Below are 106,199 nucleotides of genomic sequence, written 5' to 3'. Positions count from 1 at the left end.
AAGTGTCCCAAGGAAAAGACAGTCAAAAACAGTACCAACCAGAAACCACCAGCACCTAGGCCAGCAATCCCCAGTCAGCCCGCACGCTGACCATCCAAACACCCTGTTGAGTTCTCAAACAACACGCACTGATCAGATCTGAAACTTCTTGGAAGTTCCTCTCCGACCGGAGCGGCTCCAGTAACTTACCAGACCGGTTTTCGGGCCGTTTTGGCCCCCCGATCGATTCGTTCGGAGTTTTACCCTTTTGGTTCTGGGCCAGGGCCTTTCGGCTTTCCTGTCCGTTTCCCCCTCGGGCAAAGACAAATTTACGTTACCTGGAAACGGGGTTCGCAAGGGGGGTGCGTGCTCGGCGCCACACCCTTGCGAACCGCACGTTTGCGCAGGTCAGTCCGCAAAAGAGGCTATCGCTTGCGGCGTTTGCCCCTGGCTTCCTCTTCCTGGGCGACCCTTTCGAGCACCTCGGCGCGGCGTTCCCTGCGCTCGGCGAGGCGTTCATCGGCGCCCTTGCGGTCGCTGATTTCGAATCGGGCGTCGGTGCCGCGGGGAGCGACGGTCGCGATGATGTTCGGGTCGGTCGGCTGCCATTCGAATTCGTGTTCGGCGATGCGCACGAACGAGCCGGGCACTGCTCCCTGCTTCACGAGTGCGTCTTCGACGCCGAGAGCCGCGAGTCGGTCGGCGAGGTAGCCCACCGCTTCCTCGTTCTCGAAGTTCGTCTGGCGGATCCAGCGTTCGGGCTTGTTGCCGGTGACGATGAATTCGACGTCGCCATCGAAGGCCGGCTTGACCTTCTTGACGTTGAAGCCGGAGTCGTCGACGGCGGCCGGGCGGATGACGGCGCGGGTCGCTTCGATCGGCGGCTGGGCTTCGCGGTACTCGACCACTTCCTTGGCGAAGGCGAAGTTGAGCTCCTTCAGACCTTCACGGCTGACGGCGCTGACCGCGTAGACGGGCCACCCGTACTTCTCAAGATCGCCGCGGACGTAGTCGGCGAGTTCGCGCCCGTCCGGGAGGTCGATCTTGTTGAGGACGATGATGCGCGGCCGGTCGGCGAGCCCCCCGTATTCGGTGAGCTCGTGCTCGAGGGCGTCGATGTCGGAGACCGGGTCGCGGTCGGACTCGAGGTTGGCGCAGTCGACGACGTGCGCGAGGACCGCGCAGCGCTCGATGTGCCGCAGGAACTCGAGGCCGAGCCCCTTGCCGGCCGCCGCGCCGGGGATGAGGCCCGGGACGTCCGCGATCGTGTAGGTGGTCTCGCCGGCGGACACGACCCCGAGGTTCGGGGTGAGCGTCGTGAACGGGTAGTCGGCGATCTTCGGCCGGGCGGCCGACATCGCGGCGATGAGCGAGGACTTGCCCGCGGAGGGGAAGCCGACGAGGCCGACGTCGGCCACACTCTTGAGTTCGAGGGTGACGGCGAGCTCGTCGCCGGACTCGCCGAGTTCGGCGAAGCCGGGGACCTTCCGCTTGGAGCTGACGAGGGCGCGGTTGCCGCGGCCGCCGCGGCCGCCCTGGGCCACGGTCACCTCGGTGCCGTTGCCGGTCAGGTCGGCGAGGATCTCGCCCTCTGAGTAGATGACGGTGCCGTTGGGCACGGACACCCGGATGGACTCGCCGTTGGCACCGTCCCGGTTGGACCCTTGGCCGTGCTTGCCGTTGCCGCCCTGCAGGCGGGTCTGGAAGTGGAAGTCGAGCAGGGTGTGCACGTTCGGGTCTACGACGAAGACCACATCACCCCCGTGGCCGCCGTTGCCGCCGTCGGGTCCGCCGAGCGGCTTGAACTTCTCACGGTGGACCGACACACAGCCGTTGCCACCTTTACCGGCAATGACCTGGAGATTCACGCGGTCTACGAAACTTGTCACCGTCCAAGCGTAGCCACCTCGGGGGACCCCCGGAGACGGCGCCCGTGGCACATGCTAAAGTTTCTCCTCGTGCGAGAGACACCGCCCCAAAAGTGCGGTAGTTGCTCAAACACCATGCGCCGCTAGCTCAACTGGCAGAGCAGCTGACTCTTAATCAGCGGGTTCGGGGTTCGAGTCCCTGGCGGCGCACCACACAAGAGGTCCTGATCACAGGGCCTCTTTTTGGTTTCCCCGAAAGGGCGTGGAAAGGCCCGGCGGCCGAGCGGCCGCCGGGCCTTTTCGCCTACGTGTAGTCGACGAACAGTTCAGCGGACTGGGCGACGAAGTCCTCCAGCGCGGCGGTGGCGGCGGCTTCGTCGATCCCCTCGCCCTCCCACAGCGTCGTGTACACGGTGATCTCGAGGCTGCCGAGGGCGACGTGGAGGTTGAGAGTCTTGGTGCCGTCGGTCGAGTCCGTGTAGAAGCTGCCGGCGTCACCCATCTCGGTCCACTCGCTGAACTCGTAGCCGTTCTCGGCGTTGTAGTAGTCGGCGTCCGACTCGACCCAGTACACGACGTCCTCGACGGTCTCGTAGTCGGTGATCCGCAGGTTGACGCCGGTGACTTCCTCGTTGTAGAACGAGCAGCTCAGCGAGCCGAGCCCGTTGGTGCTGCTCTCGGTCCGGGAGGTCTGGTCCGGGTCGAGCGGGCCGTACGCCTCTTCGAAGGTGCCGAAGTCGAAGGCGTCGCACGCCTCCGAGTTGAGCTCGGCGGCCCCGGAACCGCCGCCGTCATCGCCCCCGTCGTCACCGCCATCGGAGCCGCCGTCGTCCCCGGTGCTGTCGCCGCCTTCTTCGGCAGTCGTGTTCGGTTCGCCGCCGCCCCCGGCGTCGTCCGAGTTATGGGTGCGCTGGACCACGAGCAGGATCACGGTCATGATGACGATGAGGACCGTGAGAACCGCCCCGCCGATGAGCCACAGGTTGTTCTGCTGCTGCGGCTGCGGGGATTGGCCGCCGTACTGCGGCGTGGGGTAGCCCGGCTGCGAGGGGTAGGTCATCTGGTCGGCTCCATGGGGATCGTTCGTGCGTCGACCTCACTCTAACGCCGGTCGTCCAGGTCTGTTCGCCCGGAGTTTGCCAGCGGGGAGGCCTCGATCCGGCCCCCGGTGCCTAGACTGGGCGCATATACGGCCCTTACAACCTCGATTGGTCCACTATGGCGAATGTCTTCCACGTGCATCTCAATGAGCTCAATGAGCTCCTGGTCGAGATGGCCCGCAGGGTCGGTGACGCGGTCGAGCAGGCCACGGCGGCGCTGCTCGAGACCGACACCGCCGCGGCCGAAGCCGTGGTGTCCGCGGACGACCAGGTCAACGCGCTGCAGTTCCGGGTGGACGACCGGATCGTGGAGCTGATGACGCAGTACGACCCGGTGGCGACGGACCTGCGGTTCGTGCTGGGTGCCGTGCGGATCTCGGTGGACCTGGAGCGAATGGGCGACCTGGCGAAGCACGTGGCGAAGTCGGTGCTGCTGCGCGCGCCCGTGCCGGTGATCCCCGATTCGCTGCGGGCGGACTTCGCGGCGATGGGCGCGGCGGCCGTGCATCTCTCGCAGAAGCTGGTGACGGTCCTGGAAGAGCGCGACCACCTCCTGGCCTCGCAGATGGGCCTGGACGACGACGAGCTCGACGCGATCCAGCAGCGCATCCACGCGCAGCTGCCCACCCTGGGATACGGGCCGCAGACGGCGGTCGACGCGGCCCTCCTGGCGCGGTTCTTCGAGCGGTTCGGCGACCACGCGGTACGCATCTCGCATCAGGTCGTGTACCTCGTGACAGGGGATGTTCACCTCGACCGTTCATAACGGTCCGATCACGGCCGGGGCGAGACCCGGTAAAACCGCCTGTTCAGAGGGGTGTCCCCGGCAGGTCCCACTCCACTGTTGCGAATCGCGCTCAGTCGTTCACCTTGAGTTCAACTCCAAGTCAGCGGGTGAACACCGGGTCTGGCTTTGATGGTTGCGGACAGTGAAGCAGTAGCCCGGCCGAGCGCTGGGAGACGGAGTAGAGACCAGCATGAAACTGAACCGCAGAGCCATCTTCGGCGGCATCACCGCCGGCACCCTCGCGCTTGGCCTCGCGGCCTGCGGCGGCGGTGGCAGCGACGAAGAGGGCGGGTCCGGCGACCTGGCCACGGGCGAGATCAACGCCTCTGGCGCCAGCTTCCCGGACGCCTTCTACGCGGCGGCCATCGAGGCCTACGCCGATGTGAACCCCGACCTCATGGTGACCTACAACGCCACCGGCTCCGGCACCGGCAAGTCCGAGTTCGGTGAAGGCCTGAACGACTTCGCCGGCACCGACTCGCTGGTCGGCGACGACGACGGCGTCGAGGCCGGGAGCTTCCAGTACATCCCGACCGTGGCCGCCCCGATCACGATCTCCTACAACCTGCCCGGTGTCGACGCGCTGCAGCTCCCCCAGGACGTCCTGGCCGGGATCTTCGCGGGCACCATCACCACCTGGAACGACGCGACGATCGCCGAGGCGAACCCCGACGCGACCCTGCCGGACACCGCGATCTCGCTCGCGGTCCGCTCGGACGGCTCGGGCACCACCACGAACTTCTCGAAGTTCCTCGAAGCCTCGGCCCCCGAGGTCTGGACCCTCGGCTCGGGCGACACCATCGAGTGGCCGGCCAACGCCATCGCCGGTGAGAAGAACACCGGTGTCGCGCAGATCATCCAGGACACCGAAGGCGCGATCGGCTACGTCGACCTCGCCGACGCCACCGAGAGCAAGCTCGTGACCGCCTCCATCGAGAACGCCGAGGGCGCCTTCATCGCCCCGTCCCTCGAAGGCGCGACCGCCGCGCTCGACGGCGCCCAGGTCGAAGCCGACCTCTCGTACAACCCGCTGAACGCGGCCGGCGCCGAGGCCTACCCGATCACCGCCCCGACGTACATCCTCATCCGCACCGAGTACGACGACCCGAACGTCGCCGCCGGTGTCAAGGAGTTCGTCAACTACCTGCTGACCGACGGCCAGGCCCTGGCCACCGAGAACGGTTACGCGGCGCTGCCCACGAGCCTGCAGGAGCAGGCCATCGAAGCTCTGAACGCGACGATTGCCGACTAGGAACCCCGGATCCGATCACCCCAACGGCCAGCGCGCCGCTGGGGTTTTCGGCCGTTCCGCTGACGAAACCGGAGAGAGAACCTTGACCGCAACGGCAACCCCCGAAGCCCCCGCCGAGGTCGACCTCGGCGGCGAGGCCCGCTCCCGCAGGGCCGACTGGGGCTTCCGGGCCCTGGTGACCGCGGCCGGGCTGACCGTCCTCGCCGTGCTGGGCCTGATCCTGATCACGACCTCGCTGCGCGCGTCTCCCGCGTTCCAGGACGAGGGCCTGATCGGCTTCGTCACGGGCACCCGCTGGGCGCCCAACGACGACGTGTTCGGCACGTTCCCGATGCTGTACGGGACGCTCGTCACCTCGGTCATCGCGATGCTCATCGCGGTGCCGGTGTCGATCGGCATCGCGCTGTTCATCACCGAGGTGGCGCACCGCCGCAGCCGCAAGTACATCGTGACCGTGATCGACCTGCTCGCCACCGTGCCTTCGGTGGTGTTCGGCCTGGTCGCGGTCTTGGTGGTGGTTCCGGCGATCACCCCGGCGTACCAGTGGTTCGCCGATCTGGTGGCGCCGGTGCCCGGCCTGAACGCGATCTTCGACGACACGAACACCGGCCGCAACTACTTCACCGCCAGCCTGGTGCTGGCGATCATGGCGATCCCGATCATCACCTCGATCGCGCGTGAAGTGTTCGCGACGGTGCCCGAGACCGACAAGCAGGCCGCGTACGCCCTCGGCGCGACGCGCTGGGAGATGGTCAAGGGCGCGATCCTCCCCCACTCGTTCGGTGGCCTCGTGGGCGCCTCGATGCTGGGCCTGGGCCGGGCGATGGGTGAGACCATCGCGGTGGCACTGGTCATCGGCGGCGCGACGTCCATGTCCGCCAACCTGTTCGCACCGGGCAACACGATGGCGGCGATCATCGCGCAGCAGTGGGGCGAGTCGAGCGGTCTGCACCAGGACGCGCTCATCGCGATCGGCGTGGAGCTGTTCGCGATCACCGTGATCATCAACTTCCTCGCCCGCGTGGTGGTCCGCCGCGCCGAGATCAAGATGAAGGGGGCCCACTCATGACGAGCCTCAACACCGCCCCGGATCTGACGGGGCGCAACCTGTCGAAGCGGAGGGCGTTCGCCAACCGCTCCGCGACGGTCCTGATCGGCCTGTGCGTCCTCATCGCGGCCCTGCCGCTGGTGCTGGTCGCATGGCAGGTCATCACGCGCGGCGGTTCGGCGCTCAGCCTCGGGTTCCTGACCGAGGAGATCCCGCGGAACTACCGCACCGAGGGTCCGGGCATGGGCCCGGCGATCTTGGGCACGCTGGCGATCACGGGCATGGCGGCGCTGATCGCGATCCCGATCGGTGTGCTCGGCGCGGTCTACCTCAACGAGTACGGGCAGAACAAGCCGCTGGCGCGGTTCATCCGGACGATGGCCGACGTCATGACGGGTGTGCCGTCGATCGTGATGGGCCTGTTCATCTACGTGGCGTATGTGATCGTGATCGGCGAGAAGGTCGGCTTCGGCGGTTCGCTGGCGCTGGCGTGCCTGATGCTGCCGATCGTGATCCGCTCGGCCGAGGAGATGCTGCGGCTCGTGCCTGAGGAGCTGCGGCAGGCTTCGGCGGGGCTGGGTGCGCGGAAGTGGCGCACAACGATGAGCGTGGTGCTGCCTTCGGCTTCTTCGGGGATCACCTCGGGGGCGCTGCTGGCGGTGGCGCGGGCGGCGGGCGAGACCGCGCCGATCATCGTGACCGTGGGCTTGACGTACATCTACAAGCCCGACCTGTTCTACGGCGAGAACACGACGCTTGCGGCGCAGATCTACCGGAACGCGACGCAGCCGTTCGCGGCCTCGCAGGAGCGGGCCTGGGGTGCAGCGCTGACGTTGATCGTGATCGTCTTCCTGTTCACGATCGTGTCGCGGATCATCGCATCGCGGTTCGCGATCGACAAGCGCTAGTACTGCTCGGTCTCACTCCGCGGCCCCGCACCGGAAGGTGCGGGGCCGTTGCCGTGTGCGGGGTTCACCGGATAGGCGAAGGGCCCCGCCGATCCGGCGGGGCCCCTGTCGTCGTGTGCCTAGCCGAAGCGGCCGGTGACGTAGTTCTCCGTGCGCTCGTCGGAGGGGGTGGTGAAGATCCGCTGGGTGTCGTCGAATTCGACGAGGACGCCGGTGCGGGTGTCGCTCTGCTCGTTGACTTCGGTGGAGAAGAACGCGGTCTTGTCGGAGACGCGCGCGGCCTGCTGCATGTTGTGGGTGACGATCACGATCGTGAACTGCTTGGCCAGGTCGACCATGAGCTCTTCGATGCGGGCCGTGGCGATGGGGTCGAGGGCCGAGCAGGGCTCGTCCATGAGGACCACTTCGGGCGCCAGCGCGATGGTGCGGGCGATGCACAGGCGCTGCTGCTGGCCGCCGGAGAGGGCGAGGGCGCTCTGCTTGAGCTTGTCCTTGACCTCGTCCCAGAGGGCGGCCTTCTTGAGGGACTCCTCGACGATGGCCTCGCGCTCGGCGCGGGGGACGCCGTGGATCTTGGGGCCGTACGCGACGTTGTCGAAGATGGACTTGGGGAAGGGGTTGGCCTTCTGGAAGACCATGCCGATGCGGCGGCGGACCTCGACGGGGTCGACGCCGGCGCCGTATAGGTCCTTGCCGTGGTAGGCGACCGTGCCTTCGACGCGGGCGCCGGGGATGAGGTCGTTCATGCGGTTGAGGGAGCGCAGCAGGGTGGACTTGCCGCAGCCCGAGGGGCCGATGAGCGCGGTGATCTCGTTCTTGGCGACGGTGAAGTTGACGTCTTTGACGGCGTTGTAGGCGCCGTAGTAGACGTTGACGCCGCGAATGTCGAAGACGGTGGGCGCGTCGTGGCTGAAGGGCGCGTGAGGGGCGCCGGGCGCCGTGTTCGCGCCGATGCGGCGGGGGTCGACGGTGCGGCCGAGCGCCGAGTGCGACGGATCGCTCATGGTCTCTCCTTCTGCGCGAGGCAGGTGTGGAAGCGAAGCGGGCTGTCGCGACTGTAGGCGCGGCGGGTGGCGTCGGGTTCGATCTGGGGTGAACCGGGGGTGAATCCGCGGGCCCGGCTCGGTCTCGCGGGTGCCCAGGCGGTACTTCTCGGCTCGGCGGAAACTGGACGCGCGGTCGCTCCGGCGGCGATACTGGCCGGATGATGCGATTTCTGGTGCGTCTCGTCCTGACGGCCCTGGCGCTGTGGCTGGCGGCGGCGATCGTCGGGGGCATTGACCTGTACGGCGATTCGGTGCTGGAGGATTTCCTCTCGCTCGTGCTGGTCGCGTTGGTGTTCACGCTGGTGAACACGTTCGTGAAGCCGATCATCATGGCGGTGGGCTGCGCGCTGTACGTGTTGACGCTGGGACTGTTCGGTCTGGTGGTGAACGCGCTGATGTTCTGGCTGACGGGCTGGCTCTCGGAGCAGCTGTCGCTGGGGTTCTACGTGGACGGTTTCTGGGCGGCGTTCTGGGGCGCGATCATCGTGTCGCTGGCGATGTGGGTGATGGACCTGCTGTCGCCGCGGAAGCCGGCCGAGGAGTAGCGGGCATGGCGAACGGGGGCGGCCGGTGGCCGCCCCCGTTCGTCGCGCGCTGTCGCTAGAAAGGCAGTCCGGTGGACGGTCCTGTGGGGACGTCGCGGACGTTGGCGTCGCGCTTGGCGGCCTTGGTGGTGCCCGCGGTGTTGAAGGGCATGGGGCCCTGCGGTCCGGGGGCCTTGCCGAGGCGGCGGCGCATGATGTTCAGGTTGTGCAGTCCGGCGAGCGCGTAGGTGCGGATGCGCGCGAACTGCTTGGCCTTCTTGGCGGTCTTGAGTCTCTCGACCGCCTTGTAGTGGAGTTTGCGGGCGCGGTCGAGGGCCGCGGCCGCTTCGGTGTCGCCCACGGAGACCGGGGCGATCTTGAGCTGGCTGCCGAGGAGCTCGGTCCAGGCCTCGGCGTCGGCTTTGGCCCTGGCTTTTCGGCGGCGCTTGGTCTCGATGACGGATCGCAGGCCGAGGACGGCTGCGAAGATGAGGACGATCGCGACGATTGCGACGAACGCGATGGTAGAGGTTTCAATGGCGTCTTTCATCGTCACCCCCCGTGACCAGTGCTGATGATGTTGGTACGAATATTATTCCATTGCCGCCCCGCATTTGTGAAAGTCCCCCTTGTTCCGGCGTTTCTTTGGGCACCGCACGAAAATGCCGCGGATCGGTCACACTGCGACAGCGGATCGCCGACGCGGGGTTACCCGCGTGCGGTTGAGGCGAATCGACCCCGTACCTACATATGCAATAGTGCGCATGTTAGCATTCGATGGCAGTGGGGACCCCACCGCCGGGACCCGGTTCGCCGCGCCCGCACCGCCACTAAGGAAGGCGCCCTCCATGGGCCACGACCACTCGCACGCAGGAGCCGCCTCGCTCGGCGCGCGACACAAGGGCCGACTCTGGCTCGCCCTCGGCCTCGCCCTCGCGGTGACGGCCGTCGAGGCCGTCGCCTCCTGGTACACCCATTCGCTCGCGCTGCTCTCGGACGCCGGCCACGTCGCCGGCGACGCCCTGGGGATCGCCATGGCGCTGGCCGCGATCATCGCCGTGGGCCGGTCGGGCGGGCGGCCCCGCCGCACCTACGGCATGTACCGGCTCGAAGTGCTGGCGGCCCTGGCGAACACGGTGCTGCTGTTCGGCGTCGCCGGGTTCGTCATCATGCAGGCCGTGCGCCGCCTCGGTGACCAGCCCGAGGTGCAGTCCGGCCCGATGCTCGCCGTCGCCGTCTTCGGCCTCGCCGCCAACGTCGCCTCCCTGCTGCTGCTCCGCTCGGCCGCCGCCGAGTCCATCAACGTGCGCGGCGCCTACGTCGAGGTCCTCGGCGACGCCATCGCCTCGCTCGGCGTCATCGCCGCCGCCACGGTCATCGCCTTCACCGGCTGGTTCGCGATCGACAGCCTGATCGCCGTCGGCGTGGGCCTGTTCATCCTGCCGCGCGCCTACCGGCTGGGCCGCGACGCGCTCCGCATCCTCCTCCAGCACGCGCCCGTCGGCGTCGACCCCGCCGCGGTCGAACACTCGCTCGCTGCACTCGATGGGGTGAAAGAGGTCCACGATCTCCATCTGTGGACGTTGACGTCGGGCATGGAGGTCGCGACCGTCCATCTCGCCCTCGACTCGGGCGCCGATCCCGGAAGCGTGCTCGGCGACGCGCAGCGGACGCTGGCAGAACAATTCGACATCGCGCACGCGACGGTCCAAATCGAGCCCGGCAGCGCGGAGGCCTCCTGCGGCACACCGCATTGGTGAAGCGCGGCAATCGTTCTGTCCGGAACCTGATACTGACGGATAGTCGACGTTCGCCTTGTAACGCAATGGTTAAGCTCGACACCGTCCTGGGGACTCGAATGCTCCTTGGAAGGAGGAGATCCATGTTGACCCACACATGGAGGAAGAGCAGCAGGTCAGGTCCCAACGGGGCCTGTGTCGAGGCCAGGCTCGCGGAAGCGGCCGTGGAGATCAGGGACACCAAGCTGACGGTGAGCCCGATCCTGCGCGCCAGCCGAGCCGACTGGCGTTCGCTGCTGCGGACATCTGGCAGGTAAGAAGGACGGGTAAGGGGGCGGATGCGGCGGTGCCGCGTCCGCCCCCTTGCGTCTGCCCGCTAGAGGGTCTTGAGGTACTGGGCCTGCTGCTCGATGAACTCCAGGCTCCGGCCCGGGTCGAGCGCGGCCGAGCGGAGGTACCCGAAGATCTCGTGGAAGGGCTGCACGTCGGCGCCCTCTTCGTAGACGTCGCCGTTGTGGCCCTCGATGTAGACCACGTCGGGGTGGCGGTAACCGGGGTCGACCTCGCCCTCGAGCGGCCCGAAGCCGAGGATGGTGAACGACGAGAGCATCCCCGGGTAGGCGCCGCCCTCGAAAGGCAGCACCTGGAGGTGCACGTTCGGGAGCGAGCCGAGGTCGAGCAGGTTCTGCAGCTGGGCGATCATGACCTCCGGCCCGCCGAGGACGCGGCGGACGGCGGCCTCGTCGATGACGTTCCAGATCTTCAGGTCGCCGCGCAGGCGCTGCTGGCGCTCCATGCGCAGGTCGATCCGCTCGTTCATGAACCGCTGCGACTGCTCCGGGACCATTCCGAAGGTGGCCTTGGCGTACTCGCGGGTCTGCAAGAGCCCGTTGATGATCAGGCCGTCGTACACGTTCAGGCTGGAGGCGTCCTGCTCCAGCCCGATGTAGGTGGCGTACGGCGGGGAGATGGTGTCGGAGTAGCGGGCCCACCAGCCGCGCTTGCGGCCGTCGCGGGCCAGGCGCACGAGCTCGTCGACGAGGTCGGAGTCCTCTACCCCGTAGACCTCGACCAGGGCCTGGACGTCCCGAGGCTTGATCCCGACCCGCCCGAGCTCCATCCGGTAGATCGTGGAGCTGGTGACCTCGAGGGCCGCGGCGGCGTCATTGGCGTCCTTACCGGACTTCTCCCGCAGGTCCCGGAGGATCTTCCCGGCGCGGCGGCGGCGGACGGTGGGGCTGCCGGTCGAAGGCATCGCCTTGCCTCCCAACTTCTTCGGCAGATCGCTCTCAGCGTTGTCGTTCGATGTACCCATTTGACACCCTGATCTCTCCGGATTCGGTGAGGACGCACCGGGAGTGGGGAGGACTTCTGGGCCGCTCACCCGGTAACGTCAGCTGTTCTCAAGTGCGGCCCGCCGGCGTGGCCGAGACCGATCGTCCGGGTCTCACCTGCGCGGCCGCGGGGCGGGAGGAATCGCCACCCGATCCGGTTATACCTCTTGCATCCAAATTCTGCATGTGCAATTCTACTGTACGGAGGGGCTATCCGCCTCCCCCCGACTGTACCGATTCGGCACCGCGACTCGGCGTCGACCAGGTCACACCGGAACGTCACGCCCGAATACCAAGGGCCGCAAGCGATTCCAACCCATCGAAAGACCGGAAAGGCAGCCCGCGTTGCGAAGCCCGTACACACTCGACAATCCCCCGCCGGATGAGCCGCCCAGCGGCGTGCTGGTGCCGAGCCTCTGGCGCGTGCAGGCGCGGTGGTGGAAACGCCACACACCCGCCCTCGACCAGCGCAGCGCCAAGCACCCTGTATGCGGGCACTGCGGACAATCCTGGCCCTGCCACTCGTGGGCGTGCTGGGACGGCCAGCTCGGCCAGGCCGTCGGCGGCCCCGCCCCGGCCCGTGCGCTCCCCGACCCGGGCCGCGCGACTCCGGTCCGCGCCGTCGTCGCCGTCGCGAAGTCCTAGCACCGGGCGCCGCCTCGACGCGGCGGCGAAAATCCTTCGATCGGGCCGAAGTTCGCCCGAGCCAACGCGTAGCTTCAGCCGCCGCCGTTCGTTAGACCGTGAGAACTGGTCCGATACAGGACGAACTGATGGCTCGCAAGTGTCGCCAGCTGCGATTCCACAGCTCGCGAGCTTCGCCAAGGCTGCGAATTCGCGGCTTGCGAGCTTCGCCGAGAAGGGAAAAGCCGCCGGATGCTGAGCACTCGCAACCTCAAGGCAGGCGTTGTCCTGGACGGGCGGTACCGGCTTGAGCGCCGTATCAGCGGGGGTGGGATGGGCGACGTCTGGGAGGGCGTCGACACGATCCTGTGGCGCACGGTCGCCATCAAGGTCCTCCTCGCCGATCTCGTCGACGACCGGGGCTTCCGCGAGCGCTTCCGCCGCGAGGCCCGCGCGATCGCCGTCATGCAGGGCCCCGGGGTCGTCGAGGTCTACGACTACGGCGAGATCGAGGACGAAGACGCGCACCTCGCGTACCTGATCATGGAGTACGTGGACGGCAAGCCGCTCTCGCAGCTGCTCGGCCTGTGGGGCAAGCTCAGTCCGGCCGATGCGCTGCGCGTCATCGGCGGGGTCGCCGAGGCGCTGCACGTGGCCCACACCGCCGGGATCGTGCACCGGGACATCAAGCCCGGCAACATCCTCGTGCGCGCCGACGGCTCGGTCGTCCTGGTGGACTTCGGGATCGCCCGCGTCAGCCACAACCTGACCCTCACGACCACCGGAGTCGTGCTCGGCACCGTCACCTACATGTCCCCCGAGCAGGCCGCGGGCGAGAACCTCACGGCCGCTTCGGATCTGTACTCGCTCGGAGTGGTCGCCCACCAGTGCCTGGCCGGAACGCCGCCGTTCAAGGCCGACACCCCGCTCGGGGTGCTCTCGGCCCACTTGCGCAACGCGCCGCCGCCGCTGCCGACCGCGGTCCCGTACGAGGTCGCCGAGATCGTGCGCCGCGCGCTGCAGAAGGACCCCGAGGCGCGATGGACCGACGCGGCCGAGCTCGCCGAGGCCTGCCGCGAGACGCGCGCCGCGCTGCTCGCCAACCGCGCTCCGGCCACGGTCCGGACCCAGGTGCAGCCGGCGCGATCGATCGAGGCGGGTACGGACGGCACGGGTTCGAACGGCACCGCCGGGCCGCCTTCGGGCACGCACCAGCGGCCGGACGCGGAGAGCGACACGGGTCATCAGTCGGAGCCGCAACCGGTTCCGCCCGCGCTTCCGCAGTCGCCGCCCGAGCCGCGATCATCAGCGACTTCGCCGCCGCTCACGGACGGGCACACGCTGCCGCCGTTGACCGGTTCGCACACCGGGGCGCACCTGGTGCCGCCCAGCCCGACGCGTCAGGCGCCGGTTCCTGAAGCGCCGCGCGGACGGCCGCGTCGGCGCGGCGGCCTGTGGCTCTCGCTCGCCGGGACGCTCGCGGCGGTGGCCGCGATCAGTGCGATCGCGATCACCTTGCCGTGGAACGAGGACGAGCTGCCCGCGACGCCGACGACGGGCGAGACCGGCGCTGACGGCGCCGAAGTCCAAGGGCAGGACGGCGACGGCGGGTTCTGGCACGGCGGCGGCGACGACGAGGGCGAGGAGCCTTCGGCCGACCCGAGCGAGACCGCTCCGGACGCGGAGGCGTCGCGGCCCGAGGACGGCACGGCTTCGGCAGGACCCTCACTGATGCCGAGCGGGTCGCCGAGCGCTTCCGAGAGCTCGTCCCCGCCGCCGCCCGAAACGGCGGAGGTGCCGAACGTGATCACGCAGTCGGAGGCCGACGCCCGTTCGCGGATTGAAGAATCGGGGCTGACACCGTCCGTGGACTACGAGGGCGAGGGCGAGGCCCGCTGCGGAGTGGTGCGCCAGTCCCCCGGCGCCGGAAGCGAAGTCGAGCCGGGTTCCACAGTGCAGTTGACGGTGAAGCGCGCGCCGGACACGGAAAGATGCAAGCCGGAGACGGGCGAGACGCCGTCACCCGACGAGGAGCAATAGCGCCCGAGGGCGTCGACAGCGCCTTCGGATCGGTTCGGCCGGACTGGGAACGGTCAGCGGGTTCGAGTATCCGCCCGCAGCGGTCGTTCACGCCCGCGCCCGATTGCGGGCTCATACGCAAACGGCTCATGCGACCGCCACGCCATGCGGCGGCGCGGGATGCGATCGGGTTCACAGCAGCCGACGGTCACGGATCGGGGAGCGGAACGATCTAGGAGTCGACATCGTTCGACTCGAAGGGAACTCCCCCATGATCATCGTCATCGGCGCCACCGGTCCGGTCGGCCGCTCCGCCATCACGCTCCTTCGCGAAGCCGGGCACGGCGTCGCCGCCGTCACCCGCCGCCCCGGCTCCGCCCTGCTGCCGGAGGGTGTGCGCGTCATCGGCGCCGACCCGTCCGAGCCGGGCGCGCTCGACGCCCACTGGGAGGGCGTCGCGGGCGTCCTGCTCAGCCCCCGAGCGGCCGGGCCCGAGGCCGCGAACCTGCTGCGGACAGCTGCGGCCCGGGGCGTGCGGAGGGTGGCCGTGATCTCCTCGGCCACGGTCGTACACCCGGCGGGCGAGCCGCGGTTCGCCGAGGGCTTCAAGGCCGCCGAACGCGCCGCCGAGGACTCCGGGTTGGAGTGGACGCACCTGCGTTGCAGCGACTTCGCGACGAACGCACTGGCCTGGGCGCCGCAGGTCCCCAGTGGGGCGGTGCGCGGCGCGTACGCGAAGGCGGCCTCGTCCACGATCCACGAGCGAGACATCGCGGCGGTGGCCGTCAAGGCCCTCACCGAGAGCGGGCACGGAGGCCGCGCCTATGTCCTCACCGGGCCCGAATCGCTGACCCAGACACGGAAGGCGCAGCTCATCGGCGAGGCGATCGGCCGCGACCTCGCGTACGTCGAGCTCGCGCCGGAGCAGGTGCGGGCCGCGATGCTCGCCCAGGGCCTGCCCGAGGAGATCCCGGCCCGGCTGCTCGGATCGCTCGCCGACTTCGCCCGCGAGGCCGGGCCGAGCACCGGCACCGTCGAACGCCTGCTGGGACGCCCCGCACTGACGTTCGGCCAGTGGGCGGTCGAGTACGCGGCCGCGTTCAGGAGTTAGACGATCGAAAGCGCTGCGGACGAGCGAGCGCCCGGCGACCATTGGTCGCCGGGCGCTGTTCTCTGCGCTTAAGGGCACAGCACTTGCGGGGCAAAGGGCCCTTACTGGCCCGCCGCCTGTCTCGCGGCCGCGAGTTCGTCGAGCGCCGCCAGCAGTGCGTCCAGGGCCGCGCCCTCCTGCTCGTTCGAGCCGGAGGCCTGCGCCTCCTCGTAGGCCGCCTGCGCTTCGAGGACCTTCGTGATCGCGGCCTCGACTTCAGGCGGATCGGCCGGGGCCTCGGTAGTGGGCGTCTCGCTCGGCGTCTCCGAGGGCGTCGTGGTCGGCTCCTCGCCGTCCGTCTCGCCCTCGTTCTGCTCGGCCTCGCTCGGCGCGCCGGACACGTACTTGTCGACCACCATCGCCACGGCCTCTTCGAAGGTCGGAGCGAAGCCGACGTAGCCGCCGTAGCTGATCGCGACGTTCGTGAGCCGCGGCAGGTCCTCGCCCTGGCCGCCCGCCTGCCTGCGCAGGTACATCGGCTCGAGGTACAGGATGCCGTCGCCGACCGGCAGCGCGAGCAGGTTGCCCCATTCGACGGTGGTCCCGGCCTGCGTGGCGTCGCGGAGCGTCGTCACCACCTCCGATGTGGACGTGATGATCTGGTGTATCTGCCGCACCGACTGGTCGTCGCCGCCGACCACGTCGTAGATCTGCAGCTTCGGATCGCCGTTCTCGTCGTAGTAGCCCGACATGAGGCTCGCCAGCGCGTTCTCGCGGTTTCTCGGCGTGAAGGTGCTGGTGAGCTGGAAGTACGGCTGCGTCTGCTCGGGGTACGTCGCGTACACGTAGTAGGCCGGCTGGATGACCGGCGACTGCTGCGACGGGTCCTCGGGGACCGCCCAGGCCTCGCTGCCCTCGATGAAGGTGCGCGCCTCGTCGACGTGGTAGCGCTGGAGCAGGCTGCGCTGGATCTTGAACAGGTCCTGCGGGTAGCGGAAGTGCGCCTCGAGGGCCTCGGGGGTCTCCTCCTTCGGCGTGATGAGGTCGCCGCCGTAGATCTCGTTCCAGGCCTTGAGGATCGGGTCCTCGTCGTCGAACTCGTAGAGCTTGACGGAGCCGTCGTAGGCGTTCACCACGGCCTTGACCGAGGAGCGGATGTAGTTGATCTCCTCGGAGGGCTGGTTCGCTACGCCCTGGCCGGAGTACGTGTCGTTCGTCGCCTCGGCGAGGTTGACCCGGTCGGAGTAGGGGAAGTCGTTGGTGGTGGTGTAGCCGTCGACGATCCAGACGATCTCGCCGTCGACGACGGCCGGGTACGGGTCGGCCTCGACGGTGAGGAACGGGGCGACCTGCTGGACGCGGTCGCGCACGTTCCGGTTGTAGAGCAGCTGCGACTCGTCGTTGATCTGGTCGGAGAGCAGGAAGCGGGGCTCCTGGAACTCCCAGGCGTAGAGGAGCCGGCGGCCGACGGAGCCGATGTCGATGCCGCCTTCGCCTTCGAAGGTGGTGTAGCGGTCGGTGCCGATCTCCTCGGCGTCCTCCTCGGAGGAGTCCTCGTCGCTGACGGCGACGTCGATCGGCCGGTCGTACTCGCGGGGCGTCTCGTCCTCGGGGACCCCGACGATCGCGTACTCGTTGTTCAAGAGCCCGTAGTAGATCTGGGGCTTCTCGACGTCGATGATGTCGTTGCCGATCTGGCAGTTGCCAGGGTCGTCGGAGAGGACGCCGGAGGTGAAGCAGGGTGCGCCGCTGTCGCTCTCGGTGGTCGAGGCGGAGACGAAGCCCCAGCCGTGGGTGTAGACGGTGTGGGCGACGGTCCAGTCCTGCTGCTCGTCGGCGAGCTGGCCGGGGTTGAGCTCGCGGAGGCCGACGACGAAGTCCTGGGTCACCTCCTTGCCGTTCTCGTCGGTGTAGGTGTAGCGGTCGATGTCGAGCTTCTCGTTGAAGTCGTAGAAACTGCGCGGCTGCTGCGCCTGGGTGAAGGCGTCGGAGACGACGAACGGGTCGATGAGGCGCACGAACGGGACCGTGGACTGGTCGGCGGCCATGGTCTCGGCGTTGGGTTGGGAGGCGACCGGGTAGGTGGTGGTCTCCAGGTCCTCCATGTCGTAGGCGTAGCGGGTGCCGTCGATGGTGTGCTGGGCGTAGGGTCCTTCGCGCTGGGGGCGGTTGGGCTCGACCTGGAAGTTGCGGACGACGGCGGGGTAGATGCCGCCGGCGGCGATCGCGGTGACCACGACGAGGCCGAGCGCGGCCGCGGGCAGCGCGAGGGAGCGGGTGAAGCCCCAGGAGAAGACGAGGATGACGACGGCCGCGATGAGGGAGACCCAGATGAGCGCGTTCTTGGCGTTCATGAGGGCGGTCATCTCGGTGTAGCCGCCGCCGACGATGCCGGTGACCTGGTTGTCCTGGGTGGTGAAGTCGTAGCGGTCGAAGTAGTAGGCGACTGCTTTGAGCCCCAGGAAGAGCGCCACGAGCACCGAGAGGTGGATGCGGGCGACGTTGGTCATGCGGTCGCCCTGGCCGGAGAAGCGCAGCGCGCCGTAGAGGTAGTAGGCGCTGAGGGAGGCGAGGATGCCGACGACGACGGCGGCGAAGCCGAAGCCGATGAGGAACTGCCAGAACGGGAGCTCGAAGACGTAGAAGCCGGCGTCCATGTGCAGGACGGGGTCCGACTCGCCGAATTCGCCGCCTTGGCGGAACAGCAGCCAGGTCTCCCAGCGGCTCTGGGCGGACATGCCGGCGAAGATGCCGACGATGATCGCGACGCCGCCGATCCACCATCCGGCCTTGGGCGAGATGAGTTCGCGGTAGCGCTCCAGGCCCTCCTGCTCACTGGTCGCGGGCCACGTGTCGGGCCGGAAGCGGTAGGCGAGGTAGAGGTTGAGGCCGGTCCAGGCGGCCATCGCCAGGGTGAAGACCCCGAAGAGCCCCAGGCGGGTCCACATCATGGTCGCGAACACCGAGGTGTAGCCGACGGAGTCGTACCAGAGGTAGTCGGTGCGCAGGCCGACGAGCCAGCCGAGCACCGACAGCAGGACTATCGCGCCCACCAGGAGTATCAGGACGTAGCGTCCTCGCCTGCTCATCCGTGGGGGGGTGGGCGTCCGGTTCGCCACTGCAGCAACTCCTTCACGTCTCGCGGCACCGGGTCAGCAGGTCGTGACCTTCCCGCCCGCCGCTAGGGACTCAAGCGCCGAGACCGCGTCTGCGAGCGTCTCGACTCTGACAATAGTCATGTCGTCATGGGGAACGGTGACGGCGTCCGAACAGTTCGAAGCCGGGGCGAGGAAGACCTCGGCGCCCAGTTCGACCGATGCGGTCACCTTCTGCTGGATGCCGCCGATGCCGCCGACGTTCCCTTCGGGGTCGATTTCACCGGTGCCGGCGACGACCATGCCGTCGGTCAGATCGCCCTCGGTGACCCGGTCGACGATGCCGAGCGCGAAGATCAGGCCCGCCGAGGGGCCGCCGATGTCGAGGGCTTCGGTGTCGATCTCGATGCCGTACGGGTCATCATGGGTGGACTGGAGATCGGCGTTGCCGAGGACCACTCCGGGGACTTCGACGGGGGCTCCGGCGCGGGTGACGGTGACCGTGGTTTCGCTGTCGGCGTAATCGGCGAGGTCTTGGAGCGAGGTGACCGCGGTCCCGGCGACGGCGGTGATGACGTCTCCGGAGACGAGGCCGCCGGAGTCGGCCACGACCTCGATCACGGCGGGCTCGCCGAGGTAGCCGAGGGCGGCCTGCTCGGCGTTCGACTGGGACTCGGCCCAGTCGGCCTCCTGCTCTTCGGCGATCTCCTCCTCGGACTCGCCGGGCGGGTAGACGAGGTCGCGCGGCACGATCGCGTACTCATTGGACGTCCAGTAGCGAAGGGCCTGGACGAGGGTCACCGACTGCTTGACGCGCACGGTGGTGAGGCGCAGCTCGCCTTCAGAGGGGTATTCGGTGTCGGCGCTGATGATCTGGTGCTCGACCCCTTCGATCTTCTGAGCGCCGAGGACGTCCTCGGTGGGGCCGGGGCTGAAGACCACGTAGGCGACGTCCATCGTCAGCGCCTGCCAGGTCAGCAGCGCCACCAGGACCGCACCCAACAGGACGGTGATTCCTCGCCTTCGCATGCGCGGAAGCCTACATGCCCTAGCCCACAGGCGTGTTCGGCCCGCAGCGAACAGGGCGCCTCCAGTTCGGCGGGCCGTGGCCCGTTCCCCCTCCTCTGACGTACGGTTGGCCCATGGGCTCCGACATTCCATTCGGCTTCGGCAATCTGGGCGGCGACCTGCCCGACCCGAACGATCCGCGGGTGCAGCAGATGATGCAGCAGCTGCAGCAGATGATGGCGCAGTCGCTGTCGTCCGGTCCGGTCAACTGGCAGCTCGCCAAACAGCTCGCCGAGTCCGAACTGCAGGCCGAGAACACTGTCGGCCCCGCCGAGCAGGCGCAGGTCGCCGAGGCCGTGCGCCTCGCCGACCTCTGGCTCGACTCCGCCGTGAACTGGCCTTCGGGCGTCACGGCCACTGACGCGTGGACCCGCAAGCAGTGGATCGCGCAGACCGAGAACTCCTGGAAGCAGCTCGCCGAGCCGCTCGCCGCCCAGATGGGCGAGGCGATGCAGACGCTCGTGCCCGAGGAGATGGCCGGCATGCTCGGCCCGATGGCCGACGTCATGAAGGGGGTCGGCTCGGCCCTGTTCGGCGCGCAGATGGGGCAGGCGCTCGCGAAGCTCGCCGGGGAGGTGCTCTCCTCCTCCGAGGTCGGTCTGCCGCTTGGCAAGACGGGCGTGGCCGCGCTGCTGCCGGGGAACCTCGCCGCTTATGCCGAGGGCCTGGAACTGCCGGTCGAGGAGGTGCGGCTGTACGTCGCGCTGCGCGAGGCCGCGACACACCGGCTCTTCACGCACTCGCCGTGGCTGCGCTCGCACCTGCTGGGCGCGCTGGAGGCGTACGCGCGGGAGATCCGCATCGACGAGTCCGCGATCGAGGAGGCCATGTCGGGCATGGACCCGATGGACCCCGAGGCCGCGGCGACCCTCGACCTGAGCGAGGTCTTCAAGACTGAGGACACCGAGCAGCAGAAGGCGGCGCTGTCGCGGCTGGGCACGACGCTGGCGCTCATCGCCGGCTGGGTGAACGTGGTCGTGGCCGACGCCGTGGACGACCGGCTGCCGACGATCGACCGGCTCATGGAGGCCGCGCGGCGGCGCCGGGCCACCGGCGGTCCCGCCGAGCAGACCTTCGAGGCCCTGGTCGGGCTCGAGCTCGACCCGGCGAAGGTGCGCGCGGCGACGCGGCTGTGGCACTCGCTCACCGAGGCGCGCGGCATCGAGGGCCGCGAGGCGGTGTGGGCGCACCCCGACCTCATGCCGAGCGCGGGCGACCTGGAGCACCCCGAGGGCTTCGCGTCCGTCTCCGAGGCGCTCGAAGACCTCGACATGTCGATGTTCGACCAGCTCGCGGTCAACGACCCGAAGGACGAGGACGACGAGGAGCCCGGAGACAAGTAGGCCCCCGGTCCAGGTCGCGATCGATTACTGCCGCTCGCTCGCCTCGGCGTCCGCGATGCCCTCGAGGTAGCCGCGGGCCCGCTCGGCTTTGGCGTAGCGGGCGACCATGTCCCAGAACGGGCGCGAATGGTCGGGGTGGACCAGATGCGCGAGTTCGTGCAGCAGAACGTAGTCGATCACCCATGAGGGCATCATCATGATCCGGCGGGAGATCCGGATCGTGCCGTCCGAAGGCGTGCACGAGCCCCAGCGGCGCTGCTGGTTGTCGACCCAGCGGACGCTTCTCGGAGTGGCGCATTCGGGATGTTCGGGGTAATACCGGCGGGCGAGCCTGACGGCCCGCTCGCGCAGGGCCGTGTCGGACGCGCGGCCGTCTCGGGCCTCGCGTTTCCGCAGTCTCGCGAGCATGTGGTCGATCCACTCCTGCTCCTCGGTTTCCGAGAAGGCGTCAGGGATCATGACGACCACGCGGCCTCGTTCTTCATAGGCCGCTACGGTTGCACGACGCCGGGGAGAGCGCCGCACTTCAACGGGGGGATGGACTTTGCGCGCCATGAACGCACACTAAACCCGGGGGGTGACAATCGCATAACGCGGATGTCGCGATTGCGGTGATAGCTATGGAATGCCAAGAAAATCCCCTCGCCGATTTCCCGCAGAGTGGGATCAGACGAGGGGCTGGGGCCGTCCGGCCCCGAGGTCACGATTCCTTGCCGAGAATCCGGTTCATCTTGGTGCCGCACACCGGGCACGTGCCCTTCGCCATCCGGCGACCCGAGTCCGAGACCACCACGGTGCCCTCGAAGTCGCGCTTCTCGCGGCACTTGACGCAGTAGCCGGTGTAGGTCTTCGTCGCTTGAGCCACTGGTTTCCCCCTGTTGTGCGCGGGCCGGTCGTGCAGGCCCTGTTGCAACGATCACTCTGTGCGACCGTTCGGCCTCAGAATGCCACAGATTTCACGCCTGTAAGCCCCGCCGCGCCGCTTCACTCGAGCGGGTGACATAGGCGGGGCCAGGCGGGCGGCAGGCGTAAAGGGACTTCCGGGCGCTTACGTGCCCTCCAGGCGAGGCCGACGGCGGGTCGACATGGCGTGCCCGTGCCGTCGCCGACTGCCGCTTCGCCGTGAGAGCATTGGGAACGTGAGCGACAGGCATGGACCCGCCCATTCGGGTGACGACCTCCCGCGCCGGGCGTTCTCCCGGGGCATGAAACTCGCCTCCCTGCCCTTGGGGCTGGCGGGCCGGGCGACCGTGGGGCTGGGCAAGCGCGTGACCGGGCTGGCCGACGAGATCCTGAGCGAGCAGGCGCAGCGGCGCACGGCCGAGCACGTGTTCAGCGTGCTCGGGCAGCTCAAGGGCGGCGCGATGAAGCTCGGCCAGGCCCTGTCGATCTTCGAGGCGGCCCTGCCCGAGCATCTGGCCGCGCCGTACCGGCAGGCCCTGACGAAACTCCAGAACGCCGCTCCCCCGCTGCCGGTGGCCAGCGTCCACGGCGTGCTCGAGCGGCAGATGGGCACCGACTGGCGCGACCGCTTCCTCGAATTCGACGACGCCCCGTCCGCGGCGGCGAGCATCGGCCAGGTCCACCGCGCGGTGTGGAACGACGGGCGGCAGGTCGCCGTCAAGATCCAGTATCCGGGCGCGGGCGACGCGCTCCGCTCCGACCTGCGGCACCTCTCGCGCATGGCCCCCATGTTCAAAGTGCTGCAACCGAACTTCGACGTCAAGAAGATCACCGTGGAGCTGCGCGAGCGGCTGCTCGAAGAGCTCGACTACGAGCTCGAGGCGGCCACGCAGCAGCAGTTCGCCGAGGCCTTCCGCGGGGACCCGCTCATCGTGGTGCCCGAGGTGGTGCACGCGAGCGGCGAGGTACTGGTGACCGAATGGATCGCCGGGCGGCCGCTGTCGGAGGTCATCACCGAAGGCACGCAGGAGGAGCGCGACGCGGCCGGGAAGCGGCTGGCGACGCTGCACTTCTCGGCGCCGAAGCGCGCCGGTCTCCTGCACGCCGACCCGCACCCGGGGAACTTCGCGATCGGCGACGACGGCCGATTGATCGTGTACGACTTCGGCGCGGCCTCGCGCCTTCCCGGCGGGATGCCGGTGCAGGTGGGCCGCTTGACGCGGTTGACGTTGGACGGCAAGGCCGACGACGTCGTGGCGGGCCTGCGCGGCGAGGGCTTCGTGCCGCCGGGGCTGCAGATCGACGCGAAGGCGATGCTCGACCTGCTGCAGCCGATGCTCGAGCCGATCGCGGGCGAGGAGTTCCAGTTCTCGCGCGAATGGCTCCGCAAGGAGAGCGCGCGCCTGACGGGCCAGGGCTCGGAGGCGGCCCGGTTGAACAAGCAGCTGAGCTTCCCGCCCTCGTACCTGCTGATCCACCGCGTCACGATGGGCTCCATCGGCGTCCTGTGCCAGCTCGGCGCGAGGGCCGAGTGGCGCTCGATCTTGGAGGAGTGGCTCCCGGGCTTCGCCGACCCCGAAGGCACCGACCCCGACCGTTGAGCACCGCTCTCGTTCGCGAACGCTGTCGCACCCGCGAGGCGCGCTTGATTCGGGGGCGCCACCGCATGTCCGAATTGCGCAGACCCTCCCGGACACTCCCAGCCCTTCGGGCATAACACCGGACACTCCCAGCCCTTCGGGCATAACAAAAGGGGCCCATCCCCGCTCAGGGATGGACCCCTTCAGCCAACGCGATTAGTGCGTCGTCAAAGTCGGCCCCGGCGGCGGTGCCGTCCGGTGTGCCGCGGCGTCCGGGCGTAGCCGGCTTCCTTCCACAGGCTCCGCATCCGGAGGCGTCCGACCCCGGTGAACAGCGAGCCCGTCTGCGTCAGCGGCCGAACCGCCTCGATCTCCCCGCCCATCAGGACTTCGAGATCCTTCACGCCGACATCGTTCTTGAGATGGCGGCTCAGATAGTCGACTGTCATGACACCGTCACCCCCGCGAGCGCGAGTTCACGGGTCCGCTCGGCGAGCTCCTTCTGGGCCGCCTGCTCGATGAGCGCGGCGTCCTTCCGGGGCCGCCCGCGGGGCCGCTTGCGGGCCACGACGTTCCCCTTCTCGAAGATCTCGCCGCCCCACACGCCCCAGGGCTCGTGGCGCTCGAGCGCTCCGGCCAGGCAGGCCAGGCGAACCGGGCAGTCGGTGCACAGGGACTTGGCGAACTCCAGTTCGGTGGGCTGCTCCGAGAACCACAGGTCCGCGTCGTACTCGCGGCAGGCCAGGTCGCCTCCGGTCTCGCGGGCCTGGTCTCGCAGCTCGGGTCCGATGAGGGTGTCGGTCATGAACTCGGTCTCCTCTCTCATCTCGATGGTCTTCTCGACGTTCGGTCGCATCAGTGCTGTCTGAGGACTCAATTGCTTCGCAATCTGTCTCGTCTGTCTTCTACTGGTGGGCCGCGACCTTGCCGATTTCTGACTCGCCGTCGTGCTGACGGGCGTTTCAGCCATACAAAAAGGCCGCGATCCCTGGGGCGGGATTCGCGGCCTCGAGAGTTCCGAGCGGGCTTAGCTGTAAGCCCTTTCGATGTTCTCGAGGCGGTCTCCCGCGGGTGGCGCCGTGACGCTTCTCGGAGCCGTTAACCGGCTGCCAACCGAGGCCTGCGAATGCACGGCCACGTCCGAGGACGGCATTGGCGCCCATATCGGTGTTGTCAATGGTCTTGACGGTGCTCAGCGTCGTGATCTGGACGGCGCCGGGCAGAGTGGTGCCACGAACCTGGGCGGAGACGGGCGCGATGTGCCGATAGACGGCGAGCGGTTCATGCGTCACGCCGAGCGGCGTCGTGCTCTGGGTTTCGCTGAGCAGCTTCATCGTCTGTCCCCTCCCTTCGGGTTTCGTGGTCAACATTGGTCTTCATCTCCTCATGCCGTGCCAACTCACGGCTCGTAGGCCATGGCTGTCCTGAGGCGCACACCTCACTCCGGCTTGAGCAACGCTACGCCCGTCTCGCTTGGGAGCGCAACGTCTTTTTCTGCGAGTCTCGCGAGAAAGTTTTTGCCGTGAGATTTACCGGTCAAGTACCGGTCAGGACTCGCCGTCGCACATCGCGATGGCCTCCGTCACTTCCCCGCCGTTGACCAGGTGCAACACCGCCGGGCCATATTTGTCCAGTTTGGATTTCCCGATGCCGTGGAGGGAGGCGAGCTCACTGTCGGATCCCGGACAGCGCTCGGCAATAGCGATCAAGGTCACATCCGTGAAGACGGTGAAGGCCGGCTTGCCGTCCTGTTTGGCGACGCTGACCCTCCACTCGCGCAGCCGCTCGAACAGTCCTTCATCCATAGTGGCGGGACAATCCTCGCAATGCCCCAGCTTGCGGTCCCGGGCGTCGGTGAGCGGCTTGCCGCAGCCGGAGCAGTCGAGGACCTTGGCCTTCTTCCGCTCGCGCGGTTTCGGCGTCGCCGCGCCGGGATCGGACGGCCGCGGGAAGCCTCCCAAGCCGAGGGGCGCGAGGAAGCGGCACAGCCGCCGCTCGCGCCCGCCCGCGTTGCGGGCGAGCCCGTAGGAGAGCTGCAGGCGCTCGCGGGCGCGCGTGATGCCGACGTACAGCAGGCGGCGCTCCTCTTCGAGCGCGGTTTCGGTGCGGGCGAACGTGGTCGGCAGCGTGCCGTCGGCCAGGCCGACCAGGAACACCGCGTCCCACTCGAGGCCCTTGGCGGCGTGGAGGCTCGCGAGGGTGACGCCCGCGACGGCCGGGGCGTGCTGCTCGGAGGCCCGCCGGGAGAGCTCGGCGCAGAACGCGTCGAGGTCCGGATCGGGGCCGTCCTCGTCAGGATTGGCCCGGTGGTGCTCCAGGAACTGTTCCGAAAGCGCCGCGATCGCGGCCACCGCTTCGTATGCTTCGCGTTGCGCGCCACCGGAAGGCGCGGCATCGGGACGCCAGCCGACCGCTTCGAGCGCGGCCGGCACCGCCTCGGAAAGCGGCATGGCCCCGATCTCGGTCTTCGCGGCCGAGCGCAGCGCGACCACGGCCTGGCGCACCTCGGGCCGGTCGAAGAACCGCGCGGCGCCGGTGACCACCGTGGGCACCCCGTAGGAGGCCAGGGCCTCTTCATAGGCCTGCGACTGGGCGTTGGTGCGGTAGAGGACCGCGATCTCCGAAGGGCTCACGCCGTCGGCGATGAGCTTGGAGCAGCGGCGGGCGATCATGTCCGCCTCCTCGGCCTCGTCGGCGAAGACCTCGGCGGTGACGGCGGGGCCGTCGGGCCGCTGGCCGACGAGCTCGAGGCGCATCTTCGCTTCGCGCCCTTTGGATTCGCCGATGATCTGGTTGGCGAGGCCGACCACCTGCGGGGTGGAGCGGTAGTCGCGCACGAGGCGCACGAGCGAGGCGTTCCGGTGGCGGCGGGTGAAGTCGAGCAGGTTCCGCGAGCTGGCGCCGGTGAAGGAGTAGATGGTCTGGCTGGCGTCGCCCACCACGGTGATGTCGTCGCGGTCGCCGAGCCAGGCGTCGAGCAGCCGCTGCTGGAGCGGGGTCACGTCCTGGTACTCGTCGACCACGAAGAACCGGTACTGGCTGCGGATCTGGTCGGCGGTCGCGGCGTGGTCGGTGATCAGGTCGGCCGTGTACGCGAGCACGTCGGCGAAGTCCATGACCCCGGCGCGGCGCTTGGCCTCGATGTAGGCGGCGTAGACCTTCGCCACGTCTTCGGGGGCGGCGGGCGCGTCGCGCCCGAGCGCGGCGATGGCGCTCACGTAGTCGTCGGGCCCGATGAGCGAAGAAGCGGCCCACTCGATCTCGGTGGTGAGGTCGAAGTTCTTGGCGCGCGAGGTCTGCAGTCCGGCGCGGGCGGCCGCGATCGCCGTGAACTTCAGGGTCGAGTCGACGAGCTCGGGGAGCTGGCCGCCGAAGCGGCGCGTGCCGAAGTAGCGGAGCTGCCGCAGCGCCGCGGAGTGGAAGGTGCGGGCGTTCACACCGGAGACGCCGAGGCCGCGGAGACGGTCGCGCATCTCCCCCGCCGCGCGGGCGGTGAAGGTGACCGCCGTGACGTGCTGGCCGCGCATGTCGCCGCGCAGCACCCGCCAGGCGATCCGGTGGGTCACCGCGCGGGTCTTGCCGGTGCCCGCGCCCGCGAGGATGCAGACCGGCCCGGGAGGGGCGGTCACCGCCTCGCGCTGTTCAGGGTCGAGTCCGGAGAGGAGCTGTTCGATGGCCTGATCGCGTGCGGTCATCCCCCCAGTCTCCCAGAGGCGTCCGACAGGATCTGCCGGGCCGTTGGCTCGAAATCGGTGAACGTGAGGACCGCCACGATGATCTGCGCCCAGAAGGAATGCCCCTGGGCGGTATCGCGTTAGTGTCGATGACGAAGGAGGATCGATGATCACCATGTACAGCACCACTTGGTGCGGCTACTGCAAGCGGCTGAAGTCCGCGTTCGACCGCGAGGGCGTGCTCTTCAAAGAGGTCAACATCGAAGAGGACCCCGAAGCCGCCGAGTTCGTCATGGGGGTCAACGGCGGCAACATGACCGTCCCGACCGTGCTCTTCGAGGACGGCAGTGCGCTCACGAATCCCTCTCTCGCACAGGTGAAGGCGAAGATCAGCGCTTGACCTGTGCCACATGCCGAGACTATGGTCACGTTTAGGACACAAAGCCGGTACGATGCCCTATAGTTGACTCGTCAAGCTTGCTTAGCGACTTCGAGGGGTGGTCGCTAAGCATTCAGGCCCGGGATGGATCCGTCCCGGGCCTTTTCTGTGCACTGTTTTCCTCAGCGCTGCTCGTGAGCAATGGAGCCCAAATGTCGTCACCCCGCGCCGCCCTCGGCGTCACCCTCGTCCTGGCCGCTTCGCTGTTCTTCGGCGTATGCGGCCCCTTCGGCAAAGTCGTGATCCAGGCCGGACTCACCCCTATCCAGGTCACCTGGCTGCGCGTCTGCGGCGTCGGCCTCATCGCGATCGCCGCCGCCGTCGTGCCTCTCCTGCGGCTGCGCGGCAAGGACGAACGCCTGCCGTGGGGCGGGCTGGTCCTGTTCGGCCTCACCGCCATCGCCGCAGTGCAAGCCTTCTACTTCATCGCGGTCGAGCGCCTGCCCGTCGGCATCGCGCTCCTGCTGGAGTTCATGGGGCCCATCGTGGTCGTCGCCTGGGTGCGCTTCGTGCGCCGCACCGTGCTGCCGCGCGCCGCCGTGATCGGCACGCTCCTGAGCATCGCGGGCCTGTGCATCGTGGTCGAGATCTGGTCGGGCCTGCGGCTCGACGCAGTGGGCCTCATCGCCGGTTCGGCCGCGGCCGCCTGCCAGGCCACGTACTTCCTCTCCGGCGAACGGCTCACCGCGACGGTGGACGTGCGGGTGCTGCTCGCGGTCGGCTTCGCGGTCGGCGCGATCGCCTTGGCGCCCTTCGCGGCGCCGTGGGCACTCGACTGGGCGGCGCTGTCCTCCGAGGTCTCGCTCGGCGGAGTGACGACCACCGGCATGGTCAGCGTGATGCTGCTCATCGGCTGCACCGCACTCGCTTACGGTCTGGGCCTCAGCGGCCTGCGATTCATCACGGCGCCCGTGGCCGGCGGCATCGGATACGCCGAAGTCGTGGTCGCCTCGCTCTCCGCCTGGGCGCTGCTCGGCGAGGCGCTGACAGTGCCGCAGATCATCGGCGGCGTCGTCGTGATCGCCGGCGTGTTCACCGCGCAGCGCGCCGTCGCCGCCAAGACCGCCGCGCCGGACGAGACCCCCGAGCCGGCAGTCGCCGTCTAATGACTCGCAAGCTTCGCCGAGGCCGGTCCTATGCCTCGGCCAGCCAGCCGTCGATGAGGAAGCGCGCGATCGAGATCCGCACGGCGCTCGGCGTCGAGTCCTCGGTCTCGACCCACATCTGCCGCACTTCGTCGCGGGTGAACCAGCGCGCGTCCGAGATCTCCTCGGCCTGCAGCACCAGCTGCTGCGCCGGGTCGGCGGTGGCGCGGTAGCCGAGCATGAGCGAACGCGGGTACGGCCACGGCTGGCTCGACACGTACTCGAGCCGGTCGATCTTGATGCCGATCTCCTCGCCCACCTCGCGGTGCACGGCGGCCTCGGCCGACTCGCCCGGCTCGACGAACCCGGCAATGCACGCGTAGCGGTTGCTGCGAACCGCGGCGGGCCCGGTCTTCGGAGCGCCCGAGTAGCGGCGGTGCTGCGCGAGCAGCACGCGGTCGGCGCCGTCGTCGATGAGGACGATCACGGCCGGGTCGGTGCGCGGGAACACCGGGCGGCCCGACACGGCCTCGAGTTCCCAGCCCGCCTGGCGGGAACGCAGCGGCTCACCCGTGGTGGGGTGGAACCGGTAGGTCGCGTGCCAGTGGCCGATCGCGATGGCCTGCACGGCGATCGCGAGGTCGCGCCGGTCCCAGTCCGGTTTGATCCAGCGGCCCGGCAGGCCGTCGGGCAGGTCCGCGAGCACGGTGAACACGGGCGGGTGCTCGCCGCCGAGGTAGACGCGCTGGCCCTCGGGCGCGGTGTCCGCGTCGAAGTAGTGCAGGCCGTCCTCGTCCGCCGCGATGCGCTCGTTCACCGGGTCGCAGACGACGATCTGCGCCTGTTCCCAAGCGGCCGTGAGCCATTCGTCATCGCCGCGGCGGTCGCCGAACCGGTCGAGCACGTCGATCGCCAAGGGCGGGTGGCTCATGCGGCCTCAATCTCCCCGAACCCGGCGAGCGGTTCGCGGATCTCCCCGCCGTCGCCGAGAACGACGGTGACCGCGCGCTCCGGGTCGAGGCGCAGCGCCGAGACCCGCTGGATGTCGTCGGGCGTGACCTCGCGGAGGCGCTCGGAGTGCTCGGCGAGCCACGCGAGCGGGAGGTCCGCGGCGGCGAGCACGGAGATGTAGTTGGCGACCCCGGACTGGGTGGCGGTGGCGAGCTTGACCGAGCCGAGCGCGTAGCGGCGGGCCAGGTCGAGCTCCTCCGCGGCGGGCGGGCGCTCGGACATGCCGCGCAGCTCGGCGCGGACCTCTTCGAGCGCGGGCCCGGTGACCTCGGTGGCGACGTCGACGGCGGCGAGCTGGATCGAGCCGGCCGGCGAGTGGTCCACCCGCGAGCGCGGCGAGTAGCCGTATCCCTTGGTCTCGCGCAGGTTCATGACCAGGCGCGAGGAGAAGTAGCCGCCGAAGATCAGGTTCGCGAGGTGCTGCGCGGCGTTGTCCGGGTGGGTCCGCTCGACCGCCGGGTAGGCGACGCGGATCGCGGACTGGACGGAGCCGGGCCGGTCGACGAGGACGAGCGGTCCCGAGACGAGCGCGGGCAGCGGCTCCATGCGGCGCGGTTCGCCCGAGCCGTTCCATTCGCCGAGGGCCTTCTCCACGGCGGCGAACGCCGAGTCGGTGTCGATGTCCCCCACGATGATCAGTCGCGCGCCGGCCGGGTGCACGCGGGCCGCGTGCAGCGCGAGGACCGCGTCGCGTTCGACGGCCGCGACCTCGGCCGCGGTGGGCTGTTGGTGGCCGTACGGGTGGCCGCCCCACAGGCGCGCGTCGAGGGCGCGGTTGACCTGGAAGTCGGGCTGCTGCTCGGCGACCGAGAGGCCGTCGATGATGCGGGAGCGCTCGACCGCGAGCGGGCCCTCCGGGTACTCGGCGGCCTTGAGGAGGTCGCCGAGGACCTCCAGGAGTTCGGGCAGGCCGGTCGCGAGGCTGTTGCCGGACACGGCGATCCGGTCCGGGTCGGCCCCGGCGCCGAGCGCGCCGCCGACGCCTTGGAGGCGCTGGGCGATCTCGGTCATCGAAGCGGTCTCGGTGCCGGAGAACAGCGCGGAAGCGAGCAGGTCCGCCACGGCGAGATCGGCGTGCGCGGCCGGGATCGACAGGCGCACTTCGGCGAGCGGGACGCCCGGACGGCGCGTGAGCAGCACCCGGAGTCCGTTCGGGAGGGTCCGCTCGACCGGAACCGGAAGGGACAGCGGGACTTCCGGTGCGAGACCGGGGATGACGTTGCTCACTTCGCTCCTCCAGGGACGACTTCGAGAACGGCGCGGCGGTTCGGCGTCAGCGCCGCCGCGGCCTGCGCGACGGCCTCGGCGGTGACCTCGCCGAGCAGGGCCGGGAAGCGGGTCGACATCGCGGCGTCGCCGTGGAAGATCTCGGCGGTCGCGAAGCGGCGCGAGCGCCCCATCACCGAGTCGTCGCCGCGCAGCAGCTGGGCGGCGACGCGGGCCTTGACGCGGTCGAGCTCGGCCTCGTCGACGCCTTCGGCGATGCACGCCAGCTCCTCCTGGACCGTGCCGAGCACGGTGTCGACGGCGGTGCCGGGCGGCAGGAACGCCTGGACGAGCATCACCGTCGGGCCCCGGGAGGCGAACGGCTCGGCCATGAACGTGGTGTGCGCGGCCACGGCGGTGGCGGTGCGGTCGGTGTGGATGAGCCGCTCGACCAGCCGCGACGCGTCGCCGTCGGTGAGGAGCTCGCCGAGGACCACGTACGGCAGGAAGTCGTCGAGCTCCGTGACCGGGTCGGGCACGCGCCAGGCGACCGCGACGGCCGGGAGGGTCGCGCGCTCGTCGGTGTAGGAGACGCGGCGTTCGGTGCTCAGGTCGGGTTCGTCGAACGACGGGTGCTCCGGCGCGGGCCGGGCCTCGACACTGCCGAAGTGGCGTTCCACGAGCTCGCGGGCCTGGGCGAGGTCGAAGTCGCCCGCGACCGAGAGGACCGCGTTCGAGGCCGGGTAGTAGGCGTTGAAGAACGACTGGGCGTCTGCCACGGTCGCCGCGTCGAGGTCCACGAACGAGCCGTAGCCGTCGTGCGAGTTCGCGAAGGTGTCGAACATGACCGGCGGGAGCTTGATCCACGGGAAGCCGCCGTAGGGGCGGTTGAGGACGTTGACCCGGATCTCCTCCTTCACCACGGAGACCTGGTTCGCGAGGTTCTCCTCGGTGATCGCCGGGCCGCGCATGCGGTCGGCCTCGAGGAACAGCGCGAGCTCCAAGCCGTTCGAGGGCAGGAGGTTGAAGTAGTCGGTGTAGTCGATGTGGGTCGAGCCGTTGAAGGTGCCGCCCGCGGACTGCACGTGCTGCATGTGCTCGGCCTTGCCGACGTTGTGGGAGCCCTGGAACATCATGTGCTCGAAGAGGTGGGCGAAACCGGTGCGGCCCTCGGGCTCGGAGCGCATGCCCACGTCGTACACCACCGCGACGCCGACCACCGGCGCCCCGGGATCCGGCGCGAGGACCACCCGCAGCCCGTTGCCGAGCTTGAACCGCTCGATCGCGAACGCCGGAGCGGGAATCGTCGCAACAGTCATGGCCGAACCCTATCTCAGCGCGGACCGATCACTGTGCCAAGAGACGGCTCGCAAGCCTCACCGCGACCGTCGCGGCGTTCGTCACAGATCATTGGCGTTCCGGAGTTCACCTGTTTGACTTGCCGCTTGTGAACGGCCAGCACCAGGACATCATCAGCGACGCGACCCGCGCCGCGATGCCGTGCTGCCGAATGTGCGCCCGCTGAGGGTCCCTGCACCGCCGCGCCCCGAAGCGGCGATCTCCCCAGCGAAAGCGATCTTCCTTCCTCATGGAACCAAGACCCAGCATCCGCCTGTCCGGCGTGACCAAGAACTTCGGTGATCTGGTCGCCCTCGACGGTGTGGACCTCGACATCGCCCCCGGCGAGATCTTCGGCATCCTCGGCCGCTCCGGCGCCGGCAAGTCGACGCTCCTGCGCACCGTCAACCTCCTCACCAGGCCCGACTCGGGCACGGTCGAAGTCGACGGCATCGAGCTCACCACCCTGCGCGGACGTGAGCTGCGGGCCTCGCGGTCCAAGACCGCGATGATCTTCCAGCACTTCAACCTCCTGTCGAACCGCAACGCGGCGTCCAATGTGGCTCTTCCGCTGCGGTTCCGCGGGGTGCCCCGCACCGAACGGCGCGAACGCGCGCTCGAACTGCTCGACCTCGTCGGCCTCGCCGACAAGGCGAAGGCCTACCCCGGGCAGCTCTCCGGCGGCCAGCGCCAGCGCCTGGCGATCGCCCGCGCGCTCTCGGCCGCACCGTCCGTGCTCCTGTCGGACGAGGCCACCAGCGCGCTCGACACCGACACCACCGACGAGATCCTGGACCTGCTCGCGCGGCTCAACCGCGAGCTCGGGCTCACGATCCTGCTCATCACGCATGAGCTGGAAGTGATCACGCGCATCTGCCACCGCGCCGCGGTGATGGAGGCCGGGCGGTTCGTGGAGACGGGCCCCGTGCCCGAGCTCCTCGCCGACCCGGACTCGCGCCTCGGCGGGCAGGCCCGCCGCCTGGCGTCGCGCCTGCTGGGTGAGGAGGTGGCGCAGTGACGGACCGACTCGCCGAGCAGCTGACCGAGGCGCTGTGGGAGACGCTGCACATCGTGGCGGTCTCGGGGGCGTGGACGCTCCTGGGCGGCCTGCTCCTCGGCACCATCCTCTACATCACCTCGAAGACCGGCCCGAAGCCGTTCGCAGTGGTGAACGCTCCTCTCGGCCTGATCGTGAACATCGGGCGGAGCGCTCCGTTCGTGCTGCTCATGGTCGCGGTTGTTCCCCTGACCAGGCTCATTACTGGGACGAGCATCGGCACCGAGGCGGCGATCGTGCCGCTCACCGTCGCCTCCATCCCGTTCTTCGCGCGGCTCGTTGAAGGCGCGCTGCTCGAGGTGCAACCGGGCCTCATCGAAGCGGCCCGCTCGATGGGCGCTGGTACTCCCGGCCTCGTCTGGCGCGTCGTCCTCCCCGAGGCCACACCCGGCCTGATCCGCGGCTTCACCGTGACGCTCGTGGCCGTCGTCTCGTATTCCGCGATGGCCGGGATCGTAGGCGGCGGGGGCCTGGGCGACCTGGCCTACCGCTACGGCTACCAGCGCTTCGAGACCGAGTACATGATCTGGCCGCTGGTCATCCTCGTCGTGCTCGTCCAGTTGTTCCAGATCCTCGGCGACCGGTGCGCCCGCACCCTCGACCGCCGCTGAAGTTATTTCCCTACCTTCCTTAGGAGAACACCATGTTCAATCGTCGTGCCCTCGTGGGCGCATCCGTTGCAGCCGCCGCAGCCTTGGCCTTGTCCGCTTGCGGCAACGACGGCGGCTCCGAAGCCACGGAGACCAACGGCACCGTGACCGTGGCGGCGACTTCGGTCCCGCACGCCCAGATCCTCCAGTTCGTGCAGGACAACCTTGCCGAGGATGCGGGTCTGACGATCGAGATCGAGGAGTTCAGCGACTACCTCCAGATCAACCCGTCGACCGCAGACGGCTCGACCGACGCGAACTTCTTCCAGCACCTGCCTTACCTGGAGGAGGACAACGCGGCGAAGGGCACCGACCTGGTCGAGATCGCCCCGGTCCACATCGAGCCGCTGGCCCTTTACGCCAACACCGCCACCACGGTCGCCGACATCGGCGACGGTGCTCAGATCGCGATCCCGGCCGACCCATCCAACGGCGGCCGCGCGCTGGCGCTACTGCAGGACGCGGGCCTGATCACCCTCGCCGACGGGGTCGAAGTCACCACCGCCACCGAGGACGACATCGCCGACAACCCGCGCAACCTGGAGTTCGTGGCCGTCGAGGCCGCCCAGCTCCCCCGCACCCTCGAGGACGTCGACGCGGCCGTCATCAACGGCAACTACGCCCTCGAAGCGGATCTGAGCCCGGCTGAGGACGCCATCGCCAGCGAGTCCGCCGAGGGCAACCCGTACGCGAACTACCTGGTCACCACGGCCGCGAATGCCGACAACGAGGACATCAAGAAGCTCGGCGAACTCCTGCAGTCCGACGAGGTCAAGCAGTACATCCTCGAGACTTGGACCGACGGCTCCGTCATCCCGGCCTCCTAACCAGCCATTACACCCAGTCCAACCCGGTTGCACCGGCCTGGAGCCAACACGTAAGATAGTTGCGGCCAGGCCGGGCAACCGGACGGGCGAAGGAGTGTGGCGCAATTGGTAGCGCATCGGTCTCCAAAACCGAGGGTTGCAGGTTCGAGTCCTGTCACTCCTGCAGATGGATTCGAAGCGGCCCGGATCGAAAGATCCGGGCCGCTTCTTCGTTTCTCTGGGCTCACCAGATCGGCGGCAAGGTGATCGGGCGTCGAAGCCAGTACCAGCGGGTCTCCTTGCCTTCGGCGAGCGGCTTCCAATATTGCGCCAGTTCCTCGCCGTGGTCATGGAATGTGCGGGCTCGAAACCGCTGGTCGAGGTCATCGAGCAGGCGGTCGAACTTGTATCGCAGCGGGTCTCGCATGTCTCCCTGAAGACCCTCAAGCCGGTCCCGGGCGGTGAGTTCGTTCAGGTATTCGTAGACGATTGAGGTGTTCGGTGCCTTCCATCGCCTCGACGAGCCACTGCCAAGTACGCAGCGAGTCCAACAGCCTGCCCCGCGGTTCGCCGGGTCGCACCATGTTCGCTGCAACGGGCCCGGTTCGCTCAAGGCCCGAGCTTCGGCCTTAGAGGGCGGCTATCTGGATTCGGTCCCCGTCATCAAGGCCGGCGATGAACTGCTGGCCGGCAGACGGTTCATGCCGACCTACTGCCCGGCCCCTCTTACGGAGTCGCGGCACGGTACTCGCCCACGACTTCAATGGGGCCGATGATGTGGTGGTTGAAGTCGTCGAGGTCTTCGGCGGGGACCCAGAGTTCGAGGATGGTGCTGCCGCCGGCCTGCTGGACCGGGTAGCGCTCGGCGAAGTCGCCGTCGAGCTGGAAGCGGGTCACGTACCCGACGCCGTCTCGGGGCGCGTTCCAGTCGCGGGCGATCTTCGTCGCATAGTCCTCGTTGAGGACCGGGTAGAAGATCGGCTGGTCGGGCAGGCGCGGAGGCCAAGCGGTCCATCCGGACTCGCGGACCAGCTCAAGCTCGGCTGGACCGCATGGGCGCCAGAGGGTCATCGTCGTCGAGTCAGGCATCGCAGGTTCCGTTCGGTGAGGGAGCGGTCTGACTCTGACATTCCAAGGGCTCGCCACGCATCTGGTTTCTATGTCGGCGGGTCGCCCCGGCACGAGGGCGACCGGGTTGTGTACCTGGCCTCCCATGCTCCCCAGCCGAACAGCAGCAGTTGCAGCGACTGGATAAGCTCTTGCCCTTGGCCCAAAGGTCACACCGAACCTCAAGAGCGAGAACAGGATCGATGAATTCAAACCCAGACGCGTCCGGCATCGGCGACATCCTTGAGCGGGCCCTCAGCGTGGTCCGGGAGGGCAAACAGGCTCAGGAAGCAGTAGACGCCCAGACTGTGGAAGCGGAGGCCGCGGACGGTCAGGTGCGAGTCACTGCCACTCTCAGCGGATCGGTGAAAGTCGCGATCGTCGATCCGAGGGCGGTCCGCTTGGGTGCCGAGGTTCTGGCCGAGGAGATCACCACCGCGGTGAACGCTGCGCTCGACGCCGCCCGTGAGCAGGCAGGTCTGCCCGGTGCGATGGACCTCGACGGACTTTCGAGCAAGATCGAGGAGATTCAGCAGCAATCGACTCAGCGTATGCAGGCGTTCATGTCCAGCCTCGCGGGCGCTCATTCGAGCATCGCGCGTGCGGCCTCAGAGGAGCGGAACCGCTGATGCCGGGGTTGAGCATCGATCCCGAAGGCATGGATTCGGCCGGACAGGGACTCGAGGGCACCTCTGAGCGCTTCTTTGCCGCGTTGGAGCAGTTCACGGCCAAGATCGAAGGAGTCGGAGACGCCTGTGGCGGTGACGAGATCGGCGGCCTGATCGGCGACGCCCATCAGGCCGTGTACGAGTGGGCGATGGAGTGCTTCCAGGACTTGGCTCAGGGGATCGCCGACGCCGGGTACGACGTGCGCGACTTCGCCGCACAGCATCTTGCCGTTGACGACGAAATCGCGCAGATTTTCAAAGGTCTCGAGTCCGAGTTCGGTGGTGGTTCCTGATGGCGATCACGCTTCCGGATGAGTTGGTCGCCGTATTGGGCGTACTCGGCTACGACTTCCCGCAATCGAACGAAGACGCTCTCATGGACATGGGCCAGGCTTGGATGGACTTCAGTGATGAGCTGTCCGACATTCTCGGAGAGGGTGGCGCGAGCGCAGCGCAGGTCTGGGCCGATCAGGTCGGCAAGGAAGTCGACGCCTTCAAAGCCTGGTGGGGGGGCGAGGACGGACCGTCGGACATCCTCACGACCGGCTCGATCGGGGCCATGGTCGGTGGCGCCGGAATGGTCGTCTGCGCGATCATCGTGCTGGTCTTGAAGATCATGGTCATCGTGCAGGTGGTCATTCTCGCCGTCCAGATCGCACTGGCCATCGCCCAGGCGGCCGTGACCTTCGGGGCTTCCCTGCTGCAGATCCCGATCTTCCAGCAGATCGCCCGGGAGATCGTCGGCAACCTCATTCAGGAAGCGATCTTCAAACTTCTCGACTAGGAAACCCGCATGGCGAAGAAGAAATCCGGCAGTGGCGGGAACAATCCCGTCAAACTCGCTTTGGCATTCCTGAACAAGTATAAGGCGCGGCCGAATCGCGGCAATCAGATGGCCGGAAAGGAACTGCGTCATCAGCAGCTCGGTGAGATCAAGACCAATCGGGAGACACGCGAACGGTACGGCAGCGGATACCACCACCGACCCGGTGGCATGGACCATGACGGTCGCCGCACGACTGAATTGACCGACAAGTACGACAACGGCGTGTACTCGGGCAAGGTCGAGTTCGAGAACAAGAGCGGAGACCCGCCCTGGATCCCCAAACAGGGCGAGGGGACTAGCGCTTTCTTTCCCGATCATTGGTCGGCTGAAAAAGTTGACAACGCCACGTCGCAAGCCTTTGACTCAGCCAAGAAGAACGCAGACGACGGCACTTGGAAGGGCACCTTCACCGATGACAACGGCGAAATCGTCAAGATCGAAGGCTGGTATGATCCCAAGACTGGCAACATCGGCCACGGATTCCCGAGCTTCGACCAGTAGGCGGAAGGCAACACTTTGAGAATCTACCTGGATGAGGACGGCGACATCGCGATCGATTACGACGACAAGCGTTTCGTTGAATTCGGTGCGTTCCTCAAGCTCGATGTCAACTACAGCATGGTCCGCTGCTTGGACGCATTGCAGATGGTCGCCGACGTGGATTCCGGAAAATCCGCCGTCGAGATTTACGACGGCGAAGTCCACCGGGCCGAGTTCAGACGGGACGGCGTGCACGTCACGCACAAGTTCCTGCCGGAACGTACCGCGCAGATGCCGTTCGACGTCGCTGTTCGGGCGTTGGAGCAGTTCTGGACAGTCATTGAGTCGAAGCCCGTGTCCCCGAACCGGACTCGTGTCTACCGCCCGGACCTGCCACTCGTGGAGTCCGAGCTGCACCTGTGGGAATCGACCTGGCACCGACCGCACCCCTACCGCGGCCGCCTTGGGATTCCAGCTGGCTGAAAAGCCGCCTAAGCGACGCTCGGTAGCGAGTGGCCGAGTTCGGGGACCAGGGCCGTGAGCTCCCGCAGTCCAGACCTAGTCGCGAACAAGCCGAGTTCGGCTGTCTTGTAGGAGAGGTGGCTCATCGGACTCCAGGGTCGCTTGCAGTCGTTCTGGCGGGTTTTCCTGGCGCTAGGCGGGTGTGCAGTACCCTGACCTGCGGATACAAATTCCCATAGGCCTCGATGATCCCTGCAATGTGATGTCGCAGGACATCGGAAACAGGTCGAACCTGCAAAGGTTCGGCCTGTTTTGCTATGCAGGTCTGGTTGGGCCTTTGGGACGGCCGGTGGGTTGGTAGTCGCGGTCGGGGTTGAGGGTGAGTTCGCGAAGGAGTGCGCCGGTGGCGGCGTTGATGACGCGGATGTGGAGGCCTTCGACGATGAGCAGGACGCGGGTGCCTTCGTGGATGCGTCCGATGCCAGTTTCCCGTTGTGGCGCAGGGTGACCGACCCGGCTTTGTCGACGGTGTCGGTGCGGATCCGGCCTGGTTCGGCAGTCTCGCAAGCATCGCCGGGGGCGGCTTTGGGTCTGGTGGTGTAGACCGCAGCAGGAGCGGCGCGGTGCGGGAGTGACCGGTGGGGCCGGCGCTCGTTGTATTCGCTGGTGAAGGCATCGATGAGTGCCTGTAGATCGGCGAGGGTGGCCGGTTGCGGTGACTGCGCGGCGAGGTGCTTCTTCATGGTCTGCTGGAATCGTTCGACTTTCCCACAGGTGGTGGGATGGTTCGGGCGGGAGTTCTTCTGGACCACGCCGAGTCGGGCGAGTTCGTGTTCGAGGGCGTTCTTGCCGCCGCGGCCGCCGGCGAGGCGGGTGGTGAAGACCAGGCCGTTGTCGGTGAGCGTGGAGGCCGGGACGCCGTGGGCTTCGCAGGCGGTGCGGAAGGTGCCCTGGGTGATGGGGCCGGTGACGCGCTCGTGTGCGGTGACCGAGAGCGCGTAGCGGGTGCAGTCGTCGAGCCAGGTGAGGATCTCGGTATCGGATCCGTCAGCGAGGCGGTAGTGGGTGAAGTCGGCCTGCCAGCACTCGTTCGGCATGGCCGCTTCGAAGCGGATGTAGGAGGAGCGCGGGCGTTTCTTCGGCGCGGGTTCGACCAGGCCCGCCTTGGCGAGGTGGCGGTGGATGGTCGTCCGCGACCTCGCGCAGTTGTCCACCTCGGTTCCACTACTCGTCGGTCATGTTCTCGGCACGAACAATTTCCGTGGAGCCTGTGCAACCGTCCTCGTCGCCGGCCGCGTCTTCTGGTCGGTGCGCGCCTTCTTGTCCTTCCAATTCAGAGGAGACTCTCCATGCGGAGACGAAAGAGCATGGCGGCGGCGGCCGTCGGCGGGTTCGCGGTGGCCGGGCTGGCCGTTATTCCGTTTGCGAATGCGAATGCGAATGCGAACGAGTCGGGGTCGCCAGCGGCGGCCGAGGCGGTGTCGGTGTCGTCGGCCGCCGTGGGCACCGTCGTACTTCCGACTGGCGACCGGGTGACCGTGGCGCCGAACGGCGTCACCGGCATTGAGCCGGCCGTGGGCCGGGAAGACGTCCACTTCCTAGCGCTCACCAGGCCTTCCGGGGACCGGATCGTGGTCCCCTCCGACAAGGTCGAGGCGATCCGCTCCGGCGAGGAGGACGCGCGGCGCTACAACGTCACGCAGCTGCTGGAAGGCGGCCACACCGACGCTGCCGCCGTCCCTACGGCCGAACTCGACGGCCGCGACTACGACGGCCTCGTGCCGACCGGGGGCGAGATGTCCGCCGCGGCAGACACCCAGAAACTCACTGTTGCCATCGCCGACACCTCGGGGGCCGTCCCCGACGGGAACCTCATCGGCGCGTACAACGCCGCCACCGGCGAAGAGGGCTACTTCTCGTTCGACGAGCGGGGCGTCGCGACCGCGGAGCTGCCCCAGGGCGAGTATCTCGTGTTCGGCGAGATCTGGAACGAGGCCGCCGACGGCTCCTCGACCGAACTCGTCATGGGTATCACCACGGTGACCCTCGCGAACAAGCCCGTCAAGACCGAGTTCAACGGCGCCGACGCCTCACCGGTCACCGTCGAGGTCGACCAGCCGGACGCCGTCGTCGACAGCGCGATCCTCGGCGTCGGATTCCAGGGCGCATCGGAGGTCGAAGGGACCGGCTCCGGGATCATGGGCTTCCCCGGACCGGAAACCGACGTCTTCGTGCTGCCCGAACCCGAGATGCCCGAAGGGCCTGTGCTCGACTTCATCTACCAGCCGATGCTGTCGAGCCCCGCGGGCGCTGAGGAGCCGTACCTGTACAACCTCGCGTTCGGCGACATCGGCGGCTACCCCGAGGATCTGTCGTTCTACGTCTCGGATGATGAACTCGCGGTCGAGAAGACCACTTACAACAGCTTCGGCACCGAACTGTCGGGCACGACCTGCGACTCGGGCAACCCGACCAGCTCGGTGAACGCGGGCTGGTGCCTGGAGATCCCCACCGACGCGCCTTCGACCCGCACCGACTACCGCAGCGCCGGACCCGAAGTCGAGTGGAGCGGATACAACGAGTTCGGCGTCTTCAACGACGAGGGCACGATGCTCGACGGCTTCGCGGACACCTACACCGGTGCCGTGCTCGAAACGGGCGACACCGCTGTCACCAAGGGCCACGGCCTGTTCGGCGCCGGAGCCCCCGAGATGATCCTCGCCGGCGGCGACACCGCCTCCGCGACGACGTACCTCTACCCGGCCGTCGGCTACAACGACGAAAGCGTCAAGCTCGTCGGCTACAGCGGCACCGCCGAGCTCAGCCTCAACGGCGAAGTGCTGGGCAGCTTCGACGGCACCGCCTCGGCACTGGTCGTCGACGCCGCACTCACAAAGGCCGGCCGTTACACGCTGACCACCGAGACGACCCGCGGCACCGACACGGTGCCGTTCGGCACGAGCAACACCTCGGCATGGTCGTTCGACCTCGACCCCAACGCTCTAGCCGACGGCGAGGAGTCGCGGCCATCGCTGCCGGTCGTGGCGATGCGCTCCGACGGCGTCGAAAGCGGCTACGCCGTCGCCGCTGAACCGCTCGACATCAGCCTCGACCTGGCCGTCGCACGGCACGCGGCACCGGTCATCGCCGAGTCGATGACCTTCCAGGTCTCCTACGACGACGGCGCCTCTTGGACCGAGGTCCCGCTCGACTTCGACGGCTGCACCGCGACCGCGACCCTCGAACACCCTGAAGGCGCCGAGTTCGCCTCGACCCGCTTCACCGCGACCGATGACGCCGGAACAGAGGTCGAGCAGACCACGATCCGGTCATTCGGCTTGAAGTAGCAGCAGCAAAGGGCCGACGGGGCAACCCGCCGGGCCCTTCCGGTGTATCGACCTGGCGGCCTATCGAAAGCTTCGAGTCAGGCATCGCGCAGGTTCCGTTCAGCGAGGTCCCTGACAGGCCAGGACTCGTCACGCTCCTGGATCGTGAGTACCCGGGTCTGGGGCAAGACCGATCTGCGCGATCTATCTGTGTCCGGCCGCGGATGAAGTCGTTTGCGTCCCATAGGCCTCGATGAGGCCTGCAGACGGATAAGAGGGCCCAGACCATTTGATCTGGGCCCTCCGCTGCTGACGCCGGCCTGTTGGACGGTCGAAGCGGGTCACACACCCGACGCCGTCTCGGGGCGCGTTCCAGTCGCGGGCGATCTTCGTCGCGTAGCCCTCGTTGAGGATCGGGTAGAAGATCGGCTGATCGGGGAGTCGAGGTGGCCAAGCGATCCAACCGGATTTACGGACCAGCTCAAGCTCGGCCGGACCGCATGGGCGCCACAGGGTCATCGTCGTCGAGTCAGGCATCGCGCGGGTTCCGTTCAGTGAGGGAGCGATCTGACTTTGACATGCGCAGGGCTCGCCGCGTACCTGGTTTGTGGGTGGCGCGTCCGGGGGCAAGGCAGATCGTGCGCGATCTGCCTTGCCCGGCGGCCGCGTGTGGAGACGCTTCGGGCTCGCTGCCGCCGTTAGGACCATGCATAGCCCTAACCTGGGAAATAGATTCTCCTAGCGACCTCGTGCATGGTTGTGGTTGGTGCGCAACGGTTCCTATGGAGGGCCTTCACTCAGGCTGAGGATACGGTTGAGCGGGCGGCGGTCTGTTGGTGTGAGAGCAGTCCGGCGACGGCTCCGATGATGTCGCTCATGTGCTCGCGGCGGCCGTGGTGGCGGGCGAGGGGCGGCCAGCAGATCTGGCAACCCCAGCTGCCGGGCGAGGGTGATGTCCGCGCGGCTGCCCGGTTCCGCTGGACTGCAGAACAGCACGCGTCCCTCGGCATCAGTGATGACCATGGTTTTCACCGCGTTCTGCTTCGCCTTGCCGGAGACGAACCGGTCCCGGTTCGGGCTGCCCTCGGCTGGCCTGCGGACGCGGATTTCGGTGCCCTCGACGATGCCGGTCTGACCGGTGCCGCCGAGGTGGTCGATGACCTACTCCGGTTTCCGGTACGGCGTCAGTGGGACCACGCCCAGATAGCCGAGGTCGCCAGGCTCGGGCCTTCCCAGGTCGTGTGAATCGTACGCCTTCGCCAGCCCGGATTCATCGTGGACCAATCCGACCACGACGGCGCCGCCGTCGACTACACGCCCGCGCAGGTCGCTGATGACCTGCGCGATCAGCCCGGGCCGGTGGCGCTTTCCGGAGAACAGGCCCCGCCGGAGCGGTCAGGTCGCGGGTGGGTATGAGGAACCCGTCGACCACCAGGCGGTGCGCAGCTCGATTGCAACGGCCCATGGGGAACGGAGGGAGGGGCGGTATCCGGGAAGTAGAGCATTTCCCGCTGCCAGATCCAGACCGCGAGGATCACCAGGGCTCCTGCGATCACGATGATGATGCAGACGCGGAGCAGCCCGGTCCAAGACGAGCATTATGCAGGGAAACGGCGGCTCTCACGTCGCTCGCCTAATTGTTGTCCGTGCTTGCGGGGATCACGCTGGTTTCCAGGCCGTCCAAAAGCGTCTTCAGCGCGAAGTCGAACAGCGCGTCGAAGTCGACAACCATCGACTCCGGTCCGAAGTGCTCGGACAGGAACGGGAAGTCGCCCAGCAGGTCTGCGAGTTCTTCCCCTCTGTGCGACCACCATTCCTCCATGGTCTGGCCGGTGGCGGCGCGCTCGGTCTCCTCGGCTGCGGGGAGCAGGGCGAGGCCCTGGACGAGACCGGAGACTGCCAGGTACACCGACAACAGTCGTTCCGGGCCGACGCCGGGCTGTTCGATGCCTGTGAGGATGCGTTCGGCGGCCGAAAGGAGCCCCCGGCCGATCGGCGGGCGACTGCTGGCGATCGCGGGCAGTACCCAGGGGTGACGCCGGTAGAGCCCCCATTCCTCGCGTGCCTCGTGCTCCAGCCGGGATCGCCAGTCGGCCAGGTGGCCGCCGGGAGGTTCGACCTCATCGAGGACGGCATCGGTCATGGCGACGACGAGCGCGTCCCTGGAAGAAAAGTGGCGGTAGAGGCTCATGGTGGCGATGCCGAGTTCGGTGGCCAGGCGGCGCATGGTGAGTCCCGCGAACCCGGTGTGGTCGGCCAGCGCGATCGCGGCGGTGGCGATGCGCCCGGAGGTGAGGCTTCGGGGGCGGGCGACGCGTGCGACCGGTGGGGCGGCGGCGCGGGCGCGGTAGGCGCGCGCCTGACAGGAGCGGGAGCAGTAGCGGCGGCGGCGCCCGCGCTCAGGCTGGTCGATCTCGGTGCCGCATTGGGTGCAGCGGTCCACGTCGGTTCCATTTCGTCACAGGTCTCATCGTGTGACGAAATCATAGACCTTACTGGCGGCGAAGGATAGTTTCGCGATGTCGATACGTCGTACACCTTCGAGGAGGCATCATGAGTGCGATCACGATCCGCAGGGCCGGCGGGGCCGACCTGGAGGCCCTGGTGCCCGCTTACGCGGCGGCGACCGCCGACGAAGCGACCAATGCGTGGGTGGCGTCGGCCGGGCCGGTACCGGAAGACGCGTATGCGCAGTACCTGACCGAGTCACTTCGGGACCACCTGACCGACGACGAGGTGTGGGTCGCCGAGCGGGACGGGGACATCGCGGGCATCTCGGTGTGGCGGCAGGTGGTCTCGGCCGATCAGCTCCAGCTCGAGGCCGACCGGGCCGCGGCTCTGGCCGAGTCGACCGGCTTGGCGGTCCTGCGCCGGGCCGAGACGGCATTGCGCGCCACCGGTGCGGCGCATCCCGACCGGTTCCCGCACCTGTACCTGTACCTGATCGCCGTGGCGCCCGAGCATCGCGGGGCCGGCGCGGGCGGGGCGATGCTCCGCGAGCGGCTGGCGGTGGCCGACCGCGGGCGGACACCCGCATATCTGGAGGCGAGCACCGAGGACTCAGCGCGCCTGTACAAGCGGTGCGGGTTCGAGGAGACCGGCGAGCGCATCCAGCTGCCCGAGGGCGGGCCTCGGCTGATTCCGATGTGGCGTGAACCTGCCGGATCGTGAGATCGCGGATCGGGCGTGCCCGTCATCGACCTTGATCTTGGGGAGCCGCTCGCGGCGAGGTTCGGTGCGACGCTTGGCCGGTGGGACTCCAGCGCTCTCAGCGTCGGCGCTTCGGGCGCTTCTTCTTGCGCTTCAGGTGCTTGGCCCGGTTGCGGGCATCCTCCAGGCCGGTCCGGCGGCGCGCTCCCGGACCGGCCATGAGCGGCACGATCTCCGCAGCGAACAAGTCGACCAGCCATTGGTCGGGGTGGCCGCTCTCGGCGATCAGGCGCGCCATTCCCTCCCGCGCTTCGCGCGGCATGTCGTCCATGGACTCGACGTATCCCTCCGGCCCAAGGGTTTCGACCATTTCTAGGATCTGCTCGGCGATACCGAGCGTCGACTGGGCACGCTCGGCCTCGGTTCCCGCCAACAGCGCTTCAAGATCGACGCGTCCCCGGAGACCGTTGAGCATCAGTGCGATCGGCGCCAGACGACGGTCCTGTCCTGCGCGGTCGAGCAGCTCCGGGCCGACCGCGTCCGCGGCGGCGCCCAACATGGCGCTCTGGCTGGTGCGGAACGGGTTCGCGGCGATCCCTTCCAGCAGCGGGCCCGGATCGTCGCCGTTCGCGGCGAGCCAGCGTCGGATCTCCTCGACGCCGGTGTCCTCGTCGTAGTAATCGACGACGTTCACCAGCATCACCGCCGCCGGGCACCCGGTCAACTCCCCTACGACCGGGGCGGTCAGACCAGCCTCGCGCCATTTGGCCCACACCAGGGCGCGACCGAGTTCGGTGAGCCGGACCGATACGTCCTCGTCCGAGTCGGTGAGGCCGAATTCGTCAGGTGCCCATTCCCGGTCGAATCCGACCGCGCCGAGCCGGTGCAGCACGGTGAGAACGTGGTCGATCTCCGGGTGGAGTGTCAAGGAAACGGCCAGGTGGCGCAGACCGTCGGGACCGTCGTCGCCGCCGGTGGCTGCCGCACCGATCCGTTCCTTCACCTCGGCGACCGGAAGCGCCACGTTCGTCCCGAGCAGCGCTTCGATGAGCATTCGGAGGAAGGAATAATGCCCTTCCGAACGCGACGGCGCGAGCAGACCAGGTTGCCGGGGCCGCCACAGCGGCTCGGCCTCCCATGCCGCCAGCAGCAGCGCGTGCGGGTCGCGGGCGAGCCGCGCGTTCTTGGCGACGGGCACGAGACGCTGCTTGACGCGCCGTGCCAGACCGGTGCCGAGCAGGAGTTCCACGTACCAGTTCAGGACCGGCAGGTCCGTTGCGCTGGTGAAACTCTCGGTGTCATCGCCGGTGCCGATGAGCTGGACGAGCGCGACCGCGTCCGCCTTGCGGAGGTTGCCGCGCTGGGTGATGGCTCGGCCTTCGCCGAGCCAGTCGAGGAAGGCCGCCGCGCCGCGGACGGCTGCGGCGTCGCCCGCGAGCGTGGGGATTCGTTGAGACTCAGGCAGTTCGGCCGCGGGAAGTGCGGGCATACGTTCGTTGCGGACCTGCCGGGCGGCCTGCCGGGCTATGGCGGTTGCGCTCGCTACGCGGTCGTAGCGGACGTTCTCGTCCATCATGAAGGCGTTCAACCGCTCGAAACCGCCTGGCGAGGCCGGGTTGATGCCGGATGCGAGCGCGGCTTCCGCCGCGATCCGCGCCGGTCCCCAGTTGCCGGGGTCGGTGAACGCGGACGGGAAGTCTTCGGCGCATTCGTCCACGGCCGCTTCCAGGGCGTCCGCGCTCGACCCGAGCGGGTGGAGCGCGGCGGCGTATTCGAGGAACCGCAGCCAGGTGCGCAGCGCCTCGGGGACGTGCGCGTAGTGCTCGATGCCGCCGGTGAAGCGCTCGGGGACGATCTCGGTCAGGAACTCCCGCACCAGGTCCGGGGTCCAGTACCCGAGGCGGCCGTCGCGGCTGTCGTGGCGGAATCTGAGTGCCTCCTGCGTCGTCCCCGGGTCGAAGACGCGGCCGTTGGAATCGGCCCAGGCCTCGGCCCGTCTGAGGCGCATCTCGATCGTCTGCTCGAACTCGTCGGCGTCGCCACCGGGGAAGTACCACTGCATGGGCCCAGTATCGCGCTTCCGCGAGGCCCGACCAGGTCGGCGCCCCGCCGTTGGACCGGGCGAGACGCTCCTACCCGGAGACCGGCCGCGAGACCGATTCGAGGGACGGACGTAGCATGAGGACAGAGAGCACCGGAAGCCGAAAGGTTGGCTCGTGATCGACCCCTCGACAAGCAATGTCCTGGCCTCGCCGCCCCTCCGACGGCGGTCCTTCGAACGATCGCCCAGCTCGCCGTTGAGATGCTCGACCGTTCCTGAACGGCTGCTTCCAACACCAGGGAAAAGGTTCGACCGAACCGACTCTGCTACGTTGGGTGTCTTATTGGTCCGGAAGGATCTCGAGCGCAGGGAGGGCGTCGACGATCTTCATGGTCTCCAGGCTCACGGTCACGATCCTCTTGAGCAGGTCGACGATGTAGCGCGGATCCTCGGACCAGTCGTTGGGATCGTTGACGATGCCGCTGGCCTTGTCGGTGCGGACGTAGTAGCGGTCCATGATCCACTCGACGGCCGACCGTGAACCGATCTGGTAGAGATAAGCGGCTTCCGGGATGTCGGCAAGCGTGACATGGGAGTTGTATACGATCCGGGTGCGATCCTGCTTGGACGCGAATCGCATCTTGCGGGCCACGCGATAGAGCTCCCTAGGGTCGGTCGTGGCGGTCTCCCTGAGGACTTCCCGGATGCCAGCGTACGGCTCGACCGTCTCGTAGGCGAGGTGCAGCCGCATGAGCCGACTGCCTGAGCGGGCGAATTCGTGGAACCGCGCGACTTTGGGGATGCGAGGCAGCGACTTCCGCAGGTCCGCTTCGAACTCCGAGCGGTATTCCGGCGAATGCAGGATGCCATAGACGTAGTGGAAGATGTCGTCCTTGGAGATCGAACCGTCGCGGTAGGTTTCCTGGTAGTCCATCAGGGCGACGTCAGTGATGTTGTCTTCCCGTGTGTACTGGGAAGGCCCCTGATCGAACAGCGTTCCACCGGGCACGTTCTCGTGGTAGGTGAAACGTGGGAAGAACTGACCACCGCTGCCAGCTCCGGTCACATGCAGGTTCGGAACGGCAGCGGTCACCAGAACCGAGAACGGGACCGCAGAGCCTGCGCCGACGGTATAGAAGCCCACGTTACTGACGTCAGTATCGGGAAACAGTCGGTCCAGCTGGTAGACACAGTCGCTGGTCTCAGCCGTTAGGTAGACGTGCTGTTTGGTGAACGGGCGGTAAGTCGCTTCGAAAACCCGGTGTTCATCGAACCGGAGTCGCACGCCTCGCCGCAGCCTTCCTCGGTCCACCCTGTTCCAACTGAAACGACTCCGGTCGGTGACGAAAAGTGTTTCGTCCACTTCAGCTGCCGACGCCCTGGCCGCGCATCCTCCGCTGGAGGATTCCAGTCGCTCCACCTGACCGTTGTAGTAGTCGATCATTGACTGTACGTTGCCGACCACCGAGGCATTGGAGAAGTTGTAGACCCAAGCATCGCGGCCGGTTGAGAGGCCTCGGGAACGCACCCCGAAGATCGGAGAGTCGACTTCTCCAGACCCAATCGTCTGCCCCAGCATGCGGAAACTCTGGAAGCGCTTGTCTCTTATATTGATCCAGTCGCCATCTGTTTCCGGGTCGAGCTGCTGCCATCCAAGCGCGTCCAGGCCTTTCGCCCGGACCAGGTCTGTGCCATTCGCCACGATCTCCAGCTTGCGCTTCCGATCGTGGTAGTCGCCGACGTCCCGATAGAAGAGGCGGCACGCTTCACCTTCAGCCGCACTGCCGCCTTTGACAAGCAGGAGCACCGCGACCCCCGCCCGGCTGCTCGAACCGAAGATCTTCCCGCCCTCCTTCTTCGAGAGCTCACCGGCGGTCCGCTGGTTACCTCGGAGGTTGAAGCAGTAGATAGCGTCGAACTCCTCGGTGAGGGTTCGGCGCAGTCCTGCCGCGGAGTTCCCGTCAATGAATCCGTTGTTCAGGACGAGGCAGATCACACCGTCGTCCTCGATCCGGTCGCTCGCCCAGCGCAGCGCGCGCACGTACGAGTCATAGAGCGAGTTCTTGTTGGTGGCGGTCGACTTGGCCGCGTATGTCTCGCGGATGCGCCGGTCGAGCTCGGGGTACTTCAGGTTCTGGTTGCCGTCGTTCTGGTTGTTCTGGCCGACGGAGTACGGCGGATTGCCGATGACGACGATGATGGGGACGCTCTGCTGGCGCACCGCGCGTTCGGTGTTGCCGCCGAGCACACCGTCCGAGGCCTCAGGCCGGCTTTCGTAGAGCTGGAACGTGTCGGTCAAGACCATGCCGTCGAACGGCCGGTAGCCCGCCTCCCCAGACCTGCCGTGGAACGCCTCTTCGATGTTGACGGCGGCGATGTAGTAGGCGAGCAGGACGATCTCGTTCGCGTGCAGTTCACTGCCGTACTTCCTGACGAGATCCTCAGGGCGGACGAGGCCCGATTGGAGAAGCCTGACGAGGAATGAGCCGGTGCCCGCGAACGGGTCGATCACCTGGACCCCTTCGTCGCTCAGCGTGGCACCGAGGTACTTCCGCAGGGCTTGATCGGTGAGGTGAAGAATGAAGTCCACGACTTCGACAGGGGTGTAGACGATCCCGAGTCGATCGGACACTTCCGGCATGGCGTTCTTGAAGAACTGCTCGTACAGCTCCAGAAGGACCTTCTGACGCCCCGCAGGGTTGTTGATGCCTTCGATGTGGGTCCGGACTTGCTCGTAGAACCGTTTGAGCGTATCGCGCTCCGAGTCCAGTGCCTGGTCGTCCAAGGCTTCGAGCACGGTCTCCATGGCCGCGGAGACCGGGTTGTGGGCTGCGAACTCGTACTGTTCGAAGAGGGCGTCGAAGACCGGTTTCGTGATCAGATGCTGTGCGAGCATCTCGATCGCATCATGCTCTGTGATGGAGGGGTTGAGGTTCGAGCGCAGGGCTGCGACGAACGAGTCGAGCACTGCTCGCCTGCCCGGCAGGTCGAGGGCGTTTCGGATACGGGTCATGTGGCTGCCCGCGATGGCCGCGATGTCTCTGGCCCATTCCTTCCAGTAGGCCCGGGTGCCGACCTTTTGCACGATCCGTGCGTAGATGGCGTTGCGCCACTCTTCGACCGACGGGATGCCGTCCCGGGCCGCCTGTACGAGGGTGCCGAGTTCGCTCGGGTCGTGGTCGTCGGCGATGTGTCCGATCTTGATCCGATCGGAGCGGGACTTGTTGAGTCCGATCCGGTTGACTTCCGCGTTGAACCGGTCGTCATGGGAGCGAAGGGCGTTGAGGACCTGCCACACCGCCCTGTAGCGCTCGTTGTCGTCGAGGGCCTCGTTCGGGGGAACGCCTTCCGGGACGGCGACGGGCAGGATGATGTACCCGTAATCCTTGCCCGGAGCTCGTCGCATCACCCGTCCCACTGCCTGGATGATGTCGATGACCGAGTTACGCGGGTGCAGGAACAGCACCGCGTCGAGCGCCGGCACGTCCACGCCCTCGGACAGGCATCGGGCGTTGGAGAGGATCCGGGCGGTCCCCTCGCCGGGGTCGGACTTCAGCCATTCGAGTGCCCTGCCGCGTTCCAGGGCGTTCATCGTGCCGTCGACATGCTCGATCTCGCAACGCAGACCGCCCTCGGGCGACGCGCCGAGCCGCTCGGTCACCTGTGGGAAGACTTCGGTCAGGTGCTTCGATGCGGCGATGTTCCGCGCGAAGGCGACGGCGCGCCGCATGGGCGTCTCCCCGGGGCGGAACCCGTTCTCCTCGATCGAGGGCCCGAGGCGCTTGCGCAGGCCGTTCCAGACTCCGATGATCTTGGCTGCATCGGCGACGTTGAGTTCCATGTTGTCGTCCGCTAGCTCCACCTGCATGGTCCTGGCCGCGTAGCCCGCATCGACGCCCAGCACCAGGACCTTGTAGTCCGCGAGGAGTCCGGCTTCGACCGCTTCCCCGAAGCCCAGCTTGTGGAACTCGGGCCCGAATCTCGCCTCGTCGTCCATCGAGCAGAGCTCGACGCTCCTCCGTTGAGCCTCGGCTTTGGCGGGCTCCGTATAGATCCGCGGTGTAGCGGTCATGTAGAGGCGCCGTTCGGCCGCGATGTAGGCCGGATCGTGGATTCGGATGAAGTTGGATTCATCCCGATCGGTCAGGGCGGCACCGGTGGTGCGGTGCGCCTCGTCGCAGACGACGAGGTCGAACGCGTCGAGGCCGGCGGCTTGGGCTGCGGCGATGGTCGGCAGGGACTGGTAGGTGCAGAAGACCGCTGTCATGCCGGGCCCGTAGTCGCCGCTGCGAATCCGATCGACGAGCTTCGCGGCGCTCGTCGTGGCGGGCAGGGCGAGGTCGTGCACCGACTGGTCTCCGGAGTCGGTCTGCTTGGCGTGCTTGGAGACCTTCGGGTCCGAGCAGACCGCGAACGGCCGCAGGGCGGTCTCGGCTTCGGAGACCCATTCGCGGATCGTCTGAGACAACAAGGCGATCGAGGGCACGAGGACCAGCACACTGAGCGGATCCTCCAACGTGGAGGCGAGTCGTTCGGCGATCTTGAGCGAGGTCAGGGTCTTGCCCGTACCGCAGGCCATGGTAACTCGGCCACGGTCGTGCGTCTCGAACCCGCTGAGAACTGCTTCGATCGCCTCCTCTTGATGCGGCATGAGCGCCTTCTTGGCGTGCAGGTACTGCGGGCCGAGGCGCTCTCCTTCGGCCCATGCGTATTCGGAGGCGACCTTGTCCCAGTCGATCGGGCTCGTGTCGAGTTGGGACATGCCGACCCTGGTCACCTCGACCTGCTGGTCCACGAGTGCGGCCTCGGCGTTCGGGCCCCACTTGTCGGTGCTCGAGACGATGATGCGGCGGTTGATGCCTCGCTTTCCTGAGGCGGTGAAGAAGGAGTCGAGGTCGGCCTTGCGGATGACCTTGTCCGGTCCGTAGAACTTGCACTGAATCGCGCAGAACGCTTCGGATCCCGCTTCGCGGGCGACGAGGTCGATACCGGTGTCGGTGGCGTTGTGCTCGGCGAGAGGGGAATCAGCCCACATCCACACTTCGGAAAACTGCTGTCTCCATTGCGGATCGGTACGGAAGAACGCGAGCATGAGCTGCTCGAATCGACGGCCGCGCTCCGCGTTGCTCTGAGAGGTCTCGCGAATGTGGTCGAGGATGTCTCGGACGGTTCCGGCCATGGCGCTGCCTCCCAGGGGAAGGAACGGCGTCAGACTTGCCCACCACTTTGCGTAACGCCTCCATTACGTGAGAGACGTTAGCGTATTGCGCGTCTGTCTACAACCCTCAAATTCGGGCCGAACTGCCAAGGGGCGGTGGACGAGCCCGCGCTGCAGCGGCCTGCGGGCCGGTCGTACGAGTCCGCATGGGAATCAGCCCTCGCAGTCACGGAACAGGCGCTCTTTCCTGCGCCACAGGTCGATCGCGTGATCCAGGACCGCCCGGGTGCGGGCCGGATCGCCTTGGCCCAGCCAGGCGAGGTTGTCGGGGGCGGCGGCGAGGCGCGGGAGGCAGTCGAGGTGGGTGACGTGGCCGATGAGGGGCGGGTCGTCCTCGGTGAAGGTCACGCGGAGCACCGGTTCGTGCCAGTTCCAGGCAAAGGTCAGGGATCGGTCGTCGAGCTCGAGATAGCCGAGGACGGGCAGGCCGTCGGCGAAGCGCAGGGTCATCCTTCGACCTCCGCTTCGTGGCGGGCGGCGTGGTGCCAGATCGCGGTGGCTTTCTCCTTGGCGACGCGGCGGAGCGCGGTGGGCCATTCGGCGCGGTAGAGGTGGAGACGCGCGAACGGGGAGCCGATGCGGTTGATATAGCCGAGGTCAACGGCGGGTTCCGGTGCGATGCGGCGCAGGCGGACGGAGGACGTCGAGCCTCCGGCGAGTTGGTAGACCTCGATGCGGCGGTGCTCAAGGGTGAAGCGGCCCAGGACGATGCGTTCGGGGTTCATACTGCACCGCCCCAGGAGAACCCGACGAGGGTCGTGAGGACGTCCCGCAGCGAGTCGGAGTTGATGTGGGCGGCGAGGAGCTTCACAGCGCTGCGGCGTTTCGGGCAGCCGTGGGCTCCCCACTTGTGGTGGCACCACTCGCAGCGCAAGCGGCCGAGGCCGAACCAGGTGCGGTAGGGCTTGTGGAGTTCGAGGTCGATTTTGACCGAGGCTGGGACCGGGTCATAGCGTAGGCTGGAGCGGACCACGGGAGGTTTCCTCTCTGGTAAGGGGCGGGCCGCCGGCTCTGATTGGCGTTGGAGGTGCGGCGGCCCGCCGCGTTTCTATTCAGTTGGTTCTCTGGGACGCGTGATACACGCGTGCTGAAACTGTTCCACGTCCTTTCGACGTTTTCAAGGCACGACACGCCTTCTAGACGAAAGCGTCTAGTTCGGGCGGTCGTACTACGCCTGACGGAGCTCCCTCTCCGCCAACACCGTAGGCGGAATCACACTCGCAAGCCGTTGAGGAGCGAGCTCGTGTCGCCCCTGCGGACGAGCACGCTCCGATCGCGAGCCCTTGTGGCAGAGCCGAACAGCAGCGATCGCGCCCGCTGTTCCTCACGGGCGCAGGGCAGCCTTGTCATCGCTCGGCCGAACGCGGGTATAGAGCGGGAAGTGCTCGGCTCCAAGGCCGAAGCAGCAACTACTCCGCGTTTATGAACGCCGCGAACGCGGTCCAATCTCCGTACTCCGCAGCGATGTCATCAGGCGCTCCAGTGGGAGGTGACCAGATCGGTTCAAGGTGGCGCATCCAGAGACCGTATGCGCGCGCCATGGCCGAGGCGGTTCGATCGATCGCTGCGAGCGCCTCCACGACTTGGTCCGTATTGCCGACACTGGCGGCCCATCTGAGATGGCCGCCCTGGTCCTCAAGGTAGGACAGCTGATTCTCAAGGACGTGGTGGCACCTGCCAACCCGATCCCCGCGGACTTCGTCAGGGTCGCGTTCCTCCTCGGTGATCTCGTCGATCCCTTCGAACGGGTACTCCTTCTCGAGCTCCGCGAGCGTCAACAGCGGGGCTTCAACGATTTTCGAGTCCGCTGATCCGACACCATCTCGCAAGGCGACCAGCTCAGCCCAGGCGATTGCGCGTGTGTGGAAGTCGATCGTCGCGAGTGCTTCGACCCAGCTGATCCACTCGCCTACGATGGCGGGCTTTTGTTCGGACAGGTAGTCGCCAAGGGTCAAGGCGTTGATCGTCCAGCCGTAGGATTCGGTCGCTGCTTCGAGCGCCCTCTTGACGTCATCTTCAGCCAGTGCGATCGCATCATCAAGACGCTCGGCCAGGTCGGGTTCGTTCGGAGTGTTCATGAGGATGTCCGTTCTCGGTGGGGTACAGCGCCCAGGGGCGCGACGTTCGAATCGGGCAAATCATCGACATTGTATGCGGGGCAATGCTTTTGCGGGGAACTCGCGAGGGAGGCCGTTCCTCAAGACGTGGGGTCGGTGGACCATTCGTTGGCGAAGTGCTCCATCTGGCGCAGCACCAGCTTGATCGCGTCCTCGGATTGTTCGGGCGGGTAGCCGTGTCGGGCGAGGAGGCGCTTGATGGTCGAGCGGAGGTTGGCGCGGATCGGTTCGCGGGAGATCCAGTCCGGCTTGAGGTTCTTGCGGACCTGGACGACCAGGTCGCGGGCGATGCCGGAGAGGACTTCGTCGCCCATGAGTTCTCGGGCGCTGCCGAGATCGGCTACGGCGTCGTAGAAGGCGAGTTCGTCATTGCTGAGCGGCGGGGTGAACTGCTCGCCGCGACGGGCGTCCTCGGCGATCTGCTTCGCCATCTCGACCAGGCCGGCGATGATCTCGGCGCTGGTGAGCTGCTGGCGCATGTACTTGGCCATGAGGTCTTGGAGGCGTTCGGAGAACGCGGTCTGGCGCACGATGTTGTGCCGGGTCTGCTCCCGCATCTTCTGCTCGACGAGCCGACGCAGGGCCTCGGCGGCGAGGTGCGGGGTCTGGCTGTTGGCGAGGCGGTGGACGAGGGCGTCGTTGAGGTGCGTGAGGTCGGCCTTCTCAAGGCCCGCTTCGGAGAACAGATCGGTGATGCCGCCGGTCTCGACGACGGCGGAGGTGAGGTGTTCCAGGTACCGGGCGACATCACGCGCGACGGGAAGCCCACGCGCTTCGCGGTTCGCCGAGTCGAGCTTCGCCATGTAGGTGCGGACCTCGACGAGGAACTGGATGTCGCGCTTCCAATGCGGCTGGTCGCCGAAGCGGGAGCCGATGTCGGCGGAGGACCCGGCGAGGGCGAAGAACCGCTCCAGCCGGTAGCCGTGCTCGCGGAAGCGGCGAGTGAGGGTCTGGCCGGGCTCGTCGAGCTCGTCGGGATTGTTGCCGGGGGTCGCGGGGTCGAGCAGGTAGTTGGCGGTCGTGTAGGCCGCTTCGAGGTACGCGCGAGGGCGTGGAGAGGCGAGGCGTTCGCGCCAGTTCCAGCCGTGCAGCATCCCGTCGAGGATGTCGTATTCGTTGCGGAGCTCATCGAGGGCGCGGTCGATGTCCTGGCCGAGGGTGCGGTCGCCCCGGTCGGCCTCGGAGTATTCGAGGATGGCCTTCTGAAGGTTCTCGGTGAGCGGCGCGTAGCCGACCAGCAGGCCGTCCGCTTTGCGGCGGTGACGGCGGTTGACGCGGGCGAGAGCCTGCATGAGACCGGCGCCCTGCATAGGGCGGTCCAGGTACATGGTGTGGATCGGCGGCGCGTCGAACCCGGTGAGCAGCATGTTGTTGACGATGAGGAGCTGGAGTTCGTCGTCGGGGGCCTTGGCGCGGTTGATGACCTTCTTGCGCACCGAGTCGCGCAAGGTGTGGGGCTTGAAGTGCTCGGGGTCCTTGCGGGAGTCGGTGGAGAACACGATCTTCATAGCGCCCTTGAGAGGGTCGTCGTCGTGCCACTCGGGCCGCAGTTCGCGCAGTGCGTTGTAGACGCGGACGCAGATCTCGCGGGTGGCACACACGATCATGGCCTTGCCGGGAGCTCCGTCCGGTGCGTCGTCCTCGTCGGCGACGAACGGCAGCATCACTTCGCGCCGTTGCTCCCAGTGGTCGACCAGATCGCTGGTCAGGTCGCGGATGCGGGCGGGCGCGCCGTACATCGCGTTCATGGTGGCCACGGCCTGCTCGACGCGGCTGCGCTCGGTGTCGTCCAGGCCATCGGTGATCCGGTCGGCCTCGGCGTCGATGGTGGCGGGGTCGATGCCTGCTTCAAGGACGAGCTCGACGATGCGGCTTTCGTGGTAGACCTTCACGGTGGCGCCGTCGTCGGCGGCCCGTTTGAGGTCGTAGATGTCGATGTAATCGCCGAAGACCTCGCGGGTGTTGCGGTCGGCGAACGTGATCGGCGTGCCGGTGAAGGCGAGGAGCGTGGCGTGCGGGAGCGCGTCGCGCAGGTGGCGGGCGTAGCCGTCGAGGTGGTCGTAGTGGCTGCGGTGCGCTTCGTCGACCACGACGATGATGTTGCGCCGCTCGGAGAGGAGGGGATGGTCGGTCCCGGACTCCTTCTCCTCGCGAGTGCGCCCGAACTTCTGGAGCGTCGTGAACAGGATTCCGCCGGTGCGCCGGGCGGCGAGTTCCTCGCGTAGCTCGGCGCGGGAGTTGATCTGCTTCGGCGTGCCGGGAAGGATCATCGACTCGGCGAAGGTCTCGACGAGCTGGTCGTCAAGGTCGGTGCGGTCGGTGATGACGACGACGGTGGGGTTGTGCAGGGCGAGGTCGCGCATGACGAGGTTCGTCGTCAGCACCATTTCCTCGGACTTGCCTGAGCCTTGGGTGTGCCAGACGACCCCGGCTTTGCCGTCACTGGCGGCGGCTCGGCGTACGGCGTCGGCGGCGCGGGTGACCGCGAAGTACTGGTGCGGTTTCGCGATCCGCTTCGTGCGCTTCGAGGGCACGAAGTTGATGAAGGACTTGACTAGGGAGAGAAAGCGCGGCTGGTTGAACAGCCCGTGGAGGGCGAGGTCCTGGCCCGTCGAGATCCGACCTTCCTTGTCGACGGTGAGGGAATCGATGGCCTCTTGGCGGGCACCGAAGTCGTCCACATTCCAGGGCGCAAAGTGCTCGTAGGGGGTGAACGGGGTGCCGTACTTGGCGGTGATCCCGTCGGAAAGGAGCACGATCGCGTTGTAGCGGAAGGCGGTAGGGAACTCGGATGCGTAGTGCTGGATCTGGGTGTGCGCGGCGGCGAGGGTCGCGCCGGGATCGCCGGCGCGCTTGATTTCGATGACCGCGAGGGGCAGGCCGTTGACATAGAGGACGAGGTCGAAGCGGCGGTTGGTCTCGCCGCGGATGACGGTCACTTGGCGAACGGCGCGATAGGTGTTGGCGTCGGAGTCGTCGAGGTCGATGAGCCGGATGGTGGGGGTGTGTTCAGCCCCGAGGGAATCGGTGTGGGTGACCGAGTGGACCCCGGAAGTGAGGAATTCGTGAGCGGCCCGGTTCTCCTCGTAGGAGTCCTGGGAGGCTGGGGTCGAGGCGGTGGCGACGGCTTCTCGGACAGCCTCGGGCGGGAGCTGGGGATTCAGCCGCTCGATGGCTTCGGCGAGGTCTGAGTAAAGGATGAGGTCATCCCAGGTCTTGCGATACCCTGAGCCAGGAGCAAACTCGGTCCCGACGCCGGGGAGCCAAGCCAGGTCGCCAAGCTCCTCGAGAGCAAGATCCTCCCAATCAAGCTCATAGATCCGGAACTCAGAGTCTTCGTCGGAGGTGGGGATGTCGGAAGGGGTGGTCATGTCACATCCTCTACAAGTTTTTCAGCATCCTTAACCCGAAGGCGACCGGACATGAGCTGCGGTAGCAAAGCATCACGCAACTCCCTCAAGGCCATCGACTCCCTGCGCGCGGCTAGAATCGACTTCGCAAGACCACGAATCTGCCTTCCAACGTCTCCAAATTGTCGAGGATCGACGACTTTAGCCGCCATGACTTCCGCCGGACGCACGCGCTGATGGCTCTTCGAGGTCCCAGTCACCTTCGCTGCTAGGTCCCTCAAGAACGATTCCTGCGCCACCACCGACCAGAGGTCATGAGTTGAGACTTCGTCATGAGGTATCAGGACCAGGAACTCAGTGGAAGCTAGCGCCGGAACTTCAGTCTCAGGATCGACATCCCAAACACGACGAATTTCCGGATTCAACTTCGACAGAAGAACCGCTGGCGAATCGACTACAAACTTTCCACTCCTAATTGATTGAGGCGAGCACCGTTCCGGCATTTTTCTATCGTCGTATGCCGGGAGACTGTAGTGATCTACGAACTCGTCCGACATTTCCTGTGGAGCCTGCTGGATTTTATTGAGATCGCAGATTTCAGAAAGCGGCACACGAGCGTCCCATTGCTCAAGTGACGCGAGCATCAGCGCCAGCTTGTCAGCCGTAGAAACGATGCGCTCGTTGACGGCGATCTTGTCGTCCAGAGCCCCGAGCAGGGACGAAATCGATTGCTGCTGCACAAGCGGAGGCAAGGGCACCTCTACTTTTCGAAGCTGAGTGAGATTGAATCCTGGCACGGAACTGCCAATCGAAGCACCTTGAACCTGCGCGACAGCACCGGGAGAGGACAGCGCGTAGTACAGGAAAAGTGAATCCACCATTTCAGAGTTAGGAGTAAGCTTCATTTGCTTGTTCGATACAATATAGCGATCGAATCTAGACCGTTCATCCACCAAGCCGATCTGCCCGATTGTCCCCCAGCATGTGAATATTAGATCCCCTCGACGAGCGACACTGCGCGAGAATTCCTCAGCCTTGGATTCATCAACGAATACTACATCCGAGTCGACTAGTCGCTTACCCACATCAAGACTCAAATTGCTTCCGCGAATAACAGGTACACCCTTTTCGCGAAAGAATCGAGATCCAATTGCAGAACCGAATGGTCCCGTTGCCAGAGAATTTTTTCCCGGTGCGGCGAGAGCTTCGATACTAACCTTCTGCCAGTCAAACATCGATCCTTCCCATCTGTTCGCGGACCGTCTTCGTCAGTTCGTCGGATCTGTCGAAGAGTTCATACAGCTCTCCTGTGAGCCTCTTGATCTTTTCGGCGACTGCTTCGGCGTCCTCTTCCTCCACTTCAGCCGCTCCAACATAGCGACCTGGAGAGAGCACGTATCCGTGTTCTTGCACGGTCTTCAGGTCGGCGCTGGCGCAGAATCCCGGTACATCTGCGTAAGTGTCTCCGGCTGCGTTGGCGCTGTCCGTGCCGCGCCAGGCGTGATACGTCCCCGCGATCTTGGCCAGGTCAGCGTCGGTGAGGATGCGTTCGGTCCTGTCGGCCATTTCGCCCATGTCGCGGGCGTCGATGAAGAGGATCTGGCCTCTGCGGTCGGTCGCCGGGGTCTTCTGCCCTTTAACGCCGCCCGGTCCCTTGTCCTTGGCCAAGAACCAAAGACAGGCCGGAATCTGCGTCGTGCGGAACAGCTGGGAGGGCATAGCCACCATGCAAGCCACCAGGTCCGCGTCCACCAGCGCCTGCCGAATTTCGCCCTCGCCGCCCTGTTGGCTGCTCATCGAGCCATTCGCCAAGACCACGCCAGCCGTGCCGCGCTCTCCCAACTTGCTGATCATGTGCTGCAACCACGCGTAGTTGGCGTTGCCCTTCGGAGGAACGCCGTACTTCCACCGCGGGTCGCCTTCGCTCCGCGCCCAGTCCTTGATGTTGAAGGGGGGATTGGCCATGACGTAGTCGGCCTTGAGGTCGGGGTGCTTGTCGTCGGCGAAGGTGTCGCCCCAGCGCGGCGCGAGGTTGCCGTCAATGCCGTGGATGGCGAGGTTCATCTTTGCGAGGCGCCAGGTGCGTTCGTTGAGTTCCTGGCCGTACACCGAGATATCGGCCTTGTGGCCGCGACCCCGATGCGCCTCAATGAACTTTGCGGCCTGAACGAACATGCCGCCCGACCCACACGCCGGGTCGTAAACCCGTCCCTCGTAAGGCTCCAACACCTCCACAATCAGCCGGACCACGCTGCTCGGCGTATAGAACTCGCCGCCGCGTTTTCCCTCGGCGCGTGCGAAGTTGCCGAGGAAGTACTCGTACACCTCACCGAGGATGTCCTGTGCGGGCTTGTCCTCATTGCCGCTGAAGCGTGCGTCGGTGATGAGGTCGACCAACTCGGCCAGTCGTTTCTGGTCGACGTTGTCCTTGTTGAAGATCTTCGGGAGCACGCCCGTCAGCGACGGGTTGGCCTTCATGATCTCGTCCATGGCCTTGTCAAGAGTCTCGCCGACGTTGCCGCTCTTGGCGTTCGCGGCAATCCAGGTCCAGCGCGCAGTCTCGGGAACCCAGAACACGTGGTGTCCGGTGTACTCGTCCTGGTCCTCCAGGAACTCGGCCAACCTGTCCTCGGTGATGCCTTCTTCGGCGAGTTCCTTTGCAAGCTGCTCGCGGCGTTCGGTGAACGCGTCCGAGACGTACTTGAGGAAGATCAGCCCCAGCACGAACTCCTTGTACTGGGCGGCGTCCATCGAGCCGCGGAGCTTGTCGGCGGCCTTCCAGAGGATCGCCTGGATCTCCTTGGCCGAGGAGACGGAGAACAGGGCAGCTTGATCGTCTGAGGGTTGCTTCTTGCGGGGGGGCATGGTCTCGTTGTGCTCCTTCAGGTTCGGCGGTGCGGTGAAGTCGGGTCGGGGGCGATGGCGAGTGTGCCGTCCTGGAGACCGGCGGCGGTGAGACGGGTCAGGTCTTCCAGGATGGTGGTCTGTTCGCGGAGTGCGGCGCTGCGGCGCGCGATCTGGGTGAGCAGGTCCTCGTATCGCTGGGCTTCTTCAGGTTCGAGTTCGAGTATGGCGAAGTCTTCGATGCGACGTGGTGCACGGATCGCGCCGGCCGCGCGCGGATGCTCGGCGGCCGCAGCTCTCAGCAAGGCGGCGAGCACCCGCGGCTGCACCGGCCGGACCGCCTCTGGGCGGACCCGCAGGACCCGGGCCGGGTAGACCACGACCGACAGTCCTTCCTCGTCGACGATCGCGCCGAAGCGGGGATTGGCGGTGACGACGATGTCTCCTGGTTCGGTGAAGACGGCGTGTTCGTACGCGGTGAACAGGATCTCGCGGTCGATGCGGCGGGCTCCGATCGGGGCGGCGCCGATGACCTCGTCGGGGCCGAGCACGGGATAGTGGCCCTTGCTGCTGAGGTGTGCGGCGGCGATGCGGTGTCCGGGGAGCTTGCGCAGGCGTCGGGACTTGAGCAGGTGGCCCACCGTGGTTCGGCGGGCGGGCTTGTCCTCCGGGCGGAGCGTGGCGTGGGTTCGCAGGCTGCGGTTGTCGCCGTCGTGCCGGGCCTGCTCTGTCAGCGTCTCGAGGCGGACTTCGAGTTCGCTGATGCGGGCGGGGCGTTCGGTCACCGTGCGGGAGTAGCGGTCGGCGTCTGAGAGGTGCCGCGGCGTGAACGCTGCACCGGGGCGCTCGGCGAGGACGGTGGCGTGCAGGACGGCGCCGTGCCGCGGTTCGTGGCGGGGATCGGTGGTCCAGCCCGCGCCGCGCCAGATGGCGATGTCCTCGGCGAGGTCGTCGAGCACGGATGCGGTGAGCGGCTGTGCGGACAGGTCGGTGAGCAGGACCCTGCCTCGCCGTTCGTCGCGGGGGGTGCGGGAGAGCACCCAGATCGCGGTGCGGTAGCCGGGCCGGTAGGGAAGGGCGCCTTCGGGAAGGCTCACTGCCGCTTTGAGCAGGCCCTCGGTGAGGAACGAGCGGCGCAGGAGGTCAGCGGCGCCGCGCTGCGGGAGGGAGTCGATGAGTGCGTCGGCAGGGCCGAGGATGACGGCCGAGCTGCCGTTAGCGAGGAGGTCGGTGCAGGCCTGGACCCGTTCCAGTGCGGTGCGCGGGTCGCGGGTCTCGGCGAACTCGTACGGCAGGGCGCACAGGAGCAGTTCCGGGTCCCCGAAGTCGTCCACGGCCAGGTCCATCCCGCTGCGGTCCGGTCCGTCGGCAACGTCGAGCTGGAATTCGTAGACCCCGCGCACGAGCATGCGGCGGCGGGTGAGCCGCGCGAGGCCCGCATCAGCGTCGGCGGCGAGGAAGGTGTGGCCGCTCTCCGGGGCGGCCTCGTCGTGCAGTGCGGCAAGAAGATCGCCGGCGCGCACGTGCGGGACGGCGACGACGCCTCCTGCTTCGAGCGTCGCGACACCGGCGATGCGGGCAAGGGCTTTGGCGAGCGCGGGTGCAGGCGAGTCTGCGGCGAGGTCGTGTGCGCCGAGGCGGCGGCGGGCGTCCATGACCCATTCGAACGCTTCGGCCGGGTTGTAGGCCGCGTCGGTGAGGTCGTCGGCAAGGGCCGCAAGGGCGGGGCCGAGTTCCGGAGGGACGGCTCGGAGTTCGGTGAGCAGGAACGCGTCATCGGTGTCGAGGTGGGCGGCGCGGTCGAGCGCGTCCTGCCATGTCCCCTCGGCGGCCGGCCGGTCGAGCTGCTGGCGGAGGCAGATGAGGGCAGAGAGGGCGGCGACCAATGCTGCGGCGGGCATCGTGTCCCGCCAAGCGTTGAGGGAGTGGAGCGTGAGCTCGGCGCGCAGGTCGTCCTGGCCGGCGTTCCCTCGCCCGGTGTCGAGGAGCCAGTCGGTCACCTCGTATCCGTCGAAGAGCGGGCGGCCGTTCTCGTAGACGATCGGCGCGGGGAAATCGGGGTGTCGGCGGGCCCAGTTGGTGACGACGGGGCGTTTGACCCGGGCCAGCGCCGCCACCTCGCTGGAGGTGATCCGCCAGGCCGCGCCGGGAAGGCGGAGCGCTGCGTCGTCGATGGCGTGCATGGCGCTGCTCCTTCCATTCGGTCGTCCGTCGCGGGCCTCCGCGGGCCGGCGTTCTCGGCTGACTTTACCGATTCCAAAAGATGAAGAACAGTCGCGAGTCTGGTAACCGGGGTTATCAGGAAAATTTTGCATCCAATGGTTCGGGCCAAGCCAACGTGGCGTCGTCAATGCAACGCACCGAGCGAAAGGCGACACCCCCATGACCCAGCACTCCGGGCCGCAACCCCAGTTCCAGCCCCCGCAGCCCCCGGCTCGCAAGAAGCCCTGGTACCTGCGCTGGTGGTCGATCACGATCGCGGCGATCCTCGTCCTGTCCTGCTTCGGTTCGATCCTGGGCAGTAGTGACGAGGACACCCCGACCGGCGAGGCCGCCGAGGACGGGACCACCACCGCAGCCGGCGTCGGCGATGACGACAGCGGCGAACCCGCCGAAGCGCCGGCCGAGGAAGCGCCGGAACCGGACTACTTCGCTGAGTCGTTCCCGGTCTTCGAGGCGGTGACCGAGTCCGGTTCCGGCGACAGCGTGATCGCGATCCCCGCGGCGCAGGGCGTCATCACCGCGTCGCACTCGGGTTCGTCGAACTTCATCCTCACCGTCCTCGACGAGGGCAACGCCATGTCCGAGCTGCCCGTGAACACCATCGGCTCCTACGAGGGGACCACTGCTTACGGCATTACCGGGCTCGGCGGCGAGTCCACCAACCTGGAAATCACCGCCGACGGCGACTGGGAGATCACCATCGCTCCCGTCGTCGACGCCCCCGAGCTCGCTCTCCCGCAGGAGACCGGCGGCGACGGCGTCTACCGGTACACCGGCGACGCCGCAACCTGGCAGCTGAGCCACGACGGCGACGCGAACTTCATCGTCACGTATGTCAGCGACGGGCTCCTCGGCTGGGACCTGCTGGTCAACGAGATCGGCGCCTACGAGGGCACTGTTCCGGTCACCGCAGGTCCCGCGCTGGTCATCGTGAACGCCGACGGCGACTGGACCCTCGCGAACGCTTGAGCCCCAACCGGTTCAGCCCCCGGCCGGGCTGAACCGGCCCGATCCCCCAGCCTGCGCTCGTCGATCCGATGAACAGGCGATACAGGAGCTTGCCCACATGACACACCACAATTTACCGCATTCATCACCGAAGAAAGCGAGCGCGCCGATGGCGAACCCGCCGCTCACCCACAGCCGCAAGGCGACGCTGTACCGACTCTTCGGGGTCGAACCCGACCTCGACTCGATCTGCAACGCGTTCAAGGAGAAACTCGACCAACTCGCGGCCGACGGCGGCGACCACTACCGGACCAGCCTCGCCGGGTGCCCGGCGCTGGTGCTCTGCGGCTCTTACGAAGGCCCGCCGGGCTGGCTCCTCGACGCCGAGACCATGACCGGGATGACGTTCCCGTACACCGATCACCGCAGTTTCGTCCTGCTGGTCATCGCGGTCGACCGGCACGTCTACGCGCTCGGGTTCGGCACGGGGTACCACTTCATCCCGACCGGGTGCAAGGACCTGCGATTCGGTCTGTCCCTTGCCAACCGCGTCGCCGATCCCGATTTCGTCAAGAACATCGTGCGCCGCAGGCCCGGTCAGCGCGGACGCATCGATGCGACGCTCTCACCGGAAGGGCTGCCGCTCTGGTCGATCCTCGTGGACAAGGGCCAGGACATCGTCGCGAGGCTGGGTTCGCGTGTGGACGGCCTGAACCTGACCGCGGGGCGCGGAAGCCGGAAGCGGATGCTCGTCGACGGCGGCACCGGGCTCAACACTCGCTTCGGCACTCGGCCGGAGGATCTGGTGGCCGACATCCGCGAGCTCGCGACGATCCTCGAATCGCAGGACCCGGTGCCGGAGCTGGCGTTCACCGAGCAGCTGATGGTGGTGCGGGACCCGGAACTGCGCGAAACGCTCGATGCGCGGCTCGACGCGATCCTCGCTTGCGCCGACTCCGCTGTCGAGGAGATCGGACTCGCCGTCCCGAACGAGTGCATGGAACACCATGACCAGGCACGCGCCGCCGACATCCGGATCGGCAGCGTGCTCAAGCCCGTGGAGGAGGTGTCGATCGAGGCGATCGTGCAGCGGACCGAGGTGCAGCAGCCGGGCTCACGTGTGCAGGCGTTGCGCGCAGGGAGGATCACGCTGTTCGCCGACCGAGACCGCACCGAGCTGTTGGGGCGAGCGGCGGCGATCGAGTGGATCGAGGCCTCGGCCAGTGTCGGTTCGCGCCGCTTCCATCTCTTGGACGGCGCGTGGCTCGAGATGGACGCCGGATTCGCCGACCGTCACGACGAGTTCATCCTGGACCTGATGACCGACCCCTCGGGGATCGAACTCCCCTGCTGGCCGCATGGATGGCATGAGAAGCCGTACCTGGCGCATGTCGGCAAGCGCACCGGCATGACGGTGCTCGACACGAAATTCGTCTACCCGAGCGGCGGCGGTGCCGTCGAGATCTGCGACCTGCTCGGCCCGGATGACGAACTCATTCATGTCAAGCAGGCCAGCGGGTCGGCGGCGCTGAGCCACCTGTTCAAGCAGGCCCTGGTCTCGGTCGACGCGCTGCGCTCATCGGAGGTCCGCCGACAGTTCGCAGCCGTGGTGGAGGCGGAGGGGAAGAACAGGACCGTTCCCGTCGACTTCATGCCGCGGAAGGTGGTGCTCGCGTTCAAGCACCGCGGCGGCAGGCGGCTCGACGTGAACACGTTGTTCCCGTTCGCCAAGATCGCCCTCGCCGAGACCGCGGAGCGACTGCAGGACCAGGGGATCAAGGTGCAGGTCGTGCTCATCGACCCGGTCGCGGCGTAGCCCGGTGGTTGATGGCGGGGTGCCGGTGTCAGTACCCCGCCTCGCTCGCTGCCCGATTGCTGCCGAATCCTGTTACGACGTCCCAGGTCAGTTCTGCACGATGTGCGAGGCTCCGGGCCCATCCCAGGTTTGCCCGCTTCTCCAGGCGGCCTTGACGTTGAAGACGTTGCTGAGCGTGTTCGGAACCCATTCCTCGTGCGGTGGCTCCTCGGAGACCAGGACCATGGTCGCTCCCTGTCCTGCCGTGTGGAGGTAGGCGACCTCCATCAGGTCGAGCGCGGCCTTGCGGAAATCCTGGTAGTCGTAGCCGCCGACCTCCAAGACCTCGAACACCACGGTCTCACTGTCGCTCTCATACCAGGCGTCCACATAGGTTCCGAAGTTGGCGGCGCCGCCCTCGTTCCGGGCCCGCTCCTGCAGCGCGGCGAGCATCGCGAACCGCAGTGCCTCGTGGCGGAAGTCTTCGCGTTCCTTCTGGATGCGTTCGCCGACCATGGCGTCGAACTCCGCTCGGGAAATGGGTGCCTTCGCTGCGGGTTCCATACTGGTGGGCTCCATTTCTACAGTCGGCGAAGCGTCCGAGTCGTTCGCGGAGGGGTGCTCCGGATCTGGGGCGAGCGCTCGCGTACCCGCCTGGTGAACACCGAGAACGGCCGGCTCGGTGGCGGCCAGCACCCACCAGGTCCGCTCCCCGAGGAGGGTCAACTGGCCGCCATCGTCGATCACCTTGCCGGATTCGAGGTCCGCACTGAGGGTCGCGTACAGGTCGTCGATGAAGCGCTGGTCGCCGAGGGCTTTGGTCGCGGCGTTGAGCTTCTCGTAGCCGATGCAGGCGAGCGCGGTAACCGCGAACTGCTCCGCGGCGAGCCCGCGTACGGTCTCCGGGTCGACATGTTCGGGCATCGGTGCGTCGGACCGTGGGGTGAGCAGGAATCGCCGCTCGGCTCGTGCCCGCTGGCCGAGGCGCGAGGGCACCCCTGCTTGGGCCTGTGCCCAGGAGCGTTCGGCGTGCATGCTGTCGTAGCCGGTGATGATATCGGCCCTTTCGTTCAGGATGAGGCGGAAGCCGTCGCGGTCGAGAACCCATGTCCCGTCGGGCATTTGGAAGTGCGATCCTCCGTCGAGGAATGGTCGGAGCATCGCGTGCAGTTCCACCGCGGCCTCCTTCAAATCGCCGTGGTGTTTCAGGATGAACGCGTTTCGGGCGTTGGCGGCGACCTGCACTTGCGCGATGTCGACGTCCGAGGGAAACAGGCGTGCTCTCGGGTTGCCTTCACCTGGTGCATGCAGCGGGCGTCCCCGTTGGAGGGGATCGGCGAAGCTGGTCCGAAAGCCTCCGCAATCGGGACTGCGGCACCAGCCGTCGGGGTTGGTGGTCTCCCTGCGGCAAACGCCGCCGTCGGCATGGAATCGCGAACATTTCGCCGACGTCCCGTCCAACGGGCGTCCCGAGTGCAGGGCACGGATCTGTGCGGGTTTGGGAGTCGTTCGCCTTGTCTCCGACGGAGCCGGTTCCGGCCGCGTCGAGGTCGAGGCGCGGGTGGTCATGTCTTCGGGGTTCAGACTGTATTGATCGAACGTCGTCCAGTCCGCGGGGTTCTTTCCTCGGCGGATCCCAATGAGGACCCGTCGGGCATCAGCGTTGGTCTCGCACTTGAGCACGACGGCGCGACCAGCCTCCCTGATTTCGATCTCTGCAAGCAACGACGACTCCACGACCATCAGGACCGGATCGATGAACCGCTGTGCGATCTCGGACCTCTGCCGACGCCAGTACTCGCCGCTGATCGGGACCAATTGGACATGGATGAGGCGATCGCGCAACGTCCCGAAGCGGACCTGCACGGCGATCGCCCGACCGTCTGCCCTTCGAAGGAATTCCGGTGCGTCATGTCCGATTCCGGAGCCTGTCAACCAGATCCTCAATGCCTTGCCGATGAACAGATGGTCCGCACTGTCTTCGCCGATGCGGGACCGACTGCAACGCCGACCTCTCGAGGAAGACTCGTGCGCGAAGTGGCAGACGCGGTCCTTGTAGCGCCGAGGCTTCAATCGCCCACCGCAGCCGCCGAGCTGGTGGCCGCAGAAGAAGGCGTGTCGGTTTCGCGTGCGCAGGAATCGGTCGTAGCCAACCGGTTCAAGTGGCAGGAACATGGGGTCGTCCGAGTGAGGGCCACCGTACACAGCGGTGCGAACGGTACGGGTGTCGCCGAACCATTGTGAATCCAAGGGAACATCCATCGGGGGTCGTCGGCAGAGGGGTGCCAAGGCGCGCGTCGTCCAGACGAACCTTCGCTGAGCGTGACCAGATCATATCCGGCGCAGTCGGATTTGGTGAGTCCTCATCGGCGTCTGACGTCGCCGGGCTTGCGGTCCTGATCGGCAAAGCGGGCGAAAGCGGCTAGCTCGGCAGGTCCTCGGCGTCGCCATGCCGACCGGTAGTTCATCGACTGGTTCACCGACGCGCAATTGCGGCTCCGGGCCGCGATCGAGGCCGTCCGTGGATCGTCGCCCGGCGCTTGACCGGGTGCCTCTCAGCTGGTTTGGATCTCTTCTGCCCCTTGGAGTCTGGCGCGGTCGGCCGCTGCTCGGCCGGCGATGTGGCCCTCGTAGTCGCTGATCCGCGTGGCGGCCCGGAACGTCAGGTTCGGGAACAGCTCCTCGGTCTTGGCGTCCACGGCTTCGCGCCGCAACTGCATCACCGGGACCAGGTCGGTTCCGGTCTCTTCGGCGACTTCGCGGACCGTGGCCTCGGCGGAGTCGGCCAGCCGCTCGCCGATTCGGACCGCGAACGATGCCAGGAACGACTGCCGGAACGAACGCGTCCGTGACCGGCCTGCGCCGTCCTGCTTCGCTCCTGCCCGAGTCATCGCGGACGTCGCCTGCACCATCAGCGAGTTGTACAGCAGCTCCACCGAGCGGAGGTTCGTTCGCCCACCGATCACGGTGGAGAACCCGGCGGCCAAGGAGTACACCGCTCGGCATCCGTTCGCGTCGGCCACGACGTGCAGCAGCTCGGATTTCGGTTTCTCGTAAGGCTTTTCGATGTAGACGCGCAACGCGGCGGCCTCCAGTGCCGCGTCCTGAGTCTCCGCCAGCAGTGCCTCGTTGATCGAGTGCCTGGCGATGAGCTGCTGGGCCTTCGCGGTGAACGCCTCGGCCTCGGCGTCGGAGTCCGTCGATTCGGCCTTGGCCAGCAGCGCCCGGATCTTCTCGTACACTTTGGACGACTCCGCCCCGTCGCCGCGCACCGAACTCGGGTGCCCGCCCGGACGCGGCTGGACCATCGGGATCGGCTGGAGGTCGGCGAGGGTGTACAGCGCCTCCAGTATCGGCGCGGCGGCCTCGATCCAGGCCGGACCTTCGCGGCTTGCGAGCACTTCCTTGGCGGACTCCGGCGCCGAGCGCTCGGCGAGTGACTCCCGCTGCGCGCTCCATAGGTCGCTCAGTTGCGCCTCCGCGTAGCTCCGCAGCTCCGAGCGCATGAGCGTCGCGGCGGCCTTCACCGCGGGGGTGGAGGCGTCCTTTGCCATGAGGCTGAGCACGTCCCGGGGCATCCAGCCGCGGTCCCATGCCTGGCCGACCGCGTCTTCGGCCATCGTGTCGATTGCGGTCCCCACCGCCTCGGGCCAGCGGGCGTGCGCCATCGCGCGGGAGAGCTGCCGCGCGGACTCCTCCCAGGTGGGGGCATTGCACTCGCCGCAAGGACATGCGTCGGTCATGATCTGGACGAGGACGTAGCGGGCCTGGACCACGAGCTCCTCCCAGGTGAAGGGACCTGGAGTTGTGCTTCGGTCTCTGAGACGGCGCTTGAGTTTCTCCCGCGACTTGGCCTTGCGTCGCTTCTGGTTATCCCGTCCCATGTCGCACCTCCAGGCTCGCCCTGCATGGCCTAACGGTTGGAGCCGCGATCGGCAACGGCTGGACTCCGGTGAAGCAGGCTACAGGAGCGAAACGGGCGGGGATGGTGGCACCATTCCGCCATTGGCGCAGCACGACGACTTCGCTCGGCGGTCGCTGGGCGCTCCCGGTGGCAGAATCGAGATCATGAGTTGGCCCGACGACTGGCAGGACCGCTTGACCGGGGCGGTGTGCAGGTTCTGCACCGAGGGGCGGCCTTCGGAGTCACGTGTCGGTCTGCGTTTCCACGCCGGCGAGGTGACGGACGCGTATCTCGCTCGACGGGCGATGGCGCGCGGCTATGCGGTCGTCATCTGGAGAGGTCGGCATGTGGTCGAGCCGCATCATCTGTCCGCAGAAGAATCGGTCCGGTTTCACGGCGAGGTGCTGAGGGTGGGCGCCCAACGGGCCCATGCGTGAGGTGCCGGCTGATCGACTCGTCCAGGATGCGGCCGCTCTCGCGCGGTTGCTTCGCTGAAGGCTGCCGGACCGGAACGCGGAACCGTCATTCAGCGCCCCGTCACGGAGTTACCAGGGCGTGTGCGAACCGTCGGGCAGCAGGCATGATCCGTGATCGGCGGGGCCGAGTCGCTCGATGAGGTCGACCACGCCGGGGATCGCCTCCTCGAGCGGGGTGGCCTTCTCGGCATGGCCGGTCATGTCGGTCTGCAGGTAGCCGGGCCACAGAGCCGCCACGATCGGTCCGGTGTCGGCGACTTCGACGGCGATCATCTTCGTCAGCGCGTTGAGCGCGTATCGGCTGGCGACGAACGCGTGGTTCTCTGTACGGGTGAGGCTGCTGATCGGTCTGGTGGGCATGGTGAGGTTCACCAGCCGAGCGTCCGGGCGCAGCAGGTTGAGGAACCGCTGGGCCATCAGCATCGGGCCGACCGTGTTGACGCGCAGCACTTCGAGCATCCGCGGCCCGTCGACCTCGGCGAGCCCAGAACTCGGCTCGAGAACCCCTGCGTTGTTGATGAGGCGATCGAGTCCGCCGTGAGACGCGATGATATCCGCGGCGTCCTCGATGTCTCGCTGTGATCGGACGTCGAGAGGCACGATCACGAGTCCTTCTGCAGCCAAGGCGTGCAAGGCCGACGCGTACTCGAGGTCACGGACACCCGCGAATACTCGAGCACCCCGCTTCAAATACTCGCGGGTGAGCGCAAATCCGATACCGCGGCTCGCTCCGGTGATGAGTACATCGGCCACAACGGCATGCTATCCACTCACTGCTCGCCTGCGTCCGCCCTCATTTCGTCCCGCCGATCGGCTGAGATGCGGCAGGCCGCCGAGCGGGCCGCTCATCGGGTCGGCCATCCGCCGTATGGGACGGTGATCAACTCGAGGTTGTGGCCACTGGGATCGAGGAAGTACACGCCGCGGCCGCCGTCGTTGCGGTTGATCTCGCCTTCGCGCCGGTGGTGCGGATCTGCCCAGTAGGTCAGGCCCTGCGCCTTGATCCTGTCGAAGGCGGCGTCGAACTCCTCGTCGGAGACCAGGAAGGCGTAGTGCTGCGGGGCTATGTCGCCTTTCGGCGCGGTCGCATAGTCGAGACCGACGCCGTTGCCGGTGGTGACCTGGACGAACGGTCCGAAGGTCGAAGTGCCGAGTCCCAGCAGACCGGCAAGGAACTCCGCGGAGGCCCGCTTGTCCTCGGCGTAGACGATCGTGTGGTTCAGTTCGATGCTCATCCGGTTCCTCACAATCGAATCTCGTGCGCTCGACCCCGATACGCCTGCGGGAAGCCGACGCGGTGGAAATCGGCACTTCTACAGGATATGCACCACCGCTGCGCGACCGAGCAGAAACGCAGAGGCCTCCAACGCCTGCCCGGTCTATCCCGCGAAGCGGGCGTTCATGGCGCGGAAGTGGTCGAGCACGTCTTGGCGGAAGAGGCTCCCGTAGCCGGCGGCGTCGATGCGTGCGACCAGTACAGGGGCGGCGATGCCCATGCTCTCAGCCGAGGCTTCCACGTTCCAGTCGCAGTCTGAGAGCGTCCGCAGGAGCCGTCCTCGACGTGATTGGGTTTCCGAGAGTCGGAACGTCCGCAAGTAGGCGAGGCGGCCGTCGTCGTCGGTGATCGCCTCGCCCACATGTGCTTCGCGGCCGGGCACGAAGTGCGGACGGAACCGGCGGAGCGTGTACTGGTTCATCTGGTAGTCGCCGGTGAAGACGTACTCGGCGTCGAGTAGCCCGGAGGCCATGGCGTTCTCGTGGAAGTCAGCCCACTCCCCTTGCGCGGCATCGATTGCCGTGCGCAGGTCGGCGATGGTGTCGATCGCGCTCTCGTCGAAGTGCGGGCGGAAATCCGGGACTTCGCCGTACAGGTGCGCGTACCGCCAGATGAGCTCGCCGAACCCGTCCTCGACGAGGGTCGGGTGCAGGGCCCGGTAGTCGTCCGGGTGCGGGGTGACGACTGCCGAGGCGAGCGCGTCGGCGATGTACACCAGCACGCCGCATTGTCCAGGATGGATCTCGAAGACGCGCAGGGCGTCGGCGAGGCCTTCGACGTCGTAGCCGATGTGCCGCGGATCTTCGGAACGCGGCAGGCCTCGGCGGTACACGCGGGTCGACCATTCGCGCCAGGCGATCGTCGGGCCCTGGAACGTGAGCGGCAGGAACGCTTCCAGTGCGGTCTGGTGCGGGACGAAGCGCACGCGGGTGCGCCGTTCGAGCCTCGTCTTCGGCCGCCGGGACTTGTGCACTGTCGTGGCGGGCATGCGCAGTGCGGTGCCGAGTGCGGGCACGGCGGTGCCGTCGTCGGTCCACTCGGCGGTCAGTCCGTGCGGCGCGTAGCAGCAGCGCGGCTCGTATCCGCCGAGCGGGTCGTCGTCGGGGAAGCCGCTGGGATGCAGTCGCAGCGACAAGATCGGCTCGTCGCGGACGAGCGGCACGAGCCGGACCCCGCCCCACACTTGGCCGGGGCGGGCCTGGAGTCCATCGAACGTCAAGCGGTGCAAGGCGTCTCCTCGGTGAGCCAGCGTTCGACCCGTGAGTCGATATGGGCTCGCAGTTCGGCGATCCCGGTGCGGCCGGTGGCGAACCGGGCGAACTCGACGAGCTCGGGCAGGTCCTCGGCGTCGCGGATGCCGACCGTGGGGGTGGTGGGCGAAAGGCGGCGCACCTGGAGTCCCGCCGCGTCGAACACCGGGTTCAGGTGGGCCACAGCGGTCTTCCGCTCGGAGTCGAGCCGCTCCTCCCAGACGCGCAGCACCTCGGCGGCCATGCCGACCGGAGCGTTGTCCCAGCCGTCCGAGACCACGACCAGCAGATCAGGGCGCTCCTCGAGCCCGTCGAGGATGCGTTCACCGAGCGCGGTGACGCCTCGGGCGCGGGCCATGATCGGGTCCGCGTCACCGGAGAGCCACAAGGGATGGTAAGCGGAGGCCAGTTCCCGCAACAGGAAATGCGCCGCCAGAGCGACGACGAGCGGTCGCCGCCGCTTCTCGCTCGAGCCGCTCGCCGAGTAGCTGTCGTCGAGCACCGCCGCGACCCGGCCCCACGTCCCGGCCCGAAGCCCCGCCACGCGCCGCGCTGCGGCGCGGAGCGCGTCCGTCAGCTCCAGGCGCCGCTGTTCCCGCTCCTCTACCGGCAGTGCGAGCACGTATGCGGCGAGGCGGGTCAACGGCATCCGCGAAAGGCCGGCGACGTCCGCGGCGATCCCGATCGCGCCGAACCGCGCGGCCGAGCGCTGGAGCCGCAGCCGCTCGCCCCGGGTGAGCTGCGGCGCGATCTTCTCGAGGAACTCGGCGCGCGTGATGCGGTGCTTGGCCGCGAAGCCCTCGGCCACCGTGTACGGCAGCTCGAACACGGCTCGCCGGTCGAAATGGGCGCGCCGCCAGGTTTCGAACTGGGGCGTGTCGAAGCGGCCCGCGGCGTGCCACCCGAACAGGAACGCTTCCAACTCCTCGCTGGGCAGGTCCTCGACCTTCATGTGCGCGTGACGGATCGCGCCTAGGAACGCCGACCGGTACTTGACGGCCTCGAACGCCGGGTCCGGGCGCGCGGCGAGCCATTCGCGCATGATCGCGCGAGTCCGCCGGTTGTTGACCCGGGCCTTCCGCAGGGCCGTGAACAGGTGATAGACCCGGTGTGTCGGCAGCTCTGTGAGTGCCTTGGCGATGAGGCGGCCCTCAACGGCGCGCTGCTCGGGACTCGCGTCCCGGCCGCTCTGCAAGAGCCGCATGATGATCGCGGCGGCGTTGCGGTCGTTCACGCCGAGCGTGAGCGTGGCCGCGTACAGGTCCCGGTAGTTGACGAGCATGTACTCGTGCAGGAACTCCATGGACCACTGCTGCGCGTCGGCGTCGGAATGGAACTCGCGCTGGCCGGTCGAGGCGATCGCGGCGTTGACGAACAGCAGCACGTCCTCAGCGGCGGTGCGGTCGGCGACGAGTTCCATCGGGGCGTCCGGGTTTTCGAAGGGTTTGGGGCGCCGACCGGGGAATGAGAGGCACGAAGACGAACTATCGCTAAAAAACGGATCCGGGAGTCGCGCCGGAGTCCCGCGGTCGGCAACGCTCACCTTACTGTCGCTTCTCCCTGCCCCGCCACCGAATAGGTCCGCAAACCCTCACCTGGGTCATAGCGCCCGTCCACGGCTCACGTGCTGAACCGCTCGCATGAGGGTCGACAAGTCGAGGGTGGGCTGGTATCAACAATGTTCCACTGCGTATTCCGCGCGGGAATGGAGGCCTCATGGATCCGTACGCCCGACTGGCCGAGCTCGGGATCACGCTGCCCGAGGTCAACCCGCCCAAGGGCTCCTACGTGCCGGGCAAGCGGGTCGGCCCGTTCGTCTTCGTCTCGGGCCAGTTGGCGATGGTCGACGGACAGCTCGCCGCCACTGGGAAGGTCGGCGGCGAGATCACCCTTGAAGGCGCGCAGGACCTCAGCCGGAGGTGTGCTCTGGCCGCCGTTGCGGCTGTGGGGTCCGTAGTGGATCTCCGTCAGGTGACCGAGATTGCGCGGCTGGTCGGCTATGTGGCTTCGGTACCGGGGTTCTTCGACCAGGCGGCCGCGGTCAACGGGGCGAGCGACTTCCTCATGGAAGTCTTCGGAGTGGCGGGACGCCATGCCCGGACGACCGTGAGTGTTCCGCAGTTGCCCCTGGACGCACCCGTGGAGATTGAACTGACCGTGGGTGTCAGGGACTGATTCGCGACGCGGTTCCCGTCACCGCGATGCCGCTTCCGGCGCCAGCGGGTATGCCGACGATGATGCGGCTGGGACGGCCCATGTCGAAGCCCTGCAGGACAGTGACTTCCGCTGGCGTCTCCACCAGGCCGAGTTCCCTGAGGTAGCCCCCGAGTGCGGCCGCGGCCGCGCCGGTCGCCGGGTCCTCGATGACGCCGCCGGGGGGAAACGGGTTGCGGGCGTGGAAGACCGTGTCTGATTCCCGCCACACCAAGTTGATGGTCGCCCATTCGAGCCGCTCCATGAGCGGCAGCAGCGCCTGCAGGTCGTAGTGCAGATCCGCCAGACGCGGCCTCGTGGCTGCTGCGATGATCGGGTGCCAGGCGCCGGCATATGCGGCGAACGGCGGGATCGCCGGGTCGAGATCGGCAGCGGCCCAGCCCAGTCGGTCGAGCAGTAGCCGGAGGTCGACGTCCTCGATCGGCGCTATCCGCGGCGGAACGCTGGTCAGCGTCGCCGTGATCGTCTCGTCAGCCATACGCGCCGTATTGACCGGGACGGGCCCGGCACGCGTGATCAGCCGGAGCTCGCCAGTCCCTTCTCGCTCTGCAAAAGCCACGGCCGCAGCGATAGTCGCGTGGCCGCAGAAGGGCACCTCGCACTGCGGGCTGAAGTATCTGATACCGAATGCGTCGTCGGACTGGCGCGTGAGGAAGGCCGTCTCGGAGTAGCCGACCTCTTTGGCGGTCTTCTGCATCGCTTCATCGTCGAGGCCTGCGGCATCGAGTACGACGCCGGCGGGGTTGCCTCCCCCAGGCTCGAGGCTGAATGCCGTGTAGCGCAGGATATCCATCGACTCAGGCTATCGTGCGCGAATGATTCAGCGGGTGCGCCGAACGGGTCGATCTCAGGTTCACTCCATCGTGCAGAGCGCCGGAGGCCTTGCAGAGCTGCGGTCTCATACGGCCTCGCCGGTTCGGCGATCAACCCCAAGTCAGCAGTTGCCCCGTATCGGTCAGTCCGACTGAGAATCCGAGTGAGATGCGCCGTGCGCCGCGGCTGGGCCGCACCGCGTGGAAGTAGCGCGGGTTCAGCAGCAGGACCTCGCAGGAGACCGGCTTCGTCTCGACGGATTCGGCCTCGCGGACGACGTCTTCGGCGTATCCGTACGAGTTCGGCAGGCGGTACTCCTCGTCGGCAGGCTCCCACAGGTGCCGCCACATGACCGTCTCGCCGCCAAGGCTCGGCACGCTCAAGTAGAGGTTGAACGCGAACTGCGCCACGAGGTGCGCGTCGACCAGGTCCCCGTCGAACTCGCGGCGCGCATCGTCGAAATGCACCTGGAAGCCGCCGTTGGGCTCGCGGAAGACTCCGGGGTTGAATGCTCGGCCCCCGGCGGTGCCGACCTCGACCGGTGCGGGCAAGTCGGCGCCGAGCCGCTCTCGGCACACCGCGAAGGGGTCGTAGGCCATACCGAGCTGCTGCCAGATTTCGCCGCTCGCGTCGAGCGCATCCCAGTAGCCGTCCGACAAGCGGTTCGCTTTCCGGAAGTCGCTGACGGCGATGCCGAAGCGCATCACCTGAGGATAGACGCGCTCTGCGCCGTACGACTCGAACTCCGCTTGGGTCAGCGACTTCAGCAAGTCGTCGCATTCCGATTGAGAGATGAAGCCGGGCACCTTGACGGCTACGCATCGGCCGGCTGCGAGATCGGCAATGTCGCCTCGCCGAAAGCTGTCGGTATTCACGACTCTGAAAAGGGGATCGTGTGATGCTGTTGTGCCCATGATGCACCTGTCACTTCCGCGCGGCTGCATTGGCTACCAATCTATCACGATGCGTGAACGAGTGGCTGTGCCAATTTCCGCCAGGGGCGCAAGCGAAAGGTCAGGAGAAGCTTGAACCGGGTTTCAGGAACATCAACTGCCCCAGTAATCTCGGACGAGGTGTCAGTTTGACCCGAATACCCGTTGCGAAGCCACTTCCAGGTCCTTGAAATCAGATCGGGCGGCATCCCGCCGCGTCGAGTCGGACCGATCGGGCTGTCGGGTTCCCGACTTCGACTGGTCCTGCGACTGCGCACTGGAGGATCGATTTTTTGACGGCATGACCGGCTCTCAAGGATAGGCGGGCGAAGCATGGACGGACCGTCTGCACCTTGTGCAGCTCTGGCACCATCACTCCCAGTGGCGAATCAGCGTTCGCCTTGAACAGTTAAGACCATAGCGTAGCGCCGATTGAACGAAGAGGCGATACCCGTCACTCGAAATGATTAATCCTCGCGGATGACTGTCCTTACTGCTCCGTCAGCAACATTTTGATGACGATGATCTGGTTCGCCGTCATCCTCGCAGTGATGTGCGCGTCCCCTAGCAGACGCACTTCGTCTCGGTGCAGTGCAGTCAGATGCGACAGCGCTTCCGGCAGGAATCCCTGCCCTTGCAGGACAACGCCTTGCTGGTGCCGCAGCGCCAGACACATCGGCGACTCCGGGTGCTCTCTCGCGTCTGACAGTGCCTCGGCCACGACGAATGCCGCTTCATCCCAGCGCTCTTGCTCGTAGAGCGACACTGCGAGGGACTGCCGCACCCACAGCGTTTCCGGCTTGTCCCGCGGCCAGCAGCGGTCCATGACCTCGAGGATGTCCTTCAGCATCACTTCCGCCTCAGGGTATCGACGTTGATACAGGATCGAGCGGGCCAGGCTGTGCCGCACCACCATGGTGTCGGAGTGTTCCGGTCCGCGAATCTCGTTGTCGTTCTCCGCTTGCACGATGCTCGCGAGCAGCTCCTCCGCTTCGCTCCAGCGGGCCTGCTCCAAGATGGCCCGCGCATGCTTGTGGCGACTCGCGAGGGTGTCCGGGTGGTCGCGCCCGAGCAGACTCGTCCGGAGTTCGATGACCCTCGCAAGCTCCCGCTCAGCGGTCTCGGGGGCACCGCGTTCGAGCACGATCCTGCCGTGTTCGTGTCGCAGGCCGAGGATCTCCGGATCGTCGCGACCGAACCCGAATTCGCCGCACCGGTCGATCAAGGGCTTCACGAGGTCGTCCGCCGGATTGAACAGGTTGGTGACGATCAGCCAGCGCGCGGCGCGCCTGGCGAGTTCGATCGCCGAGCGGATCAGCCCGGAGTCGCTGACTGCATGGCCGCCCAGAAGGATCTTGTTCACCATCTCGAGGGCGTGAGGAGCGAGTGCGTACCACAACTGCCAGCTGCCAGGCAGGTCCGGATCCGATTCGTGAAGCGCGCTCTCCAAGAGGTCGACCTGCAGCCGGAAGTACGCTTCCGCCTGCATGTCCGTTTCGGTGCTCTCCCGCAACGCCCCTTGGAACACCGGGTGAATCGAGAGCACATGGGACAATTCGGGATCGGCGATATTGTCGAGTTCGTGCAGGTCGACAAGGCCGATGTCGGCTAGCGCCTTGAGCATCTCGCCCACCTCCTCCTCCGAGACCGCGGCGAAGAGCGGCGAGCGGCTCAGCACGGCCGGGTCAAGGAGGACGGCGTAGGGAATCGGCGCATTGCCGAGGGCAAGCGTGCGAAGCAACGGGGAGGTTCTCGGGTGGACCCGCTGCTCCAGGAGTTCCAGCGACAGCGTCATGGCCTGCTGCACCTGTTCCAGACCGAGGTCGACGGAGGTCCCGCCGCCCTGCAGCCCCGAGGGCGAGGCGAGCCACTGCTCGACGCGCCGAAGGTAACTCGCGAAGTCGGTGATAGCCGCTGTTCCCGTCCACACATGCGGCGTGTTCGCAGAGCGCAGGTACTTGGCCGCAGCCCACAGTGCGAGCGGCATGCCGCCGAGCGCCTTCGCGAGCTCTCGGGCCTGCGCGAATTCCCCTGGAGGCCGTTCGGTCAGGTCCATCAGCATCTGCGCGCCCGATTCGCTGTCGAGCGCCTCGACCTGGTGGACGCTGCTCCAGGATCCCCAGGTGTCGGGGTTGCGGTCGCGGCTGGTCACGATGACCGATCCCGCATCGTGATGGGGCTCGCGGAGCCAGCCGGTGCCGTCGGCGATGCCGACTCCGGCGGGATCGAGCGATGACGGGTCGTCCACGTTGTCGAAGACGAGCAGCCAGGGGTCCTGCTCGGCGTTCAGGGACCGCCAAGTCAGGTCCGTCATGCTCGCGCGCCCGGCCCACGCCTGGTCGATCTGGTGTCCCGGCACGCCAAGCTGGTTGTTGACTTCCCGCATGGTGCTGTTGATCCGGTTGGCGGCCACCCACCAGACCTTTCGACCGCTCCGTTCCGCCTGCCGTGCGATCTCGAGCGCAATCCTGGTCTTGCCGAAGCCACCTGGGCCGACCAGGATATGGACGCCGGCCCGGCCCATGTCGGCGGAGATGGCGTCGATGAGCGGTCCACGGCCCCGGACCCGGCCTCTGCGGTCCGCTTTGCCGTACGGCGGGGCGATGGAGATCTGGCGTTCGGGACTCGGTGGCAGTGCCAGAGCTTCCGAAGCGGCGGTGGCGGGGACGATCCACGCGCTCTTGAATGCCGTCCACATGTTGCCCAGGACGCCCGCACCGCGGGTCGCCTCCCGTTCGACCTCCAGCAGGATGCCGCGGCACCACGGCACCACGATCGGGTGATCTTCGGTCTGGACGCCTCGTGTGGGCACCTCAGGTAGGGCGCAAGCGCGGACCCGGCTGCGGACCACGCCCGGGAGGTCCTCAAGCAGCGTCCGGTCGAGCAGCGGCCAGTCTTTCAGGGGACGGCGCAAAAGCGCTCGCCGAGCGCGCTTGCGTGCACTGCGGTCGTCACCATACACCTCCCAGACTGCGCGCTCTGCTCCTCTGCGAACCGAATGGAAGAGCGCCCGTCGGACTCGTGCGGAGTCGGAACCACGTCTTGCCCGGGCTTCGGTTCCGATTCGGTCGGCGAGTCTGGCAACGATCCAGAACGTGACCTTGGCCGTCGAAGTCGAGATGTCCATGGGAGGGGCTCCTTGGAGGGGGTTGTCCAGCCCTCACTATATCGTGACTAGGTTGGCCCCAAAGGGTGTCGAATTCTCGACGCTCCTAACAAGATCAACTTCCGTCGATGCTCAAGACGCTCAGTCGCGCTAGTGCGCTCATCGTCGCTCTGTCCAGATAGCGACTGGATCGAGTCAAACGCGACATGGAACTCCGCATCGACGTTCGGTCCCGAAAATGATCCGGAGAGCAATGAAATCCATCAACTACGCCACCGATCTGGCACCGACTCCCGCCGGCCCGTACGCCCAGGCAAAGCAGCGGGGAAACCTCCTGGCAGTGGCGGGGCAGATCGGCGTCGACCCCGCGAACGGCCGCCTCGCCGACGGATTCAAGGCCCAGGCCGACATGGCGCTCAGGAATCTCGGTGCAGTGCTGGCCGAAGCCGGCGCCTCATTCGAGGACGTCCTGATGTTCCGGGTGTACCTGACCAACACGGCAGACTTCGCCGCGATGAACGCCGTTTTCGCTGAATTCGCACCGAAATCGCTTCCCGCGAGAACCACTGTCTATGTCGGGCTCCCCGAGGGCATCCATATCGAAGTCGACGCTCTCGCCGTGCTCGCCTAGGCGGTTCGGGAGCAGTTGGTCTTGGGGGTTCTTGTTGGTAGCCTCGTGACCGCTGTTGTCGAGGCCGGGGTGTGCGCCCGGTGTGTGGCCTTACCCCCGGGGCCTGAAGGAGATTTCGTGAATCAACCCTTTGGCGTGCCGGGCGTTCAGGGTCGCGGGCTGCTGGTCGGCGCGAACTATCATCCGCACGACTCGGAGCCGGAGACCTGGCGCCGTGATGTGGCGATGATGCGGGAGGCGAAGATCTCGGTCGTGCGGCTGGGGCATCTCGCGTGGGACACGTTCGAGCCGGCGGATGGAGTATTCCGGTTCGAGTGGTTCGACGAATGCATGGATCTGGTGCACGAGAACGGGATCGGCGTGATCCTGGATCTTGCCGTGCGGCCCGCGCCGTTGTGGCTGCATAGGAAGCATCCGTCGATCGACGTCACTGATGCGGCCGGAAACCGGCTGTATGCGAACCACCGGTACATGGACGATGTGGGCGACCCGCATTTCCGGAGCCACGCGAGGCGCTTCGCCGAGCAGGTGGTGCGCCGGTACGCGGGGCATCCTGCGTTGGCCGCGTTCGGGATTGACAACGAGCCCGGTGACGGGCCGATCTCCTATTCGGAGACGGTGCGGGAGCGGTTCATCGAGTGGCTGCGGGTGAGGTACGGGACAGCGGAGGCGCTGAACCGGGCGTGGGCCGGTCACCGGTGGTCGCGGCGGATCGGGGACTTCGAGGAGGTCGGGTTGCCGACGCCCGGGAGCGGGGGCGGCGCACCGGAGCGTGTGCTCGACTTCCGGCGGTTCGTCTCGGATGAGGTGAACCGGTATCTGACGGCGTTGTTCGACGTGGTCGAGGCGCACGCGCCGGGCGCGTTGACCACCACGAACATGTGGTACTACAGCCCGTTGCGGCACTTCGACTACGCGCCGATCGCCTACAGCGGGCGGATGACCCGCGCGGGGAACGGCTTCTATCCCGGTAGCTCCATCATGGATGACGGCGGGCTGCGCCATGCCCTGTTCGGGATCGCTCGGATCCAGTTTGAGAGCACGAACCCGTTCTGGTGCACCGAGTTCACCACGATGACCGCGACGCCTGGTTCGATCCGCAAGTCCGCCTATGCCTCGCTGATGCTCGGGAACCAGCTGGTGTGCGGCTGGACCTGGCAGACCATGCACGCCGGCGAGGAGCAGTTCCTGCAGGGCATGGTCGACTGGGACGGCGTGCCGAACCGCAAGCTCGACGAGTACCGGCAGATCGCGCAGGAGTTCGCGAAAATCGGGCCGCACGGGTTCCCGTACGTCCCCCGCGCCGAGGTCGCCGTCGCCCTCGACTTCGCGAGCCAGATCGCGAGCGCGGCGCTTCCCGAACGCCATGACGCGCAGGCGCAGACCGCGTTCGACGCCGCCCTGGACCGCAACGTCGACGTGCGGATCGTCGATGTTTCGCTCAGCGAGCTCGATTACAAGCTGCTGGTCGTTCCCGGAGTGCTCGTCCTCGATGAGGCGGCCGCCTTGAAGATCCGCGCATTCGTCGAACGCGGCGGCACCGTGGTCATGACCTCGGATTCGGCGACGCTGGACGCGAACGGGCAGGTGTTCGACACGACTCGGCCCGGGTTCTTGGCCGATGTGTTCGGCGTTCGAGTCGGGTCCTATGAGGAGCCTCAGTTCCTCAATGAGCTTGCTCGCGGGCGCTCGGGCGACAGTGGGATTGACGTCATGGTCGGTGGCGCGCGGATCGCCACGGCCGCACCTCGGTTCGACATCGTCGAGGCCGGTACTGCTGAGGTGCTCGGGAGCGCGGTCGGTTTCGAGCGCGAGTATCCGCTCGTGACGGTCAACGAGTACGGCGCCGGGCGCGCGGTCTACGTCGGGATTCCTGCTCGCCGCGAGTTGCTCGACGCGGTGCTCGAGGCCGAGATCGAGCGGCTCGGCATTCGACGGGGCCCGGTCGTCCCGGCGGGCGTGATGGCGCGCCGGATCGATGACCGCCACGTGCTGTACCTCAACCTGGATGCCGAGCCGAAGCCGATCGAGCTGCAGGGCAAGGCGACGAGCGTCCTCCGCGACGTCCGCTACGAGGGCGGCTTCACGCTCGGGGCGTACGACGCCGAGTTCGTGGAGCTCGATGCGGCCTGAGCCTCAGGGCCCGGTGAGGGGCAGGATCGGCGCGGTCAGGACCTCGTCGCGGTCGCAGACGAGGCGGCCGTCGACGAGGTGGGCGCGGGCCACCTGGAGCGACGTGCGACGGTGCTCGTAGCGGTCGTCGCGGCCGGGCGCTTCAGGGATGCGGCCGGGGTGGGTGAAGTAGAAGACGAACGCGTCGTCGCCAACGACGACCACGTCGGCGTGGAGCCCGTTGCCGCCGTCGTCCTCGCCTGCACCGGATTCGGCGAGGATGCGGCCGTGGGTCTCCCAGGTGCGCAGGTCATCCGAGCGGTGGACGCGCAGGCCCGCCCATTCGTCGGTGAGCATCCAGTAGGAGCCGCCGAGGGCGAAGACGTTGGGGCCCTCGTGCGGCGCGTTCTCCACAGCGGGGCCGCCGGTCGTCCACTGGTAGAGGTCGGGGCTGTCGGCGGTGTACGTGTGGGTGCCGTGGTCGTCGTCTTTGAACCACATGCGCCAGCCGCCTTCGGGGAGCGGGAGGACGCACGCGTCGATGACATGCTCCGAGTTAAGGTCGAGTGTGGACTGGTATTCCCAGTGGGCGAGGTCGGCGCTGGTGTAGTGCCGGATCTCCGCGGGTGCGCCCCAGTCCGCGTGCACGCCTTCGATGAAGCTCACGTACATGTGGTACGTCTCGCCGTCGTCGATGACCTCGGGCGCCCAGAAGGTGTCGCGGCCCCAACCGGTCTCGAGGCCCTGGGCGATGCCCCGGTAGGCCCAGGTCGCGCCGCCGTCGGCCGTGGTGGCGATGCCGATGTCGGTGCCGAAGACCCACGAGACGTCGTCGAGCGGGGGCGCCGTGACGCGGCGGTTGGTGTAGAACATCCACCACTCCCCCGCGGCGCGGTTCCAGATCACCGTGGGGTCGGCGGCTCCATCGTGGATCGGGTCGCGGAACAGGGGTTTCGGGATGGCGGTCATCGTTGGCCTTTCAGCGGATGAGGCGGACGGTGGTGATCGCGGGGGTCGGACGCCCGTCGCGGGCTGCGAATTCGAGTTCGAGCGGCGAGGTGAGTCCTTCGGGCAGGTTGTAGTCGAAGTCGAAGTCGCCCTGGGCCGCGTCCCAGTGCTCCTCGGCCAGGAGAACGCCGCCCAGGCGCACCGCGACCGCCGCGGGGTCGCCGTCGAGTCGGTATCCGACGCGGAGGCGCCGGGCTTCACCGTCGGCGTCGCCCAGCACCACTGACATGGAGCCCGTGGTCCTTCGTGCGCGCCTTCCGTTGGCGTCCATGGTGACCTCGGTGTCCTCGCCCCGGAAGCGGTGGTCGGTCTCGGGCTGCTGCTCGCCGAAGGCGACCTTGTCGACGGTCATCGCGTCGAGCGGCAGGTCACGGTCGATGGCGATCAGGGCCTCGCGGCGCTCCGCGATCCCGTCTTCGGCGGCGACCGGCCAGTAAAGCGTGTAGCGGGTGTCGTGGACTTCGTAGAACGGGACCAGTTCGACGCTGGCCTCCGGGTCCACGGTCGCTAGCCGGTAGCGAAGCGGCCCTTCACTGGTGAGGACCTCGTCGGCGGGGCGGTCGGCGACGATAGGCACGTCCGCGAAGCCGCGGAGCGGGCCCCAGGCGACGTGGCCCATGCGGCTGTCGTCGGCGATGAGCCCGGTCAGGTGCTCCTCGCCGTCGCGGGCGGCGAGGAGGATCGGCCCGGCGAAGTAGGCCTGCCACGGCGAGCCGTCGGGCAGGCGCTCGACTCGGAGCCGCAGCGGGAGGCGGAACGTGACCGTGTCCCCGGGCCGCCAGGTTCGTCCGATGAGGACCGCGCCCGGGACGGCTTCGGCGTCCACCGGTTCGCCGTTGACTTCGAGGTCGGCCAGTTCGTCGGTCCAGAAGGGTACGCGCAGACGCAGCGTGAATTCGCGCGGCTCCTCGATGTCGAGCGTGATCGTCACGGATTTGCTTGCAGGGAAAGCGGTCTCGACGCGCACCCGGCCGCCGAACTCGGGCGTTTCGAGCACCGCCGGGACGTACAGGTTCACCGCGAGCGCGCCCTCGTGCTCGCCGAAGACCCACTCGCCGTACTTCGCCTGCGCCTCGATGCCGGTGCCGACGCAGCACCACATGCCGAGGTGCGGCTGCGAGTAGACCCGGTAGTGGCGCGGCCGCATCGGGGTGAAGTAGACGAAGCCGCCGCGCTCGGGATGCTGGGAAGGCAACTGGTGGTTGAGGATCGCGCGCTCGACGTAGTCCAGATGGGCCGGTTCGAGCTCGGCCTCGGCGAGGGCCTTCGTCAGTTTGAGCATGTTGTAGGTGTTGCAGGTCTCGGGGCCCTCGCGGTCCTCGATCATGGGCGAGAAGTCGTCCACAGCGTGGAAGTGCTCGCGGACGCTGTTGCCGCCGATGGCGACCGAGCGCTGCTCGATCACCTCGTGCCAGAAGAACCGGGCCGCCGCCTCGAGGTCCTTGTCGCCCCGGACGGCGGCGGCGGCCGCGTAGCCGATCGCCTTGGGGATCTGCGTGTTCGCGTGCTGGCCGGTGAGATTGTCGCGCCGCTCCAGCAGCGCGTCGAGGATCGCCTTGTGGGAGAAGCGGACCGCCATGTCGGCGTAGTCCTGGCGGCCGGTGAGCGCGGCCAGGTCGGCGTACGCCTCGTTCATCCCGCCGAACTCGGTGTCCAGCATGACCTCGAACGCCTCGTCGTCCATCCCCGCGGCGATGCCGAGCCACCAGTCGGCCAGGCGGGTCACCATGGCCAGCGCGCGCTCGTCGCCGATGAGGCGGTGGACGTCGATGAGCCCGGCGAAGGTCTTGTGCACGTTGTACCAGGGCACCCAGTTGCCGCCCGCCCATCCCAGCTCCCGGGCGGCCTCGGTCCCGCCCTCGCGCAGGTTCTCGAAGAGCGCCGCGCCGCCGGGGACGCCGCCGATGTAGCCGGTGCCCAGGGCGTCTTGCGCGCGTTCGAGTTCGGTGAGCATGTGGTCGAGGCGCCGCCGCGGCTCGGCCTCGCCGGTGACGACCGCCAGGAGGGCCAGCGCGGAGAGGTAGTGACCGCCGATGTGCCCGTCGAGCCCGGAGTCCTCCCAGTTGCCGTAGCTCGCGGCGCGGGGTTCGAGTCCGGCTTCGCGTAGGAACGGGGCGAGCAGCCGGTCGGGGTCCATCGCGAGGACGTACTCGAGGTCGGTGCGCGCGGCGCGGGCGAGCGGTCCATCGAGGAGGGTGACGCGGCCGAGCGGGAATTGCTTCATGGCGGTCCTTGCGAGGTTGTCGAGTCGTGGAGCCGGGGGGTTGACCCCCCCCCGGATGATAGCGGTATCCATGCCGGTCCCGCCAACGAGTCGCGCGCAAGACGGACGGCCCGGACCATTGGGTCCGGGCCGTCCGTCGCGGGGACTATTGGAGGTTTTCGATCACGAACGGGGCATGGCCGTGCAGGTAGCCGTCCCAGCCGCCGGTGACGGGAGCACCGGCGGAGAGGAGGTTGGTCGAGTCGTTGCCGACGTCGAGTTTCCAAGCGGTCCAGGAGATCCCGTTGCTCTCCATCCAGTCGGTCCACCGCTGCGCCTCGTCGAGGCAGACGCGGCCGTCGAGGCCGCCGTCGGCGGCGCTGGCGCCCCATTCGGTGACGAAGATGGGGAGGCCGGCGTCGATGGCGGTGTCGGCCTTGGCGCGGAGCCAGTCGGTGTGGGTGCACGAGTAGAAGTGCAGCGTGTACATGAGGTTGGTGCCGGAGACCGGGTCGCCGGCGGCGACGTCGACGTCCTGGGCCCAGGTCGGGGAGCCGAGGATGATGAGGTTGTCGGGGTCCTGCGCGCGGATGGCCGCGACGACCGCCTCGTGGTACGGCTTGACCGTGCCGCTCCAGGAGACCTGCTCGGGCTCGTTGTAGGGCTCCCAGATGACGTTCGGGAGGTGCCCGTAGCGGTCGGCGAGGTCGCTGAAGAAGGCGATCGCTTCGGCCTGGTGCTGGTGGGCGGCGTGGGCGTGGAAGTCGACGAGGACGTAGGTGCCCGCGGCGACCGCGTTGTTGATCGCCTTCTCGACTTCGGCCTTCCAGCGTTCGGGGTCGGAGAGGTACGCGCCTTCGGGTTCGACGCCCATGGCGACGCGGAGGATCTCGAGGTTCCAGTTGTCGCGCATCCATTCGAGCGCTTGCAGGTTCTGCGCGTAGGGCTGCGTCTGCCAGTGCAGCCACATGCTCGAGACGCCCTTGAGCTGGACGGGGGCGTTCTGTTCGTCGCACATCCGGGTGCCGCAGACGTGGAGCTTGCCGTGCTCCTCGACCGGGGTGCCCTCGGGGGCGGGTTCGGTCGGCTCTTCAGAAGGCGCAGTGGTGGGTTCGGCGGTGGTGGGTTCGGGTCCGGTGGTCTGCTCGCCGCCGCCTTCGCCGCAGAGGACGCCGTTGACCTTCGCGTTCTTGATGTCACCGGGGGTGCCGCTGGCGGTGAAGCCGAAGACCTCGCGGGTCTGGCCCGCCGCGATGGCACCGTTCCAGCCCGCGTCGGAGGCGGTGAAGTGGGAGCCGCTGAGGGTCGAGCCGGTGACGTTCCAGGCGCTGATGCCGGAGACAGCGCTGGTGAAGTCCCATTCGACGGTCCAGTCGTCGATCCGCTCGCCGCTGGTGATGCTGACGTTGGCTTGGAAGCCCGAGCCCCAGCTGCTGACGACGTTGTAGTCGACCTCGCAGCCTGCGGCCGCGTTCGCGCCTTCCGACGCGACGATGGCGATCGCGCCGGCGCTGAGCGCGGCTGCGGCCGCGCCGATGATCGCGGTGAGCTTTCTTCTTCGGTCGAGTCGCATGAGCTGCCTTTCGTCGATCTGCTTGGGAAGCGCTCCCAATTCTTACATCGGAGTTTGTCAATGTATTGGCGCCCGGTCAAGGGCCGCGCCGCGGCGGCGGCCGGTTTGCCGGGATCGGGCCGGGGGAACTACAGGGGGATGCTTCGGAAGACGCTGGCCACCGCCTGTGGCCTGGTGGTGCTCAGCGGAGCCGCGGCCTGCGGGACGGGCCAGCGGGAGTCCGGGGCTTCAGCCGTGGCCGAAGCGTTCTCGTCGGCGATCGAGCGCGGGGACGCGGACGCCGCGTGCGCCGCGCTCGCGCCGGAGACCCTGGAGGCGATGGTCGCCTCGGAGGGCGAGCCGTGCGAGGCGTCGCTGACTTCGCAGGAGCTGCCGAGCGGCGCGGTGGGCGACGTCGCGGTCTGGGGCGATCGCGCCCAGGTCCGCACCGAGGGGGACGTGCTCTTCCTCGTTGAGCTCGAGGAGGGCTGGAAGGTGGCCGCCGCCGGATGCAGTCCGCAGGGCGACCTGCCGTACCGGTGCGAGGTGAGCGGCTGATGGAGCGGCGATGGATGTTCGCGGCGTATCTGGTCGTGATCTTCGGCGGGCTCGCGTACTTCATCGTGGTCGGCCTGCTCCGCCTCTGAGGAGGGCAAATGAAGCGCTTCCTGCGGGACAACGGCCTGAGCGTGGGCTTCGGCGCCATGTTCCTCGCCGCACTCGTCGGCCAGGCCTTCGCCGGGCAGGCGGATTTCAACGAGCGGCAGCTCGCGCAGGGCGGCGAGCGGCTCTCGCTGCTCCAGTACCTGACCTCGAGCGACTTCGCGGTGAACGTCGCGGAGAACTGGCAGTCGGAGTACCTGCAGTTCTTCCTGTATGTGTTCGCGACCGTCTGGCTCGTCCAGCGCGGTTCGCCCGAATCCAAGCCGATGGACGAGATCGGGACCGAATCCGACGAGAAGCAGCAGCTCGGGCGGTACTCGACCGAGGACTCCCCCGCGTGGGCGCGCGCGGGCGGGTGGCGCACGGCCGTGTTCTCCCGCTCGCTCGGCCTGGTGATGGCCGTGGTCTTCGTGCTGTCCTGGTTCGCGCAGTCCGTCAGCGGCCTCAGCGTCTACAACGCCGAGCAGCTCGCCGAGTTGCAGGACCCCGTGAGCTGGGCGGGCTACGTGGGGTCGGCGGAGTTCTGGAACCGCACGCTGCAGAACTGGCAGTCGGAGTTCCTGGCCGTGGGCTCGCTCGCCGTGCTGAGCGTGTACCTGCGCCAGCGCGGCTCCCCCGAGTCGAAGCCCGTGGGCACCTCGCACGCGACCACCGAGAAGTCCGGCTGAGGTCAGGTGGCGGTGGCGTCGAAGCGGACGGCCTTCATGAACATGGTCCAGACGGATCGGAACGGTGCCTGCTGGATGTTCGCGAGCCCGGGCCGGCCGACCACCGCGTCGAAGGGTGCGTCGCGGAAGTCGTAGATCCGCAGGCGGCCGCCGCTGCGCAGGACGCGGGCGATCTCAGCGGCCCCGGCGTCGGGGTCCTCCCAATGATGGGCGCTGAAGGTGGCGACGACGAGGTCGAAGCGGCCGTCTTCGAACGGGAGGGCGGCGACGTCGGCGACGCGCAGGTCTGGTGGGGTCGGGAGGCCGGCGAGGTTGTGCTTCGCGTGCTCGATCATGTCGGCGGCGATGTCGATGCCGGTGAGCCGCAGATCGGGCCGGGCCTTGCCGAGCATTCTGAGGAGGATGCCGGGGCCGGTGCCGACGTCGAGGACCGCGGCGTCCCGCGGTGCGAGCGCGGCGATGTCCCTGGCCATCCGGCGGTAGAACGGCTTCGCGAACAGGCGGGCGATCGTGTCGTAGCGGTCGCTGTGGCGCCCTTCGATGGCGCCGCTGTCATGCTGGTGCTGGTGGTGTGAACGGTGCGGCATGACGGCCTCCAATAGTTGTGGTTGCAACACACAACCCTGCGATTCGGGAGGAGCGGCGATGAAGGCCGATGCCGAGCACCTGCACCACCTGCTCATGGGCGCTGCTCCAAGCCGTGTTCCCCGGACGGGCCCTTTCCATGTCGCAGCTGTTCGCGCTGCATGAACTCGACCACCGGTCCGGGATCTCCCAGCGCGAACTCGCTGAGCGCCTCGGCTTGGAGAAGAGCAGGAACCGCCGAGGTCAGTTGGAGGCGGCGGCCCGTTCCAGGGCGGCGTCGGTGCGGGCCCGGATGTCGTTGCAGGCCTCGCAGACCGAGTCGGGGATCAGCCCGATACGCGTGAGCAGGGCGAAGATCTGGCATCCCAGGCAGAACGCGAGGAACGCCTCGAGCGAGGCGGCCACGACCAGGACGCCGAGCAGGATCCATCCGGCTACCGGGAGGTCGAAGACGAGCAGCAGGAGCGCGGAGGCCCCGGAGACGACCGCGCCGATGCCCTGGGCGAAGCGCTTGGGCGGGCCGGGGACGGGTTTCGGGGCGGCCGGGAGCCGGGGCGTGACGACCCTGGTCACGAGCTGGCCGAGGACGCTGAGGCTCGGGCCGGTCGCGACGCGGGCGACGAAGCCGAGTGCGATCACCGCGACCAGCCATTCGAGCTGGAACGCGAGTGCCGCCGCGCTCATGGCGACCACGCCCCCGGCGACGAGTCGGGACGAGACCTCGTTCACGGGGTTGGGGAAGCTGAACAGGCGTCGCATGCGGCGTCTCCTCCGGGCGGGAAAAATGGGGCAAGAGCGCCAATGCTAGCGCCGGTGCCGCGGGCGTCCCAGATGGCGGATGCGGGGTCTCCAGCGGCGGGATACCATCGGTGCCCGATCGACTACGGGGGCGTGTGTGGGGGAAGCGACGGAGAAGGTCGTGCTGCTCGGCGAGGACGGCGCGCCGATCGGGAGCGAACGCAAGGACCGGGTGCACGGGGCGGCGACGCCGCTGCATCTCGCGTTCTCCTGCTACGGGTTCGACGCCGAGGGGCGGCTGCTGGTCACCCGGCGGGCGCTCGGGAAGCGGGCGTTCCCGGGGGTGTGGACGAACACGTGCTGCGGGCACCCCGGACCCGGCGAGTTCATGGAGGCGGCCGTCAGCCGGCGGCTGCGTTCGGAGCTCGGGATCGAGGCCCGCGACCTGGTGTGCGCGTTGCCGACCTTCCGGTACCGGGCCGAATCGAACGGTGTGGTCGAGAACGAGATCTGCCCGGTCTACCTGTGCCGCGTCGCGGGCGAGCCCGCCCCCGACGCCGAGGAGGTCGCCGGTCACGACTGGGTCGACTGGCCCGCGTACGTCGCCCGGGCGACGCGAGCGGACTCCGACCTGTCGCCGTGGTCGCGGCTCCAGGTCGCGCAGCTGCAGCAGTGGGGGCTCGTCGAGCGGTTTCTGAACGGTTGAGGGCACCGCGATCCGGTCGCGATGCCCCCTGCTTCACTTCCCGTTGAACGAAGCCTCCCGCTTCTCTTTGAAGGCGCGCATGCCCTCCTTCTGGTCCTCTGTGGCGAAGAGCGCGTGGAAGGCCCTGCGCTCGTAGCGGACGCCTTCGGCCAGGCCTGTTTCGAGCGCCTGGTCGACGCAGTCGCGGGCGGCCGTCACGGCGAGCTTGCCGTACCCGGAGATCTGCTTGGCGATCGCGTCCGCTTCGGCCGCAAGGCTTTCGGCGGGCACCACCCGGGAGACGAGGCCGATGCGCTCAGCCTCGTGCGCGTCGATGAGGCGCCCGGTGAGGATCATGTCCATCGCCTTGGCCTTGCCGACGAGCCTCGTGAGCCGCTGCGTGCCGCCGATCCCGGGGATCACGCCGAGGGTGATCTCCGGCTGCCCGAACTTGGCGTTGTCGGCCGCGATGATCATGTCGCACATCATCGCCAGTTCGCAGCCGCCGCCGAGCGCGTACCCGGAGACGGCGGCGAGTTTCGGGGTTCGCAAGGCCGCGAAGGTCTCCCAGCCCGCGAAGTAGTCCTCGCTCATCATGTCCGCCGCGGACTTCTCGGCCATCTCGGTGATGTCCGCGCCCGCCGCGAAGGCGCGCTCGGACCCGGTGATGACGAAGCAGCCGACGCCGGGATCGGTGTCGAGCGGGGTCAGCGCCTCGCACAGCTCTGTCATGAGCGCGGTGTCGAGGGCGTTGAGAACCTCGGGCCGGTGCAGGCGAACCCGCACGACCCGGCCGATGCGTTCGATCTTGAGTCGCACGATGTCTGCCTTTCTCAGGAGTCCCAGATGGCGCCGTACGCGGGAATGCCCCTGCGTTCGAGCCCGTGGACGACCTGCCAGGTGAGTTTCTTGTTGGAGATGCAGATGACCGCCTCGGCGCCGAAATCGCGGTAGGCGGCGCAGGCGAGGCGGACCATGTCGGGTTTGCCGTGCTGCGCGGTGTCCCAGATCCGGGCCTCGGGCTGGACGGCGAGGATCTCGTCGACCAGCTCGTCGCCGAACGTGTCGCGCGGCGCCCGCGTCGACCAGACCAGCAGCGCCGGGACCTCCTGGGCCAGCAGGTGCGGCAGGCACGGGCCGATGCCGCTGCCGGTGGCCACGTAGACGACCTTGCGGAACAGGACCTCGATGTTCGCCACGCCCGCGGTCGTGATGCCCTTGACCCACACGTGCCGCGGCATGTCGTCGATGAACCGGCCCGTCCAGTCCCCCGCGCGGGAGATGGTCAACCGGAAGCCGTGCTCGCCGGGCGAGGGGATGTTCGCGAACGAATGCCATTCCAGCAGCGGCGAGCGGCTGATCGCCGTCGACGACCCGGCGAAGGGCTTGCGGCCGTGCGTGAATCGCGCGATCGCCACATGCGAGGACGGCCGTTTGATGTCCACCGGGACGCGGCGCAGGCGCGTCCACGGCGCGATGATCGCGGCCGTGACTGCCGCCAGGACCCAAAACTCCAATGTGGAGAGGAGTGGCTCGCCGCTGTGCCCGACCTGCGCGAGCTGGAGGGCCCACAGCAGCACCAGCGACAGCCAGCCGCCGAAGCGGTGGACCAGCTCGAACCGGTTGTGATGCTTGGCCCGCAGCTTGGGCGCCGTCGTGATGATCATGGCGGCGAAGAGTCCCACCAGCAGATACGCCAGCACCAGCACGTCGGAGGGAGCGCCCTCCACTGTGGCGAGGACGACGAACGCGGCGAACCACAGCGAACCCGAGAGTGCTCCCCCGACGTGCAGGCCGCCGAAGTGGTACACCTTCGCCAGCGTCCACCGCACCTTCAGCGGCCACGTGACCGGCGCGGCGGTCGCCATCCGGAACAGCAGGTTGATGAGGCGCTGGCGGCGGATGAGCACCGCGAAGGCGAAGTTGCACAGTGCCGCGCGCGAGGCGAGCTCGACCGTGACGCCGTCGGGGAGCGCCGCGATCACGACCACCAGGTTCACGGCGATCACGGTGGCGGCCAACCGGTTGAAGTGCATGAGCGCCGGGTGCTTGAAGGCCCGCCGCGCCAGGGGAAGGAGGGGTGGGAGTTCGACGTCGTCGACGACGTCGTTCTTCAACTGGGTCATGCCGTCGCCTCCCTTCCGAGGCGGGCGAGCCGCAGCAGGCGCGGTTTGTCGATCTTGCCGCGATCCGTCAACGGGAGCGCTTCCATAAGATGGATGGATTCCGGGACGCAGTAGTACGGCAGGGCCTCGGCCACCGCCTTGCGCGCGAGCACCGGATCGACGGTGGCGGGCTGGACGAACGCCGCCAGTGAGCGGTCGTCGAGTTTCACCGTGGCCGCCCGGACGCATCCGGGCACGCCCTCCAGCACCGCGGACACGGCGTCGAGCTCGACCCGGAACCCGCGGATCTTCACCTGGTCGTCGGTGCGCCCGAAATGCTCGAGCTCGCCGTCGCAGGTCCAACGCCCAAGGTCGCGGGTGCGGAACATCCTCCTGCCGCCGCCGAGGAACGGATCGGGCGAGTACCGCTCGGCGTTCAGCTCGGGGTTGGCGAGGTAGCCCGCGGAGACGCCGTCGCCGCCCGCCCACATCTCGCCGACCTCGCCGATCGGGCACGGATTGCGGTGCTCGTCGAGGATGTAGACGGTGTTGTTCGGCGTCGGCCTGCCGATGGTCAGGCGCGCGGCACCGGGGTGGTGGCGCTGCATCGTGTTCACGATCGTGGTCTCCGTCGGGCCGCAGCCGTTGTAGAACGTGCACCGCCGCGCCCACCGGTCGGCCAGCGCGCGGGGGCACGGCTCGCCGGCGACCGCGACCGTCCGGATCCGTTCGCACGAGGCGGGATCGATCCGGGAAAGGATCGTCGGCGTCGCTATCAGGACCTCGACCCTCCTCGCGGTCTCGCCGATGTCGTCGCCGCGGATCAGCAGCGTGCCGCCGTGCGAGAGGCAGCCGAGGATCTCCCATGCGGCCATGTCGAACGCGATGTTGAGGATCTGCCCCACAGTGGTCCCCGGCCGGATGCCGAGGTCGCCCGGTTCGGTCAGGAGCAGGTTCGCGACGTTCGCGTGGGTCACCTCGACCCCGTTGGGGCTGCCCGTGGTGCCCGAGGTGAACAGGACGTAGCAGGCCCGGCCGGGGTCGGTGCGGATGCGCGGGACCGGGACGTCGGTGCCTTCGGCGCAGACCTGGTCGATGTCGATGCCCAGGATTCCGGCCGGAATCGTAACGGGCGCATCGGATTGCGTGAGCACGATCGTGCAGCGCGCGGTGCTGAGGATGTGCCGGAGTACCGGATTCCGAACCATCTTGGCGTCTTGCGGAACGTACGCGGCGCCGGCTTTGAGGATCGCGAGGATGCCGACGACCATCGGGATGCCGCGGCGCACGACCAGCGCGACGCGGTCGCCGGGGCGGACGCCCTCCCGGACGAGGCGGGCCGCGAGTCGGTTGGCGTGCCGCTCGAGCTCGCCGTAGGTGATCCGCTCGCCGCCGTGCTCCGCGGCCGTCGACGAAGGCGCCTTGGCCGCATGTGCTTCGATCATCTCGTGGATCGCCAGCCGGGGGACGGCCCGAGCGGGGCCCCACCCGAACTGGCGGAAGAGCCGCCGATCCCGTGCATCCGATATGGACGCGATGCCGTGCTGCCTGACGAGCGGCGGACCGCTCGCTCTTGTCCTGTAGTTGATTCGTTGCGTTGTGTAGTCGACTTCGGGCATAGGTCACCCTCCAGTTCGCTGCTCTTTGCTTGACTCCCAACCCTTTCGATCAGCGCGGGCGCTCCTTGTGGTAGCGCTCACACGAGGAAAAGTATAGATTTCAATCAATATCAAGTCAATGCTTCGCGAGCCGGGCCGGCTCGACGCGGCCCGCTAGGCCTACGGGATCGGGTCGCCCGGCCGCACCAGGCCCGCCTGGTAGGCGATCACGACGAGTTGGGCGCGGTCGCGGGCGCCGAGTTTCGTCATGGCGCGGTTGACATGGGTCTTGGCGGTGAGCGGCGAGAGGTAGAGCTTGGCGGCGATGTCGTCGTTGGAGAGGCCGTGGGCGGCGAGAGCGAGGACCTCGCGTTCGCGTTCGGTCAGGGCCGCAAGGGGTTCGGGGGTCGGGAGCGGACCGGGCTCGTTCTGGCTGAGGAAGCGGCCGATCATGCTGCGGGTCGCCTTTGGCGAGAGGAGGGCCTCGCCGCTCGCGACGACGCGGATGGCGCGCACGAGGTCGGCGGGTTCGACGCCTTTGCCGAGGAAGCCGCTCGCGCCGGCGCGGAGGGCGAGGACGACGTTGTCGTCGTTCTCGAAGGTGGTGAGGACGAGGATGCGCACGCCCGCGAGGTCGTCGTCGGCGGCGATCCGCTCGGTCGCCTCGATGCCGTCGACCTCTGGCATGCGGATGTCCATGAGGACCACGTCGGCGCGCTCGGAGCGGGCCAGTTCGACCGCTTCGCGGCCGTTCGCAGCCTCGCCGACGATCTCCAGGTCGGGTTCGGAGCCGATGATCATGGCGAAGCCCGCGCGGATGAGCGCCTGGTCGTCGGCCAGCAGGACTCGGATGGTCACGGCGTCTCCTTCACGGTGGCGGGCAGTTCGGCGTGGACGGTGAACCGCCCGTCGACGGCTCCGGCGGTGACGGTGCCGCCCGTCGCGGCGGCGCGTTCGCGCATCCCGACCAGGCCGTAGCCGGATCCGTTCGACTTGGCGCCCTTGTTGATCGCATTGTCCACGTCGATGGTGACCGCCTCCGGCGAGTACGAGATCGCCAGTCGGGCCCGGCCGGTGCCGTACTTCTGGGCGTTCGTCAGCGACTCCTGCACGATCCGGTACGCGGCCAGGTCGACGACCGCGGGCAGGTCGCGGGCGGTCCCGCTCTGGCGGTGCTCGATCTGGAGCCCGGCGGCGGCGAAGGAGTCGAGGAGCTCGGCGAGGCGGGCGAGGCCGCGGGTCGGCTCGGTGGCCTTGTCGCTGTTGTCCTCGGGACTGCGCAGGACGCCCACTACCGAGGCGAGCTCCTGCATCACCGTGTCCGCCGCGCGCCGGATGTGGGCCAGCGCCGGGCCGACCGCCTCCGGGCGCGTCTGCAGCACGTGGGCGGCGGCCCCGGCCTGCACATTGATGACCGCGATGTGGTGGGCCACAACGTCATGGAGTTCGCGGGCGATGCGCAGCCGCTCCTCGGCGACGCGGCGGCGGGCCTCCTCCTCGCGGGTCTCCTCGGCGCGGCGGGCGCGCTCCTCGACCTCGTCGATATAGGCGCGGCGGCTGCGGGTCGCGTCACCGATCGCCACGACTGCGATCGACCACGCGGCGACGCCGAAGTTGTCCGGTGCGGTCCATCCGCCCTCGCCGAACACGCCCGCCGCCAGGTACATGGCCGCGATGCAGGCGCCCGCGACCAGCCAGGCGCGGCGCCGGTTGGTGCGCCGCGCGAACGTGTAGGCGACGATCAGCCAGGCCACGATCAGCAGCGGATGGCGGTACCCCGTGGTGGCGATGACGCCGACCGAGACCGCGGTGTCGAGGATGAGCAGCCGCTCAGGCCAGCGCCGCCGCATGGCCAGCACGAACAGTGCCGTCGCGCCCGCTATGACGTGCACCGGGACCGAGTCGGCGATGGTGAACTCCGGACCGGGTCCGGGACCGTGGTCCTTGTCGCCGCCGAAGAAGTAGCCCATGAAGAACAGCCCGACGAACAGGACCGCGAAGACCGCGTCGATGATCGCCGCGTGCCCGCGGATCCACGCCCGAGCCTTCCCCCATGCCATGCCGAAATCGTACGCGCGCACGTGTTCCCAGGTCATCGTCCACGCGCAGTAGCAGTGAGCGGTCCGTCTACCGCAACTGCGGTAGTTCGACGGCCCGCGGCTGAAGGACGACGATTACGGCCGCCGGATCCGAGACTTGACCGCATGATCGAAGTACACGACCTCACCAAGCGCTACGGCGACCAGACCGCCGTCGACGGTCTCACCTTCACCGTCAAGCCCGGCATCGTCACCGGCTTCCTCGGCCCGAACGGCGCCGGCAAGTCCACCACCATGCGGATGATCCTCGGACTCGACCGGCCCACCGCCGGGACCGCCACCGTCAACGGGCGGCCGTACGAAGACCACCCGGACCCGCTCCACCAGGCGGGCGCACTGCTCGACGCGAAGGCGGTGCACACCGGGCGCTCCGCGTACCAGCACCTCCACGCGCTCGCCGCCACCACCGGCATCCCGAAATCGCGGGTCGACGAGGTGATCGACGTCGTCGGGCTCCACCAGGTCGCCCGCAAGCGGGTCGGCGGGTTCTCGCTCGGCATGGGCCAGCGCCTCGGGATCGCCTCGGCGCTCCTCGGCGACCCCGATGTCGTGATCCTCGACGAGCCGACGAACGGACTCGACCCCGAAGGTGTGCTGTGGATCCGCAACCTCATGCGTGATCTCGCTTCACAAGGGCGCACCGTGTTCGTCTCTTCACACCTGATGAGCGAAATGGCGCTGACCGCCGAGCACCTCATCGTGATCGGCAAGGGCCGCATGATCGCCGACACCTCCGTGAGCGGCTTCATCGAGACCGCCGCGAACGAGAGCGTCCGCGTGCGGTCCCCGCACGCCAACGCCCTGCACGACCTCATCACCGGACCCGGGACCACCGTCCTCAGCGTCGACCGCGGCCTGTTCGAGGTCACCGGCATGACCGCCGAGGACATCGGCGACCGCGCGGCCGCCGCCGGGATCCCGATCCACGAACTCACCGTGGTGCGACCGTCCCTTGAGGAGGCGTTCATGGAACTCACCAAGGACGCCGTCGAATACCAGTCCACGCTGATCGGAGAAGCACGATGACCACGGCAACAGTCGCAGCGGCGCCCCGCACGATCCGGCCCCGCAAGCGGGTCAACCAGGCACGGGTCATCAAGAGCGAATGGATCAAGTTCTGGTCCCTGCGCTCGACCGTGATCACCATGCTCGTCGCGGTCCTCCTCCTCGTCGGCTTCGGCCTCCTCGCCTCCTCGATGTTCGGCGACGGCTCCGACCCGGGCGGGCCTCCCGGCAGCGAACCGACCGACGTGGTCGGCGCGAGCCTCACCGGCACCAACTTCGCCATGCTCGCCTTCGGCACCCTCGGCGTGCTGCTCATGGCCGGTGAATACAGCACCGGCATGATCCGGTCTTCGGTTGCGGCCGTGCCGAAGCGCCTGCCGGTGCTGTGGGCGAAGATCGCGGTCTTCACCGCGGTGGTCTTCACGGTCGCGCTGGCCGGTGCGGCCATCGTCTTCACCGCGGGCCAGGCCATGATCGGCGACGGCGGCGCGTCCTGGTCGGACCCGGGCGTGGCGCGGGCCGTGATCGGCACGGCGGTCGTCCTGACCGGTTCAGGCCTGCTCGGCATCGGCCTCGGCGCGCTCATGCGCTCGACGCCCGGCGCGATCACCACCCTGTTCGGTGTCATGTTCCTGCTCAGCGGCATCGCGGCCCTGCTGATTCCGGACAGCTGGAGCGACGTCGTGCAGTACCTGCCCTCGAACGCCGCCGGTGCGTTCACGGCAGTGGCTCAGGGGGACAACGACCTCGCGCCTTGGGCCGGGCTGTCGGTCTTCCTCGGCTACGTCGTGGCCCTGATCGGCGCGGCGGCCTGGCAGCTGAAGCGCTCCGACGTCTGACCACCGCCACCAGGAAACGGCCGGCCCCGGACCGCACAGGTCCGGGGCCGCCGCCGTGCCCGCCCCTTTGGAGGGCTGCCTCTATCCTCAGGTCGTGGACGAACCCCTCACCATCCGCTGCCGCGCGGCGTTCGCACGGAAACTCGCCGCCGTCGTCCTGCTCGGCTACATGTCGGTCGCCGTGCCGGTATTCCTCATCGTCGGAGGAAACGACGAGGGCGTCATCGAGACGCTGCTGGGCGGCTGCCTCTACCTGGTCATCCTCGGCGCCGCAATCGGCAATGCACTCGGTCTGCGCTGCAAGATGATCCTCGACGAGCAAGGCGTCACCTTCGTCGAATCGGCGAGCGAGATCCGGCTGGCTTGGAAGGACATCACGGCGATCGAAGTCGGCGGCGACTCTCGGACCTGGGAGGTCGAGATCCGCACCGCGACCGGCAACCATCGCCCCAGCGCCCTGAAATGCCTGCGCTGGCTCCGCCAGCCGAAGTCGCTGCGGCAGACGGTCGAAACCCTTGAGCGGTATCGCAAAGCCGCGGACGGTTGCACCGCAGCCTAATCAGGGATGGAACTGCTTCTCCCGCATTGATCGACCTGGGCTTCAAGCGGGCGGTGACGAAGCGGTGGCGGGTTGGGTGGGGACCCTGTTCGGCTGTGGGGTCTGATTCGTGCGGGCTTCAAGCGGGCGGCGACAAAGGGGCGGTAGTCGGTCGGGGCGTGTCATGTGGCCGCCTGGCAGCGCGGAGGTGGAGCGGCGGAGGTCCGAACTTCTCCCGGCCTGTCCTGCGCCCCAGGCGGTCTGGAGGCCTCCGTGAATGTCCCTCATGGAATGTTCACCCCATTGGGTGATGACACCGCCTCCCTGATCGGTCACTATTGAACTACGAACACGGAAGCGAAAACCGGTAGGACATTCGAGAACAGGAAGGGAGGCGAAAGGGCCCATGAGCCGCTGCACCACCACCCCGAATCCTTTCCCTCCCCTGGCCTCCGACCGGCCCGCCCAGGCAGCGGCTATCCGCTCCACCCTCGACGAGGCCGCCGCCGCCATCAACACCCAGCACGCCCAAGTGCTCTCGGCAGTGATCGCGATGAAAGAGCAAGGCCTGCACCGCTCCGAGTTCGGCTTCTCCGCCCTCCGCGACCTCCTGGTCTCCCAGTTCGACTTCACGTTCAACACCGCAGGCGCCATCGCGGCCATCGCCCGGCTCTCGGGGAAGTTCCGTGTGCTCGCTGAGGCGGCGACGACCGGGAAAGCCAGGATCGACCAGGTCGCCTTCGCGGTCCGCCAGCTCGACCAGACCACGGCCATGCGCCACTTCGCCCGCACCCCCTTCACCACCCCGGTCCCCTCCCCCTTCGACCCCCAGACTCTGTGCACCACCCCCGAAGCGATGGTCACCGAGTACTGCACCCATGCCACTTTCAAAGACCTGCGCCGCCACCTCGACGAACTGTGGGCCTCCATCGCCGAAGCGACCGAGCTGTTCGACGAGCTCGGGCAGCAGTCCATGCAGCGCCTCGACCTGACCCCGCAGCACAACGGCATGTGGGCGTTGGAAGGCCAACTCTCGGACGCGACCGGGCGGCTGCTGGAGAAGTACCTCAAGACCGCCTGCCCCCCGCCCCGCCAAGACGAGACCGACACCGACGGCATCCTGCCCCCGCAAGCCAACCGGCACGCCGAAGCCCTGCACCAGCTCCTGGCCGGCTACGGCGCCTCCCCGCAGGCATCGACCCGGCACGGCCACACCGCCACCCTCAACCTGGTGGTGGACATCGAGACGCTGCAAGGCCGCGACACCGGCCGCACCCCGCTCCTGGAAGGCCAGCCGATCAGTCTCGCCCGCGCCCGGCTCCTCGCCTGCGAAGCCGCCATCATCCCCGCCGTCTTCAACTACCGCACCGGCGAAGCGGTCGAACTGGGCCGCGCCGAGCGCCTCCCCAACACCGCGCTCCGCCGCAAACTCGAACTCGAGCAGCCCGACGGGTGCGCCTGGCACGGGTGCGGGCGCCCCGTGGCTTGGACCGAGGCCCACCACCTCCAGCACTGGGCCGACAGCGGACCCACCGTCGCTGAGAACCTGATCCTGCTCTGCCGCTTCCACCACGGCCGCATCCACACCCCCGGCTGGACGATCGAGAAGACCGGCCCCGGCACCGCGATCATCACCCACCACGACAGCCACGACACCCAGACCGGTCCAAGCCAGGGCGGCCAGGGCCCCAGCGAAGGTGATGGGTGCGGGTGCAGTGACTGGCGCACCGATGCCGACATGGATGCCGAGCACCGAGATGACGACTTCGACTACTTCCCGACCGGGCTCTACCGCACCGAATGGTCCGAGACACTGAAACCCGACCTCGACGCCCTCGCCGAAGCCATCGACCACGACCGAGCCGTGAAAGCCATGCGAGCGGCGAAAGCGAAATGCCGAGAAACGTACGGCACGCCGACACCCCCGGCCGGACCGGCAGTCCCCGGCGGCCCTCCGCCCTGGTTAGGGTGCCCGCCACGGTGGCAGCCGGGGCGGGGAAGGGAAGGCACACCACCGGCCTGCCGAGGCCAGCCCCCCAGCTCGAACCCCCACCAGGTTCGGGCCTACCGCCATGCCCGGCAACGACAACCCACCCCAGCCCACACCCACCCGCCGCCGCCCACTCAGACCCGAAACCGAACCAGCCGGGAAGCCGGAGACGAACCCGATCCCCTTCACTGCCCTGTCGTCGCTGATTGGTTGAGCCCGGACCCGAGCCGACCGGGAAGCCAGAGACGAACCCGGACCCCTTCCCCGCCCTGTCGTCGCTGATTGGTTGAGCCCGGACCTGAGCCGGCCGGGAGGCCGGAGACGCGCACGGTCCCCTTCCCCGCCCTGTCGTCGCTGATCGGTTGAGCCCGGACCCGAGCCGGCCGGGAAGCCGGAGACGCGCCCGGTCTCCTTCCCCGCCTTGTCGTCGCTGCCTGCCTGAGCCTTGACCCGAGCCGACCGGGAAGCCGGAGACGAACCCGATCCCCTTCCCCGCCCTGTTATCGCTGATTGGTTGAGCCGCAGGCACCATCGCACCGGGAAGCCGCAGCAGCTCACAGAGCCTGCGCGAACCTCGTCGTCGCTGCCCGCCTGAACAGCAGCCACCACCGCACCGGACAGCCGGACAGCCGGACAGCCGGACAGCCAAGCTAGATCTGATCAGATCCCTTCGTCGCCGATCGCCTGAGCCGCATCCGAATCGGACCGGAAATCCGAGAATCCGAGAATCCGAGAATCCGAGAATCCGCCCCCGACGGGAACCCCCACCTCGTCGTCGCAGCCCGCTCTAACCAACACCCAACGGCCCCGAAAGCCAGGACCGCAGCATTGACGTCGCCGCTGCCCGTCCAGCGCCCAAGGTCAACGTGGCTCCAGCGCGGTTCGGACGGCTCTTGACAAGGTTCGTGTTCTCCCAATTCGGGTAGGGTGGCCGCGAACCTGCGGCGAAGGGACTCCAATTGAGCGACTGGGCGATCGACGAGCGGCTGCTGCGAGACCTCCTGGAGCAGCAGCACCCCGACCTGGCCGGACTCGAGATCAAGGCCGTGGACGGCGGCTGGACCAACCAGATGTGGCGCCTCGGCCCCGACCTGGCGGTCCGCATTCCCCGCACCGAAGAGGCCCCTGAGCTCCTCGAGAGAGAGCACAATCGGCTCCCCGACCTGGCGTCTCGGCTGCCGCTTCCCATCCCGGTGCCCACCAGGCTCGGCCAACCGTCCGAGCGCTTCCCGCACTCCTGGCTCATCACCACCTGGGTACACGGCACGCCCGCCGACATCGCACCGATCGCCGACGCCGAATCGGCCACCGTGCTAGCCGAGTTCCTCACCGCGCTCCACACCGAAGGTCCCGCTGACACCCCCGCCAACGACGGCCGCGGCGCGGCCCTCCACACCATGGACAAGCACTTCGAGCAGGCACTCGAACGCCACCCCGACGTGGACGCCGACCGCGCTCGCACCGTCTGGCGGACCGCGCGCGAGGCGCCTCGACACGACCGGCCCGGTGTGTGGCTCCATGGCGACCTGCACCCGGCCAATGTCGTTGTCAAGGACGGCGCCCTCGCCGGTGTAATCGACTTCGGCGAACTCTTCGTCGGCGACCCCGCCGTCGACCTCGCCGCCGCGTGGATCCTGCTACCCGACGGCGCCGACGAGGCGTTCTTCAACGCGTACAAGGCGGCCGACGAGGCCACCGTGCTGCGCGCCCGCGCCCTGGCGCTCGTCAAGGCACTGGTCCTGCTCGATATCGGCATCGCGGGCGAACGTGGATGGGCTGGTGGTAAACCAACCTGGAAGCCCGCCGGTGAAGCGGCCCTCGCACGCATCCTGCGTTGACCACCTACAAAGCCGGAGGCCTCCGCATCCTCGTTTACGACCCCGACTGGCCCCGCCAGGCCGCCGAGGCCATCGACGCACTCAACGCCGCCGCGCCCGGCCTGTTCGCGGCGATCGAGCACATCGGCTCCACGGCCGTGCCCGGGCTGGCGGCCAAGCCCGTCATCGACCTGATGGCCGCCGTGCGCGAACTCGACGAAGTCGGGCCCCATCTGGAGGCGCTGGCAGACAACGGGTTTCGACCGCACGACAACGGCATGACCGACCGGCTGCTGTTCGTCCGCGCCGACAGCGGCGTTCGCACCCACATCCTGCACGTCGTCACCCTGGAGAGCTGGCCGACGAGGAACCAGCGGATCCTCCGCGACTACCTGCGGCACCACCCGGAGGACGCGGCCCGCTATGCGAACCGCAAGCGCGAGATCGTGGCAGCGGGCACGGCGCCCGGCGAGTACGCGAAAGCGAAGACGGCGCTGGTGCAGGAACTGACCGACCGCGCCCGCACAGAGCGCGGACTGCCGCCCGAACCGGTGTGGGAGAAGCGCTTATCCAGGCACGATGACCGCCGAACCGTGCGGCCGGTGTCAGACCGCAGGGAGGAAGACCCGCATTGCCGCGCTGCTTCGCTGGGCCCAGCGGTGGTACGGGATCAGGCGGATTCCGGTGGTCACTGCGGATCGTTCCCTGCTCGCTGGAGTCGAGCGGTACGGCAGCGAGCCGGAATTCGCAGGTGCGGCGAGGGCTGAGGCCGCCTGGACGATCGCTCCGTCTCCTTCGGCCAGCGGCGGTTGCGAAGCGTCGATCCGAAGTGTTTCGATCGTTTGGGGTTCAGGGAGGTCGGTGGATTCGACGCACAGGACCAGCGGGCCGCGCTCCACCGCCACGCAGCCCCGCACGGCGTCGATGCGCTCGTCCGGCCAGGTGAATCGCGGTTCCACGGGCAGATTGAGTTCCAGCACCGTCCCGACTTCCAGCGGGCCTCGGACCGTCGCCCAACCGGGTTCCACCGAGTACGCCGCCGATGCAATGACAAGGCTCGATCCCTCGGCCCAGTGCGGGATCCGGAGCCGGAGTTCGACCTGCTCACCGGTGATTTCCAGGACTTCGATTCGGATCGAGCCAGTTTGCGGGTATCCCGTCGAGATCCGGAGGGCCAGCTCTTCGCCGTCGTCGAGCGCGATCCGCATGTCGCCGTTGGCGTATTGGAGGAGCGAGACCTGGTTGCCCTCGACTGACGCGGCGTAGGCCTGCCAGCTGGCGAGCGTTCTCGCCAGGTTGGTCGGGCAGCAGGAGACGTCGAACCACGGGGCGCGCACGCCGCCCTCGGCTCTTGGATTGACCTCGTCGGGCCTGACATCCGCCGCGGCACTTCGCTGGTGGAGCGGGTTCGCGTAGAAGAAGGCCTTCCCGTCCTCGGCCGGGGACGCGGCGATGACGTTGTAGAAGGTCCGTTCCATCAGGTCCGCGTACTTGACCTCGCCCGTCGCCATGTAGAGCCGCCACGACACCATGTTCGAGGCGATACCGGCACAGGTCTCGCAGTAGGCGCGGTCCGGCGGGAGTTCCCAGTCCTCGCCGAAGCCCTCGTCCTGGTGGCGCGAGCCCATGCCGCCGGTGAGGTACGTGCGGCGTTCGACCGAGTGAGCCCATTGGCGCTCAACGGCATGGAGCAGGTCGTCGTCGTTCGTGTCGACGGCGACGTCGACCGCGCCCGCCGCCAGGTAGAGCGCCCGCACCGCGTGGCCGCGCCAGGCGTCCGCTTCGCGCACCGGGACGTCGTCCTGGAAATAGGAGGCGTCCAGCAGCGTGACGGGTTTGAGCGTGCCCCGGCCCCGGCGTTCGATGAAGAGGCGGGCCTGTTCGGTGTAGCGGGGCTCGCCCAGGGCGCGGCCCAGTTCCGCAAGGCCGACTTCGATCTCGGGGTGGCCGCAGATGCCGTTCCGGCCGTCCGCACCGAACGTCCGGCAGACCTCGTCGGCCGCTCGCCGGGCGACCTCGACCAGCTTGTCCTCCCCTGCAGTCCGCAGTCGCGCCACGGCGGCCTGCAGCAGATGGCCCGTGCAGTACAGCTCGTGGCCGGAGGAGAGGTCGGTGTATCGATCCGGTTGGCCCGCATGGCCGTAGCAGGTGTTGAGATACCCGTCGTCGTCCTGCGCGGCGGCCACGCGCTCGGTCAGGGCGACGAAGGCCTCGTCGGCCCAGTCCGAGCCGGTCCTGCCGTGCTCCCAGGCCAGGGCCTCCATGAGCTTGTAGACCTCCGAGTCGGAGAACTGCCATCCGGGCCGTTCCCCATCCGTGGCGCCTTGGGCGACGCGGTCGAAGTTCGCGATCCAGCCGAGGCCTTCCATCCACTCCAGGCAGTGCTGGAGGGTGGCGGCGGTGTTGACCGCCTGGAGCCCTCCCCAGAACCCGCCTTGGAGCCGGAATTCGTCCACGCCGATGCCTCGCAGACGGCCGGGGGCGTCGACTGGGACGGTGTTGTCTCGCACTGGTTCAGTCCTTCACGGCACCGGCGGTCACGCCGGCGGCCACATATCGTTGGGCGACGACCAGGAGGATCGCCGCGGGGAGCGAGGCGACGACGGCCGTCGCCATGATCGCGTTCCACTGTGTCGTGTTGTTGCCGATGTACTGGTAGATCCCGAGGGTGATCGGCACGTATTCGCTCGAGCGGCTGAGGGTCGAGGCGAAGATGAAGTCCGACCAGGCCCACAGGAACGCGAAGAGCGACACGGTGAGCGTCGAGTTGCGGCTCACCGGGAGGACGATCTTGGTGAACGTGCCCCAGGCGCCGGCGCCGTCGACGCGGGCGGCTTGGATGAGTTCCCTCGGGATGCCCGCCATGAAGGTGGTGTAGAGCAGCACTCCAAAGGGGACGGCTACAGTCGAATCGGCGATGATGAGGCCCCACACCGTGTTCAGCATCCCGAGGCGCACGTAGATCGCGTAGAAGCCCATGGCCATGACGACCGCGGGGATCATCTGGGCCACGAGCAGCAGGAAGTTCAGCGCCCGTCCGCCGCGCAGGTTGAGGATCGCGAGGGCGTAGCCCGCGGGCGCGGCGATGACGATAGTGAGCAGCACGCAGCCCGCGCCGATGGCGAGGCTGGTGCCGAGCGCCGGGAGCTGCTGGGCCAGTGCGGCATCGAACCCTTCGAGGGTCGGGTGCGTCGGGAACCAGTTGGTCTGGCGCAGCTCATCGGTGGGTGTGAGGGAGACGTTCACCATCCAGTAGACGGGGAACAGCATGATCGCGGTGAAGACGAGCCCGAGGCCGGTCTTCCACCACGTTCTTGAAGACAGCGGTCGCGCGGTCATCGCGGGCCTCCGTTCCGCTGGATGCGCAGGTGGACGAAGCCGAACACAAGCGCGATGACGATGAGCAGGTTGCCGATCGCGGCGGCGGGCGAGAAGTCGGGCTGCCCGGTGCCGAAGGCTTCGCGGTAGGACCAGACCGCAAGGGTCAGCGAGGCGTCGCCGGGGCCGCCGGTGGTCATGATCCAGATGACGTCGACGACCTTGAGCGTGTAGATGAAGCCGAGGAGCAGCGTGATCGCCGAGACGGGGCGCAGGAGCGGCAGGGTGATGTGCCAGAACTGCTCGCGGGCGTTCGCGCCGTCCAAGGAGGCGGCCTCGTAGGTCTCCGGCGGGATCTGCTGGAGTCCTGAGTAGAGGATCACCAGGTTGAACGGGATGCCCAGCCAGATGTTGGCGATGATGACAGCGGTGAGCGCGGTGTCCGGTGAGGTGAGCCAGTTGATCTGCTCGCCGCCGAAGGCCTCGATCACGGAGTTCACGATCCCGTTCTCGCTGTTGAGCATCCAGGCCCAGGTGGAGGACGAGACGATGAGCGGCAGGAGCCACGGCACCAGGAACAGCGCGCGGAGCACGCCGGAGAGGCGGAAGTTGTTGCGGAAGAACACCGCCAGCGCGAGGCCGATCGTGTACTGGAAGGCGATCGAGACGACGGTGAAGAGCGCGGTGTTCAGCACGGCGGTGCCGAAGGAGTCCGAGCCGAAGACCTCGGCGTATTTGGCGAAGCCGGCGAACTCGGGGTCGCCTTGGACGAAGGCCCGCACGGTGTAGTCGTGGACGCTCAGTTCCACGTTGCGCCACAACGGGTACGCGTAGAACACGAGCAGGTAGGCGAGCAGCGGCGCGGCGAAGCCGAAGGCGGTCCAGCGCGATGCGCCGCCGAGGTGCTTGCGGCGGGCGCCCGGGGCGGGTGGGGGGGGGGGGGGGG

At 67.7% G+C, this 106,199-nt stretch carries 89 protein-coding genes, 2 tRNA genes and 4 pseudogenes; 41 read left to right on the top strand and 54 right to left on the bottom strand.

All coding sequences use genetic code 11. The features are described 5' to 3' along the window. Positions 1–404: 404 nt before the first annotated feature. Positions 405–1,868: a GTPase ObgE gene (gene obgE / locus O1R50_RS21530; RefSeq protein ID WP_270112278.1), complete on the bottom strand. Its 1,464-nt coding sequence runs from the start codon at positions 1,866–1,868 to the stop codon at positions 405–407. 116 nt (positions 1,869–1,984) lie between these two features. On the opposite strand from obgE, the gene O1R50_RS21525 reads away from it, so the two are divergent. Further along, positions 1,985–2,060: transfer RNA gene (locus tag O1R50_RS21525), tRNA-Lys, on the top strand. 91 nt (positions 2,061–2,151) lie between these two features. Here the strand turns inward: O1R50_RS21525 and O1R50_RS21520 are convergent. Beyond that, positions 2,152–2,907, bottom strand: coding sequence for a hypothetical protein (locus O1R50_RS21520; protein ID WP_270112277.1), 756 nt, complete (start codon positions 2,905–2,907; stop codon positions 2,152–2,154). A 158-nt stretch (positions 2,908–3,065) separates the two neighbouring features. Here O1R50_RS21520 and phoU point away from each other — a divergent pair, with 158 nt between their 5' ends. The 4 genes from phoU (at position 3,066) to pstA (ending at position 6,942) form a co-directional block, all read left to right on the top strand. Next, positions 3,066–3,713, top strand: coding sequence for a phosphate signaling complex protein PhoU (gene phoU, locus O1R50_RS21515; protein ID WP_270112276.1), 648 nt, complete (start codon positions 3,066–3,068; stop codon positions 3,711–3,713). A gap of 211 nt (positions 3,714–3,924) precedes the next feature. Next, positions 3,925–4,986 (top strand): phosphate ABC transporter substrate-binding protein PstS, encoded by a 1,062-nt coding sequence (pstS, locus tag O1R50_RS21510; RefSeq protein WP_270112275.1) that lies wholly within the window; start codon positions 3,925–3,927, stop codon positions 4,984–4,986. Positions 4,987–5,068: 82 nt separating this feature from the next. Then, positions 5,069–6,055, top strand: coding sequence for a phosphate ABC transporter permease subunit PstC (gene pstC / locus O1R50_RS21505; protein ID WP_270112274.1), 987 nt, complete (start codon positions 5,069–5,071; stop codon positions 6,053–6,055). After that, complete coding sequence (gene pstA, locus O1R50_RS21500) at positions 6,052–6,942, top strand: phosphate ABC transporter permease PstA (protein WP_270112273.1); 891 nt, start codon at positions 6,052–6,054, stop codon at positions 6,940–6,942. Before pstC ends, pstA begins: the two co-directional genes overlap by 4 nt. A gap of 119 nt (positions 6,943–7,061) precedes the next feature. On the opposite strand, the gene pstB is transcribed toward pstA, so the two are convergent. Beyond that, complete coding sequence (pstB, locus tag O1R50_RS21495) at positions 7,062–7,946, bottom strand: phosphate ABC transporter ATP-binding protein PstB (RefSeq protein ID WP_270112272.1); 885 nt, start codon at positions 7,944–7,946, stop codon at positions 7,062–7,064. Between the two features lie 200 nt (positions 7,947–8,146). Between pstB and O1R50_RS21490 the strand changes: the two genes are divergently transcribed. Then, entirely contained in the window at positions 8,147–8,533 is a 387-nt protein-coding gene (locus O1R50_RS21490; protein WP_270112270.1) for a phage holin family protein, read from the top strand. 55 nt (positions 8,534–8,588) lie between these two features. Here the strand turns inward: O1R50_RS21490 and O1R50_RS21485 are convergent, their stop codons facing one another. Then, complete coding sequence (locus O1R50_RS21485; RefSeq protein WP_270112269.1) at positions 8,589–9,062, bottom strand: hypothetical protein; 474 nt, start codon at positions 9,060–9,062, stop codon at positions 8,589–8,591. 298 nt (positions 9,063–9,360) lie between these two features. Here O1R50_RS21485 and O1R50_RS21480 point away from each other — a divergent pair, with 298 nt between their 5' ends. Both O1R50_RS21480 and O1R50_RS21475 read left to right on the top strand, forming a co-directional pair. Further along, on the top strand, positions 9,361–10,272 hold the full coding sequence (locus tag O1R50_RS21480; protein WP_408612780.1) for a cation diffusion facilitator family transporter: 912 nt from the start codon (positions 9,361–9,363) through the stop codon (positions 10,270–10,272). A 122-nt stretch (positions 10,273–10,394) separates the two neighbouring features. After that, positions 10,395–10,568, top strand: a complete 174-nt coding sequence (locus O1R50_RS21475; RefSeq protein ID WP_205327402.1) for a DUF397 domain-containing protein — start codon at positions 10,395–10,397, stop codon at positions 10,566–10,568. Between the two features lie 59 nt (positions 10,569–10,627). On the opposite strand, the gene O1R50_RS21470 is transcribed toward O1R50_RS21475, so the two are convergent. After that, positions 10,628–11,566 carry a helix-turn-helix domain-containing protein gene (locus tag O1R50_RS21470; protein WP_270112265.1) on the bottom strand — a complete coding sequence of 313 codons (939 nt, stop codon included), beginning with the start codon at positions 11,564–11,566 and terminating at the stop codon, positions 10,628–10,630. A 364-nt stretch (positions 11,567–11,930) separates the two neighbouring features. Here O1R50_RS21470 and O1R50_RS21465 point away from each other — a divergent pair, with 364 nt between their 5' ends. The 3 genes from O1R50_RS21465 to O1R50_RS21455 all read left to right on the top strand — a co-directional run bounded on the left by O1R50_RS21465 (position 11,931) and on the right by O1R50_RS21455 (position 15,339). Beyond that, the gene (locus O1R50_RS21465) at positions 11,931–12,230 is read left to right on the top strand and encodes a hypothetical protein (RefSeq protein WP_270112264.1); all 300 of its coding nucleotides are present in this window, start codon (positions 11,931–11,933) and stop codon (positions 12,228–12,230) included. 231 nt (positions 12,231–12,461) lie between these two features. Further along, a complete protein-coding gene (locus O1R50_RS21460) occupies positions 12,462–14,249 on the top strand; it encodes a serine/threonine-protein kinase (RefSeq protein ID WP_270112263.1) in 1,788 nt (595 codons plus the stop codon). Positions 14,250–14,499: 250 nt separating this feature from the next. Continuing rightward, positions 14,500–15,339 (top strand): NAD(P)H-binding protein, encoded by an 840-nt coding sequence (locus O1R50_RS21455; RefSeq protein WP_270112262.1) that lies wholly within the window; start codon positions 14,500–14,502, stop codon positions 15,337–15,339. A 101-nt stretch (positions 15,340–15,440) separates the two neighbouring features. Here O1R50_RS21455 and O1R50_RS21450 read toward each other — a convergent pair whose 3' ends face one another. Next, positions 15,441–18,407: a UPF0182 family membrane protein gene (locus O1R50_RS21450; RefSeq protein ID WP_270112261.1), complete on the bottom strand. Its 2,967-nt coding sequence runs from the start codon at positions 18,405–18,407 to the stop codon at positions 15,441–15,443. 63 nt (positions 18,408–18,470) lie between these two features. Further along, the gene (locus O1R50_RS21445) at positions 18,471–19,442 is read right to left on the bottom strand and encodes a YlbL family protein (RefSeq protein WP_270112260.1); all 972 of its coding nucleotides are present in this window, start codon (positions 19,440–19,442) and stop codon (positions 18,471–18,473) included. A 113-nt stretch (positions 19,443–19,555) separates the two neighbouring features. On the opposite strand from O1R50_RS21445, the gene O1R50_RS21440 reads away from it, so the two are divergent. Next, complete coding sequence (locus O1R50_RS21440) at positions 19,556–20,824, top strand: zinc-dependent metalloprotease (RefSeq protein WP_270112259.1); 1,269 nt, start codon at positions 19,556–19,558, stop codon at positions 20,822–20,824. Positions 20,825–20,848: 24 nt separating this feature from the next. Here O1R50_RS21440 and O1R50_RS21435 read toward each other — a convergent pair whose 3' ends face one another. Together O1R50_RS21435 and O1R50_RS21430 are read right to left on the bottom strand one after the other, a co-directional pair. Next, entirely contained in the window at positions 20,849–21,379 is a 531-nt protein-coding gene (locus O1R50_RS21435) for a M48 metallopeptidase family protein (protein WP_408612777.1), read from the bottom strand. Between the two features lie 145 nt (positions 21,380–21,524). Continuing rightward, a complete protein-coding gene (locus O1R50_RS21430; protein WP_205327395.1) occupies positions 21,525–21,689 on the bottom strand; it encodes a DUF5679 domain-containing protein in 165 nt (54 codons plus the stop codon). Positions 21,690–22,029: 340 nt separating this feature from the next. On the opposite strand from O1R50_RS21430, the gene O1R50_RS21425 reads away from it, so the two are divergent. Beyond that, entirely contained in the window at positions 22,030–23,328 is a 1,299-nt protein-coding gene (locus O1R50_RS21425) for an ABC1 kinase family protein (RefSeq protein WP_408612779.1), read from the top strand. Between the two features lie 206 nt (positions 23,329–23,534). On the opposite strand, the gene O1R50_RS21420 is transcribed toward O1R50_RS21425, so the two are convergent. The 4 genes from O1R50_RS21420 to O1R50_RS21405 form a co-directional block, all read right to left on the bottom strand. After that, complete coding sequence (locus O1R50_RS21420) at positions 23,535–23,756, bottom strand: hypothetical protein (protein ID WP_270112256.1); 222 nt, start codon at positions 23,754–23,756, stop codon at positions 23,535–23,537. Further along, the gene (locus O1R50_RS21415) at positions 23,753–24,112 is read right to left on the bottom strand and encodes a WhiB family transcriptional regulator (protein ID WP_333490274.1); all 360 of its coding nucleotides are present in this window, start codon (positions 24,110–24,112) and stop codon (positions 23,753–23,755) included. The genes O1R50_RS21420 and O1R50_RS21415 overlap by 4 nt, the downstream gene beginning before the upstream one ends. A 157-nt stretch (positions 24,113–24,269) precedes the next feature. Continuing rightward, on the bottom strand, positions 24,270–24,641 hold the full coding sequence (locus tag O1R50_RS21410; RefSeq protein ID WP_270112253.1) for a hypothetical protein: 372 nt from the start codon (positions 24,639–24,641) through the stop codon (positions 24,270–24,272). Between the two features lie 213 nt (positions 24,642–24,854). Further along, positions 24,855–27,002 carry an ATP-dependent DNA helicase UvrD2 gene (locus O1R50_RS21405; protein ID WP_270112251.1) on the bottom strand — a complete coding sequence of 716 codons (2,148 nt, stop codon included), beginning with the start codon at positions 27,000–27,002 and terminating at the stop codon, positions 24,855–24,857. A 145-nt stretch (positions 27,003–27,147) separates the two neighbouring features. Here O1R50_RS21405 and O1R50_RS21400 point away from each other — a divergent pair, with 145 nt between their 5' ends. Continuing rightward, complete coding sequence (locus tag O1R50_RS21400) at positions 27,148–27,381, top strand: mycoredoxin (protein ID WP_270112250.1); 234 nt, start codon at positions 27,148–27,150, stop codon at positions 27,379–27,381. A 191-nt stretch (positions 27,382–27,572) separates the two neighbouring features. Further along, positions 27,573–28,526: an EamA family transporter gene (locus tag O1R50_RS21395; RefSeq protein WP_270112249.1), complete on the top strand. Its 954-nt coding sequence runs from the start codon at positions 27,573–27,575 to the stop codon at positions 28,524–28,526. 28 nt (positions 28,527–28,554) lie between these two features. On the opposite strand, the gene nudC is transcribed toward O1R50_RS21395, so the two are convergent. From nudC to O1R50_RS21380, 3 genes are read right to left on the bottom strand one after another with little or no spacing between them, the layout of a single operon-like run. Further along, the gene (nudC, locus tag O1R50_RS21390; RefSeq protein ID WP_270112248.1) at positions 28,555–29,436 is read right to left on the bottom strand and encodes an NAD(+) diphosphatase; all 882 of its coding nucleotides are present in this window, start codon (positions 29,434–29,436) and stop codon (positions 28,555–28,557) included. Next, positions 29,433–30,743: a M16 family metallopeptidase gene (locus O1R50_RS21385; RefSeq protein ID WP_270112247.1), complete on the bottom strand. Its 1,311-nt coding sequence runs from the start codon at positions 30,741–30,743 to the stop codon at positions 29,433–29,435. Before O1R50_RS21385 ends, nudC begins: the two co-directional genes overlap by 4 nt. Next, the gene (locus O1R50_RS21380; protein WP_270112246.1) at positions 30,740–32,041 is read right to left on the bottom strand and encodes a M16 family metallopeptidase; all 1,302 of its coding nucleotides are present in this window, start codon (positions 32,039–32,041) and stop codon (positions 30,740–30,742) included. The genes O1R50_RS21385 and O1R50_RS21380 overlap by 4 nt, the downstream gene beginning before the upstream one ends. A 269-nt stretch (positions 32,042–32,310) precedes the next feature. On the opposite strand from O1R50_RS21380, the pseudogene O1R50_RS21375 reads away from it, so the two are divergent. The 4 genes and pseudogenes from O1R50_RS21375 to O1R50_RS21360 form a co-directional block, all read left to right on the top strand. Beyond that, positions 32,311–33,030: pseudogene (locus tag O1R50_RS21375) on the top strand (methionine ABC transporter ATP-binding protein); the annotation flags it as partial. Between the two features lie 44 nt (positions 33,031–33,074). Next, positions 33,075–33,728, top strand: coding sequence for a methionine ABC transporter permease (locus O1R50_RS21370; protein ID WP_270112244.1), 654 nt, complete (start codon positions 33,075–33,077; stop codon positions 33,726–33,728). 32 nt (positions 33,729–33,760) lie between these two features. Further along, a complete protein-coding gene (locus tag O1R50_RS21365) occupies positions 33,761–34,594 on the top strand; it encodes a MetQ/NlpA family ABC transporter substrate-binding protein (protein ID WP_270112243.1) in 834 nt (277 codons plus the stop codon). 90 nt (positions 34,595–34,684) lie between these two features. Beyond that, positions 34,685–34,757, top strand: a tRNA-Trp gene (locus O1R50_RS21360). Between the two features lie 60 nt (positions 34,758–34,817). Here O1R50_RS21360 and O1R50_RS21355 read toward each other — a convergent pair. Then, positions 34,818–35,000 (bottom strand): hypothetical protein, encoded by a 183-nt coding sequence (locus tag O1R50_RS21355; RefSeq protein ID WP_270112242.1) that lies wholly within the window; start codon positions 34,998–35,000, stop codon positions 34,818–34,820. A gap of 299 nt (positions 35,001–35,299) precedes the next feature. Then, complete coding sequence (locus O1R50_RS21350) at positions 35,300–35,662, bottom strand: hypothetical protein (protein ID WP_270112240.1); 363 nt, start codon at positions 35,660–35,662, stop codon at positions 35,300–35,302. A 221-nt stretch (positions 35,663–35,883) separates the two neighbouring features. Here O1R50_RS21350 and O1R50_RS21345 point away from each other — a divergent pair, with 221 nt between their 5' ends. The 5 genes from O1R50_RS21345 to O1R50_RS21325 are packed head-to-tail and all read left to right on the top strand — an operon-like array spanning position 35,884 to position 38,137. Beyond that, positions 35,884–36,309 (top strand): YbaB/EbfC family nucleoid-associated protein, encoded by a 426-nt coding sequence (locus O1R50_RS21345; protein WP_270112238.1) that lies wholly within the window; start codon positions 35,884–35,886, stop codon positions 36,307–36,309. An 8-nt stretch (positions 36,310–36,317) separates the two neighbouring features. Next, entirely contained in the window at positions 36,318–36,641 is a 324-nt protein-coding gene (locus tag O1R50_RS21340; protein ID WP_270112237.1) for a WXG100 family type VII secretion target, read from the top strand. Next, positions 36,641–37,132 (top strand): WXG100-like domain-containing protein, encoded by a 492-nt coding sequence (locus O1R50_RS21335; RefSeq protein WP_270112235.1) that lies wholly within the window; start codon positions 36,641–36,643, stop codon positions 37,130–37,132. The genes O1R50_RS21340 and O1R50_RS21335 overlap by 1 nt, the downstream gene beginning before the upstream one ends. A gap of 9 nt (positions 37,133–37,141) precedes the next feature. After that, complete coding sequence (locus O1R50_RS21330; RefSeq protein ID WP_270112233.1) at positions 37,142–37,675, top strand: EndoU domain-containing protein; 534 nt, start codon at positions 37,142–37,144, stop codon at positions 37,673–37,675. A 15-nt stretch (positions 37,676–37,690) separates the two neighbouring features. Next, positions 37,691–38,137: a hypothetical protein gene (locus O1R50_RS21325; protein WP_270112232.1), complete on the top strand. Its 447-nt coding sequence runs from the start codon at positions 37,691–37,693 to the stop codon at positions 38,135–38,137. A gap of 294 nt (positions 38,138–38,431) precedes the next feature. Here the strand turns inward: O1R50_RS21325 and O1R50_RS21320 are convergent. After that, positions 38,432–39,312, bottom strand: a pseudogene (locus O1R50_RS21320) (integrase core domain-containing protein); the annotation flags it as partial. 288 nt (positions 39,313–39,600) lie between these two features. Between O1R50_RS21320 and O1R50_RS21315 the strand changes: the two are divergent. After that, positions 39,601–41,463, top strand: coding sequence for a hypothetical protein (locus tag O1R50_RS21315; RefSeq protein ID WP_270112230.1), 1,863 nt, complete (start codon positions 39,601–39,603; stop codon positions 41,461–41,463). A 309-nt stretch (positions 41,464–41,772) separates the two neighbouring features. Here the strand turns inward: O1R50_RS21315 and O1R50_RS26500 are convergent. The 3 genes and pseudogenes from O1R50_RS26500 to O1R50_RS21310 all read right to left on the bottom strand — a co-directional run. Continuing rightward, positions 41,773–41,979, bottom strand: a pseudogene (locus tag O1R50_RS26500) (hypothetical protein); the annotation flags it as partial. A 243-nt stretch (positions 41,980–42,222) separates the two neighbouring features. After that, on the bottom strand, positions 42,223–42,549 hold the full coding sequence (locus O1R50_RS26495; RefSeq protein ID WP_408612778.1) for a transposase family protein: 327 nt from the start codon (positions 42,547–42,549) through the stop codon (positions 42,223–42,225). 526 nt (positions 42,550–43,075) lie between these two features. After that, positions 43,076–43,885, bottom strand: a complete 810-nt coding sequence (locus O1R50_RS21310) for a TetR/AcrR family transcriptional regulator (protein WP_270112229.1) — start codon at positions 43,883–43,885, stop codon at positions 43,076–43,078. 110 nt (positions 43,886–43,995) lie between these two features. Between O1R50_RS21310 and O1R50_RS21305 the strand changes: the two genes are divergently transcribed. After that, entirely contained in the window at positions 43,996–44,613 is a 618-nt protein-coding gene (locus O1R50_RS21305) for a GNAT family N-acetyltransferase (RefSeq protein WP_270112228.1), read from the top strand. A 97-nt stretch (positions 44,614–44,710) separates the two neighbouring features. Here the strand turns inward: O1R50_RS21305 and O1R50_RS21300 are convergent, their stop codons facing one another. From O1R50_RS21300 to O1R50_RS21255, 10 genes are all read right to left on the bottom strand, one after another. Continuing rightward, positions 44,711–46,654, bottom strand: coding sequence for a hypothetical protein (locus tag O1R50_RS21300; protein WP_270112226.1), 1,944 nt, complete (start codon positions 46,652–46,654; stop codon positions 44,711–44,713). Positions 46,655–46,973: 319 nt separating this feature from the next. Beyond that, on the bottom strand, positions 46,974–51,812 hold the full coding sequence (locus O1R50_RS21295; RefSeq protein WP_270112225.1) for a DEAD/DEAH box helicase: 4,839 nt from the start codon (positions 51,810–51,812) through the stop codon (positions 46,974–46,976). Between the two features lie 192 nt (positions 51,813–52,004). Continuing rightward, on the bottom strand, positions 52,005–52,301 hold the full coding sequence (locus O1R50_RS21290; protein ID WP_270112224.1) for a hypothetical protein: 297 nt from the start codon (positions 52,299–52,301) through the stop codon (positions 52,005–52,007). After that, a complete protein-coding gene (locus O1R50_RS21285; RefSeq protein WP_270112223.1) occupies positions 52,298–52,576 on the bottom strand; it encodes a hypothetical protein in 279 nt (92 codons plus the stop codon). Before O1R50_RS21285 ends, O1R50_RS21290 begins: the two co-directional genes overlap by 4 nt. Then, the gene (locus tag O1R50_RS21280; protein WP_270112221.1) at positions 52,573–52,824 is read right to left on the bottom strand and encodes a hypothetical protein; all 252 of its coding nucleotides are present in this window, start codon (positions 52,822–52,824) and stop codon (positions 52,573–52,575) included. The genes O1R50_RS21285 and O1R50_RS21280 overlap by 4 nt, the downstream gene beginning before the upstream one ends. A 436-nt stretch (positions 52,825–53,260) precedes the next feature. Further along, on the bottom strand, positions 53,261–53,929 hold the full coding sequence (locus O1R50_RS21275; RefSeq protein ID WP_270112219.1) for a hypothetical protein: 669 nt from the start codon (positions 53,927–53,929) through the stop codon (positions 53,261–53,263). A 119-nt stretch (positions 53,930–54,048) separates the two neighbouring features. After that, entirely contained in the window at positions 54,049–57,339 is a 3,291-nt protein-coding gene (locus tag O1R50_RS21270) for a type I restriction endonuclease subunit R (RefSeq protein WP_270112218.1), read from the bottom strand. Next, positions 57,336–58,553, bottom strand: a complete 1,218-nt coding sequence (locus O1R50_RS21265; RefSeq protein WP_270112216.1) for a restriction endonuclease subunit S — start codon at positions 58,551–58,553, stop codon at positions 57,336–57,338. The genes O1R50_RS21270 and O1R50_RS21265 overlap by 4 nt, the downstream gene beginning before the upstream one ends. Further along, entirely contained in the window at positions 58,546–60,183 is a 1,638-nt protein-coding gene (locus O1R50_RS21260) for a class I SAM-dependent DNA methyltransferase (RefSeq protein ID WP_270112215.1), read from the bottom strand. The genes O1R50_RS21265 and O1R50_RS21260 overlap by 8 nt, the downstream gene beginning before the upstream one ends. A gap of 17 nt (positions 60,184–60,200) precedes the next feature. Next, positions 60,201–62,345 carry a hypothetical protein gene (locus tag O1R50_RS21255; protein ID WP_270112214.1) on the bottom strand — a complete coding sequence of 715 codons (2,145 nt, stop codon included), beginning with the start codon at positions 62,343–62,345 and terminating at the stop codon, positions 60,201–60,203. 199 nt (positions 62,346–62,544) lie between these two features. Between O1R50_RS21255 and O1R50_RS21250 the strand changes: the two genes are divergently transcribed. Both O1R50_RS21250 and O1R50_RS21245 read left to right on the top strand, forming a co-directional pair. Next, on the top strand, positions 62,545–63,354 hold the full coding sequence (locus O1R50_RS21250) for a hypothetical protein (protein WP_270112213.1): 810 nt from the start codon (positions 62,545–62,547) through the stop codon (positions 63,352–63,354). A 148-nt stretch (positions 63,355–63,502) separates the two neighbouring features. After that, positions 63,503–65,149: a DUF6119 family protein gene (locus O1R50_RS21245; RefSeq protein ID WP_270112212.1), complete on the top strand. Its 1,647-nt coding sequence runs from the start codon at positions 63,503–63,505 to the stop codon at positions 65,147–65,149. Positions 65,150–65,236: 87 nt separating this feature from the next. Here the strand turns inward: O1R50_RS21245 and O1R50_RS21240 are convergent, their stop codons facing one another. Next, positions 65,237–67,303 carry a hypothetical protein gene (locus O1R50_RS21240; protein ID WP_270112211.1) on the bottom strand — a complete coding sequence of 689 codons (2,067 nt, stop codon included), beginning with the start codon at positions 67,301–67,303 and terminating at the stop codon, positions 65,237–65,239. 380 nt (positions 67,304–67,683) lie between these two features. Further along, positions 67,684–69,012: a DUF2786 domain-containing protein gene (locus O1R50_RS21235; protein WP_270112210.1), complete on the bottom strand. Its 1,329-nt coding sequence runs from the start codon at positions 69,010–69,012 to the stop codon at positions 67,684–67,686. A gap of 121 nt (positions 69,013–69,133) precedes the next feature. On the opposite strand from O1R50_RS21235, the gene O1R50_RS21230 reads away from it, so the two are divergent. Beyond that, complete coding sequence (locus O1R50_RS21230) at positions 69,134–69,469, top strand: hypothetical protein (protein WP_270112209.1); 336 nt, start codon at positions 69,134–69,136, stop codon at positions 69,467–69,469. A gap of 108 nt (positions 69,470–69,577) precedes the next feature. Here O1R50_RS21230 and O1R50_RS21225 read toward each other — a convergent pair whose 3' ends face one another. The 4 genes from O1R50_RS21225 to O1R50_RS21210 form a co-directional block, all read right to left on the bottom strand. Further along, positions 69,578–70,261: an SDR family NAD(P)-dependent oxidoreductase gene (locus tag O1R50_RS21225; protein ID WP_270112208.1), complete on the bottom strand. Its 684-nt coding sequence runs from the start codon at positions 70,259–70,261 to the stop codon at positions 69,578–69,580. A 92-nt stretch (positions 70,262–70,353) separates the two neighbouring features. Beyond that, positions 70,354–70,743 (bottom strand): VOC family protein, encoded by a 390-nt coding sequence (locus O1R50_RS21220; protein ID WP_270112207.1) that lies wholly within the window; start codon positions 70,741–70,743, stop codon positions 70,354–70,356. 144 nt (positions 70,744–70,887) lie between these two features. Continuing rightward, positions 70,888–72,012, bottom strand: coding sequence for an ARPP-2 domain-containing protein (locus O1R50_RS21215; protein WP_270112206.1), 1,125 nt, complete (start codon positions 72,010–72,012; stop codon positions 70,888–70,890). Next, a complete protein-coding gene (locus O1R50_RS21210) occupies positions 72,000–73,454 on the bottom strand; it encodes a hypothetical protein (protein WP_270112205.1) in 1,455 nt (484 codons plus the stop codon). Before O1R50_RS21210 ends, O1R50_RS21215 begins: the two co-directional genes overlap by 13 nt. Positions 73,455–73,750: 296 nt before the next feature. Between O1R50_RS21210 and O1R50_RS21205 the strand changes: the two genes are divergently transcribed. Beyond that, positions 73,751–74,209 carry a RidA family protein gene (locus tag O1R50_RS21205; RefSeq protein ID WP_270112204.1) on the top strand — a complete coding sequence of 153 codons (459 nt, stop codon included), beginning with the start codon at positions 73,751–73,753 and terminating at the stop codon, positions 74,207–74,209. Here O1R50_RS21205 and O1R50_RS21200 read toward each other — a convergent pair. The 3 genes from O1R50_RS21200 to O1R50_RS21190 all read right to left on the bottom strand — a co-directional run bounded on the left by O1R50_RS21200 (position 74,199) and on the right by O1R50_RS21190 (position 79,120). Then, the gene (locus O1R50_RS21200; protein ID WP_270112203.1) at positions 74,199–75,041 is read right to left on the bottom strand and encodes a PhzF family phenazine biosynthesis protein; all 843 of its coding nucleotides are present in this window, start codon (positions 75,039–75,041) and stop codon (positions 74,199–74,201) included. The genes O1R50_RS21205 and O1R50_RS21200 overlap by 11 nt on opposite strands. A 130-nt stretch (positions 75,042–75,171) precedes the next feature. Continuing rightward, positions 75,172–75,975 carry a proline hydroxylase gene (locus tag O1R50_RS21195; RefSeq protein WP_270112202.1) on the bottom strand — a complete coding sequence of 268 codons (804 nt, stop codon included), beginning with the start codon at positions 75,973–75,975 and terminating at the stop codon, positions 75,172–75,174. A gap of 508 nt (positions 75,976–76,483) precedes the next feature. Next, positions 76,484–79,120: a tetratricopeptide repeat protein gene (locus tag O1R50_RS21190; protein WP_270112201.1), complete on the bottom strand. Its 2,637-nt coding sequence runs from the start codon at positions 79,118–79,120 to the stop codon at positions 76,484–76,486. Between the two features lie 232 nt (positions 79,121–79,352). On the opposite strand from O1R50_RS21190, the gene O1R50_RS21185 reads away from it, so the two are divergent. Next, positions 79,353–79,730 (top strand): RidA family protein, encoded by a 378-nt coding sequence (locus tag O1R50_RS21185; protein WP_270112200.1) that lies wholly within the window; start codon positions 79,353–79,355, stop codon positions 79,728–79,730. A 45-nt stretch (positions 79,731–79,775) separates the two neighbouring features. Then, the gene (locus O1R50_RS21180) at positions 79,776–81,863 is read left to right on the top strand and encodes a beta-galactosidase (RefSeq protein ID WP_270112199.1); all 2,088 of its coding nucleotides are present in this window, start codon (positions 79,776–79,778) and stop codon (positions 81,861–81,863) included. 3 nt (positions 81,864–81,866) lie between these two features. Here O1R50_RS21180 and O1R50_RS21175 read toward each other — a convergent pair whose 3' ends face one another. From O1R50_RS21175 to O1R50_RS21165, 3 genes are all read right to left on the bottom strand, one after another. After that, on the bottom strand, positions 81,867–82,811 hold the full coding sequence (locus tag O1R50_RS21175; RefSeq protein ID WP_270112198.1) for a glycoside hydrolase family protein: 945 nt from the start codon (positions 82,809–82,811) through the stop codon (positions 81,867–81,869). A gap of 10 nt (positions 82,812–82,821) precedes the next feature. Further along, on the bottom strand, positions 82,822–85,074 hold the full coding sequence (locus tag O1R50_RS21170; protein WP_270112197.1) for a glycoside hydrolase family 127 protein: 2,253 nt from the start codon (positions 85,072–85,074) through the stop codon (positions 82,822–82,824). Positions 85,075–85,219: 145 nt separating this feature from the next. Continuing rightward, positions 85,220–86,626 (bottom strand): cellulase family glycosylhydrolase, encoded by a 1,407-nt coding sequence (locus O1R50_RS21165; protein ID WP_270112195.1) that lies wholly within the window; start codon positions 86,624–86,626, stop codon positions 85,220–85,222. Positions 86,627–86,686: 60 nt separating this feature from the next. Between O1R50_RS21165 and O1R50_RS21160 the strand changes: the two genes are divergently transcribed. Continuing rightward, positions 86,687–87,163 carry a hypothetical protein gene (locus O1R50_RS21160; RefSeq protein WP_270112194.1) on the top strand — a complete coding sequence of 159 codons (477 nt, stop codon included), beginning with the start codon at positions 86,687–86,689 and terminating at the stop codon, positions 87,161–87,163. Between the two features lie 98 nt (positions 87,164–87,261). Continuing rightward, entirely contained in the window at positions 87,262–87,936 is a 675-nt protein-coding gene (locus tag O1R50_RS21155) for a DUF6766 family protein (RefSeq protein ID WP_270112193.1), read from the top strand. A gap of 2 nt (positions 87,937–87,938) precedes the next feature. On the opposite strand, the gene O1R50_RS21150 is transcribed toward O1R50_RS21155, so the two are convergent. Together O1R50_RS21150 and O1R50_RS21145 are read right to left on the bottom strand one after the other, a co-directional pair. Then, a complete protein-coding gene (locus tag O1R50_RS21150) occupies positions 87,939–88,523 on the bottom strand; it encodes a class I SAM-dependent methyltransferase (RefSeq protein WP_270112192.1) in 585 nt (194 codons plus the stop codon). A gap of 241 nt (positions 88,524–88,764) precedes the next feature. Further along, positions 88,765–89,280, bottom strand: a complete 516-nt coding sequence (locus O1R50_RS21145; RefSeq protein ID WP_270112191.1) for a DUF4395 domain-containing protein — start codon at positions 89,278–89,280, stop codon at positions 88,765–88,767. Between the two features lie 136 nt (positions 89,281–89,416). Between O1R50_RS21145 and idi the strand changes: the two genes are divergently transcribed. Continuing rightward, positions 89,417–89,965 carry an isopentenyl-diphosphate Delta-isomerase gene (gene idi / locus O1R50_RS21140; protein ID WP_270112190.1) on the top strand — a complete coding sequence of 183 codons (549 nt, stop codon included), beginning with the start codon at positions 89,417–89,419 and terminating at the stop codon, positions 89,963–89,965. A gap of 33 nt (positions 89,966–89,998) precedes the next feature. Here idi and O1R50_RS21135 read toward each other — a convergent pair whose 3' ends face one another. From O1R50_RS21135 to O1R50_RS21115, 5 genes are all read right to left on the bottom strand, one after another. Beyond that, complete coding sequence (locus tag O1R50_RS21135; RefSeq protein WP_270112189.1) at positions 89,999–90,763, bottom strand: enoyl-CoA hydratase-related protein; 765 nt, start codon at positions 90,761–90,763, stop codon at positions 89,999–90,001. A gap of 14 nt (positions 90,764–90,777) precedes the next feature. Continuing rightward, positions 90,778–92,070 carry a ferredoxin reductase domain-containing protein gene (locus O1R50_RS21130; protein ID WP_270112188.1) on the bottom strand — a complete coding sequence of 431 codons (1,293 nt, stop codon included), beginning with the start codon at positions 92,068–92,070 and terminating at the stop codon, positions 90,778–90,780. Further along, on the bottom strand, positions 92,067–93,668 hold the full coding sequence (locus O1R50_RS21125; protein ID WP_408612776.1) for an amino acid adenylation domain-containing protein: 1,602 nt from the start codon (positions 93,666–93,668) through the stop codon (positions 92,067–92,069). The genes O1R50_RS21130 and O1R50_RS21125 overlap by 4 nt, the downstream gene beginning before the upstream one ends. A 159-nt stretch (positions 93,669–93,827) precedes the next feature. After that, on the bottom strand, positions 93,828–94,505 hold the full coding sequence (locus O1R50_RS21120) for a response regulator (protein WP_270112186.1): 678 nt from the start codon (positions 94,503–94,505) through the stop codon (positions 93,828–93,830). Beyond that, positions 94,502–95,707, bottom strand: coding sequence for a sensor histidine kinase (locus O1R50_RS21115; protein ID WP_270112185.1), 1,206 nt, complete (start codon positions 95,705–95,707; stop codon positions 94,502–94,504). The genes O1R50_RS21120 and O1R50_RS21115 overlap by 4 nt, the downstream gene beginning before the upstream one ends. Positions 95,708–95,851: 144 nt before the next feature. Here O1R50_RS21115 and O1R50_RS21110 point away from each other — a divergent pair, with 144 nt between their 5' ends. The 6 genes and pseudogenes from O1R50_RS21110 to O1R50_RS21085 all read left to right on the top strand — a co-directional run. Then, positions 95,852–96,772 carry an ATP-binding cassette domain-containing protein gene (locus tag O1R50_RS21110; protein WP_270112184.1) on the top strand — a complete coding sequence of 307 codons (921 nt, stop codon included), beginning with the start codon at positions 95,852–95,854 and terminating at the stop codon, positions 96,770–96,772. Then, the gene (locus O1R50_RS21105; protein ID WP_270112183.1) at positions 96,769–97,590 is read left to right on the top strand and encodes a hypothetical protein; all 822 of its coding nucleotides are present in this window, start codon (positions 96,769–96,771) and stop codon (positions 97,588–97,590) included. Before O1R50_RS21110 ends, O1R50_RS21105 begins: the two co-directional genes overlap by 4 nt. A gap of 94 nt (positions 97,591–97,684) precedes the next feature. Continuing rightward, positions 97,685–98,149 carry a hypothetical protein gene (locus O1R50_RS21100; protein ID WP_270112181.1) on the top strand — a complete coding sequence of 155 codons (465 nt, stop codon included), beginning with the start codon at positions 97,685–97,687 and terminating at the stop codon, positions 98,147–98,149. A gap of 385 nt (positions 98,150–98,534) precedes the next feature. Continuing rightward, positions 98,535–100,400 (top strand): HNH endonuclease signature motif containing protein, encoded by a 1,866-nt coding sequence (locus tag O1R50_RS21095; protein ID WP_270112180.1) that lies wholly within the window; start codon positions 98,535–98,537, stop codon positions 100,398–100,400. 677 nt (positions 100,401–101,077) lie between these two features. Further along, entirely contained in the window at positions 101,078–101,956 is an 879-nt protein-coding gene (locus tag O1R50_RS21090; protein ID WP_270112179.1) for an aminoglycoside phosphotransferase family protein, read from the top strand. Next, positions 101,953–102,441 (top strand): annotated as a pseudogene (locus tag O1R50_RS21085) (GrpB family protein); the annotation flags it as partial. The gene O1R50_RS21090 and the pseudogene O1R50_RS21085, both read left to right, overlap by 4 nt. 99 nt (positions 102,442–102,540) lie before the next feature. Here the strand turns inward: O1R50_RS21085 and O1R50_RS21080 are convergent. The 3 genes from O1R50_RS21080 to O1R50_RS21070 all read right to left on the bottom strand — a co-directional run. Then, positions 102,541–104,445: a glycoside hydrolase family 127 protein gene (locus O1R50_RS21080; protein ID WP_270112178.1), complete on the bottom strand. Its 1,905-nt coding sequence runs from the start codon at positions 104,443–104,445 to the stop codon at positions 102,541–102,543. Positions 104,446–104,449: 4 nt separating this feature from the next. Further along, positions 104,450–105,274 carry a carbohydrate ABC transporter permease gene (locus O1R50_RS21075; RefSeq protein WP_270112177.1) on the bottom strand — a complete coding sequence of 275 codons (825 nt, stop codon included), beginning with the start codon at positions 105,272–105,274 and terminating at the stop codon, positions 104,450–104,452. Next, a partial coding sequence (locus O1R50_RS21070; protein WP_270112176.1) for a carbohydrate ABC transporter permease occupies positions 105,271–106,199 on the bottom strand: 929 nt, incomplete at its 5' end. The genes O1R50_RS21070 and O1R50_RS21075, both read right to left, overlap by 4 nt.

The sequence above is a fragment of the Glycomyces luteolus genome (assembly GCF_027622875.1).
GTDB classification, from domain to species: Bacteria; Actinomycetota; Actinomycetes; order Mycobacteriales; family Micromonosporaceae; genus Glycomyces; species Glycomyces luteolus.
The sequence above is the reverse complement of the archived record's forward strand: the minus strand, read 5'-3'. Positions and strand labels throughout refer to the sequence as shown.

What these genes read in the sequence shown, in the direction of transcription:
- O1R50_RS21240 (WP_270112211.1), bottom strand. Translation starts at nt 67,303, where the DNA reads ATGTTCCTGCCACTTGAACCGGTTGGCTACGACCGATTCCTGCGCACG.
- O1R50_RS21440 (WP_270112259.1), top strand. Translation starts at nt 19,556, where the DNA reads ATGGGCTCCGACATTCCATTCGGCTTCGGCAATCTGGGCGGCGACCTG.
- pstA (WP_270112273.1), top strand. Translation starts at nt 6,052, where the DNA reads ATGACGAGCCTCAACACCGCCCCGGATCTGACGGGGCGCAACCTGTCG.
- O1R50_RS21420 (WP_270112256.1), bottom strand. Translation starts at nt 23,756, where the DNA reads ATGACAGTCGACTATCTGAGCCGCCATCTCAAGAACGATGTCGGCGTG.
- O1R50_RS21410 (WP_270112253.1), bottom strand. Translation starts at nt 24,641, where the DNA reads ATGAAGCTGCTCAGCGAAACCCAGAGCACGACGCCGCTCGGCGTGACG.
- O1R50_RS21190 (WP_270112201.1), bottom strand. Translation starts at nt 79,120, where the DNA reads ATGGACATCTCGACTTCGACGGCCAAGGTCACGTTCTGGATCGTTGCC.
- O1R50_RS21285 (WP_270112223.1), bottom strand. Translation starts at nt 52,576, where the DNA reads ATGAACCCCGAACGCATCGTCCTGGGCCGCTTCACCCTTGAGCACCGC.
- O1R50_RS21235 (WP_270112210.1), bottom strand. Translation starts at nt 69,012, where the DNA reads ATGGGACGGGATAACCAGAAGCGACGCAAGGCCAAGTCGCGGGAGAAA.
- O1R50_RS21470 (WP_270112265.1), bottom strand. Translation starts at nt 11,566, where the DNA reads ATGGGTACATCGAACGACAACGCTGAGAGCGATCTGCCGAAGAAGTTG.
- O1R50_RS21250 (WP_270112213.1), top strand. Translation starts at nt 62,545, where the DNA reads ATGACCCAGCACTCCGGGCCGCAACCCCAGTTCCAGCCCCCGCAGCCC.
- O1R50_RS21210 (WP_270112205.1), bottom strand. Translation starts at nt 73,454, where the DNA reads ATGGAACTCGTCGCCGACCGCACCGCCGCTGAGGACGTGCTGCTGTTC.
- O1R50_RS21415 (WP_333490274.1), bottom strand. Translation starts at nt 24,112, where the DNA reads ATGACCGACACCCTCATCGGACCCGAGCTGCGAGACCAGGCCCGCGAG.
- O1R50_RS21380 (WP_270112246.1), bottom strand. Translation starts at nt 32,041, where the DNA reads ATGACTGTTGCGACGATTCCCGCTCCGGCGTTCGCGATCGAGCGGTTC.
- O1R50_RS21405 (WP_270112251.1), bottom strand. Translation starts at nt 27,002, where the DNA reads ATGACCGCACGCGATCAGGCCATCGAACAGCTCCTCTCCGGACTCGAC.
- O1R50_RS21365 (WP_270112243.1), top strand. Translation starts at nt 33,761, where the DNA reads ATGTTCAATCGTCGTGCCCTCGTGGGCGCATCCGTTGCAGCCGCCGCA.
- O1R50_RS21395 (WP_270112249.1), top strand. Translation starts at nt 27,573, where the DNA reads ATGTCGTCACCCCGCGCCGCCCTCGGCGTCACCCTCGTCCTGGCCGCT.
- pstS (WP_270112275.1), top strand. Translation starts at nt 3,925, where the DNA reads ATGAAACTGAACCGCAGAGCCATCTTCGGCGGCATCACCGCCGGCACC.
- O1R50_RS21330 (WP_270112233.1), top strand. Translation starts at nt 37,142, where the DNA reads ATGGCGAAGAAGAAATCCGGCAGTGGCGGGAACAATCCCGTCAAACTC.
- O1R50_RS21435 (WP_408612777.1), bottom strand. Translation starts at nt 21,379, where the DNA reads ATGGCGCGCAAAGTCCATCCCCCCGTTGAAGTGCGGCGCTCTCCCCGG.
- O1R50_RS21155 (WP_270112193.1), top strand. Translation starts at nt 87,262, where the DNA reads ATGAAGCGCTTCCTGCGGGACAACGGCCTGAGCGTGGGCTTCGGCGCC.
- O1R50_RS21165 (WP_270112195.1), bottom strand. Translation starts at nt 86,626, where the DNA reads ATGCGACTCGACCGAAGAAGAAAGCTCACCGCGATCATCGGCGCGGCC.
- O1R50_RS21195 (WP_270112202.1), bottom strand. Translation starts at nt 75,975, where the DNA reads ATGGGCACAACAGCATCACACGATCCCCTTTTCAGAGTCGTGAATACC.
- O1R50_RS21125 (WP_408612776.1), bottom strand. Translation starts at nt 93,668, where the DNA reads ATGCCCGAAGTCGACTACACAACGCAACGAATCAACTACAGGACAAGA.
- O1R50_RS21255 (WP_270112214.1), bottom strand. Translation starts at nt 62,345, where the DNA reads ATGCACGCCATCGACGACGCAGCGCTCCGCCTTCCCGGCGCGGCCTGG.
- O1R50_RS21160 (WP_270112194.1), top strand. Translation starts at nt 86,687, where the DNA reads ATGTATTGGCGCCCGGTCAAGGGCCGCGCCGCGGCGGCGGCCGGTTTG.
- O1R50_RS21095 (WP_270112180.1), top strand. Translation starts at nt 98,535, where the DNA reads ATGAGCCGCTGCACCACCACCCCGAATCCTTTCCCTCCCCTGGCCTCC.
- nudC (WP_270112248.1), bottom strand. Translation starts at nt 29,436, where the DNA reads ATGAGCCACCCGCCCTTGGCGATCGACGTGCTCGACCGGTTCGGCGAC.
- O1R50_RS21455 (WP_270112262.1), top strand. Translation starts at nt 14,500, where the DNA reads ATGATCATCGTCATCGGCGCCACCGGTCCGGTCGGCCGCTCCGCCATC.
- phoU (WP_270112276.1), top strand. Translation starts at nt 3,066, where the DNA reads ATGGCGAATGTCTTCCACGTGCATCTCAATGAGCTCAATGAGCTCCTG.
- O1R50_RS21300 (WP_270112226.1), bottom strand. Translation starts at nt 46,654, where the DNA reads ATGCAGTGGTACTTCCCCGGTGGCGACGCCGACGAGTTCGAGCAGACG.
- O1R50_RS21075 (WP_270112177.1), bottom strand. Translation starts at nt 105,274, where the DNA reads ATGACCGCGCGACCGCTGTCTTCAAGAACGTGGTGGAAGACCGGCCTC.
- O1R50_RS21275 (WP_270112219.1), bottom strand. Translation starts at nt 53,929, where the DNA reads ATGAACACTCCGAACGAACCCGACCTGGCCGAGCGTCTTGATGATGCG.
- O1R50_RS21460 (WP_270112263.1), top strand. Translation starts at nt 12,462, where the DNA reads ATGCTGAGCACTCGCAACCTCAAGGCAGGCGTTGTCCTGGACGGGCGG.
- O1R50_RS21170 (WP_270112197.1), bottom strand. Translation starts at nt 85,074, where the DNA reads ATGAAGCAATTCCCGCTCGGCCGCGTCACCCTCCTCGATGGACCGCTC.
- O1R50_RS21425 (WP_408612779.1), top strand. Translation starts at nt 22,030, where the DNA reads ATGAAACTCGCCTCCCTGCCCTTGGGGCTGGCGGGCCGGGCGACCGTG.
- O1R50_RS21130 (WP_270112188.1), bottom strand. Translation starts at nt 92,070, where the DNA reads ATGACCCAGTTGAAGAACGACGTCGTCGACGACGTCGAACTCCCACCC.
- O1R50_RS21345 (WP_270112238.1), top strand. Translation starts at nt 35,884, where the DNA reads ATGAATTCAAACCCAGACGCGTCCGGCATCGGCGACATCCTTGAGCGG.
- O1R50_RS21295 (WP_270112225.1), bottom strand. Translation starts at nt 51,812, where the DNA reads ATGGCCGGAACCGTCCGAGACATCCTCGACCACATTCGCGAGACCTCT.
- O1R50_RS21145 (WP_270112191.1), bottom strand. Translation starts at nt 89,280, where the DNA reads ATGCGACGCCTGTTCAGCTTCCCCAACCCCGTGAACGAGGTCTCGTCC.
- O1R50_RS21270 (WP_270112218.1), bottom strand. Translation starts at nt 57,339, where the DNA reads ATGACCACCCCTTCCGACATCCCCACCTCCGACGAAGACTCTGAGTTC.
- O1R50_RS21485 (WP_270112269.1), bottom strand. Translation starts at nt 9,062, where the DNA reads ATGAAAGACGCCATTGAAACCTCTACCATCGCGTTCGTCGCAATCGTC.
- O1R50_RS21290 (WP_270112224.1), bottom strand. Translation starts at nt 52,301, where the DNA reads ATGACCCTGCGCTTCGCCGACGGCCTGCCCGTCCTCGGCTATCTCGAG.
- O1R50_RS21490 (WP_270112270.1), top strand. Translation starts at nt 8,147, where the DNA reads ATGATGCGATTTCTGGTGCGTCTCGTCCTGACGGCCCTGGCGCTGTGG.
- O1R50_RS21335 (WP_270112235.1), top strand. Translation starts at nt 36,641, where the DNA reads ATGGCGATCACGCTTCCGGATGAGTTGGTCGCCGTATTGGGCGTACTC.
- O1R50_RS21450 (WP_270112261.1), bottom strand. Translation starts at nt 18,407, where the DNA reads ATGAGCAGGCGAGGACGCTACGTCCTGATACTCCTGGTGGGCGCGATA.
- O1R50_RS21175 (WP_270112198.1), bottom strand. Translation starts at nt 82,811, where the DNA reads ATGACCGCCATCCCGAAACCCCTGTTCCGCGACCCGATCCACGATGGA.
- O1R50_RS21200 (WP_270112203.1), bottom strand. Translation starts at nt 75,041, where the DNA reads ATGGATATCCTGCGCTACACGGCATTCAGCCTCGAGCCTGGGGGAGGC.
- O1R50_RS21110 (WP_270112184.1), top strand. Translation starts at nt 95,852, where the DNA reads ATGATCGAAGTACACGACCTCACCAAGCGCTACGGCGACCAGACCGCC.
- O1R50_RS21265 (WP_270112216.1), bottom strand. Translation starts at nt 58,553, where the DNA reads ATGTTTGACTGGCAGAAGGTTAGTATCGAAGCTCTCGCCGCACCGGGA.
- O1R50_RS21185 (WP_270112200.1), top strand. Translation starts at nt 79,353, where the DNA reads ATGAAATCCATCAACTACGCCACCGATCTGGCACCGACTCCCGCCGGC.
- O1R50_RS21445 (WP_270112260.1), bottom strand. Translation starts at nt 19,442, where the DNA reads ATGCGAAGGCGAGGAATCACCGTCCTGTTGGGTGCGGTCCTGGTGGCG.
- O1R50_RS21480 (WP_408612780.1), top strand. Translation starts at nt 9,361, where the DNA reads ATGGGCCACGACCACTCGCACGCAGGAGCCGCCTCGCTCGGCGCGCGA.
- O1R50_RS21260 (WP_270112215.1), bottom strand. Translation starts at nt 60,183, where the DNA reads ATGCCCCCCCGCAAGAAGCAACCCTCAGACGATCAAGCTGCCCTGTTC.
- O1R50_RS21220 (WP_270112207.1), bottom strand. Translation starts at nt 70,743, where the DNA reads ATGAGCATCGAACTGAACCACACGATCGTCTACGCCGAGGACAAGCGG.
- O1R50_RS21245 (WP_270112212.1), top strand. Translation starts at nt 63,503, where the DNA reads ATGGCGAACCCGCCGCTCACCCACAGCCGCAAGGCGACGCTGTACCGA.
- O1R50_RS21355 (WP_270112242.1), bottom strand. Translation starts at nt 35,000, where the DNA reads ATGCGAGACCCGCTGCGATACAAGTTCGACCGCCTGCTCGATGACCTC.
- O1R50_RS21105 (WP_270112183.1), top strand. Translation starts at nt 96,769, where the DNA reads ATGACCACGGCAACAGTCGCAGCGGCGCCCCGCACGATCCGGCCCCGC.
- O1R50_RS21520 (WP_270112277.1), bottom strand. Translation starts at nt 2,907, where the DNA reads ATGACCTACCCCTCGCAGCCGGGCTACCCCACGCCGCAGTACGGCGGC.
- O1R50_RS21150 (WP_270112192.1), bottom strand. Translation starts at nt 88,523, where the DNA reads ATGCCGCACCGTTCACACCACCAGCACCAGCATGACAGCGGCGCCATC.
- O1R50_RS21475 (WP_205327402.1), top strand. Translation starts at nt 10,395, where the DNA reads ATGTTGACCCACACATGGAGGAAGAGCAGCAGGTCAGGTCCCAACGGG.
- pstB (WP_270112272.1), bottom strand. Translation starts at nt 7,946, where the DNA reads ATGAGCGATCCGTCGCACTCGGCGCTCGGCCGCACCGTCGACCCCCGC.
- O1R50_RS21205 (WP_270112204.1), top strand. Translation starts at nt 73,751, where the DNA reads ATGGATCCGTACGCCCGACTGGCCGAGCTCGGGATCACGCTGCCCGAG.
- O1R50_RS21400 (WP_270112250.1), top strand. Translation starts at nt 27,148, where the DNA reads ATGATCACCATGTACAGCACCACTTGGTGCGGCTACTGCAAGCGGCTG.
- O1R50_RS21350 (WP_270112240.1), bottom strand. Translation starts at nt 35,662, where the DNA reads ATGCCTGACTCGACGACGATGACCCTCTGGCGCCCATGCGGTCCAGCC.
- O1R50_RS21305 (WP_270112228.1), top strand. Translation starts at nt 43,996, where the DNA reads ATGAGTGCGATCACGATCCGCAGGGCCGGCGGGGCCGACCTGGAGGCC.
- O1R50_RS21115 (WP_270112185.1), bottom strand. Translation starts at nt 95,707, where the DNA reads ATGGCATGGGGGAAGGCTCGGGCGTGGATCCGCGGGCACGCGGCGATC.